This is a genomic window from Kinneretia sp. DJ1R-11 (assembly GCF_025717595.1).
Taxonomy (GTDB): Bacteria; Pseudomonadota; Gammaproteobacteria; order Burkholderiales; family Burkholderiaceae_C; genus Paucibacter_A.
In genome coordinates, this window is sequence record NZ_JAJIRR010000003.1 from 1 (window position 1) to 113,779 (window position 113,779).

Sequence of the window (113,779 nt, forward strand, 5' to 3'; positions counted from 1 at the left end):
GTCTTGCTATTGGAGCTTGAAACGGTGGGAAGTCCTTGTAGCCCGGTTAGGCCGCTGAACTGCAACGCCCCGCGTAACCTGCATTGCATGCGCCGCTCTGCGGCAGTAGACGATTGAAACTCCTTCCCGGATCACCATCACAACCCCCATACAGCCTCGAATAGATGCTTTAGCCACTGCGCGAAAGACTTGGACGGGCTCTCGTCGCGACAAAGGCGATGCGCAAATAGCCAAGTAGCGTACAGCGCAATGGCCAGGCACCCGAGAACTGTTACTAGAACGAGCGCAAGCTCCATTTTCTGCGGCCTAACGTACAGGTCAGCGGACGCCGCAGGCGGTCCGCTGCAACGACCGGCTATGCAGAGCCACCTTCGGAGGCACTGCGGTGGAAGTGGCCGAGAGCATACCGAAGCGGTACCCACGCCGCAGGCGGCTGAGGCGACAGGCTGCCTCCTCACCATGCGGCAGGCGGCGAACCGAAGAAAGCGGACGGCCAGTTTGGCTTGACCCGGCAAGATCACGACGACCGAAAGCGGGGGCTGATTGCGCCGAGCCCGAATGCGAGAACACCTCGGCCCGTAGCGCCGCGTGATTGCCGCGAACGCGCAACCCAGAACGGCTCGTCGAAGAATTCTTAGCCTGCTGCATAGCGTTCGAATTAACGGGCGCCGCCAGGCGTCCCGTTGAATGAGGGGTTAGGCCTCGGATTTTCCGCACCACAACGTAGGCAGATGTGAAGAGCTTTCGCCGCCGCAACACTATGAGTGGACATTTGTGCGAATCTTTCTAGCCAGAGCTTCAACGAACACATAGATGAAGACACTACTGCAAAAAATTAAGAACCCGAGTGGTATGCCCCAGCCGCCTAGGCCATGGAACTTACCGAAATAAATGCCGGTTCCCAAGCAGAGGAAGAAGTAAGCGAAAAAGGTGCACGCTGCGATGAAGATACCGAGGTTTTTGAGGACTTCCCGCTTTGAGCTTCCGATGAACAACAGTGCAAATGGGCCAAAGATAGCGAACACGTATAGAAGCGGGAACGCAAAGCCGATTCCTGCCCATTCTTGGATGAACTCAAGGTAGTGATGCATGGCTGAGGCCTAACGTTGAAGCTAACCGGCCCACGACGGCAGGACGCCGAAGGGCCAGAATGAAATGAGGCCCGTAGGTGGCATGCCGTTGTGGGTCCGGTTGAGCGACAGGTTAGGCCTTGAAGCACACGCGAACACCGCTGTAATACAGAATGCTTTGGTTTCACGCTAATCTACTGAGAAACGGCCTCGTGGTGATAGACAAGATTCCTTTCGAGTGAGTCGCGACAAAGTTTGGCTCGCCCCACAAGGCCGATAGGCAAATTCTCGTCTGCAAGAAAGAAGCGTTCTTCGGGATACAGCGCACCATTCTTATGGATGTTTAGTGCCTCAAGTTGCCGGCCAATTTCATCCGCAAGAATGAGCACCGCGCCGATGGAGTGCGGACTTACAAAGAAGTTTCCATTCTTCATTGGTAAAACTTTGAAGTCCGGACTGAATGCCAGTTCTTCCAAGCAGCGATGCGCATCTGCATCAGTATCAAATTCGGATTTTATGAAAAGGACAGTACCGTTCTCATAAATACGAAAGTTTCCCTTACCAGCGCCATAAGAACGCATCGCGTCGACCAACGCCTGATCTGACACCAGTTTTTCCGGACGCCACGAGATCGATGGATTTTCCATGCAAGGCCTAACGTTCGAGCTAACCGGCCCGCGACGGCAGGAAGCCGCAGGGCCAGAATGAAATGAGGCCCGTAGGAGGCATGCCGTTGCGGGTCCGGTTGAGCGACAGGTTAGAGCGCATTTTTGCCCTCAGCGAACACACCGCCCGAATGCAAATGCTCAAGGATTTTGAGCGCCAAGTAGCCATAGACGATCTCGGGTTTAGTGTCGTTCTGAACGTACCGCATGTGTGTGATGGTATGGGCGGTTCCCAGACGCGAATTGGCTTCAGCTAAGCCTTCAAGGACGCTAGCAATGACGTCCGCCTCCACTAACGGCTCGTGGCGGCATTCCCCTTGAGGCGGCAAACACTCGCAAGTCAGATCGCCCTGTACGCCAGCGCTCACACGAATTTGCAATAGGTTGTGCTTCGGGCCAGTGATCATCGAAGCGGCCAGGAAGTCACCGAGGCGGACGAAATGCATTTGATGCGCTCTAACGTCGAAGTTGAGCAGCGAGCGACGGCTGGGCACGGAAGGCCCAGAATGAAATGGGGGCCTGTAGTGACCAGCCGTTGCGTGTCGGCTCGAACGAATGGTTAGGCATCTGGCTGAACCAGCACCCATTGTGACGTGAAGTCTGGATCGATCACAGTTTCACCCGTGCCTCGCAAGTTGTATGACCCTGGAGGAATTGCTCTGAATACGTGCGTGGCTGGCGGCAGAGACTTGCTTTCTCCCTCACGAGTTCCGCGCAGGACAAGATTGATTCCGGAGTCTGCATTTGCCGAAACCACTGTTCCATGGAATTGCTCCTGGCGCAGTGTTTCACCACGACGATCTTCAATGGTGACGCCAACCAAGACGTACTTGCCAATCAGTTCGCGAGCAAATTCCGGGTCGAATGGAGGACGGTTGTCGTCGAAACTTGGGGGATGCTGCATTTGAGATGTCTAACGTGTTGTATATCGCAGGCAAACGCCGCTTATCACGGCTGCCGTCGCAATAACCGGTTGCACGCATGGCCAAGTAAGTGCTTGTCGGAATTGATTTTTCCTGCTGATTGTCTGCATTTCATCCAGCATTAATTTTCACGACAAAAGCCGCGCTTGTTACAAACAACCTTTTCGGTTCGTCGGGCGTCGGCAGCTGGATCGTAGGTGGCTATGTTGCCATCAAATCGCAGCGTTATTTCGCCGGCATTCACCCGTTCACCTGTTCACCTGTTCACTTCTTTCCGCCTCACTCCCCCAAATCCTGCAACTGCACCAGCCTCTGATACAGCCCGCCCTCGATCGCCATCAGCTCGCCGTGCGTGCCGCGTTCGACCAGGTGGCCGTGGTTGAGGACGACGATCTGGTCGGCTTCGCGGATGGTGGAGAGGCGGTGGGCAATCGCCACGACGGTGACGCGGCCGCGCAGCGCCGTCAGGGCTTCTCCGACGATTTGTTCGGTGGCGCTGTCGATATTGGAGGTGGCTTCGTCGAGGAACAAAATCTTGGGTGCGCCGGCCAGGGCGCGGGCCATGGCGATCAGCTGTTTCTGGCCGGTGGAAACGCGGGCTCCGCCTTCGCCGAGCAAGGTGTCATAACCCTGGGGCAGGGCGGACAGGAAGTCGTCGATGCGGGCCGCTCGTGCGGCCTCGCGCATTTGGGCTTCGCTGATGTCGGGGCGGCCCATGGTGATGTTCTCGCGCGCGCTGGCGGCCATCAGATAGGGCTCTTGCGGCACCAGGCCCACGGCCTTGCGGAAGGCCTCGTCGGGCACGCTGTCCAGGGCCTGGCCGTCGATCGTGATGCGGCCTTGCTGGGGGGCGTAAAAGCGCAGCAGCAGGGAGAGCAGGGTGGACTTGCCGCTGCCCGTGTGGCCGACGATGCCGACAAAGCTGCCGGGTTCGAAGTGCAGGTTCAAGCGCTCCAGCACCGGGCGGCCAGGTTGGTAGCTGAACTCCAGGCTTTCGATGCGGATCTCGCCGGCTTCGATGCACCGGCTGGCTTGCTGGCTGCTGCTGACCGGTGCGGTTTCCTGCAAGAGGCTGCGCACGCGCGCGGCGGCGATCATCGATTGCTGCAGCTGGCTGAACTGCAAGGTGATCTGGCTCAGTGGCTCGACCACGCGGGCGATATAGCTCAGGAAGGCGTAGAGCAAGCCCACCTCCAGCCCGCTCAGATCGCGCTGGCCGAAGCCGTAGATCACGGTCACCAGCAGCAGCACATTGAGCAGGTCCAGGGCCGGGCGCAGCAGCCAGGCATTGGCGCTGAGCTCGCGTACGCGGGCGCCCCGGTGCTGGGCATTGGTGGCCTCGAAGCGGGCGCTGAAGCGCGGCGCAGCGCCGGCCGATTGCAGCATGGCCATGCCGGCCATGCTCTCGGCCATCTGCGCATTGATGTCGCTGCGCAGCTCGCGCGCTCGCGCCACGGCCGGCGCGCTGAGGCGGCGGTAGATGCTGATGATGATCAGCATGGCTGGCACCAGCATGGCCACGATCAGCATCAGCCGCCAGTCCAGCCAGGCCATGGCGATCAGCGAGCCGAGCACGACGATGCTGGAGTCGAGCATCACGTACAGCACCTGGCGGTAGAGGGTGTTGACCGCCTCGCTGTCGTTGGTGACGCGGCTGACCAGCTGGCCGGTGATGGCGCGGTCGAAGAAGGCCATGGGCAGGGCCAGCACATGGTTGTAGACCCGCTCGCGCAGGCGCTGCACCGAGCGCCGCGCCACCCCGGCCATGCGGCTGAGCTGGGCAAAGCGGATCCAGCTGGCGGCCCAGCCGGTCAACAGCAGGGCGGCGAGCAGGCTGGCCATGGCTTGTACGTCGAATTGGCCGGGTAGCAGATAGGCGTCGATGTAATGCTTGCCGAGGATGGGGCCCAGCGCTTCCAGCCCGGCGGCCGTGATCAGCCAGGCCAGGCCGCGCCAGAGCTGGGGCCGCTCGGGTTGGGCTGCTTCCATCAGCAAGCCGACCGCCGCCCAGGGCGAGTCGGGCTTGCGGGCTTCGGCGGTGTTGCTGCTGTTGTTTTCGTTCTTGCTGTCGCTGCCTGCCGCGGCGGTGTCAGAGTGCGTCAAGGCTGGCCTCCAGTTGTTGATAGCGCCACTGGGTGGCATACCAGCCACCCAGGGCGAGCAGCTCGGCATGGCTGCCGCGCTCGGTGATGCGGCCGCCGCGCAGCACCAGAATCTGATCGGCCTCCATGACCGCGCTCAGGCGGTGGCTGACGATGATGGCGCTGTGCTCGGGGCGTTGGCGGCGCTGGGTGCGCAGGTGGTCGAGGATCTGTGTTTCGGTGCCGGTGTCCACGGCCGAGAGCGCATCGTCCAGGAGCAACACCCCCATGCCGCCTGAATGGGCTGGCCCGGCGCTTGGAACACCGAGATGGAGCAACGCCCGGGCAATCGCCACCCGTTGGCGTTGGCCGCCCGAGAGCGTCACACCGCGCTCGCCGATCTCGGTGGCGTAGCCCTGCGGCAGGCGCAGGATGTCCTCGTGCACGGCGGCCAGGCGGGCGGCTTCTTCGATCTCGGCGGCGCTGGCCTCGGGCCGGGCCAGGGCTATGTTCTCGGCGATGCGGGCCGAGAACAGAAACGGTTCTTGCGGCACCCAGGCCAGGGCGCGCCGCAGCGCGGCCAGGCGCAGCGCAGGCAAGACCTGGCCCCCGAAGGTGATCTGCCCTTGGCTGGGCTCGAACTGGCGCAGCAGCAGACGCAAGAGGGTGGACTTGCCCGATCCGGTCGGTCCCACCAGGCCCAGGGTCTGGCCGGGCGGCAGTTCCAGCGCGATGTCCTGCAGGGCCGGCTTCTGAGCCTCGGGGTAGCTGAAGCTGACGCCCTCGAAGCGCAGGGTCGCGGCTGGCGGCAGCTCGGCCTGGCCTTCGTCCTGCAGGCTCAGCGGCGCTTCCAGCACCGGGCCCAGGCGGTCCCAGGCGGCGCGGCCGCGCTCCAGCAGGGACAGCACCCAGCCGGCGGCGAACATGGGCCAGATCAGCTGGCCCAGGTACATGGTGAAGGAGGTCAGCTGGCCGATGCTCAGCTCCTGGCGCGCCACCAGCCAGCCGCCCAGGCCCAGGGCGATGGCCATGGCCGCGCTCAGGGTCATGCCCACGGCGGGTTCGAACGCCGCTTCCCAGCGCTGGGCCTGGAAGCTGGCTTCCCCGGCGCCGGCGGCCAGCTCGCTGAACTGGCGGGTGTTGCGCGGCAGCAGGCCCAGGGCGCGCAGGGTGCGCACACTGCTCAGGCCTTCTTGCACATGCTGGTTCAGGCCCGAAAACTGGGCCAGCGAGCTCTGCCAGGCCTGGTGCACATGGTTGGAGATGCGCCAGAAGGCAAAGGCCATGAAGGGAAAAGGAATCAAGGTGGCCAGGCCCAGGCGCCAGTCCACGCCCACCGTCATCATCAAGAGCACCAGCAGCAGGGTGAGGCTGCCGTCAAAGGCGGCCAGCAAGGCTTCGCCGGCGGCCATCTCGACGGCGTCGATGTCATTGGTGGCCAGGGCCATCAGGTCGCCGGTGCGCTTGGCCTGGAAGTAGGCCGGGCCTTGCAGGCTCAGCCGCGCATAGAGCCGGGTGCGCAGCTGCTGGCCCAGGCGGTAGGCGGCGGCAAACAAGGCCAGGCGCCAGCCCACGCGCAGCAGGTAGATGCAGACCCCCGCTCCCACCAGCAGGGCCAGCTCCTGCAGCAGGGCTGCGCCTTGCAGGCGACCGGCCACCAGGCCGTCCACCACCTGGCCCACCTGGCGGGGGATCCAGACGATCAGCAGGGCAATGCCGGCCAGCATCAGGGCCGAACCGGCATAGGCCGGCCAATGCCGGCGCACAAAGCCGGCGAGCATCTGGGTCAGGGTCATGGGGTCGAAAACGGGTTGGGGCGAGGTCGGGCGGCGATCAGAAGGAAGGGCCCGTGGTTTCAGCAGGCAGGCAGGCCGGCAGGGCGGGCTCGGCTGTCGGTGCTGGGGCGGATTCTAGGAGGCTCGCCAGTCGGGCCTTGTCAGCGGACTGGCGCGGCCCTGTTCCTTGGCTGGCGCGCCCCGGCGGCCCCCGTGTTTCGGGTGTCTCAAGTTGTCATCTATCCGCACTAGCATCTATTGCGCTGGGCTTGAAATCCTCAAAACATGCTCTGGCAAACGTTTGTTTGCGGCTCGGCTTGGGTGCCGGGGCTGCTGTGTCGTTCACCACCACGTCCTTCCATTCCCTTTTCTTCTTTTCATGTCGGAGTCCTCATGAAACTGAACACCCTCGTCGGCCTGCTGGCCACTGCGTTCGCCGCCCCCTTGGCCTTGGCGTCGAGCAATGGTCTGGTCATCAGCCAGGTCTACGGTGGCGGCGGCGCCACCACCGGCAGCCCCAGCTTCAAGCATGACTATGTCGAGCTCTTCAACGCCGGAAGCCAGCCGGTCAATCTGGCCGGCTATTCGCTGCAGTACGCCAGCGCCACCGGCACCGGCAGTTGGAACGTCTCGGCCCTGAGCAATCTGAGCAACACCGTGCTGCAGCCAGGCCGCTACCTGCTGATCCGCCAGGGCACGGGCGGCAGCCTCGGCGCCGACATCAGCACGCAAGACGGCACCGGCACGCTCAACCTCAGCGCCAGCGCCGGCAAGATCGCCCTGGTGGCCAACAGCACCGCCCTGAGCGGCGCCAATCCGGCTGCCAGCAGCTATATCGATCTGGTCGGTTACGGCGGCGCCAATGGTTTCGAGACCGCGCCCACGCCGGTGCTCTCCAACACCAGCTCGGCCCTGCGCAAGAGCGCCGGCTGCAAGGACGACAACAACAACAGCCAGGACTTCGACATCGGCAGTCCGCTGTTGCGCAACTCGGCCACGCCCGCGAACGTCTGCGGCGGCGGCGTGCCGGTTGACCAGCCCATCGTGCCGGTCTGCCCCGACAGCTCGGCCACGGCCGGCCAGACCAGCCGCTTCAACGTGACGGCCAGCGACGCCGACAGCATCGTCAACGCCCGCGCCATCTCCGGCACATGGCCCGCCGGCATCACCCTGGGCGCCTTCACCCCGGCCCAGGCCGATGGCGGCGTGGCCACGGCCGAGATCGAGGTGGATGCCTCGGCCGGCGGCGGCAGCTACAGCCTCAATCTGCAATGGGCCAACAACGAAGCGCAGACGGCCGTTTGCAGCTTCAAGGTCAATGTGGCCGGCCTCACGCCGATCTACAGCATCCAGGGCAGCGGCGCCAGCAGCCCGCTGCTGAACCAGACCGTCAGCACCGGCGGCGTGGTCACCTACCTGAGCCCCACCGGCTTCTACCTGCAAGACCCGCTGGGCGACGGCAACCCCGCCACCTCGGACGGCATCTTCGTCTTCACCAGCACCGCACCCACCGTGGCCGTGGGCCAGAAGCTGCAGCTCAGCGGTGTGGTCACCGAGTTCACTGCCGGCCAGGGCACCATCACCCAGCTGAAAAACATCAGCGGCCTGACGGTGCTGAGCAGCGGCCACCAGATCGAGCCCACGGCCGTCAACCTGGCCACCTTGCCCAATGGCGCGCTCGAGGCCTACGAGGGCATGTTGGTGACCTTGCTCGGCCCCATCACCGTGCAGCAGAACTACTTCCTGGGCCGCTATGGCCAGCTGACCCTGGCTGCCGGCGGCCGCCTGCTGAACCCGACCAATATCCTGCGCCCCGGCCCGGATGCCAACGCCCTGGCTCAGGCCAATCTGGCCCGCGCCATCATCCTCGACGACAACACCCTGGCGCAGAACCCCAACCCCGTGCCCTTCATGGGCCAGGACAACACGGTGCGCGCCGGTGACACTCTCGAGTCGCTGACTGGCGTGATCGACTTCGGCCCTGCCACCAGCAATGCCACCGGTGCCTCCATGTACCGCCTGCAGCCGGTGGGCACGCCGCAGTTCCAGCGCAGCAACCCGCGCCCGCAGACCGCGCCGGTCGTGGGCGGCAATGTGCGCATCGCCAGCGCCAATGTGCTGAACTTCTTCACCACCTTCACCAACGGCCAGACCGCCTCGGGCCAAACCGGCCAGGGCTGCAGCCTGGGCGGCGCCAGCTCGGCCGCCAACTGCCGCGGCGCCGACAACCTCAATGAGTTCACCCGCCAGAAGGCCAAGATCGTCGCCTCGCTGAGCACGCTCAATGCCGATGTCGTCGGCTTGATGGAGATGCAGAACAACGGCCAGGTGGCGGTGCAGAACCTGGTGGACGGCCTGAACGCCGTGCTCGGCGCCGGCACCTACGCTTCGGTGGCTTTGCCAGGCGACACCGGCGACGACGCCATCCGTGTGGCCATGATCTACAAGCCGGCCAAGCTGAGCCCGGTGGGCGCGCCGCTGTCTGACACCGACCCGGTCAACAACCGTCCGACCCTGGCGCAAGGCTTCCGCGCCGCCAATGGCGAGCGTTTTGCCGTGCTGGTCAACCATCTGAAGTCCAAGAGCTGCAGCGGTGCCTCAGGCACCGACGCCGATCAAGGCGATCTGCAAGGTTGCTACAACGCCACCCGCCAGCAGCAGGCGCAGCGCCTCAAGGTCTTTGTCAGCCAGGTCCAGGCGGCGGCCGGTACGCAGGACGTGATCCTGCTCGGTGACTTCAATGCCTATGCCAAGGAAGATCCGATCGAGATCCTGACCCAGGGCGGCGCCATCGTCGACCTGGTCGGCCGCATCGACCCTGAGGACTATTCCTACGTCTTCGACGGCTTTGCCGGCCGCTTGGACCATGGCTTCGGCAGCGCGTCCATCGTGCCCAAGGTGAGCGGTGCCACCTCTTGGCATGTCAATGCCGATGAGCCCACCGTCATCGACTACAACACCGAGTTCAACCCGGCCGGCTACTACAGCGCCGATCCCTTCCGCTCCAGCGACCATGACCCCATGGTCCTGGGCCTGAACCTGTACAAGAGCATCAAGGGCACGGCCGGCCGCGACACCTTGGTGGGCACGGCCGGTGACGACATCATCGAAGGCGGCCCCGGCGCCGACACCCTGACCGGCGGTGGTGGGCGCGACCAGTTCGTCTACACCAGCATGGGCGATGCCGGCGACGTGATCACCGATTTCAACCCCGCCGACGACCTGCTCGATGTGCGCGCCCTGCTGCAAAGCCTGGGCCTGAACCTGGCCGATCCTTTTGCCCAAGGGCACATCGTCTGCACCAATGTCAGCAGCAATGCCCTGGTCGGCATTGACGCCAAGGGCACGTCGGGCTTTCAGAAGAGCCGGCCGCTGGTGCAGCTCAAAGGCTTGCGCTGCGAGCAGCTGAGCCCCGCCAACTACCGCTACTGATGCTGAGGCGCGAGGGCCTGGTCCTCGCGCCACCTGCCCACCATTTTTAGGAAACACCGACCATGAAGCTTTTTTCGCACACCCTGATCCGCGGCGCAGCCGCCATGGCCTTGCTCACCGGTGCCCTGGCTGCTCAGGCCGCCACCTACAACTTCAGCGGCACCGTCATTTCCGGCCCGCAGCTCGGCCAGCTGCTCAGCGGCCAGTTCAGTTTTGACGATGCTGCCGCCGCCCTGGCTGGCCCGGACGGCACCGTGGCCCTGACCGGCTTGAGCCTGAGCTTCCTGGGACAGACCTTGCAATTGCCCGCGGCCATTGACGCCTATGCCCAGTTTGAGGGCGGCCAGTTGCTGGGCCCGAACGCCGGCTTCACAGGCTTTGCGACGCCGGGTGCCACGCTGCAGCTGCAGTCCTTTTTCGGCAGCAGTGGCTTCACCTACAACGCGAGCGGCCTGGACAGCCTGGGCGACTTGACCGTCAGCGCCGTGCCCGAGCCGGCCAGCTGGGCCTTGGGCCTGGCCGGCCTGGCCGTGCTGGCTGGCCTGAGCCGCCGCCGCGTGGGTTTCAGCGGCTGAGCGCCAATCGCAGCCCGAAGCCCAGCAGCATCAGCCCTGCCAGCTTTTCCAGCCAGCGGGCGATGCTGGGGTTGGCACGCATGCGCGCGGCCAGGTGGTGGGTCAGCAGGCTGGCCACCACGCCATAGCTGAAGCCCAGCACGGCGATGGTGGCGGCCATGGCCGCGAAGGTGTGAAGGCCCGGCTTCTGCGCCGGGTCCACGAACAGCGGGAAGAAGGCCATGTAGAAGACGATGGCCTTGGGGTTGAGCAAGGTGATGAAAAACGCCTGCTGGAAATACTGGCGCGGCCGGATGTTCAGGATCGGCGCCGCGCCCGGCTTGGCGCGAAGCATCTTCAGGCCCAGCCAGGCCAGATAGCCGGCGCCCAGCCATTGCACAGCGGCAAACGCGGTCGGGTAGGCCGCCAGCAAGGCCGCCACACCGGCCACCGCCAGCCAGAGCAGCACCTGGTCGCCGGCGACGATACCGGCGGAAGCGGCGATGCCGCCGCGCAAGCCGCCCTTGCTGGTCGATGTGATCAGGGCCAGATTGCCCGGCCCGGGGATCAACAGAAACACCAGGATGGCGGCGACAAAAGCGCCGTAGTCTGCAATGCCGAACATGGGTGGGGCTTTCGCTGGGGGCGGAGAGGTGATGGTAGGTGAACGGGTGAACGGGTGAACAGGTGGGGGCGGCTTCTTCACCCATTCACCCAATCACTCGTTCACCAAGGTCTTCCATCAATACGTCCTGCTCCCCTTGAACTGCGCGTGCTGGCGCCGCTGCAGCGTGGTGCTGCGGCTCATGGCCGCGAAGCTGACGCTGGCGTGGGCATGCATGATGGCCAGGCCCAGGGCGTCGGCTGCGTCCTTGCCGGGCTCGCCGGGCAGGTTCAGCAGGCGCTGCACCATGTGCTGCACCTGCTCTTTCTTGGCATGGCCGTTGCCGACGATGGCCTTCTTCATTTGCAGGGCGGTGTACTCGGCCACCGGCAGGTCGCCGGCCACCAGGCCCGTGATCGCCGCGCCGCGCGCCTGGCCCAGCAGCAGGGTGGACTGCGGGTTGACATTGACGAACACGATCTCCACCGCCGCACATTGCGGCTGGTAGCGCGTGCAGACCTCGCGCACGCCGTCAAAAATGATCTTGAGCCGCGCCGGCAGGTCGCCGGTGGCCACCGCATTGGTCTTGATGGTGCCACTGGCGATATAGCTCAGCCGCGGGCCGTCGGCATCGATGATGCCAAACCCCGTGGTCTGCAAGCCAGGATCAATGCCCAGGATGCGCATGGTGAAAAGTCCTCAGGATTGGCTCGCGTGGGGAGGGGTTCTGCGCAGGCTCACATTCGCACAGCGAATGTGAAGGCGCGCCAGCGCCGTGCCGAGGCTAAACCCCGTGGTCTGCGAGCCAGGATCAATGCCAAGGATGCGCATGGAGAAAAGAGTCTCAGGAATGGTTCGTGTGGGGATGGGCTCTCAACCGGTGGCCTGCAAGCCGGAGTTGATGGCGAGCATTCTCGTATCGCAAGTGTCGCAGCTGTGGCGACGTGTCCTGCGATGAGCTGTTTGGCTCAGGACTGACACCCAACGGTCACACTCGGATATTTCATCTCCGCTGCGTCTCCTCAATGCATATGAGGGTTTCGCCATAACGGCCCATTCAGAGGGAACTGGGCCTTGAAATCCCAGCTTATCGACTGGCCTCGCGATGCGCGCCTGAGAAGAATGCTGGCCATGCCCTGAGCCCGCCCCATGAAGCTGGGCCAGGAGTTTTGACAGAGCTTTCTTCAGGGAGAAGAAAAAATGAGCAGAACAGTTGGCTTTGGCATGCGTGCGCGCATGCGTGTCTTCGCGGCCGTGTTGACGGCCTTCACTTTGCTGGCCATGGCCCTGGGCCTGCAACGCCTCGGTGCGCTGGAGCAAGGCATGCGAACGGTGTATGAAGACCGGGTGTTGCCTTTGAAGCAGCTCAAGCGTGTGGCCGATGCCTATGCGGTTCAGGTGGTGGACGGCGCTCACAAGGCGGCCCACAGCGGCCGCGACATGAAGCAAGCCGCGCAGGACCTGCAGGCCGCCCGGGACACGGTCAACCGTGAGTGGGCGGCCTATCGCGCCACCCAGATGGACGCCAGCGAGCTGGCGCTGGCCCAGGAAGTCGAGTCCGCCATGCGTGCCGCCGAGGCGCCCTTGCTGGCGTTGCGTCAGCTGTTCGAGCGCCAGGCCCTGCCCGAACTGCAAACCTTTACGGCACAGCAGATGTATCCGGCCATTGACCCGATTTCCAGCCGGATCGAGGCCTTGGTCGAGTTGCAGCAGCAGGTGGCGGAGCAGGAGTACCTGGCGGCTCAGGCCAGCTACCGCCAGACCGTGCAGATGCAGATTGGCTTGATGGTGGCGGCCGTGCTGGTGGGCGCCTTGGTGGCGCAGTCCGTGGTGCGTTGGTTGACGCGCACCCTCGGCGGAGAGCCGGAGCTGGCTGCCCAGGTGGCGGGGCAGATCGCCTCGGGGGATCTGTCACAGCGAATTCAACTCCGGGCAGCGGGCGGCGTGCCTGCTGCTCAGAGCAGTGTGATCGGCGCGATGGCGGCCATGCAGACTCGCTTGCGCGAGGTCATTGGCGAGATCGCCTGCGCCTCCAGTTCGGTGGCCTCGGCGGCCGCGCAGATCGCCATGGGCAATCAGGACCTGAGCGAGCGCACCGAGAGTCAGTCTGCCAATGTGCAGCAGACGGCGGCCACCATGGCCAAGATGACCGAGGCGGTGCAGGACTCGGTCAAGGTGGTCAACGAAGCCGGTGCCCTGGCCCGGGGTGTCTCAGACACGGCCGACCGCAGCGCGGCCGTGGTGGAGCAGGTGGTCAGCACCATGCAGGGCATCGCTCAGGCCAGCCAGCGCATTGGCGAGATCACCTCGGTCATCGACGGCATTGCCTTTCAGACCAATATCCTGGCCTTGAATGCGGCCGTCGAGGCGGCGCGCGCGGGCGAGCAGGGGCGCGGTTTTGCTGTCGTGGCCTCCGAGGTGCGCAGCCTGGCGCAGCGGGCCACGCTGGCGGCGCGCGAGATCAATGGTCTGATCGCCGCCAGTGGGGAAAAAGTGGCCGATGGCTATGGCCAGGTGCAGGCCGCCGGGGCCTCGATGGAAGGCTTGTCGCAGCAGATCGCGGGCGTCAGCCAGCTGATCCAGGGCATGGGCGACCGCTCGAGCCACCAGAGCCGCGGTATCGGCGAAATCAACCAGGCCATTGGCGAACTGGATGCGCACACCCAGAAGAATGCCGCCCTGGTCGAGGAGTCCTCGGCGGCGGCACATGGCTTGCGCGAACAGGCGCAGCGCCTGAATGAGACGGTGGCCTATTTCCGCTTGCAGGCGCCGAGTGCCAGGGCCTGAGCGGCATCGAAGTCCGACAGCGGATGCCTGATTGAAGTGTTTGCTCTCAGACGATGCCGTCCTGGATCTGGTGCGACCAGGCTGTCTGAGCCCGTCTCACGGCGTCAGCTCGAATCGCCACCGCGGCGTTTGGGCCGCAGCGTGCTTGGCTGCGATCCGGAAGCAGGCGATCGGGCTTACTTTCGACGCGCCGCCCACAGCAAGCCCAAGGCCGTCAAAGACAGCAGCAAGGCGCCGGGCTCCGGGATCTGGCCGCCGGGCTGCAGGGTGGCGCTGTAGCTGGCCACGGCGTCGGGTGCTGCGGCAATGAACTGGCCGCCGGCCAAGGGGTCGCCGGAAAAGAAGTCTCCGGAAAGTACGAACAGACCGCTGTTGCTGCTGCCTTCAGGCGCTAGAGCATCCCAGCTCAGCTGGAACAGGCCGGCGAGGTTGGCGCTGAAGTTTTGTGAGACCGTGGCGCCTGGCGCCAGCACCGGGAAATCGAACAGGGACAAGGGCGAGCCCCATTGAAAACTGTCCGCATTCAAGGCGCTGGCGACAAAGTAGTCGCTGCTGTTGTTGGTGATCTGGTAACCCCAACCCACGGTGCTTCCGGCCACGCCGCCGACATGGGCCGGCGTGGCGAGGAAGCTGATCAAAGGATCGGCCAGGGCTGCGCCGCTGGCGGCGAGTGCAAGGCCCAAGCCCAGCAGGCCTTTTGCCAAGCGCCCGCTCAGGCCCGGATTGCGGCGCGAGTTCTGGCCCGTTGCGGCCGTTCCTGTCGATGCGTTCATGCTTGCCATCCTCCGTGAATCGTGGCGGGTGCTCATTGCTTGGTGTAGGCAGAAACAGAACCCGAGAAATTCAGGCTCGTGCCGCTGCCGTCTTTCAGCTGCCCCTGCTGAGTCAGGGAAATACGCTTGACCGAAGCCGGCAAGGCCAGCTGGACTTCGACGGTGCTCTTGGCGCCCGGCGCCAAGTTGCCCACGGTGATCGGCAGGCTGGTGCCGCTGACGGTGACCGTGCCGGCGCCGGCCAGCGAGCGCGCTGTGACTTGGTTGATGCGCACGTCCTGGGCCACGGAGGCGCCGTTGTTGCTCACATCCAGGCGGGCCAGGAAACGGCCCGGCGAGACCGGTGTGAGGCTGGCCAAGCTCAGGTTGACGCGCGGCGGGCCGGACTGCATCAGTACGCCGTAGGCCACGCCGCCATTGGCCAGGATGGCCGTCCAGTGTGCGCTCAGGTACTGCGAGCTGGCACCGGCCAGCACGACGGCGAAGCCCGTCAAGCTCTGGCCGGGCATGACATCGGCACTGCCGTCATTGCGCCAGCGCAGTTCCACGGCCGGACTCTCTTCGGTGGTCAGCACCATCGGCGTCCACGCGGCCGGCGACAGCACCGTACCCGGCATGATGCCGGCTTCGATGGTCCAGCCGTCGGGGTAGCGTGTCAGCTCTGGCACGCCGTAACGGTAGTCATTGCCGATGGCCAGGGCCACCACGCGCTGACTGCCCTGGTTGCTCAGCTTGTACTGATAGGTGGTGCGCCCGTTCAGCGTCAGTGCCGTGGCGCTCACGGAAATGCCGTTTTCCTGCTGGGCTTGGGCCGGCGCAGGAAGCACCAGCAGCAAGGAGACCAGCGGAGCCACGAAGCGCAGGAACAAGTTCCTGATGGGGGTCATGGTGCGCTCCTTATTGGTGAACATAGTGGACCGGATCGGTGGCCGGCAAGGGTCGATTCAGCAGGCAACCGGTGGTGGCGGTTGCGAACTGCGCTGCCGTCAGGCTGGACCGCATGTCGATCGCTTCCCCCTGCGTATGTTGGCTGGAGGCAGCCGGTCGCTGGGTCAGCAAGAGGCCGTGACGTTGAAACTCCGCCTGAACCTGGGTGCGCAAGTCGGCGCATTCTGGCTCACGCATATCGCGCAACAGATCCCACTTGTCCCAGACCTCACGCAAATGCTGCTGGTATTGGGGCGGACGGTAGGCCGATGCCACGGTCACCGTGCCACCCGCTGCCGCTGCAGCGGTTTGCACGCAGCTGAGCGCCGTGCGCATGCGCTGTGTCAAATTGGCGGTATCCAGAGAGGCACCGCCCTCGAATGAAATCGCTGTCGCGTCGGTCAGCGGGGTCAGCGGTGGCACCGTACAAGTGCTCAGCGTGAAGCCGATCAAGCGGCCCTGGGTCTGGTCGCCCCAGCCGTCGTTGGTCACGGCGAAGACGAAGCGCACCCGCTGATTGCGCCAGGGGTTCAGATTGATGGAGCGGGTGACCACCGGGCTTTCAAACAGCACGCCATAGGTCGAACCCGGCTGTCCGAGGCGGGAGACGATGGGCACGTTGCCCGTCGGCGTCTCGACATGAATGTCATACCAGTCGTAAATGCCGGCGTCATAGGTGGAAATGGCGTAACCGAAGGCGGCCAGACCGCCATCGTTGACGTCGACGTCGATGCTGAAGACGCGGCGGCCACTGGGTTCCAGGCCAGGTGCCTGCGGGCCGTTGGGACCGCCCGGGTAGGGCGTGTCCCAGCGGCTGATCAGGGCACTGAGGCCGTTGGCAGCCGTCGAACTGCTGATGTAGCCGTTGCCGCTGTCCTGGGTGCCGGCGATGACGGCCGGCCGTGCCGGAGGCAGCTGGGCCTGGGCCAGTTGCCCGGGCAGGCACAGGGCCAGGGGCAGATATCTCAGGGCCAGCAGGGGCCAGCGTGTGCGGGAAATCGGGGTCGTGCGGGTGGGCTTAGGGCCCTGCGGCACACTCGGGGACTTGCAATTCATGCCTTCTCCCTCTCGCTGGATGGCGTTGACAAGCAGACCCAGTACCAGCACCGAAGGCGCCAGACGCGCTCGCTGTGACGAACGCTCCGACGGCGGGTGGAACAGAGTGGACGCGATGCTAGCCCGCGCCGCACGAAAAAAACCATGCCCCCCTAACTCCGAAAGTGTACGTTCTTGTAACGGCCATGCTCGCAAGTGCTCACGCCCGTTTCAGCGGAAATTCACAAGGACAGCTTGAAATACCAGCGCACCGAATGGAAAAACACCGGCGCGGCGAAGCACAGCACGGCGATGCGGTCGAGCAGGCCGACCGCGCCGGTGATGGAGCTTCGGTTGCCCCAGTAGCGCACGCCGGCGTCGCGCTTCAGTGCTTTCATGACCAAGGTGCCGAAGCTGCCGGCACCGGCGGCGATGAAGGCCATGACCAGGGCCTGGCCGACCTTGAAGGGCGTGATCCAGTAGAGCAGGGCGCCGACCAGGGCGGCGCTCAGGGTGCCGATCCACCAAGCGCGCATTGAGAAACTGCGGCTGATGCGCCGCGCCACCGGGCGGCGGCGCAGGCGCCGGCTGGCCACCAGCTGGGCCAGCTGGCCGCAACTGACCACCATCACCAGAAAGAACAGCAGGAAGGCGCCGCGGCCCCGGTAGCCGGGGAAGTCCAGCAGCAGCAGAGCTGGCGCATGCGAAAGGCCGTAGACGCAGACCATGATGCCCCACTGGATCTTGGCATTACGTTCGAGGAAGCGGGCCGGGTCGTCGGCCAGTGCGCTGACCACCGGAATCGCCAGAAAGGCGTAGACGGGGATCAGCACCGAGAACAGGTCGAAATGCCTCCCGCCGGTCAGCACGTACTGCACGGGCAGGATGACAAAGAAGGCCAGGATCAGGCTGCGGTGGTCGGCGCGGCGGGTGTGCATCAGGGTGATGAACTCGCGCAGGGCCAGGAAAGACAGCACGCCGAACAACAAGGTGGCGCCCAGCGGGCCTGAGATCCAGGCCGCCCAGAACAGGCAGGCGCCGCCCCAGAGGAAACCGAGTTCATGGCGCAGGCCGCGGCGGCGCGGTGCCAAGGTCAGAGGTGCATCGCCCCAGAGGGTGGAGTCGAGGTGGCTGTCCGACTCGCCCGGCCGGTCATCGTCCTGGCTGAGGCCGCGGTGGCGGGCACGCAGCTGCAGCACAAAGCTGGCCAGGCTGAGCAGCATCAGGGCGCCGAACAAAATGATGAAGAGCAGAGCGACCTGGCCGCTGCTGTCCAGGGACTTGAGCCATTGAATCGGATTCATCATGATGCGGCCCCGCCCCCTTCGCCGCAGCCCGGGCGGCAGGCCAGCACGGCCGCGCGCGCACGCTCCAGGAAGGCGCGCTTGTCCTCGTCGGCCTTGAGCTGGATCGGCGCGCCAAAGGTGACCGTGCAGAGAATCGGCACCGGCACGATCTCGCCCTTGGGCATGACACGCTGGACGTTGTCGATCCAGGTCGGGATCAGGCGCACCTCGGGGAACTGTTCGGCCAGGTGGTAGAGCCCGGCCTTGAAGGCCTGCGGCTCGCCCTTGTTGGAGCGCGTACCCTCGGGAAAGATCACCAGGGAGTCACCGTTGCGCAAGGCCTCGATCAGGGGCTCCAACGGGTCTTCATCGGGCGAGCTGCGGGTGCGCGAGACGTAGATGGCGTTGAACACCGCGCGGGTCAGCCAGGCTTTGAGCGGGCTGCTGGTCCAGTAGTCGCGGGCGGCAATCGGGCGGGTCTGGGCGCGCAGCTCGCGCGGCAGCGCGGCCCAGATCAGCACCCAATCGAAATGGCTTTGGTGGTTGGCGAAATAGATGCGCTGCTCCGCCATGGGCGGGCAACCTTTCCAGTGACCTTGGGCGCCGGTGATCAAGCGCGCCAGCGAAGACAGGGCCAGACCGGCCGTGGAAGCAAGAGACATCCCGAGATGGTAGCCGCTGGCCGGCCTCGCCCGGGTGGCGCTTCAGTGGCCGCGCAGCATCCAGTAGATCAGCAGCCCTGCAGTCAGCCCGCCTTGCGACCAGAGTGTCAGGCGCAGCAGGCGTTGTGCGCCAGCGGGCAAACGCGTCTTCAGAGAGGCCTGCAAGGATAGACCCAGCACCAGGCAAACAGCCACCAACACAGCCCAGGCCATCCAGACGATGCCGATGCCCATGCAGCCAAAGCCTTCACAGCGCAATCGCCAGGTCAACAGTGCACCGCCAAACATCAGCAGGCTCAGCATCACGAACAGTGCCAGCAGCAGGCCCTGCAGGAGGCTCAGACGGTTTGCCTGATTCATGGCACTTCAGCGCTTCACCGCGCCAAAGGGGTCGCCCGCGCGCCAGGCCGGCAGGGCCTCCGCGTCGGCGACCGCGCGGCCCAGACGCAAGGTGTACTGCGCCTGTTCGCGCATGCCGGCGAGGTCCCAGCTCGGGTCGTACTGGTCGCTGGGCTGGTGGTAGCGCTTGCCGTAGGCGCGGCGCTTCTCGGCCACGGCCGGCGATTCATCGAGGTACTGGCCGCCGCTGCTGACCGAAAACGCCGGCACGCCGGCCTTGGCGAAGCTGAAATGGTCGCTGCGGAAGTAATAGCCGCCGACATCGACGCGCGGCGGCGCGATGCTCAAGCCCATTTGCCCGGCCACCTGGGCCGCCAGCGCGCCCAGATCGCTGCGCTCGGCGCCATGGGCACCGATGTCGCGCGTGCGGCCCACGAAGTTGAGGGTGTCGAGGTTGAGGCTGGCCGCCGTGCGCGCCAGGGGCCAGAGCGGCTGCTGGGTGTACCAAGCGCTGCCTAGCAGGCCCTGCTCTTCGGCCGCCACCCAGAGGAACATCTGGCTGCGCCGCGCCGGCTGGCGCACGGCAGCCTGCGCCATCGCCAGCAGGGCGGCCGTGCCCGAGGCGTTGTCCACCGCGCCGTTGAAGATCTGCGTTTCGCCGCGCTCGTTCGTGATGGTGCCCAGATGGTCCCAGTGGGCGGTGTAGATGACGAGTTCGTCCTTGAGCTTGGGGTCGCTGCCCGGCACCAGGCCGGCCACATTGAACTGCTCCAGGCGCCGCACGGCGGCATGCAGCTCGCCGCGCAGGCGCAGGCCCAGGGGCACGGGCTGGAACTCGCGGGTCTCGGCCTGGGCGCGCAGCGCGTCCAGGTCCAGTCCGGCGGCCTGGAACAGCTGCTGGGCGGCTGGCTCGCTGATCCAGCCTTGCAGTGGCAGGCCCGGGCTGGCGCCGTCGAGCTGGAACTGCTCGCTGAAAGCGCCCTGGCTGACCACGCTCCAGCTGCTCAGGGTCGAGGCCTCGGTGTGCAGCACCAGCACGCCCTTGGCGCCGCGGCGCAGGGCTTCTTCGTATTTGTAGCCGCGGCGGCCGTAAATCGTCATCGCCTTGCCGGCAAAGCGGCCGGGTTCGGCCTCGGTGGGATAAGGGTCGTTGGCCAGCACGATCAGCACCTTGCCGCGCAGGTCCTGGCCCTTGAAATCGTCCCAGCGTTCTTCGGGCGCGCTGATGCCGTAGCCGGCGAAGACCAGTTCGTCGGCAATCGCATTGAGCGGCTGCCCATTGCCGCTACCGTAGACCCAGTCGGTGCCGAACTTCAGCACGGGCGCCGCTGCCTTGCTGCCCTCGATGCGCAGCTCACTCTGCGCTTGCAGCGTGCGCGTGCCCAGCAGGCGCACCGCCTGGCGGTAGCTGCCGCCCGGCGCAGCCGGCTGCAGGCCCAGCACTTTCGCCTGCGTCTCCAGGTATGCCACGGTCAGCTCGCCGCCGCGCTGGCCGGTGCCCCGGCCTTCGAACAGCTCGGAGGACAGCAGGGCCAGGTGGGCGCGCAGGGCAGCCTCGTCCACCTCAGGGTTTAGGGCGTGTGGATTCGGCGCTGCGGCCTGGGCCTGAACCTGGCTGGGCATCCAAGCAGCGCCCACGCAGGAAGCCAGGGCGAGAGCCAGGGGAAGTGATCGAAAAATTGAGTGCATGATCCGAGCAAGATGGCCGCTAGGGGGACAAGCCAGCATTAGAGCGGCTAGGCCACGGCCACTTCTTGCGGGTTATCCCCCGGCAAGGTCAAGGGCCTCAGCGGCCAGCGCTCGGCGGGGGCGCTTGGCCTTCGTGCGGGCAGCACAAACACCGCACCCGTTCGCCGCGAGCTCTGCGGCTCGCAGTCGTTCACCCGGCAGCTGCGTTGCGGTGCAAGCCCAAGGGCAGGGCGCTGACTTGACTTCCAAGTCGCCCCGCATCGGCGAGCCGAGCCCGTGCATCCCCGGCTTCGCATTGCATGTGATGGCCGGGCCCTGCCACAGGCTGGCGGGCGGCGCGCTGATCGCGGGTGCCAGCATTGACGACCTCGTCCATTGCTGCTGCGGCGGCTGCTTGCGGTCCATCGTGAAGGCGAATCAGGCCCGACCGAAAGGCGCGCCGCCTGCGTTTGAATCAGAAGGGCGCTGGGCGCGATGTCAGCGATTCGCGCCGAGCAATTGCGCTGCCGCCCAGCGAGCATCTTTGGCCCGCTCTGGGCCATCTTGCTCCGCAGCGGTGAGGGCGCCGTCGAACAACACCACCAAGGCCCGTGCGGTTTGCTCCGGGTTTTGAACCGGTGCTGCCGCGCACCAGGTCGCCAGTTGCTCATGCAACCACTGGCGCTGCGAGAGTGCAGACCGCCGCGCAGGGTGGCCGGCTTCTGGGTATTCCGCCACCAGATGCTGCACAGGGCAGCCACGAAATGATGTCTGGCTGACCCAGTCCACCAGAAAGTCGAACAGCCGCAAAGGCCGTTGCCCCACTTCCACGTTCTCCACATAGGCCTGGATTTGCGCCCGCGCGTCCAAGGCTCGGCGTTCAATGCAGGCAGCCATCAACTCGTCTTTGCTGCCGAAATGCGCATACAGCGAAGCCTTGGCAGCGCCGGCCTCGGCCAGGACGCGGTCGATGCCGACGGCCCGAAAACCCTCTTGGTAGAAGAGGCGATCTGCACTGTCGATCAGGCGCTCTCGCACGCTCAGGGCGTCTTTGTCAGAAGCTTTTCTTGAAACCATGTGTTGACAATACAGACAAGTCTGTCTAAAGTCAAAAACATAAACAGACAGACCGGTCTGTTTTATTGAGTGAATTCAAGCGAGGACTGAAGACATGGGATTCCAAATTGAAGGGGCAGTGGCCCTGGTGACAGGTGCCAATCGTGGCATTGGCGAGGCTTTGGTCGATGCTTTGTTCGCCAAAGGTGCGCTCAAGGTGTATGCCGGCGCAAGGCAGTTGGCCGATCTGGCGGCCTTGCAGACCCGGCATGGCGACAAGCTCGTGCCCTTGCAGCTTGATGTGACGAAAGCCAGCGACATCCTGTCCGCCACCGGGCATGCGCAAGATGTGACCCTCTTGATCAACAACGCGGGCCTTGCTGCGCACATGGGTCAGGACTTTGCCGACCCGACTTGGCTGAGCGCCGGTCGTGCCGAGATGGATGTGAACTACTTCGGCACCTTGCACATGATGCAGGCCTTTTCCCCCATCCTGGGGCGCAACGGTGGGGGCGCGATCGCCAATGTGGGCTCGGTGGCCTCGCTGGTGAGCTTCCCTCCATTCATGGCCTACAGCGCTTCCAAATCAGCCACGCATTCGGTAACGCAAGCGGCGCGCCTGGTGCTGGCGGCCCAAGGGACCCAGGTGTTCGGCATCTATCCCGGCCCTGTCGACACTCGCATGGCCGAGCAAGTGCCGTTTGAGAAAGCCATGCCGACGGCAGCCGCGCAAGCCATGGTGGAAGAGATCGAGGCGGGCGTGGAAGAGATCTTCCCCGACCCGATTGCCAAGGAGTTTGGACGCCTGTGGCGCGGCGAGCCCAAATCGCTGGAAGCCCATGTCTCTCAGATGATGGCGGCATGAAGCGAGGGCGCTGAACTGACACCCTCGTCAGAGGCGGTAGCTGTGAGAGATCGGTTTGCTGTGAATCTCAACAGAGGGCCTGGGCCGCTTGTCCGAGACCATGGCCGTGAGCACCCAGGCGCTGTTGGGCTACATGACGATGCCTTGCGCCTGTTGCGTCTGTAGAACTCAGGCTGGAAACAGATGCTGCCGCAGGCCCTCGCAAGCGTCCTCGACGATGTCGAGCACCTGCTCGAAGCCCTCGGGGCCGCCGTAATACGGATCGGGCACGGCCTGGGCTGATTGGCGCTGGCGGAAGTCGGTCAGCAGGCGCAGCTTGCTTTGCGGCTGGTCGGCTGGGCAGCGCTGGCGTAGCAGGGCGAGGTTGTCGGCGTCCATGGCCAGCAGCAGGTCGAAGTGCGCGAAGTCCTTGGCTTGCACCTGGCGGGCGCGCAGGGCCGACATGTCGATGCCTCGTTGCCGCGCATGGGCTTGCGAGCGCGGGTCGGGCGGCTCGCCCACGTGATAACCGTGAGTACCGGCGGAGTCCACCTCGCAGCGCTGCGTCAGGCCATGGGCGCGCAGTTGCTCACGGAACACGGCTTCGGCACTGGGGCTGCGGCAGATATTGCCCATGCAGACAAACAAAACGCGGATCGGGTCACGGCTCATGGCAAGGCGCTGCAGGTGGGGCAGCCGGCATTGTGCCGCGCTGTTCCCTGCCTTCTTCTTAGCCTTCAGCCAGCAGCCGCGCTTCGCGCCCGTTCAGGCGCTGGGCCAGCCCCGCCGTCATGCGCGCCGCCTGGCTGTAGACCGTCATCTGCGGGTTGGCGCCGATGCTGGTCGGGAAGGTCGATCCGTCGTGCACCGAGACATTGCGCAGCTGCCAGTGCTGGCCGTCGGGCCGCACCACGCCGCGCGCGGCATCGGCCGCCATGCCGCAACCGCCCATCACATGGGCACTGGCAAAGCCGGTGATGTAGGGTTTGTAGGGCAGGGCCTGGATGGCCGCCTTGGCCTCGGCCCAGCTGCGGTAGTCTTGCGCCAGCTCATGAACCGGGTGCACGCTCTTGGCGCCGGCGGCGAACTGCACCTCAGCCATGGTCAGGTGGGCGCGGCGGGCGCCTTCCAGCAGATAGCTATTGACCGGGTAGTCCAGGGCCGGGCTGCCGTCACGGCGCAGCTTGACGCTGCCGCCGACGGAGTCGGGGTGGAAACCATCGCGCAGCAGGCCGATCAGTACGGCGGTTTGCGGCAGGGCGCGGGCTCGCTCGGCCAGCGCGCTGCCGATGCCGCCCAGATTGGTCAGGATCAGGCCCGGGTGCACCGGCGCAGTTTCGAGCTTGTAGCCGATCACGCCGTCCATGGGCTGGGTGCTGAGGAAATGGTCGGAGTAGAGCGCCAGGGGCGCGCCGGCCCAGCCGTTCACCGCCTCGGGCATGACGCTGCTGCTGGCCACGGTGGGGTGCAAAAAGGTGCGCCGGCCGAGCAGATTGAAGGGGTCGGGGGCGTCCGAGCGCAGCAGCAGGGCGGGCGAGTTGATGGCGCCGCCGGCCACGACGAAATGCTTGGCGCGCACGCGCAGCGGCGCGCCGGCCGGGCTGCCGTCGGTCTGGATGGGCTGGCAGATCAGGGCCTCAGCCTCGCGCTCGTCGCTGTTGCCCAGCTTGGTTTGCAGCTCAAAGCGCTCGGCCCGGGTCTGCACCAGCAAGGTGGCGCCCAGGTCCAGGGCGGCCGGGATGGTGGTCACCAGCATGGACTGTTTGGCATTGGTCGGGCAGCCCAGGCCGCAGGAGCCGAGGTTCCAGCAGCCTTTGACATTGCGATTGATCGTGGGCGCGGGGATGCCGATCTTCTCCAGGCCACGGCGCAGCACCTGGTTGTTGGCGTTCGGCTCGGCCAGCCAGGGCGAGATGTTCAGGCGCTTCTCCACCTGCGCGAACCAGGGCGTCATGGCGTCGAAACTCAGCGTGCTCAGGCCGAAGCGCTCGCCCCAGAAGGCCAGGGTTTCAGCCGGGGTGCGGAAGGAGCCGGCCCAGTTGACCGTGGTGCTGCCGCCAACGCAGCGGCCTTGTAGCACGGGGATGGCTTGGTCGGCTGTTTTGCGGCCGCCGCCCTCTTGGTAGAGCTGGGTGTAGGCGTCGGATTCGCGCTGGCGGAAGTCGCGGCTGGACTTGAGCGGACCTTCTTCGATGATCAAGACCTTGAGGCCGGCGCGCGCCAGCATCTCGGCTGTGATGCCGGCGCCGGCACCGCTGCCGACGATGGCCACATCGCAATCCAGGCTGGCGGGCAAAGCGCCGTGCGGGCCGCCCAGCACCTTCCAGCCACGCGCGAGTCCCTCGGCAATGGGGTCGGGAATGCTTGCAATCGTGCTGCTCATGTTCAACTCGTTCTCGGACCGGGGTAGCCGACCAAAGGCCAGCTGGCCGGGTCATTGAAGAAAACCAGGCAGTTCAGGTCGCGCAAGGCATGGAAGACCTGCTGGCGCAAGCCCAGGCCGGAGCGGCCCATGGATTGCAGCCGGGCCTGGACCTCGGCGGTCGAGGCCTCGGCCCAGGGGCTGCGCAAACCCATAAGGCCGATGCGGCCGGGCGCTGTGCCCAGCAGGGTCAGCAGCTGGCCCAGCTCCGCACGCAGGGCCGGCGGGAAGCCGGCGATCTGGCGGTCGACTTGTTCCAGATGGCTGCTCAGGCGCGCTTCGCGGGCCGGGCCCTCGGGGGGCAAGAGGTCGCCGCAGACGGCCAGGGTGATGGCCCGCATCAGCTGGCGCGCCGGCGCGCTCAAGCGACCCTCGACCAGGCCGGGCTTGCTCAGCAAGGCCGTGCCGGCGCCGGCCACGGCCAGCAACACGGTGGCACCTAGGCCTAACTTCAAAAAGCGGCGGCGTTGCGGCAGAGCGGGGGAGGAAGCCGTTGAACTCATGCAATTCTCTTCAGCAGGCCCAGCAGGCGATCAAAGGTTTTGCCGTAAGGCGGGAAGAACAGGCGGGTGCCGGCCCAGCGCGACTGGTGGAAGACCGGCTTCTCTTTGCTGAAGCTGCGGAAGCCGAACTCCCCGTGGTAGGCGCCCATGCCGCTGGCGCCGACGCCGCCGAAGGGCTGCTCTTCTTGGCCGAGATGCCAGATGCAGTCGTTGACCGTCACGCCGCCGGCTTGCGTCTGGCTCAGCACATGCTCGCGCATGGCGGCATCGCGGCCGAACCAGTACAGGGCCAGGGGCTTGTCGTGGCGGTTGATATAGGCCAGGGCGTGGTCCACCTCGACGTAAGGCACGATGGGCAGCAGGGGGCCGAAGATCTCCTCCTGCATCACCGTCATCTGTTCGTTCACGCCGAGCAGCAGATGGGGCACGAGGGCGCGGCCGCCGGGCTTTTCCTCATGGCTGGGGATCAGCTTGGCGCCCTTGGCGCGCGCATCCTCAAGCAGGCCGCGCAGGCGGGCCAGGTGGCGCGGCGTGGCGATGTGGGTGTAGTCCGGGTTGCCGCCCAGCTTGGGGTAGAGCCGGCGCATTGCCAGCTTGATCTCATGGACCAGGGGCTCGACCAGGTCCTTGGGCACCAGCAGGTAGTCAGGCGCCACGCAGGTCTGGCCGGCATTGAAGAGCTTGCCGTGGGCGATGCGGCTGGCGGTGAGCTTGAGGTCACAGCTGCGGTCCACCAGGGCCGGCGATTTGCCGCCCAGCTCCAGCGTCACCGGGGTCAGGTTTTGCGCGGCCGCCTGGGCGACGATGCGGCCGACCGGCGTGGAGCCCGTGAAGCACAGGTGATCGAAGGGCAGGGCGGTGAAGGCGCGGGCCAGTTCGGCGTCGCCGTTGAGCACGGTCATTTCCTCGGGCGCGAAGAACTCGGCCACCATGGCGGCCATCAGCTCACCGGTGCGGGGCGTCAGCTCCGAGGGCTTGATCATCACCCGGTTGCCCGCGGCCAGGGCGCCCACGGCCGGGCCCAGGGCCAGGTAATAGGGGTAGTTCCAGGGCGCGACCACGCCGACCACACCCAAGGGTTGGCGCATCAGCCGATTGCTGGCCGGCAGAAAATGCAGGGCGGTGGGCTGGCGGCGCGGGCGCATCCAGTCGCGCAGATGTTTTTGCGCATGGCGGGCGCCCGATTCGACCGTGAAGATGTCGGCCAGCAGGGTTTCCTGGCGGGCGCGGTGGCCGAAATCGGCCGAGATCGCCTTAACCAGAGCTTCGCTGTGTTTGGCCGTCATGCGGCGCACGCGCTCCAGCCGGTCCAGGCGGACCACGCGGCTGGGCGCCATCTCCGCCCTGAATGCGGCGCGCTGCTGTTCCAGTACGAGATGCAGACGCTCTTGCAGCGTTTGATCCATTGAATGGTCTCCTGGCGGTCTTTTCATGTTTGCCGCCAAGGCTAACCGCAAGCGCAAGCCCTGCCTAGCGAGTCAGCCCTTGGCTAGAGGATGGCGTCTAGTTGCACAAAAGACGGGCGGCTGCACAAGCAGAACGGCCGGCCCGGCCTCATGAAGGACTGGGCCGGCCGCATGCAAGCTGACCGGGTGCAGGGTGATGGACGATCAGTGGCGGAAGTGACGCACGCCGGTGAAGACCATGGCCAGGCCGCGCTCGTTGGCAGCGGCGATCACTTCGTCGTCGCGCATGGAGCCACCCGGCTGGATGACGCAGGTGGCGCCGGCATCGGCCAGCACGTCCACGCCGTCGCGGAAGGGGAAGAAGGCGTCGCTGGCGACCACCGATCCCTTCAGTTCCAGGCCGGCGTTGGCGGCCTTGATGGCAGCGATCTTGGTCGAGTCGACACGGCTCATCTGGCCGGCGCCCACGCCCAGGGTCATGCCGCCGCCGCAGAAGACGATGGCATTGCTCTTCACATACTGGGCCACGGTCCAGGCGAACATCAGGTCATCGAGCTGCTGGGCGCTGGGCTGCAGGGTGGTGACAATTTTGAGGTCTTCCTTCTTGAGGAAGTGGTTGTCTGCGCTTTGCAGCAGGATGCCGGAACCGATGCGCTTGCTGTCGCCCAGATTGCGGCCTTGCAGCCAAGGTGTCGAGCCGCCCGGGGGCAGGTCGATTTGCAGCAGGCGCACATTGACCTTGGCCTTGAAGATTTCCAGCGCTTCGGCGCTGAAGCTCGGCGCCATCAGCACTTCGACGAATTGCTTGGACACGTGAGCGGCGGCTGCGCCGTCCACCTCGCGGTTGAAGGCGATGATGCCGCCGAAAGCGCTGGTCGGGTCGGTCTTCAAGGCCTTGGCATAGGCCTCGGCCGCGTTGGCAGCCACGGCCACGCCGCAGGGGTTGGCGTGCTTGACGATCACGCAAGCGGGCACATCGAAGCTCTTTACGCATTCCCAGGCGGCGTCGGAGTCGGCGATGTTGTTGTAGCTGAGCTCCTTGCCTTGCAACTGCTTGGCGGTGACCAGGGAGCCGGGGGCGGGGTAGAGGTCGCGGTACAGGGCTGCAGTCTGGTGGCTGTTCTCGCCATAGCGCAGGTCTTGCACCTTGACGAAGCTGCTGTTCATTTGGCCGGGGTAGGCGGCCTGGCTGCCGTCTTCGCTGCGTGCGCTCAGGTAATTGCTGATCGCAGCGTCATATTGAGCGATGCGGTTGAAGGCGGAAACGGAAGCAGCAAAGCGGGTCTTGTCGCTGGTCTTGCCCTCCGTCTTCAGCTCGGCCAGCACATGGGCGTACTGGCTGGCGTCGGTCAGCACGGTGACGTCCTTCCAGTTCTTGGCGGCGCTGCGCACCATGGCTGGGCCGCCGATGTCGATGTTCTCGATCGCGTCTTCCAGCGTGCAACCGGGCTTGGCCACGGTGGCTTCAAAGGGGTAGAGGTTGACGGCCAGGATGTCGATCATGGTGATGCCGTGCTGAGCCGCAGCAGCCATGTGCTCCGGGAAGTCGCGACGCGCCAGCAGGCCGCCGTGCACCTTGGGGTGCAGGGTCTTGACGCGGCCGTCCAGCATCTCGGGGAAGCCGGTGTGGTCGGCCACCTCGGTCACCGGCAGGCCAGCGTCGGCCAGCAGCTTGGCCGTGCCGCCGGTGGACAGCAGGCGCACGTTCAGGGCGTGCAGCGCCTTGGCGAATTCGAGGATGCCGGTCTTGTCGGACACGGAAATCAAGGCGGTCAAAGTGGGCGAAGGCGTCATGGCAGGTGCTCGTCGGGGAGTGTGGATTCGTGGCGTGTGCTGTGTGCGGCGCTTACAGCATCTGGTGTTCGGTCAGCTTGCGGCGCAAGGTGTTGCGGTTGATGCCCAGCCATTCGGCGGCCTTGCTCTGGTTGCCCAGTGCTTTTTGCATCACCACCTCGAGCAGGGGCTTTTCCACCAGCTTGATCAGCATCTCGTGCATGGAATGCGGCTCCTCGCCTTCCAGGTCGCTGAAATAGGCCTGCAGGTTCTCGCGAACGCATTGATCAATCGGGGTGGGCGTGGTGCTCATGCGGGGGTTCTCGGGGCTTGTTCTTCTGTGTCGGTGGCTTCGCCGTCGCTGGCGTCGGGGCGCGAGGGCGGCAGTCGTTCGTGTTGGTCGGCCAGCTCGGCAAACCACTGGCGCAGGGCGTGGACCTGGGCCTCGCAGCTCTCCAGCAGGTTCATGCGCTGGCGGAACTCTTCGCCGCCGGGCAGGCCGCGCACGGCCCAGCCGATGTGCTTGCGCGCGCTGCGCATGCCGGCCAGGGCGCCGTAGAGGCTGTAGTGGTCGTGCAGGTGTTCGATCAGCCAGTCGCTGGCGTCCTGCACGCGCGGTGGCGGCAGCGCTTCGCCGGTGCGCAGGAAGTGATCGATCTCGGCAAAGATCCAGGGCCGGCCTTGGGCGGCGCGGCCGATCATCAGGGCATCGGCACCGGTGCGCTCGAGTACGGCCTTGGCTTTCTGCGGCGAATCGATGTCGCCATTGGCCACCACCGGGATCTGCAGCGCGGCCTTGACCGCGGCCACGGTGTCGTACTCGGCCAGGCCTTTGTAGCCCTGCTCGCGGGTGCGGCCGTGCACGGTGACCATGGCAATGCCTGCATCCTGTGCGGCCAGGGCCAGGCGCTGGGCGTTCTTTTCGGTCTCGCACCAGCCGGTGCGCATCTTCAGCGTCACCGGCACGCCGTAGGGTGCGGCGGCTTCGACTACGGCGGCCATGATCTCGGTGGCCAGGGGCTCGTCCTGCATCAGGGCCGAGCCGGCCCATTTGGTGCAGACCTTCTTGGCCGGGCAGCCCATATTGATGTCGATGATTTGGGCGCCGCGCTCGATGTTGTAGCGAGCGGCTTCGGCCATCATGGGCGCGTCGGTGCCGGCGATCTGCACGGCGATGGGACCGGCCTCACCGTCGTGGTTGGCGCGGCGCGAGGTCTTGAGGCTGTTCCACAAGTCCTTGCGCGAAGTCACCATCTCGCTGACCGCATAGCCCGCGCCCAGGCGCCGGCAGAGTTGGCGGAACGGCCGGTCGGTGACACCGGCCATGGGCGCCACGAACAGTCGGTTGGGCAGGGAATGGGTGCCGAGGCGTAGCGTCGGCAGGGCGGCAGGCATGGAGGCGGGCAGGTGGCGGAACAACAGCGGGGTGAGCGGTTTTTGGGTGAATCCATCTGCCCAAAAATGAGGCAGGATTATAACCGTCGCACGCTTTTGCCGTAGCGACGACCCGTGAGCTACTTCACCAGCGGGCTTTGCTGGCGCCAAAGCTGGATGTTTTTCTCCAGCAGTTCGGGCAACACGCTGGCGCCGCCGAGCTTGTGCATGGCGCGGGCGATGCGGCCGCGCAACTCGCCAGTGTTGCAGGGTGATTTGTGTGACAGCGTCAGATGCAGGTTCTCGTTGGCCACGGCCGGTGAGAGCATCTTTACGTTGTGGATGTCGAGCTTGGCCAGAAAGGCCTGGCCGGGGCTGTCTTCATAGATCAGGTAGCTCGCACGGCCGCGCTGCAGCATCTGGATGGCCTGCTCCAGGCTGGCCACCTGGCTGATCTTGAGCGACTGCTTGGCGTAGCGGTCAAAGGCCTCGCCGAAGCTGTTGTTGATCACGGTCACGCCCTGTTGCCCGACCAGATCACTCCAGTGCGAATAGTTCAGACGCGACTTGTCTCCGACCCAGATCACCGAGCGGGTCTGGTGAAAGGCCGGCGTGAAGTAGTCCATGTACTCGGTACGGGCCTGGGTCCAGAAGGCCCCTGCGATCATGTCGATGCGGCCCGCCTTGGCCTCTTCCTGCACGCGACCCCAGGGGCCGACATAGCGCAGCTCGATGGCAAGGCCCAGCTCCTGGGCCAGCATCTGCATCAAGTCGGCATTGGCGCCGATCAGGCGGCTTTCGTCGGCCGGGTCGCGCCAGAGGTAGGGGGGGTACTGCGGGTTGCCCGAGGCCACCAGCGCACTGCAGCGGGTTTCGGCTGGCGCTGCCCGTGCACCGCTGCTGCTCAGCACGGCCAGCCCCGCCCACAGCCCGACGCTGAGCAACAGCTGGCCCATGAGCTTGCGCCGCGTACCGGGCCGGCTTGGGCTGCTGGAGGGGGGGGCGGGGGCGTGCATGGGGCTGTCAGGATAATGCCTTTGATGGAAGCCTACTTGGAAAACATGATCCATGGCCTGCTGGCCATGGCTGCACTGCCCGCGGTGGGCCTGCCTGCGGTGTTTCTGATTGCCCTGGTCTCGGCCACCTTGCTGCCCCTGGGCTCAGAGCCGGCGGTATTCCTGCTCGTCAAGGCCGACCCGACCATGTTCTGGCCGGCTGTGTTGGTAGCCACTCTGGGCAACACCATGGGCGGGGCGATCAGCTGGTGGATGGGGCGTGGCGCCGAGCTGGCCTACGAGCGCAGCCTCAAGCAAGCACCGCCGAATCCGCGCGCCCTTGCATGGCTGCAGCAGTTCGGCGCCAAGGCCTGCCTGTTGAGCTGGCTGCCGGTGGTCGGTGACCCGCTGTGCGCCGTGGCTGGTTGGCTGCGCTTGCCCTTCTGGCCCTGCGTGGCATATATGGCTCTGGGCAAATTCATCCGCTATGTGCTGATGACGGCGGCTCTGATCTGGGTCTTTCCCGTTGCCGCGCCCTGACTTGGGGCATAGCCTGGTCGAACGTGGACAATGCGCCCCAGTTCCAACTCTTCGTGAACCGCCTCATGAGCACGCCTGCCTACACCGAACTGTTTCAGCGTCACCAGCGTTTGCATCGCCTGGGTCATTTGCAATCGATCGCGCAATGGGACCAGTCGGCCAATATGCCGCCCAAGGGCAATGAGGCGCGCTCGCTGGCCCTGGCCGAGATGGGCGGACTCCTGCATCAGTTGGCCACTGAGCCGCAACTGAAGGGTTTGCTGGAACAAGCCGCCACAGAAGGCCTGGAGGCCGACCCGCGCGCCAATCTGCGCGAGATGGGCCGCGCCTGGCGCGCCTCCAACGCCTTGCCGCAAAGCTTGGTTGAGGCCAAGTCCTTGGCCAACTCGCGCTGTGAGCATGCTTGGCGCGCGCAACGCCAGGCCAATGACTGGGCCGGCTATGTCGAGAACTTGCGCGAAGTGGTGCGCCTGACCCGCGAGGAGGCCACGCTGCTGGCCGATGGCACTGGACTGTCGCGTTATGACGCGCTGCTGGACCTGTACGAGCCTGGCATGCGCAGTGCCGAGGTGGACCGGGTGTTCGGCGACCTGCGCAGCTGGCTGCCGGGCCTGATCCGCCAGGTGCGGGAGAAGCAGGCGCAGGAGACCACGCTGAAGCCGGTCGGCCCCTTCACGCAAGCGGCGCAGAAGAACCTGGGCCTGGACGCTATGCGATTGATGGGTTTCGATTTCGATGCCGGCCGCCTGGACGAGAGCAGCCACCCCTTCTGTGGCGGTGTGCCCGAGGACGTGCGCATGACCACGCGCTACCGCGAGGACGATTTCCTGCCCAGCCTGATGGGCACCATCCACGAGACCGGCCACGGCCGCTACGAGCAGAACCTGCCGCGCGAGTGGCTGGGCCAGCCTATGGGCCAGGCCCGCTCCATGGGCTTGCACGAAAGCCAGAGCCTGTCCTTCGAGATGCAACTGGGCAGCCACCCGGCTTTTGCGCGCCTGCTCAGCCCTCTCGTCAGCCGCCACCTGGGCGAGCAGCCGGCTTTTGAGCCTGGCAATCTGAACCGTCTCTTGACCCGAGTGAACCCGGGCTTGATCCGCGTGGATGCTGACGAGGTGACCTACCCGGCCCATGTGATCCTGCGCTACGAGATCGAGCGGCCGCTGGTCGAAGGCGAGATTGAGGTCGAGGACATTCCCGCCCTTTGGGACGCCAAGATGATGGAGCTGCTGGGCTTGGACACCCGCGGCAACTACAAGGACGGTTGCATGCAGGACGTGCACTGGGGTTGCGGCCTGATCGGCTACTTCCCCTGCTACACCCTGGGTGCCATGTATGCCGCCCAGTGGTTCGCCACCATGCGCCGCGCCATGCCCGATTTGGACGCGCACATTGCCGCCGGCGATTTGGCCCCGGTGTTCGACTGGCTGCGCGAGAACATCTGGCTGCAAGGCAGCCGTTTCGAGACGCCCGAGCTGGTGCGCCGCGCCAGCGGCGAGACCCTGAACCCGGCGCATTTCAAGGCCCATCTGCAAGCCCGCTACCTGGGCTGATCGACATCAGCCCGTGCAGGGCATGTTGGGCTGGGGTCGAAGCCACAAAAAAAGAGGGCGCCCCGTGGCCGGGGCGCCCTGAACATTGCGTCTTCTGTCTTCGCGTGCGTTTTTGTCCATTCGCTGGGCTGCAACGGCGATGTGTGGAGATCGCCGCCCGCCCTGTTCCAACGTCGTCCTGTTTCTTCTACTTTCGCTCTCTCTCTTTGCATGACCACGCCCAAGGCGTGGCTGCCACTCAGGCCTGCCGCTGGCGACGGCGGGCCATGAATCCGATGGCGGCGAGGCCGCCCAGCATCAGTGCGTAGCTTTGCGGCTCCGGCACGGCGCTGGTGATGCTGACTTGGTCGAGCGAGCTGCCCAGCTGATCGCTGAGGCCGCTGGCACGGAAGTAGAGGGTGGTGGCGCCGCTGGCGGTGAAGTCAAACTGCACCTGCTTCCAGTCGTGGCTGCTGCCGCCATTGCCGCCGCTGACCGAGTTCCACTGTGTGCCGTCCAGGCTCCAGTCGAGGCCGTTGCTGGCCTGGCCATTGCTCACCCGGTCGGCATAGAAAAAGCTCAGGGTGTAGCGCTGATTCGCCTGTGTGACCACGGTCTGGAACATGCTGCTGTTGGCCGTGGTGTCCAGTTCCACGAAATTGACGCCATCGCGGGCCAGTCCGACCACGTTGTTGCGCACCTCGATGCCGGCGCTTCCGCCAGTCCAGCCGCTGATATTGCTGAAGATTTCCCAGCGATTGCTGGACTTGATCAGCACCGATTCGAAGCTGCCGTTGAGCACCAGATTGCTGCCATCGGCCAGGCTCAGCAGCGGTGTGGCGAGCAGGAGGGCGGAGATGAGCTTCTTGTGCATGAATGAGACTTCCTGGGTGCTGGGCCGCCGGTGCGGAGGCCTTGGAAGTCATTCTTGCGGAGCCGCGCTTGCGGGAATACCCCTGCATGCAGGGGCTGCGGGGCCCGGCCGTGAAACCGGTCACGCCAGATGCTCAGGCGTGCCGGGCTTCCAGCAGGCTCAGGGCGGCGCGCAGCCGGCGCAAGGCGGTTTCGGTGCGGGTCGCGGCGGCCTCGCTCAGCAGGCGCCGGCCCGGTTCCTGCAGCACGTCCAGCTTGAGGCTGAGCCCATGGCGCTGCAAGGCCGCCTGCAGCTTGGGCGCACGGCGGCGCAGGCGCGCACGCGTGGTCTGGTACGCATGCTCGGCCAGATGGCGGCGCTGCGAGTAGCTGAAGGTGTTGGCCAGGAACATCTCGGCATCCCGGTGGTCGGGCTCGAACAAGAGGATGTCGGTGGCCGGGTGGGTGTGCTCGTAGCGCTTCATGCCCAGCTCCAGCCGGGAGTGGATCAGGGAGCGGAAGGTCTGGCTCATCACCAGAGGCAGGCCACCGTCGACCAGATGCGGAATCTGCCCGCCAAGCTCGGCGCCGGATGGCGGTACGCCGTCGCGGTCAGACTCATAGGGCACGAGCGGGTTCAGGCAGATCAGCAGGTCCACGCCTTCTTGCAGCAGCAAGGAGGCATGCAGGGTTTTCTTGAGGGCGCCGTCCACATAGTGACGGCCGGCAATCTTGACCGGCGGGAACAAGCCCGGCAGGGCTGCGCTGGCCTGCACGGCGCGCGAGATCGGCACATCATCCCAGCCCGGCAGGCCGAAGGGCACGGCCTCACCGCTGTCCAGATCGGTGGCTACCAGCACCAGGCGTTTGCCGAGTTCCCGGAAATCATTGCTGCGCCCGGGCAGGGCGAACTGGCGGCGCACCTGGGCTTCCAGTGCGTCGCCCGAAAGCAAGCCGGTCGGCAGGGCGCGGCCCAGGCGTTCGAAGGCGCCGAGCAAGGATCGGCCTTCCATCCAGTGGTCCCAAACGGCTGATTTCAGCAGACCGGGCAGCAGACGCAGGCGCTCGCCGAACTCGCCCCAGGCCGGGTGCATGAGCTCGGCGGGGTCGAAACTGTCGGGCGCGGTGACGCTGTTTTCGATGAAGGCCGCGCTCAGCATGCGCGGGCTCATGCCATTGGCGAGGCCGGCGGCAATGAAGCCGCCTGCACTGATGCCGATGTAGGAGTCGCAGTCGCAGAAGTCCAGGCCCTCGATCGACTCTTCCAACGCGCAAAGCGCGCCGATTTCGTAGATCGCGCCCAAGGGCCCTCCGCCTGCCAAAGCGAGGCCGATGCGGGGACGGCCGGAGCGGCGCGTCTGCTTGGCAGCCTGGGCGGGCGAGGTCGGGCGGCGATTGGGCATGCGGGGCTGGTGTCAGCGAAGGGGGTTGAGGATCAGGCTTGAGTACCGGTCTCGGCGCTGCCAGCGGCCGGTGCGGCAGGCGCTGCTGCGCTCACCGGGGCGGCGGCCTTCTTGGCGCGGGGCTTCGCTGCGGCCGCTGCGGGGGCAGCCTTGGGCGCAGCGGCGGCGGGCTTGGCCGCGGCCTTGGCTGCCGGCTTGGCGGCTGCCTTCGGTGTTGCCTTGGCAAAGGGTTGGGCCGGAGCCTTCACAGCCGCCTTCTTGGGGGCAGCCTTCACCGGGGCCTTTGCTGCGACCTTCGCCGGGGCTTTCGTGACCACAGGTTTGGCGGCCGGCTTGGCAGCTGCCTTGGCCTTGGGTGCGGCCTTGGCGGATTTGTCCGCCTTCTTGGCCGGGACCTTCAGGCCCAGCGCGTCGCTGAGGGCGTCGATGCGCTCGATCAGCTCGTCGATGTCCTTGGCAGCCGGCACACCCAGGCGCTTGAGCGCACGGGCGACACGTTCTTCAAAAATGGATTCCAGTTTGTCCCAGTGCTGGCCGGCTTTGCTGCCGACATCACCGGCCATGCCGCTGACCTTGCTGGCCATGGCGCCGAGCTTTTCTTCGGCGGCGGATTGAGTTTTCTTTTGCAAGTTCAGGCCCTCCTTGACCAGAGCTTCAAACACCTTGCCACCTTCGCCCTGGGCCTTGGAGAAGGCGCCCAGGCCGGCGGCCCAGATTTGTTGAGCGGAGTCGCGCACGCTTTGAGCCAGCTGGCTGTCCAGCAGGCCGGCGGGCAGGGCGCCGCCGAAGGCTCCATTGGAAGCGGAGTTTTTCTTGGCTGCCATTTTCTGAAGCTTCTTGACCATGTTGTCAGTCCTTGGAGGGCGTTGGAGTGGAGGATCGCCAGCCTTCGCCAGCGGTGACTTCACTATAGATCGCGCCGCTGGCATTTGGCACCGGGGAAAGCTAGGCAGTACGCTCTACCTAAGAGCGCTGGATCAGCGCTTGTGCGGGAAAGCGCGCAGCGGCGGCGGCTTTCACTTGGTCAAGAATCCGCTTACAAGAGTTTTGCGATTCCATCAGCAGGAGACATGCACATGCAGTATTTCGTCACCGGGGCCACAGGCTTCATTGGCAAGCGCTTGGTCAAGAAGTTGCTTGCCCGCCGCGGTAGCACGGTTCACTTCCTGCTGCGCGAGGAGAGTCGGGACAAATTGCCCGAGTTGCTGGCCTTCTGGGGTCTGGCCAAGAACAGCCCCCGGGCGCTGCCCGTGTTCGGGGACCTAACGGGCAAGAAGCTCGGTGTGGCGATCGATGACATCAAGCGACTCAAGGGTCAGATCGATCATGTCTTCCATCTGGCCGCGGTCTACGACCTCAAGGCCGACGAGGCCTCGCAAGTCGCGGTGAATGTCGACGGCACGCGCAGCCTGGTCGAGTTTGCCCAGGCCATCGAGGCCGGCCATGTTCACCATGTCTCGTCCATCGCCGCCGCCGGCCTGTACGAAGGCGTGTTCCGTGAGGACATGTTCGACGAGGCCGAGGGCCTCGATCACCCCTACTTCATGACCAAGCACGAGAGCGAGAAGATCGTGCGCAAGGAGTGCAAGCGACCCTGGACGGTCTACCGCCCGGCCATGGTGGTGGGTGACTCCAGCACCGGCGAGATGGACAAGGTCGACGGGCCGTATTACTTCTTCAAGCCCATACAGCGCCTGCGCCAGATCCTGCCGCCCTGGATGCCCTCGATCGGCCTGGAAGGCGGGCGCGTCAACATCGTGCCGGTGGACTTCGTCGTCAACGCGCTCGACCACATCGCGCATAAGGAACACAAGAGCGGCGCTTGCTTCCACCTGGTGGACCCGGTGGGCTACCGCGTCGGCGATGTGCTGGATATCTTCTCCAAGGCCGCGCATGCGCCCAAGATGAATCTGTTCATCAATGCCGCCCTGCTCGGTTTCATTCCCAAGAGCGTCAAGAAGGGCTTGATGGCGCTGGCGCCGGTGCGGCGCATCCGCAATGCGGTGATGAAGGATCTCGGCCTGCCCGACGATATGTTCACCTTCATCAACTACCCGACGCGCTTTGATTGCCGCGAGACCGAAGCCGCGCTCAAGGGCTCGGGCATTGCCTGCCCCAATCTGCATGACTACGCCTGGCGGCTCTGGGACTATTGGGAGCGCCACCTCGACCCCGATCTGTTCATCGACCGCAGTCTGCGCGGAGCCACCGCCGGCAAGGTGGTGCTGGTGACGGGCGGCTCCTCCGGCATTGGCTTGGCGGCGGCCAAGAAGTTTGCCGAAGCCGGCGCCATCACCCTGATCTGTGCCCGTGACGAGATCAAGCTGGCCGAAGCGGTGAAGGAGATTCGCGAAGCCGCCGGCGCGCAAGCCCAGGTGCATGCTTTCTCGGCCGACATCGCCAACGAGGAAAGCTGCGCGGCCATGATTGCCGCCATCAGCGAGCAGTTTGGTGGCGTTGATTTCCTGATCAACAACGCAGGCCGCTCGATCCGCCGCGCCATCGAGAGCAGCTACGACCGCTTCCATGACTTCGAGCGCACCATGCAGCTGAACTACTTCGGCTGCCTGCGGGTGACCATGGGGCTCTTGCCTGGCATGGTGGCCAAGAAGAAGGGCCATGTGGTCAATATCTCCAGCATTGGCGTGCTGACCAATGCGCCGCGTTTCTCGGCCTATGTGGCCAGCAAGGCCGCGCTCGATGCCTGGACGCGCTGCGCCTCCAGCGAATATGCGGACTTGGGCGTGACCTTCACCACCATCAATATGCCGCTGGTGCGCACGCCCATGATTGCGCCGACGCAGATCTACAAGAACGTGCCCACGCTGGCGCCCGAGGAGGCGGCCGATATGGTGGCGCAGGCCTGCATTGCCAAGCCGGTGCGCATCGCCACGCGTCTGGGCATCACCGGCGAGCTGATGCATGCCCTGGTGCCGCGTGTCGCGCAGATCGTCATGAACACCAGCTTCCGCATGTTCCCTGACAGCGACGCAGCCAAGGGCGCCAAGCCCGGTTCCAAGCCGCAGCTTTCGGCCGAGGCGATCGCCCTGCAGCAGATGATGAAGGGCATTCACTTCTGAGCGGCCACGCCGCTTCGGCTCAGGCCGCCAGGCCGATGCAGATCTGCGCGTGGCTGGGCCCGAGGTAACGCTCGAAGTCCACGCCATAGGCGCGCTGCGGGGCCTCGGCCTGCTCGAAATAGGCCCAGACCTCGCCCCAGGCCCGGATCAGGGCCTCCGGCAGCGGCCCCTGGGCTTCGAACACCAGGTAGAGCCCGCCCGGCACCTGCACCGAGCTGGCGCTGGCGGCGGCTGTGCCTTGGCCTGAACTTGCCTTGACTCCGGCCAGTACGCTGTATTCGCCGTGGTGGCGGTCGGCGTAATTGAAGTAGGCGCCGTGCACATCGCCGTGCAGGCCGGCGGCGGCAAAGGCCTGCCACAAGGGAGCGATGCGGCCGCGCTCCGGGTTCTGACGGTCCATCTCGGCGGCATTGCTGGTGCGGCAGCTCAGGCCCTGTAGGGCAAAGCTGCTGATGGTTTCGAGTTGAGGCATGGGCGTGCTTTCCTTTTCAAGCAAGGCTTGAGGCAAAGCGCGCAGTGTCCTCGCTGTTCGCGACAGGGCAGGCTTCGATATGCGCGTGTGTGCGTCAGCCGCGCATCGAGTGCTCGGCCGGGATGTCGCCGCCGCGAGTTCGGCTGAGGGCTGCGCACTGCGCCTTAGCGGCGCCCGCTGTCGTCGCGAAAGATAGCCAAGGCCCGCACCAGCTGGTCGGCTTGGTTGCGCAGGCTCTCGGTCGCTGCGGTCGATTGCTCGACCAGCGCGGCATTCTGCTGGGTGACCTGGTCCAGATGGGTGACGGCTTCGCTGACCTGACTGATGCCGGTGCTTTGCTCGCGGTTGGCTCCGCTGATGCTGTTGATCAGCTGGCTGACCCGGCTAACCTGCTGCACGATTTCGCCCATGGTGTGCTCGGCATCGCCGACTTGGCGGGCGCCATGTTCGACCTTCTCGACGCTGTCGCTGATCAAGGTCTTGATCTCCTTGGCCGCCTCGGCGCTGCGCTGGGCCAGGCTGCGCACCTCGGCGGCCACCACGGCAAAGCCGCGGCCTTGCTCGCCGGCGCGCGCTGCCTCGACCGCGGCATTGAGGGCCAGGATGTTGGTCTGAAAGGCGATGCCGTCGATGACGCTGATGATGTCGCTGATCTTGCGGCTGGAGGTGGTGATGCCCTCCATGGTGCGGTTGACCCGGCCCACCACCTCGCCGCCCTGAGCGGCGACCGCGCTCGCTTCCTGGGCGACCAGGGTGGCCTGCTGGGCGGTGTCGGAATTGTTGCGCACGGTGGCACTCATCTGCTCCATGGAGGCTGCTGTTTCCTCCAGGCTGGATGCCGCCTGCTCGGTGCGTGCGCTGAGGTCGTTGTTGCCCTGGGCGATCTCGCCGCTGGCGGTGCGAACGGTCAGCACCTGCTCGCTGACATCGTCCACGATCCAGCGGAACATCAGGCCCAACTGGTTGATGGAGCGCAGGGTCATGCCGATCTCGTCGACCCGGTTCATCTGCACATTGGCCTGGGTGTCGCCGGCGGCGACATTGCGAGCCTGGGCGGCCAGCATCTCGAGTGGAGCCGTCACCTGGGCGGTCAGCCACCAGGCGCTCAGGGCGGTGGAGATCGTCAGCACGGCGGCCAAGGCCAGCAGCGAGCCCGGCGCCAGGCCCATCGAGGCCGCGGCCGCCAAGCTCAGCAGCGGGGCCATGATCAGGCCAAGGCGCACGCGCCAGCGCACGGACAGGGTCTGCAGGCTGCGCGACACGATGTTGAGCAGGCCGCTGCGGATGATCAAGCCCTTGTGGAAGGCCTGGCTGCCGGCCGTGCCTTCGCGGAAGGCTTGGTAGAGCTTCTCGGCGGCTTGGACTTCGGCCCGGCCAGGCTTGGTGCGCACCGACATATAGCCGACGATCTTGCCCTTGCGTTCCACCGGCGTGGCATTGGCGCGCACCCAGTAATGGTCGCCGTTCTGGCGCCGGTTCTTGACCAGCGCGGTCCAGGATTGGCCTTCCTTCAGGGTCGCCCACATATCGGCAAAGGCTTGCTCGGGCATGTCGGGATGACGCACCAGATTGTGGGGCTGGCCGAGGATGTCTTTTTCTTCGTAGCCGCTGACGGCGACGAAGGCGCCGTTGGCATAACTGACCTTGGACTGGACGTCCGTGGTGGACATCAGGGTCGCGTCGGACGGGAAGTCGTATTCCCGCTGCGTGACCGGAAGGTTCTTGCGCATCGTCTGTACTCCACTGTTCACTGCCCCGAGAGCGGGTGCGGTGTACTTCATCAAACGAATTCTTCTTGCTGCGGGCGCGGGGCTATGGAGCCGCCTTCATGCGCCTCTTGGATCATCGGTTTCGGTGGCGGAAACTGTAAGGAAAGTCGTCTGAATTGCGCGAATACAACTGCTTGAGTGTTGCTGTCAGCTTGTATTCCGTTGTTCGCTCAATTTCTGCTAACGACATGCGCAGGCGCGACGTCTTCGACGTCGTGTCGCAATCTGGCTCAGGCTGAAATCATCCACTGGCCGGCCGGCCGGCAGGCCGTTCTGCGCGCGGCTCGGGTAGGCGACGGGGGCGCCGCAAGAGAAGGCGGGTTGAATCCTTTCAGCGCTGCGCTGAAGGAGGAATTGCATAGGTGCCCACCACATGGGCGACCGGATCCTCGCTGCCCTCGGAATAGAGACTGACCTCACCGACCGCCAGGGTCCGCCCCAGCTTCATCAAAGTGCAAACGGCGAGGATGTCGCGGTCGCCGGCCGGTTTGCGCAGGAAGTTGATGTTGAGGCTGGTGGTCACGGTCAGCGGCACGATGCCGATCTCGCCCAGGATGGCGACATAGAGCGCCACATCGGCCACCGTCATCAGCACCGGCCCCGAGACCGTGCCGCCGGGGCGCAGCTCGGCCACGCTGACCGGGTGGCGCACGGTCGCGCGCATCGGCGCCAGGGCCTCGATGCTGCATTTGCTTTGCGGGAATTCAGCCGCCAGAAAGTCGGAAAGTTCGGCCTGGCTGGGGCGTGCTGGGGCGGGTGTGGTGCTCATGGCGCGGGGCGGATTGGGACCATGGAAGAGGGAAAGCCGATTCTGACCGGCTCCCACCTCACGCAGGGCGGACCATGAAAAAAGGGCTTCCAGAGGAAGCCCTTGTGAGGGAAGAAGTGATGACCAGGCGCTGGCGCGCCTGGATCAGCAACTCATCACGGTGTGCAGCGATAGACCGTCACGTCGTCCAGGTACCAGCCCTTGACGCCGCCGCAGCCGTCGTTGCCGGCCTCAAAGCGCAGCTTGACTTTGTCATTGGGCTTGGCCAGCGAGGACAGGTTGACGATGGAACGGCCCCAGGAACCCTGGAGTGAACCGCCGTCCGTGCCAGTGAAGCCAGGCTGACCAGCCAGCGGGCTGTCGTTGCCCGGTGCGGCTGCCATGGTGGCGTTGTAGGCGTTGTAGATGAAGGCCGTGGCGGGAACCAGCTGCCAGGCGCCGCCGTTGACGCTGATCTTGACGTTGCCGCCGTCATAGCTGGCTTCGGTGGCCACATAGTGGTCGAAGGTCAGCTTGGGTTCGGTGACATCGGCCGGGATCGTGAACTCAGGGCTTTCCACGCGTTGCAGACCGGCCTGGTTGGAACCAGCGGCGCAGCTGCCGATGTTCGGGTTGCCTGCGAACAGGGCATAACCCGCACGACCGCCAGGTAAACCGTTGACCACGCCCCAGGTGCGGGGGGTGAATTCAGGGTTGCTGCCCGCATAGCTGACCGACCAGCGCACGCCGGCGCGCTTGCCACCGTCGAAGCTGTCCGTCAGCAGGGCGGTCGGCGAACCGACAGCGCACAGAGCCGGAGGCGACTTGGCCAGCAGAGGCTGGAAGTTGCACTGGGTCGGCGGTGTACGCAGTTCGATCGCCGTCACGACCTTGCCGACTTGCGCGCAATCCGAGGCGGTGATGATCTCGCCCGAGGCTGCGCCGGTGGTCAGGCTGGCCAGGTTGACGCCAGTGAGGTCGCTGCAAGACTGTTGCAGTGCGTCGGCATGGTCGACGAAGTTGCTCGCCGGGCCTTGGTAGACGCTTTGGGCGCGATAGTAGATGTGAGCTGCCTTGGTCAGGCCGATGCTCAGCACGTTCTGGCCGTTGTAGTTGCCACCATCCACCAGCAGGGCGTAACCGTGGTTGGGCACGCCGGAATTGCCGTGCACGCCGCCGTTGTCGGCGCTGGAGCAGGCGTACTGCGCGTCCGAGACCTTGCCGGGATTGCCATAGCAAGTCGGGTTGTACATGTCGCGGATGGCACCGCCGAAGGCCGTGGAGTCTTCGCCCATCAGCCAGCGTACGGAATTGTCAGCACCAGGGCCGCGCACGAGGGTGGCATTCACGCCTGCAGCCAGCTGCCCCTTGATTGCCGAGCCGTCGTTTTGCGACACCGACAGCGAGGGGATGGTGATGCTGGCGTCCGCACCGCCCATATTGACGATGGCCGTACCGCCGGTGTTGTTGCCGACGATGACGCCGATGGCGCCAGCCAGCTGCGCGTTCTTGACCTTGACTGCATAGCCGCAGGTGCCGCGGTCGATGAAGGCGATCTTGCCGGAGACATTCGCGGCCAGAGGTGCCGTGCAGCCTGCCGAGGTGCTGCCGACGTCAACGCCGACCACCTCGCCGCTCAGGGCCGGGAAGGTCTGCGGGCCGAAGGCTGCGGTGCCGGTGGTCTTGACACCGGCGATCGCTGCGGGAGCGTTGATGATGGTCTGCGCGACCTTGGTCGATACGGTGCAAGAACCATTGGTACGCGTGGCATCCGGCGTGTCACCGCCACGGCCATTGATGCGGTCGACGGTTTCACCCCAGATGTCCGAGTAGGCCTCGTTCAGAGCGCCGGACTGGTACTGATAAATCAGACCGTGGGTGTATTCCGTGTAGGCATGGCCCCATTCGTGCGCGGTGACATCGTCGGTGGTCGTGCCCGGGCAGAAGGAGATGTAGGTGCCGTTCCAGGAGGCGTTCGGGCAGGCGTCGCCGCGGTTGAAGATCGAGTCCATGGTCTTGCCCTTGCCGTCGAACGAGTCGCGGCCGAAGGCATTCTTGAACAAGTTGTAGATGTCCGAGGACGCCGCGATCATGTTGTCGGCTTCGGTGGTGCCGGTCGGGAAGGCCTGGCCTTCGACCCAGAACGGTGTGTTCGGATAGTTGGGCACCGGCGGCAGCTTGCCCTGGCCGTCAAAGGCACGGCGGTTCAGGCCTTCATGGATGCCGCTGATGGTGTCGATGACCTTGCCGGTGTGGGCGTCCACGTAAACGAACTCGCGCACATCGGCGCGGTTGCCCACTTCGACTTGCCAGGCCAGATGGTTGGCGCCGGCCACACCCTTGGCCAGGCCTTCGCGGAAGATCATCAGGGCCGGCGTGCTGGCGCTCAGCTTGACCGCGCGGCCTTGGTCGGCGGTGACTCGTGCCACGGCGATCTGGCTGGCCTGGGCTGCATTGCGGCTGGGGCTGGCGCTGACGGTGATGTCGGGAATGAAGTTGCCGTTGACGACCACCAGATTGCCGGCGGCATCAAAGTGCGACTTCAGCTCGGCGCCGAAGACCGGCAGGCCTTGGTAAATCTGGCGGTGCGTCAGGTGGGTGCCACCCTGACGGTCTTTCTCGATGGTGGCCGGTGCCAGTTCGGCGGCGGCATTGGAAATGCCGAACAGGCCGGCGTAGTCGCTCATGAACTGCACCGCGGCTGCTTGCTTGGCGGCGTCGCTGACGGCGCCGGCGCGTGCGGCCAGCCTGGCACCAACCGGCACCCGCACGAAGCGGGCGGAGCCGGTGGCGGCGTGGTAGGACACTTCGGCACTGCTGCCGGTGGCGCTGGCCAGACGGCTGGCGGCTTCGCGCTGACCGTTCAGGGCGCCTTGCGCCTGGGCTTGGCTGGCCAGGGCCATGCCCACGGACAGGGCGAGCATGGACAGCTTCAATTGATTTCGAATCATATGCACTCCGGGAGGCGCTGCGTGCAGCGCGTCAATAGGGTTTGGAGAGAGGACGGTCGAGGGGCGCGGCTTGCGGCGGCTCGATCAGGCGGCCTTGCGGCGGCGGGCGATGGCGCCCATGCCGGCCAGACCCAGACCCATCAGGGCCCAGCTGGCGGGTTCCGGCACGGCCGAGACGGTGCCGACCGTCAGGTTGTCCACATTGGCGTACAGGGACATGCCCGGGGCGCTGAAGGTCAGCGAACTGATGGTCTGGGTGGAGCTGAAGCCACGGAAGCTGTCGTTGATGCTGCTGGGGGTGAACATGGCAACGGTGCCGTCGCTCAGGGTCAGCTTCACCGACACGGACTGGAAGGCGTCCGAGAGGTTGATGGCGAAGAAGTTGCCGCCAACCGCCGTGACATTGCCGCTGGTGAAGTTGATCGTCAGCGCTTCATCGATCTGGTTGGTGCCGAGGAAGTCGCCGGTGGCGTAGAGGCCGCCGGCGGCTGACACGGTGTAGGTAAAGCCAGAGCCGCTGAAAGCGGCGACGCCGTCCGGGCTGGCCAGACCGGTGAAGGCCTCGGTGTAGGAGCTGCCACCCAGGCTGGCCAGGAAGGCGGCCGAGTCGGTGTAGGTGGTGGTGTCGGCGAATGACGGTGCGGCCAGAACGGCCAGCACGGCAGCCGAGATGAGGCGGTGAGCTGTCTGCATTAAAAATCCCTCAGGCAAGTGGATGGGGCGGACCCTTTCGGGTGCTCGTACCAGTAGGCTCGCATGTGAAGCAAGTCACGGCTAGGGGGGAAGCACCAGGGCCGCTCGGCTGACCCTGCAAAGCCGGGGCGCGGCATCACCGGATTGCCAGGATGGCTGATTCATGCTTGCAACCGCAGTTTCAATGGAAATCTCGGCTGCCCACGTCCTTGCCCAGGCGGCCCAGCAGCGGGCTCAGGTCTTGCACGCGGCGGGCGATTAAATTGCGTACGCCGTTCTCGAACTGCCATTGGCCCTGCACCGCCAGCAGGCGAGCCACCAGAATGGTGCGGCGGAAGGCAGCGTAGACATCGGGCCAGACGATCACCTGCACGCTGCCGCTCTCGTCTTCCAGGCTGATGAAGAGCACGCCCTTGGCCGTCTGCGGGCGCTGCCGCACGGTGACCAGGCCGCAGGCCTGGGCCGACTGGCCGCTGCGCCAGGCGCGCAGCTCCTGCGCATTGCGGTAGCCCAGGCGCGCCAGCCGGGGCCGCAGCAGGGCCAGCGGATGGCTGCGCAGGCTCAGGCCCAGGGCAGCGTAGTCCCAGACCACCTCTTCGCCCTCGGCGGCCGCCGGCAGGTCCAGCTCCTCCTCGGCGGCATAGGCCTGGCGCAAGAGCGGCGGCTGGGTGCGCAGGGCCGAGGCCTGCCAGACCTGCTGGCGGCGGTGGCCGGCCAGGCTTTGCAAGGCATCGGCCGCGGCCAGCTGCTGCAGCTCCTGCTGGTCCAGGGCTGCGCGCAGGGCCAGGTCTTGCGTGTCCACAAAGCGCCCGTCGGCGGCCCGCGCGGCCTCGATGCGCAGGGCCGCCGCCCGGCTCAGGCCGTGGACCAGGTGCAGGCCCAGGCGCACCGCCGGCTGCACGCCGTCGTCCAGGCGCTCGGCGGGCTCGGGCTCTTCGTGCACCTCGGGCTGCTCCAGGCTGCTCAGCCAGCCGCCGTGGTTGACATCGCTGGGCCGCACCTCGATGCGGTGGCGGCGGGCGTCCTGCACCAGCTGGCTGGGGGTGTAGAAACCCAGGGGCTGGGAGTTCAGTAGGGCGCAGAGAAAGGCCGCCGGTTCGTGGCGCTTGATCCAGCAGGACACGTAAGTCAGCAGGGCGAAGCTGGCCGCATGCGACTCGGGGAAGCCGTAGGAGGCAAAGCCCTTGATCTGGCGGAAGATGGCCTCGGCGAACGCGTCCTCGTAGCCGCGTTCGCGCATGCCGCTGAGGATCTTCTCGTGGAAGCGGGCCAGGTCGCCGGGCCGCTTCCAGGCGGCCATGGCGCGGCGCAGCTGGTCGGCCTCGCCGGGGCTGAAGCCGGCGGCGATCATGGCCACCTGCATCACCTGCTCCTGGAAGATGGGGATGCCGCAGGTGCGCTCGAGCGCGGCGCGCAGATCGTCCTTGGGGTACTTGATCTGGTTCGGCGGCAGCGCGCGGTTCTGCAAATAGGGGTGGACCATGCCGCCTTCGATGGGCCCGGGCCGCACGATGGCCACCTCGATCACCAGGTCGTAAAAGCAGCGCGGCCGCAGGCGCGGCAGCATGGACATCTGCGCGCGTGACTCGATCTGGAACACCCCCACCGTGTCGGCGCGGCAGATCATGTCGTAGGTGGGCTTGTCGTCGGCCGGCACATCGCTCATGCCGAAGGGATGGGCTGCCGGGTAGCCGCGCAAGCGGCTGATCAGGCCAAAGCTGCGCTGCAGGGCGCTGAGCATGCCCAGGGCCAGCACATCGACCTTCATCAAGCCCAGGGCGTCGATGTCGTCCTTGTCCCACTCGATCACGGTGCGCTCGGCCATGGCCGCGTTCTCGATCGGCACCAGGCGCGAGAGCGGGCCGGCCGTCAGCACAAAGCCGCCCGGGTGCTGGCTCAGATGGCGCGGCATGCCCATCAGCTGGCGCGAGAGCCGCACCAGCTGGCGGATCTGCAGATCCTGCGGGTCGAAGCCCAGCTCCTGCTGCAGCTGGGCCAGGCGATCGTCGGGCAGGGATTCCTCGCTCCAGCCATGGTGGTCGCCGGCCAGCTTCTCGACCAGGGCCTCGTCCAGGCCCAGGGCGCGGCCGACATCGCGGATGGCGCTGCGTGGCCGGTAGCTGATCACCACGGCGGTCAGCGCGGCGCGCTCGCGGCCGTATTTGCGGTAGAGGTACTGGATCACCTCCTCGCGCCGCTCGTGCTCGAAATCGACGTCGATGTCGGGTGGCTCGTTGCGTTCGCGGCTGATGAAGCGCTCGAACAGCAGGCTGCTGCGCGCCGGGTCGACCTCGGTGATGAAGAGGCAGTAGCAGACCACGCTGTTGGCCGCCGAGCCGCGGCCTTGGCAGAGGATCTTTTCGCTGCGCGCGAAGGCGACGATGTCGGCCACGGTCAGGAAGTAATGCTCGTAGCCCAGCTCCTGGATCAGGGCCAGCTCATGCTCGATCTGCGCGCGCAGCTTGGGCTTGAGGCCATGGGGCCAGCGGCGCGCCGCGCCGGCCTCGGTCAGGGCGCGCAGATGGCTGCTCGGCGTGGCGCCCTCGGGCACGACTTCGGCCGGGTACTGGTAGCGGATCTCCTTGAGCGAGAACTGGCATTGCGCCACCACCCGCAAGGTCTCGGCCAGCAGGGCCGGCGGGTAGAGCTGGCCCAGGCGCAGGCGGCTGCGCAGATGGCGCTCGGCATTGGCTTGCAGCTGGTGGCCGCAGGCGGCAATGGGGCGGTTCAGCCGGGTGGCGGTCAGCACGTCCTGCAAGGCCTTGCGCGAGCGCCGGTGCATGTGCACATCGCCGGCCGCCACCAGGGGCAGGGCCGTCTGCTCGGACAGCTGGCCCAGGCGCTGCAGCCAGAGCTCGTCGCCCAGCTCGCGCAGCAGCTCCACACCGATCCAGGCCTGGCCGGTGAAATGGCGCAGCAGCCAGCGCGCCGGGATCAGCAGCTCTTCGTCGCTGGCCTCGCGCGGCGGCAGCAGCAGGGCCAGGCAGTCGGCCAGCTCGCCGCGCTGGGCCGCCTCTTGCAGCCGTGCCCAGCTCAGGCGGTAGCTGCCCTTGGCGGCGCTGCGGCGCAGGCCGGTGATGAACTGGCAGAGGTTGCCGTAGCCCTCGAGATGGCGCGCCAGCAGCACCAGCTTGAACATCACTGGGTCCGGCGTGGATTCAGGCGGCCCGGGCGGCGCCTGCGCCAGCCGGCGCACGCTGAACTCGGCGCCGATCAGCAGCTTCAGCTCGGGCTCTCCGGTGACCGGGTCGCGCGGCAAGGCCTGGGCCGCCACATGGGCGCGCACCACGCCGGCCAGCGAGCATTCGTCGGTCAGGGCCAGGGCGGCATAACCCTGCTCATGCGCGCGCTCCACCAGCTCGCCCGGCGTGGATGCGCCACGCAGAAAGGAGTAGTTGCTGAGCGCATGCAGCTCGGCATAGGCGGGCAGCAGGCTGGATGTTTTCATCATCATGCGAACACGCCGTGCAGAAACCAGCCGTCCTGCTCGCTGCTCAGGCGCTGCTGGAAGATCCACAGCAGGCCGGCCTGCGGGCTGCTGGCCAGGAAGTAATCGCGCTGCTGGTGCTGCGAGCTCTGGCCATCGGCCGCCGGCTGCCACCAGCCGCCCTCGATGCGCTGCGGCCCGGCCAGCAGCTGCAGCGGTGCGCCGCCGTAGACCGGCTGATCCTGGCGCAGGCTCAGTCGCAGCGGCGGCGCCAGCAGCCAGGTCGGCTGTGGGCAGAGCGGCAGGGTATCTGGCGGGGCCGCTGTGTGCTGCGGGCTTTCGTTCCAGGCCACCCAGCGCTGCATCTGTTCCAGCCGGTGGTCTTGCTGCAGCTGGCCGCAGCGCACGGCCTGTGCGCCCAGGCGGATGCTCAGGCGCATCAGCAGCTGCTCCAGCGGCTCCTTGGCCTGCTCGGGCCCGGCCGGCAGCAGGCTGGCGCTGCGCTCTTCCAGGGCCCGCACTTCGCCGGCCTGCAGGCTCAGCTCGGCCACCGGCGCGGCCAGCTCCAGGCGCAGCAGGTGCTCGTGCAGCAGGCGCGAGAGCTGGCCGAAATCGCGCGTCAGCGCGGCGCTGTGCACGAGCAGCCGCCCGCCCGGGCCGATGTCGCGCGCCCGCATGGCGTCATGGGCCCAGGCCAGCTCGAAGGCCTCGATGCCGGCGTGGCGCGCCGCCAGCCAGGCGCAGAGCTGGCGCAGCAGTTCCTGGGCGTGGTGCAGCAAGGCCAGGGCGTTGTCCAGGCGTTGCGGCAGTTCCAGCCGTGCCTGGAACTGCTCGGGCGCAGTGATCCAGGCATGGGCTAGCGGCGTCTGGCCATAGGCCTGGTCCAGGGCGCGCAGAAGGCCTGGGCCGAAACGCCGGCTCAGGGCGGCCCGCGGCAGGCGGCGCACATCGCCCAGCGTGCGGCAGCCCAGGCGCGCCAGCATGGGTGCTTGCGCCTGCGCGGCGCTCAGCGTGAACAGGGGCAGCGGGTCCAGCAGGCTGGCCAGCGGGGCGGACAGACCATCGGCCCGCACGCAGGCCCCACCCGGTGCCCCCGCCGCCCCCGCCGCCCCCGGCTGCGCCAGCGCCCCGCGCGCCAGGGCCAGGGCCGCCAGCGCGGTGGGCGCCCAGGCCAGGGCGGCCAGGTTCAGCCCGGCGTCGCCGATGCGCTCCGCCACCCGTTGGTGCAAGGCCTCGGGCCCGCCGAACAGGCGCAGGCTGGCGGCCACCTCCAGCACCACGGCCTCCTCCAGCGCGGCGACCCTTGGCGAGAACTGCAGGGCCCACCAGGCCAAAGCTGGGGTGGGGGCTGCGGCTTCGGGCCGGGGGCTGCTGCTGGGGGCGGCGGCCTCATCCGGCGGCGCGGGCGGGCTGAGCAGGGCGAGCCAGTGCATGGCGCGAGGGGGCCGCCGGGCGCGGCGGCTGCAGGACAGGGTGTTTGTGCGGTGCCGGCGTCGGGCGCCCCAGGCCGCGCGCCAGCATGGTGGCCGTCAGCACCCGCTCCAGGCCCGAGGGCAGGGCGGGCAGCTGCAGCAGGCCCTCGAAAGCCGGGCCACGCCGTTTCAGGATGCGCAGCTGCAGATCGGCCAGCTCCTGCTGCGGGCTGCGCGCGCCCAGGGCCAGGTCCAGATGCAGGCGCAGCGGCGCGGCCGAGGATTGCTGTGCTGCCGCCTCGGGCCGGAACAGGAACAGCGGTGCGTCCAGGCCCAGGGCCTGGGTCTGCAGCCGCCGCAGCTGTTCGGGCCGCAGCTTGGGCAGCCAGAGCAGCAGGGCTCCGGCGGCATTCGATTTGATGGCCTGCTCGGCCGCCCAGAGCTGCTGCTGCGGCGTTTCCGGCGCCAGCCAGAGCAGCTGTTGCGGGGTCAGGCCGGCGGCTTGCAAACCGGGCAGATGCGGAATCAGCGGTGGGTTGATCAGCAGCAGCGGGCGTTGTTGCTGCGTGCGCGCGGCGGCGGGCTTGCGCGCACGGCCTCGGCCACGCGAGCTTGGGTTTGGTGTCAGCGGCTCGGCCAGCAGCCCGCGCAGCGCTGGCATCAGCAATCGCCACTCCAGATGCAGGCCCGGCGGACAGAGGATTTCACTGAGGCTGTGAGTGGGCCAGCCGCCGCCGGGCAGTTCGGCGTCCAGGGCGGCAAAACCGCTGCTCAGGCAGGGGCTGCTGCTGGCGCCCAGGCTGCTGGCCCGCCAGACCTGCTGTTCCAGCAGGCGCGCCTCGCGCTCGCCCAGGGCCGGCGCCGCGGACAGCGGAGCCGGCCAGGACGCGGGGCTGGCATTGACGAGCGGGGCGAACATGAGGGGGTGAACAGATGAGTGGCTGCGAGAGCGAGGGATGGATCATGACTGTTTTTTTATACAGTGTATAGCTCGATGTGGCGGCCGCCAAGCGAAGTGGCCTGTGGCGCGCCTACGCCGATTTGTGCGGATAGCGCGCCCCTGTGATCGGGGGGTGTTCGCTAGGCGGTCTTTACCGCTAAGGTACGGCCTAGGGTTTTCACTGGTTTTGACCGTTGAAGGGCAGGCATTCATGGCATTGAACGAGGCTTGGGGTCCCATGGCGAGCGGGCGGCTGTTTTTACGTGCGCCCACGGTGGCAGACCTGGATCGTTTGCAGCAGATTCAGGCCGATGCGCTGACCCAAAGGGTCAAGCCCGGCCCGGCCACACGCCAGAGCAGCCTGGAGCAGCTCCAGACCTGGCAGCTGCATTGGCAGCGCTGGGGCTTTGGTTGCTGGGCCCTGTCGGCCGGTGCGCAGGAGGGCGGCGAGCTGCTGGGTTTCGGCGGCTTGATGTGGCAGTCGGTCGACGGCCGGCAGAGTTTGTGCCTGAGCCTGCTCTTCCATCCTCAGGCCTGGGGCCTGGGCTATGCCACGGAGATGGGTCAGCTGGCGCTGGAGTTGGCGTTTCAGCAGCTGCATGCGCCGGCCGTTCTGGCCTTGGTGCGCCCGACCGACCTGCCGACGCGCCGCACCCTGGAGCGGCTGGGCATGCGCCTGAAGGGCGCCTTGGCCGATCTGCCCGGGCAGGCGCCCAGCCTGCTGTTCGAGATGACACCGGCGCATTTGGCCCATTGCCGCCAACGACAGCAGCAAGATGCGCAGGGTGTGTCAGCCTCGGCCTTTGGTGTCTTGAATGCCTGACATGGTTTGACGGCGCGTGCTGCGCTGCCTTGAGCCCAGACCTCACTTCTGACCTGAGGCCTCAACTCCTCGCGACGCCGTTGGGCATTTGGGGCGGCCGTCTCAGTCTCCACCTTTTTCGCCCCTCGTGATGGGTCCGGGCTAGCCGCCCGAGACCGTCCTGTGATGGCGCTGAATATTTGAATCAGGGGGGCGTGAGCGACCCTCAAAAATCTGTCACAAGCCGCTGCTAAGGTGAGTTTGTGTGCGGATAGCGGCTGCGGAGTGTGGCTGCTTTCAACTTGCTGATGGCCCTCGGCGCAAGCGGAGCGGGGCCGCAAGCGCGCATCGTTCGCTGCTGTCGGTGCATGGAGCGTCTGCGTGATTGCTCAGGAGAAATACATGAAGAAGCTGGTTCGCGTCTGGGCGGCAGGTTGGTCGCTGTTTCTCTTGTCCTTGCTTGCGCAGTCGGCCCAGGCAGCGCCTGTGGTTTATGGTTTTGACGATCTTCAGGACCAGGATCGCCTCTCGAATCAGTGGTCGGGTTTGAGTTTTTTCAATGCCCTGGCGCTCAAGGTGGGGCAATCGCTGAATGTGGATGAGTTTCCACCGCGCTCGGGTGACACCGCGGTGCTGGATGACGGCGGTGCACTTGAAATCCTGTTTGCCCAACCGGTGTTCAGTGTCGGCGCCTATTTCACCTATTTCGAAAAGCTCAGCTTTTTTGCCTACGACGCTGGTGGTGGCCTGTTGGGTTCGGTGCACAGCCTGTTCTCTTCGAATCTGCTGCTCAGCGGCGATGTCGGAAGCCTGAACAATGAATTTGTGAGCTTCTCCGATTCGGCCGGTCGGATTGCGCGTGTGGTCATTCAAGGGGGCAGCTTGGGTAGCTCCATGGTCATGGATGACCTGACCGTCGAATTCGGTCGTTCCGTCCCCGAGCCGAAGAGCTGGGCGTTGGTGGCCTTGGCCTTGGTGGCCGCTGCTGTGGCGCGGCGGCGCTATTTCTCTAGTCTGTCTAGGTAACTGATTAATTGCTGGTTTTGCACCGAGCGCGGCTTGATTGAGCTTGCAGTTGTGTGCAGCCGTGTTCCGGTCCAACCGGGGAGGCAAGAATGATCCGAATCATGAAAGAGCGTGCGGTGGGCCTGGGTACCGCCGGTGCGCTGCTCTTGAGCTGCCTGATGGCCTGGGGGCCTGCGCAGGCCGGGACCATGGGGCCACCGGCCTTGGCGCCGAACAAGATCACGGTGGGCGTCGCCACGCCGGTGCTGGTCACGGTCAGCATCACTGACCCCAACTACATCGCCGGAAGTGCCAGCTTGGCGCGCATCAAGGCCGACGGCAGCAACCAGATCTTGGGGGCCCTGCGCGACGATGGCCTGCAGGGCGATGCCGTCGCCGGAGATCAGGTTTACAGCTTGCGCGTCAATCTTCAGGAGGCGACGGCGGGTGTGGTCAATCTTCAGGTCTCGGCTGGCTACAAGCGGGAAATCAAGCGCACCTTGTCGGCGCTTTTGCCTGTGACGGTGGAAAGCGCGCAAGCCACGCCCACCGTCACCGGGGCCCTGATCAGCCCAGCGGTGAGCACTGTCGGCACGGCCATGGGCGCCTTGGTGAGCGCAAGGATCAATGACTCGCGCGTCATTGCCGGCTCGGTGATCTTGCAGAAGATCAATGCATCCAACCAGGTGATCGGAACGCTGGGCACCCTCAATGACGAGGGGCGCGACGGCGACAGCCAAGCGGGCGATCAGACCTTCAGCTTGCGCACCACGGTCTTGGAGAATACGCCGGGCCTGCTGCGCTACCGCGTCGCGGCCGCTTTCCAGGGCTATGGCCAGACGGTGTACTCCGAGCCTTTCACTGTGGCTGTCAATGGCACGGCCAGCGGCGTCAGCATCAGTTCTCCAGCCAATGGCGCGTATCTGAATACGCCGGTCATCACCTTGGTTGGATCGGTCGGTGATGGTGCGGCTCAGGTCAAGGTCAATGGCATTCTGGTGCCGCTGAGCGGCAAGCAGTTTTCAGCCTCTGTGCCCCTGAATGAAGGTCCCAACACGGTGACGGCAGTGGCCGCCAACAGCAATGGCAGTACCACCTCGGCCTCCATCCAGGTGACCCTGGACACGACCGCGCCCCGTGTCGAGATCTATTCACCCGCGCGCAATGGCAGCACCGCTGCGGCGACCGCCACAGTGACCGGCATGGTCAACGACATCGTTGTGGGGACGGTCAACCCGCAGCAGGCCACGGTGACGGTCAATGGCGTGGCGGCGGAAGTCATGAACCGCAGCTTTGTGGCGCGCAATGTGCCGCTGAGCCTGGGCAGCAACCAGATCCAGGCGGTGGCGACCGATCGCGCCGGCAACCGGACCACCATCACGTCCACTGTGCAGCGCATCTCCGGTGCTCAGGCCGGCCTGACGGTGCTTTCCGGCAACGACCAGTCGGCCCGCGTCGGCAGCCAATTGCCCGCCCCCTTGGTGGTCAAACTGGTCAACAGCCAGGGTCAGGGCATGGCGGGCAAGCCCGTCGTGTTCCGCGTGATTGCGCAAGACGGGCTGGTCAGCCCCAGCGGCAATGCCGGCACTGGCCTCAGCGCCGTGGCCGTCAACACCGACGCTCAGGGCCAGGCACGCGTTTTCCTTCAGCTGGGCAGCCGCTCTGGCGCGGGCAACAACCTCGTGGAAGCGAGTGCGGCAGGAGTCAGCACCACCGCCGACTTCTCGGCCAGTGGCTTGCCCGGTGCCGCCAATCTGGTGGTCGTGGATTCCGGGAACAACCAGACGGGCGTGGTCGGTCAAGCGCTGCCGCTGCCCTTCATCGCCATCGTCACCGATGCCAAGAACAACCGCTTGGCCAATGTGCCAGTGACCTTCGAGGTCAAGGACGGCCATGGCAGCTTCGGCCCCGATGGTGCCACGCGTTTCCAGACCACCAGTGACGGTGACGGCCGGGTGGCGGCCACCCTGGCCTTGGGTCCCAATCCGGGCGTCAACAACAATGTGGTCGAACTCAGCTTTGCCGGCAATCCAGGCTACGCCGCGGCCTTTGCTGCGACTGGCTTGGTGCCCGGCCCGGCGAGCGAGACCCGCATCTCCGGCGTGGTTCTGGACAACAGCAACCAGCCGATTCCTGGCGCCACCTTGCGTCTGCTGCAAATCACCCAGGGCAACGCCAGCAACATTCCCCAGGAAATGGCGACGGCCGTGCGCACCGATGCGCAAGGCCAGTTCCTGATGCAACCGGTTCCGGTCGGCATCTTCAAGCTGATGGTGGACGGCGGCACGGCTGCGCGCCCAGGTCTCTGGCCGACCCTGGATTTCGACATGATCACCGTACCCGGTCAGAACAATGTTCTGGGTATGCCGATCTATCTGCCGGAGTTGAATCCCAGCAACCGTGTCTGCGTCAACGAAACCACCGGTGGCACCCTGACCATTCCGGAAGCGCCCGGCTTTGCCTTGCAGATTGCACCCGGCTCGGCCACCTTCCCGGGTGGCTCGCGCAGCGGCTGCGTGTTCGTCACGCCGGTCAATATGGACAAGGTGCCGATGTCGCCGGGCTTTGGTCAGCAGCCGCGCTTTGTCGTGACCATCCAGCCGGTCGGCACCCATTTCAATCCGCCGGCGCGCATGACCATTCCCAACGTCGACGGCTTGGCACCACGCGCCGTGACCGAGATGTACTCCTACGACCACGATCTCGCCAGCTTCGTGGCCATCGGCTCTGCCACGGTCAGCCCGGATGGCTCCTCCATCACCTCCGATGTCGGCGCGGGTGTGATCAAGGCGGGCTGGCACTGCGGCGGCAACCCCAACAGTTCAGGCTCGGCCGGTACCTGCCCGACCTGCAAGAAATGCGAAGGCGCCAGCTGTGTCGCGGATGCCGGGCAGAACGGAAGCCCGAAGCCCGATGACAAGTGCAAGGTCTGCAAGAACGGTGATTTCTCTGACATCAAGATCAACACCACGGAAACCAGTTACACGCAGAAGCTGGGCTTCCCCAACGATGTGACCAAGAAGTTCAACGACGGCTTCAAGGCGCTGGAGAAGTTGAGCGTCACCATCACGGCCAATGTGATGCAGGAAGCCTCCTTGCAGATCAAGGAGAACGAGTGCTGCGGCAAGACCACTGGCGTGTCGAAGAAGAGCAGTGCCAAGATGGCCGGCAACTTCGGCAGCCTGAGCATCGAGGGGCGCATCTGGCCGCCACCGGGCCCGCCGTTTGTCGACTGGGCCAGCGGTCCGGTGAACATCGGTGTGGCGTCCGTGGAGATCAAGGCCAAGCTCAACGGTGGCGTCTTCATCGGCGGTACGGCCAGCATCGCCGGTGAGCTCGGCTACCGCAAAGATGGTTGCTCCGACGACGCTGCCGACCGCTCTGGCTGCATCTTTGCCGGCCTGGACACCAGCATCACGCCGAGTATCACGGCCAAGATCGCGGGCAGCGGATCCTTCTCCGTCGATTGCATCCTCGGCTGCGAGAAGACCACGTTCAAGGCCAGTGCCAGCTTCAGTGGCGGCGCCTCTTGGCCCATTCACATCTCGAAGGTGACCTACAACCAGCCCAAGTGCAGCAGTGGCCTGGATGGCGGCCTGATGACCTTCGACCCGGTCGGGTTCAAGGTGAATGGCAAGTTCTCGGTCGGTTACGACATCGACGGGTCGTCCAGCACCTTTGAATATTCGCAAGACTTCTTGAGCTGCACGGTCAGCTTCAGTGAGGCCAAGTGTGCGTACTGATAGCAAGCGTTTGAACTTTTCCAGGGCCGCGCGCCTGCTGGCGCTGCTGCTCGGGGCGGCCGCAGCGGCACCGATGGCCTCCGCGCAGGACTTCGGGCAGCTGGGCTTGCCTTTGTTGTTTCGCGTCGAGTCCAAGGAACTGGTGACGGCAGCCTGCCTCGGTGTGCGTGGCAAGGAATACCGCAGCGCGGCCTTGCCAGGCCCCACGTCCAAGGGGCTGGAGTTGGCGGTCTACAAAGTGCTGAGTGCCTTGCAGTCCGATGACAAAAGCGCCCTCAACGGCTTGTTGTCCAGCGACGAGCCGGGAGGTTCTGCGGCGGGCGTGCAGTCGCAGGTGGACGCCTACCGCTCGCAGTTCAAGGCCTTGAAACCCTTGCGCCTGACCTATGCCTTCGAGTTTGACGATGTCCAGATGGCCTGGGTTGAGTTGCAGCCCTCGGGCGGTGGCAAGCCCTTTGCCGCAGCCTTCGCATTCAAGCGCAGGCCCGATGGCCAATTGGGCTTTTTGCCCCAGCGGCCCATGAGCATTCCTTCGCAGCTGATTCAGCAGTGGTACCTGTCTTCGGTCGGCCCCGGCCAGGCGCAGCAAGCCCAGCTGTGCTCGACTGCGACCCTGAACAGCCTGCCCTACAAGTTGAGCTTGGGCGCCAGCCCCAACGATGCGGTGAGTGCTTTGCACATGCAGGGCGCATCGGCGCTAACTGTCAAGAAGTCGGGCGTGAACGAAGAGGTGGGTGCGCTGATCGCGCGCATGACCCAGTCCGGCCAGCAAGGGAAGTTCGAGCTGCTGCGCCCCTTTGTCAGCGAAGCCTCCTGGGCGCGCATGCAGTCCTACCGCGACAGTCCGGACGGCCAGGCATTTCTGAAAGGCCTAAGTCAGCTGTCATTGCGCTTTGTCTGGGATCTGGGGCCGGTGGCGGTTGCCTATGTGCAGCGCGACGGCGGGGGTGTCAACAGCATGTTCTTCTCCAAGGAACGTGATGGCTGGCGTCTCGTCAATGTTGGCTTGGTCAATGCATCCACCCGGCTCTTCGAGCGCAAGGAGTTGGCTATGGCGGCGGCAGATGAGCATCCGTTCGCTCATTTCGAAAAAAAGCCTGGCCTCTAGGCTGTTTGCAAAGAAACGTTGGTTTTGACTGTCGGGATGATCATGAAATCACTGAAGAGAAATCTCCGTGTCTTGTGCTGGTCCGGTCTCGGCCTGGTGACTCTGGGTTTGCAGCCGCTGATTGCAAACAGTCAAACCCCGCCTCCGACCGGCCTCAATGAGGGCTGCACCGTCAGTGTCCTCAATCGCAATGTGCAGGCCAAGGCCGACGGCACCTGGGTGCTGCCCAATATTCCTGCCAACTTCGGTACGGTGAGGGCGCGCGCCACCTGCGTGAATGGCGGCACCACGACCTACGGCGAGTCGGCATCCTTCACCATCCCGGCCAATGGCTCCATCAACCTGCCGCCCATCACGCTCGGCCCCACCACGCCCATCCCGACATCGGTGCAGGTGACGGCGGCCGTTCAGACCTTGCCCAATGTGGGCGCGACCACGCAGCTGCGCGTGATGGCCACCTATCCCAACAGCAGCGACTCGAACGACATCAGCTCGGCCAGCAGCGGCACACGCTATGCCGTTAGCAATCCCGCCATTGCAACGGTCAGTCCCGAGGGCCTGGTGACGGCCGTACGCAGCGGTGTGGTGGTCGTCCAAGCCAGCAACGAAGGCACGCAAGGCCTGCTGCAGCTGCGCGTGGCCTTCACCGGGGCCGACAGCGACGGCGACGGGATTCCTGATGACGAGGAGTTGCGCCTGGGCATGGACCCCAACAACCCGGCCGATGCCTTGCTGGACCTCGACCACGACGGCCTGAATGCGCTCGAGGAGTTTCGCGCCGGCACCGATCCGCGCAATCCGGACAGCGACGGCGATGGCATTTCCGACGGTGATGAACTCAAGTGCACGCGCGGCTTCTGCACCAATCCCTTGGTGGCGGACAGCGACGGCGACGGCGTCCGCGACGGTGTCGAGCTGGCGACCGGCAGCGACCCCACCAATCCCGCCAGCTACAACCTGGCAGCAGCGCTGCGCAGCCTGCGTGTGACACCCGGCAACTTCACCTTGGTGGTCAACTCCATCACCGGCACGGCCAGCGTGCAGCTGACAGTGATCGGCACCATGATCGATGGCTATGACATCAACCTGACCAGCGCCCAACGCCAGACCACGTATGCCAGCAGCAATCTGGCCAGCTGCAATTTTGGTTCGCCCGATGGGCGGGTGTTTGCCAGCCAGGCCGGCACCTGCACGATCACGGTCAGCAACAATGGCAAGAGCTTCCAGGTCAGCGGAGTGGTGCAAGACTTCGCACCGACACAGCTGTCCTTTGTGGCGATTCCCGGCTATGCCAACGGTGTGGCGGTGAACCGTGAATATGCCTTTGTGGCTGCGGGATCCTCCGGCCTGCAGGTGGTGAATCTGAGTGTCGACCGCCGCAGCCCCAGCGTGGTGGCGGCATTGAATCTTGGCGCCACAGCCAACGACGTGACCTTGGCAGGCAATATTGCCTACCTCGCCACTTCAGCGGGTCTGAAAGTGGTCAATGTTTCGCAGCCCACTGCGCCGCGGCTTCTGGGTACGTTCGCAGGCGTGGGCAATGCCATGGGCGTCAAGGTGCGAGGCACCACCGCCTATGTGGCCGCTGGCAGCAACCTGTACATCATCAGCGTGGCCAATCCTGGCGCCATGATTCAGGCCGGCGTGATCAGCCTGGGCGGTACCGCCTGGAACCTGGAGTTGGACCCGACCCGCAATCTGGCTGCTGTGGCGGCCGGTGGTGCCGGACTCAAGCTTGTGGATGTGAGCAATCTCTCCGCACCGGTCTTGCGCGGCACCGTGGCGACAGGTGACGCCCGCGGCGTCGCTTTGCGTGGCAATGCCGCTTTTGTGGCCGACTATGCCAACAGCATGACTTCGGTGGACATCAGCAATCTGGCCGCGCCAGTGCTGCTCTCCCGGACCCAGCAAAACTTGGGCGGACTCCTGAACAACGTCGTGCTGTCGGGCAACTTCGCGCTCGGCGCCGATGTCTTCTTTGTCAACGGCGTGCCCATCGTCGACATCACCAATCCCCAGACCCTGCAGCCACGTGCCATCCTGAATTTCACCGCGCGCGATGACAACGGCATGGGCATAGCCGTGGACGACAGCTTCATCTACCTGGTCGGTGATCGTGGAGGTCTTTCGCGCGGCGGCAGCAGCGGTGACAGCCGTCTCTACATCGGCCAGTACCAGCCGCGCGTGGACCTGGCCGGGGTGCCGCCCACGGCCGCCATCACCTCGCCCGCTGCAGGCAGCTTGGTTTACGAAGGTGCGCCTCTGACTGTGTCGGTCGACGCCCAGGATGACATCACGGTCACGGCGGTGCGCTTCACCGTTGACGACCAGACCGTCTTCACCAGCACCAGCGCGCCCTATCAATACACGCTGACGGTACCGGTCGGCGTCAACAGCCTGAATTTGGGCGCTGTGGCCGGCGATCTCGGCGGTAACGAAGGCAGTGCGCCGGTCGTCCAGGTCCAGGTGGCTCCAGACCCATTGACGCGTGTGATCGGTCAGGTTCTGGATTCTCAGGGGCGCGCCGTGCAAGGCGTACAACTGACGGCGCCAGGCGGGCGCACGGCGACCAGCGATGCTGAGGGACGTTTTCAGATCATCGGTGTACCCACGGTGTTGGGTGATCTGGTGGTGCAGGCAGAGTACACGCCCAGCGGCGGACTGCCGCGACACGGTTCATCAGCGACGACCGCCGCTGTGGTTGCGGGCACGACCGATGTGGGCACCATCACCTTGATTGAGGCCGCTTTCGTGAGCAACTACGGGGTCTTGTGGACCACCTGCGACGACTGCTCGACGCAACGTACCTTGCCCTTCAGTTTTCCTTTCTACGGTGCCAACGAAACGGTGGCCTTTGTCGGCACCAATGGCTATATCACCTTTGATTCCGCGGACAACACCTACACGGAAAACGTCTCTGCATTCAACAACCGCAAGCGAATTTCGGCCTTCTTCGACGACTTGATCGGTGGCGGTGGCGTGTGGATCAATGACCAGCTGCCGGACCGCTTTGTCGTCACCTACGACCGCACCCGCCACTACAGCCAGGGCGGCAGCAATACCTTGCAGATCCAGTTGTTCCGCGACGGCCGGATCGTTTTCGCCTACCAGGGCATCACCGCCTTGAATACAGGCTCGATCGCCGGGCTGACCCCGGGGCCTTCGGCACCCTTCCAGCAGGTCGACTTCAGCGCGACGCCGATTCTGGAAATCCCCTCGGCCACAGCGGTGTACGAGTACTTCACCTCGACCAGCTTGTTCGATCTCGACCGGGCCTACCTGGTGTTCACGCCGATAGCCCAGGGCGGCTATCGCGTCAACACCGTCTTGCCGGCAGCACCGGCCCTGGCTTCGACACTCAATGGCGCCGGAGGTGGCCAAGCCTTGCTCGCCGCCAGCGCGCCAGCTCAGCTGCGGGCCAGCAACAGTACAGCCGCAGGGCGACAGGCGGCCAGCGCAAGCGCGCTGAGCGCGGTTGATCTGGCCAATGCCGAGGTGCGAGTGTTCTCTTCGACGCTGCGGAGCTACCGTGGCATGACCAATACCGATGCACAAGGTCGATTCACGCTTTCGGGTGTGCCAGCGGGTGGGCTGATGGTCGAGGTCTGGCGCCAGGGGGCGCTGGTGGCACGCGGCAGCAGCAGCGCGCCCAGCGGGTCCCTGAACCAGGCCCAGTTGCTGAATGTGGAGCTGGTGTCAGCCGATGTGCAGCCCAAGAACAACTGAAGTCGCGAACTTTTGAGATGAGCTTGAGCAAGAGACACCCATGATGAAACTTCTGCGTCGATGGGCCCTGCCGGCCGCTGTTTTGCTGCTGTGCTCGCTGGCCTGGGGGGCGGTCAGCTTGATCGATGCCTCGAGGCTGCAGTCCGGCATCGGCAATGAGCTCGGCCTGGCGCAGCACCTCCAGGACGACGAGGAGTTCAAGATCCCGCTGACTGAGCTCCTCGAGCATGGACGGCGTGTGTTCTCGGCCAATTGGACGACGGAAGAAGGCGGCGGGCGCCCGCGCACCAAGGGCAACGGGCGGGGGCTGTCGGACCCCACGCTCAGCCTGACCGGGGCGCGCGGTTTCAATCGCATCTCAGGGCCTGATGCCAACTCCTGCATGGGCTGCCACAACCAGCCTTTTGGCGTGGCTGGGGGCAGCGGCGATTTCGTTACCAATGTGTTCGTCTTGGGCCAGCGCTTCGATGCGGTGACCTTTGACCGCTCCGACACCACGCCCACCCGCGGCGCCTTGGACGAGAAGGGCGAGCCGGTCACGCTGTCCAGCGTGGGCAACTCCCGCCATACGCCGGGCCTGTTTGGGTCGGGCTACGTGGAAATGCTGGCGCGTGAGATGAGCACCGATCTGCAGCGCATCCGCGACAGCATGAAACGTGGCGAGACCCGCTTGCTGATCAGCAAGGGCGTCAACTTTGGGCGCCTGACTCGCAAGGAAGATGGCCTGTGGGATGTGCGCGAGGTTCAGGGCCTGCCGCGCCTGAGCTTGATCACCGCCACGCCTCTGGATCCACCGACCCTGGTCATCCGGCCGTGGCACCAGGCGGGCAATTCGGTGTCGCTGCGTGACTTCACCAACACCTCCTTCAACCACCACCATGGCATCCAGACCATCGAGCGTTTTGGTGCCAACACCGACCCGGATGGCGATGGTTACAGCAATGAGCTGACGCGTGCCGATGTCACCGCCGCCACCCTGTTCCAGGCGGTGATGGCGGTGCCGGGCCAGGTCATCCCGAACAAGCCGGAGATCGAGCAGGCCATCGCCCGGGGCCAGGCCTTGTTCAACAATCAGTTTGCCTGTGCGTCCTGCCACACGCCCAGCCTGCCCTTGAGCCGCCAGAACTGGACCTTTGTGGAGCCCGGCCCCTTCAACCCGCCCGGCAATATGAAGGCCGGCGATGCCAAGGCGGTTCGCGTGGCCTTGAACGACGACAGCCTGCCGCAACCGCGTCTCAAGCCCGCCCATCCGCAGGATGATGTGCTGTGGGTCCCGGCCTACACCGATTTGAAGCTGCACGACATTTCCGACCCCAATGACGAGATGGTGCAGGAAAGCCTGGACATGAACTGGCCCGTGTGGGCGCCCAAATTCCTCGGCGGCAATCGGCGCTTCCTGACCCGGCGTCTTTGGGGCGTGGCGAATTCGGGCCCCTACTTCCACCATGGTTTGTTCACCACCATGCGCCAGGCGGTGCTTGGGCACGCCGGCGAGGCCGTGGCTTCGCGGCAGGCCTTTCAGTCCGCCTCCAAGGCCGATCAAGACGCCCTGATCGAGTTCCTGAAGTCGCTCCAGGTCTTGCCCCCGGGCACGAATGAGTTGATCGTCGACGAACAATACCGGGCCAAGAAACGTTGACCAAGAAGGCGGCCTGTTGAAGCCGATAGGCGCTTCGAAAGCTCAGCCGCCGTGCCGTCAAACCTGGTCTGATCCGTCCACGCGCAAGGGCAGACTCAGCGTCACCCTGCAGCCCTGTCCCGGTGCGCTGTGCAGGCTGATCTCGCCCTGCAAGCCCAGGGTCACCAGGCGGTAGACCATGTGCAGGCCCAGGCCCGATGAGCCCTGGCCCAGCTGGGTGGTGAAGAAGGGATCGAAGGCCCGGGCCAGATGCTCGGTGGCCATGCCCCGGCCGTTGTCTTCGATGCGCAGGACGTAATGGCCTTCTTGCACGGCTTCCGTCAATGTCAGGCGATGCGGCGGGGGCCAGTTGCGGAAGCCGTGGACCAGGCTGTTCTCGATCAGCTGGGCCAGCACCTGGCCGAGTGCGCCCGGGTCGTTGCGCAGCAGGCGACCGGGCCGACCCCTGTTGTCGAGCTCGACCTGTTCGGCGCGCAGGGCGGGCGCCATCACGGCCAGGGTGTTCTCGATCACCTGCTGGGGCTGGAACTCGATCACCTGGGCGCTGCTCTGTTCCAGCGCCAGGGCCTTGAAGCGGCTGACCAGGTCGGCGGCGCGTGCCAGGCTGCGTCTGGCAATGCCCAAGCCGTCCTCCAGCTCGGCATGGAGCTGGTTCATGTCGGAGCGGCGTAGGCGGTTTTCCTCAAAGGCCTGGCGGTGCGCGAGCAGGCCGTCGCTGAGGGTGCTGGTGGCCAGCAAGGCGTTGCCGATGGGGGTGTTGAGTTCATGGGCCACGCCGGCGACCAGATGGCCTAAAGCGGCCTGCTTTTCGCGCTCCAGCAGCAAGCGCATGGCCTGCTCCAGTTCGCGGCCGCGCTGCTCGACCTTGAGTTCCAGCGCGTCGCGCGCCTCCTGCAGCGCCGTCTCGGCCTGGCGCCGCACTTGCATTTCGCCCTGCAGATTCAAGAGGGTGGCCTGCAGCTGGCGGTTGCGTTCGGCCAGTTCGCGCTCCAGGGCATTGCCATGCTGGCGCAGATAGTCGTTCTGCGCCTGGGTGCGTACATGGCCCAGCATGCGCATCAGGCTATTGCCCGTGCTCTGCTTCAGAGTCTTGAGCTGCGTCTCGGCCAGCTCGACCTGCTCACGGCGCGCACACAAGGCTTCGGCCCAGAGGCCGGCTTCCTCGGCGCATTCGGCGCGCCGCATCAGGGCGCGGTTCAGGATCGGCCACTGCGCATGGCGGCGCGCGTTGTCGCGGGCCTGGTGAAAGCGCGCGATAGCCTCTTCATGGCGGCCCATCTTCCAGAGGTAGAGGGCCTGGCTCTGCAGCAAAAAGCTGCGCTGGCCGTCGCTGATCTCATGGTCCAGCAGCAAGGCTTCGGCCTCGTCCAGAAAGGCCCGTGTCGCGTCGAGCCGGCCTTCCCAGAGGCGTTTGTTGGCCAGGTTCACGGCATCGCGGAACATGCGGCTGGGGATCTGCCGGCGCTTCGAGTCTTCGTAGGCGCGCTCCTGCAGCACGGTCGATTCCGCCATGCGGTCGACAAAGGAGTAGGCCGCAGCCAGGCTGATGGTCAGGGTGTAGCGGTCGTCCGGGCTCAGCTGGGCCAGGCGCTGCTCATCGAGCACCCAGGGTTCCAGGCGGCGGATCGCTTCTTCATGCATGGCCTCGTCATGCAGGAATTTGCACACCAGCATCAGGCACCGGTTCTGACCCTGCTCGTCCTGCAGGGTGGTGTAGATCACCTCGGCCCGGCCCAGCGATTGCAGGGCCAGGGTGATGACATGGGCGCGGCTCTGGAAGCGAGCCAGGCAGCACAAGGCCTCGGCCAGTGTCAGGGGATCGCCGAGCTGTTCCGCACGTTCGACCAGATCAAAGACCTGATCAAGCTGGTCCAGGCGCAGCTCCTGGTTCAGGTTCAGGCGCAGCTCGCGCACCTGCAGGCGCAGGAGCTCGCCGGCTTGCAAGCCCGGCTGCTCGCGCAAGGCCTGCAGCAGTGCTTGCGCCGATTGGTTCTCGCCGAGATCCAGATGCTCGTCGATGCGTGCCAGTTCGGCCAAGGCCGCAGTGGCAAAGGGATCTGGTGCGGCGTTGTGGCGGTCCTGCTGCATCTTCGTCATCCGCTTGCTCCAAGTCCGGCGGTGCCCGATTCCCTCGGCCAAGAATAGCAGCAGCGCTTGCTCTGGCCCCGGCTTTCAGCCCGGTGTTGACCCCAGTAGCGGGAAACGCCGCAAGCCCTGCAGATCCAACACCCTCAGGCCGCCGTACTCGATGCGGATCAAGGCGTGCGCGGCCAAGGTGTTGAGCGCCTGGTTGACACGTTGGCGCGACAGGCCGACCAGATAGCCGAGCTCCTGCTGGGTGATGCGCAGCAGGCTGCCGACGCCGGGGTAGAGCTGCGGGTGGAAGAGGGCGGCGAGGTTGCGGGCGACGCGCAGCTCGGGGTCGGAGATGCGGTCGATCTCGCGTGCGGCGATGAACTGGCCCAGGCGCTCGTTGAGCTGGTTGAGCATGAAGCGGTTGAAGGCGATGCTGCCTTCCAGCAGCTCGTGAAAGGCCTCGATCGGCAAGCCGGCCACCACGCTGCGCCGCAGCGCCTGGATGTTGTAGCGGTAGCTCTCCCGCTTGAGCAAGGTGCCCTCGCCGAACCAGCCGCCCGGCGGCACGCCAGTGAAGGTGATGGCCTGGCCGCTGGAGTCGTCATTGCTCATCTTGAGCAGGCCGTCGATGACGCCGAACCAGAAGGTGGCCGGCCGGCCGATGCGGCAGACGCGCTCGCCCACATCGGCTTCGGCCACTTGCAGCTGCTGCACGGCGCGCTCGCGCTGCGGCTCATCCAGCAGGGCCAGCCAGGGAATGGCGGCCAGCTCGGCGGTGCTGGCCGGGCGGGCGCGCTGGCGCAAGGGGATGCTGGGCATGGCCGCTTCTGAGGCGGTGCGTGGGCCTGACGCTGGATTCATGCGGCAGTGTCCACCTTGCAAGATGACGCAGGCCTTACACGCCACCCCCGGGAAAGTACCGCTCGGGGTGTCCCTTGGATTGTCGTTACAACGACAACACGGCGTCAAAGTGACGGCCTACCATGCGGTCAAGAGATGTCGGCAGCCCCTGCTTCTTGCAGGGCCGCATGCACGGCACAGGAGACACACAACGTGGATGCGACCTTTCCTCGCCTCTTGCTGGCTCACGCCGCCGAGCGCCCCGATGCGCCGGCTTTGCGCGAGAAGGAATATGGGATCTGGCAGACCCTGAGCTGGGCGCAGCTGGCGCAGCTGGTGCGCGAGCTGGCCCACGGCTTGGCGCTCGCCGGCCTGCAGCGCGGCCAGCACCTGATCGTGGTCGGCGAGAACCGGCCGCGTCTGTCGGCGGCCATGTTGGCGGCCCAGTCCCTGGGTGCGATCCCCGTGCCGCTCTATCAGGATGCGGTGGCGGCCGAGTTCGTTTTCCCTGTCAACAATGCCGAGGTCGCCTTCGCCGTGGTCGAGGACCAGGAACAGGTGGACAAGATGCTGGAGCTGCGCGAGCACTGCCCGCAGCTGGGCCAGATCTGGTTTGACGACCCGCGCGGCCTGCGCGCCTATGAAGAGCCGGGCCTGCATTCGCTCGACGAACTGCTCGAACGCGGCCGCCAGGATGCCCTGAGCCGCCCGGATTTCTTCGCCCGTGAGGTGGCGCTGGGCCGCAGCAGCGATGAAGCGGCCATGTTCTTCACCTCGGGCACCACGGGCAACCCCAAGGGCGTGGTTCACACCCATGCCAGCCTGATCGACCGCGCCCAGGCCGGTGCCCGTTTCGACCGCCTGACGGGCCGCGAAGAGGTGTTGGCCTACCTGCCGCCGGCCTGGATCGGCCAGAACATCTTCAGCTACGCCCAGTGGCTGGCTTGCGGCTATGTGGTCAATTGCCCCGAATCGACCAGCACGGTCAGCATCGATCTGAAGGAAATCGGCCCGAGCTACTACTTCGCGCCGCCGCGGGTGTTCGAGGGCCTGCTGACCAGCGTGATGATTCGCATGGAAGACGCATCAAGACCTAAGCGCTGGCTGTTCGCCCGCTGCATGGCCCTGGCGCGGCGGGTCGGCCCGGCGCTGATGGATGGCCGCCCGGTCGGCGCCCTGGACCGACTGAAATACCAGTTAGGCGACTTGCTGATCTACGGGCCTTTGCGCAACAGCCTGGGCCTCTCGCGGGTGCGCGTGGCCTATACCGCGGGCGAGGCCATCGGCCCCGATCTGTTCAGCTTCTACCGCAGCATCGGCATCAATTTGAAGCAGCTCTATGGCTCGACCGAGACCGCCGTCTTCGTCTGCCTGCAGCCCGACCATGAGGCGCGCGCCGACACCGTGGGCGTGCCCATCGAAGGGGTCGAGATCAAGCTGGCCGAGAGCGGCGAAATCCTGGTCAAGTCGCCGGGCTTGCTCAAGGGCTATTACAAGAACGAGGCGGCCACGGCCGAGGTACTCACGCCCGAGGGCTGGTACCACACCGGCGACGCCGGCTTCATCGACGCCCATGGCCACCTGAAGATCATCGACCGGGCCAAGGATGTGGGGCGACTCCGGGGCGGGGCGTTTGATGGCGCCATGTTTGCGCCCAAATATGTGGAGAACAAGCTCAAGTTCTTTGCCCACATCAAGGAGGCGGTGGCCTTTGGTGACGGCCGCGACCGCGTCTGTGCCTTCATCAACATCGACTTCGACGCCGTGGGCAACTGGGCCGAGCGCCGCAACCTGCCCTATGCCGGCTACACGGACCTGGCGCAGAAGCCCGAGGTCTACGAGCTGATCCGCGACTGCGTCCAACAGGTCAATGCCGACCTGGCCCAGGACGAGCTCTTGGCCGGCAGCCAGATCAGCCGCTTCCTGATCCTGCACAAGGAACTCGACGCCGACGACGGCGAGCTGACCCGAACCCGCAAGGTGCGGCGCGGCGCCATCGCCGAGAAGTACGCGGTGCTGATCGAGGCGCTGTACGCCGGCCGCAACTCGCAGTACATCGAGACCGCTGTCAAGTTCGAGGACGGGCGCAGCGGCAAGGTGTCCGCCGATCTGTGCATCAAAGATGCCCAGACCTACCCGGCCGTGAGGAGTGCCGCCTGATGGATCAAATGGACAGCAGCACCAGCGACAACAACACTCCGGCCAAGAAGACCGGCGAGGTGATTCTTGAGGTGCGCAATATCTCGCTGAGCTTCGGCGGCGTGAAGGCGCTGACCGACATCAGCTTCGATGTGCGCGAGCATGAGATCCGCTCCATCATCGGCCCCAACGGCGCGGGAAAAAGCTCCATGCTCAACTGCATCAACGGTGTCTACCAGCCGCAGCAGGGGCAGATCAGCTTTCGCGGTCAGACCTTCAAACACATGAGCTCGCGCCAGGTGGCCGAGATGGGCGTGGCCCGCACCTTCCAGAACCTGGCCTTGTTCAAGGGCATGAGCGTGCTGGACAACATCATGACCGGCCGCACCCTGCACATGCGCTGCAACATCTTCCAGCAGGCCTTGCGCAACCCCTTCGGCTGGGGCGCGGCCGAGCGCGAGGAGATCGCGCAGCGCGAGAAGGTCGAGCGCATCATCGATTTCCTGGAGATCCAGGCCTATCGCAAGACCCCGGTCGGCCGCCTGCCCTACGGCTTGCAAAAGCGCGTGGATCTGGGCCGCGCCCTGGCCATGGAGCCGCAAGTCTTGCTGCTCGATGAGCCCATGGCTGGCATGAATGTGGAAGAGAAGCAGGACATGTGCCGCTTCATCCTCGACGTCAACCAGGAGTTCGGCAGCACCATCGTGCTGATCGAACACGATATGGGCGTGGTCATGGACATCAGCGACCGTGTCGTGGTGCTGGACTACGGCAAGAAGATTGGCGACGGCGCGCCGGACGAGGTGCGCCAGAACGAAGACGTGATCCGCGCCTATTTGGGCACCTCGCATTGAATAATCGAAAGGAGTGGCGTAGCGAGCAGGTCTCAGGCAAGGCGCACGGTGCGCAGCCACCGGAACGTACTTTGGGTACGTGAGGATGGCGAGCACCGCGCAACGACGCATGAGGGCTGCGCAGTAGCCAACACCATGGGATTCGTCATAGAAACAATCTTCGGCGGCTTGATGACAGGCATGCTGTATTCGCTGATCGCGCTGGGCTTTGTGCTGATCTACAAGGCCTCGGGCGTGTTCAATTTCGCGCAGGGCGCCATGGTGCTTTTCGCGGCCCTGGCGATGGCGCGCTTTGCCGAGTGGATTCCGCTCTGGACCGGCATCAGCAGCCCGCTGCTGGCCAATCTGTTGGCGTTTGTGGCGGCCTTTGCGGTGATGGTGGCGGTGGCTTGGGGCGTGGAGCGCCTGGCCTTGCGGCATCTGGTCAACCAGGAGGGCATCACCTTGCTAATGGCCACGCTGGGCATCACCTACTTCCTCGAAGGCCTGGGCCAGATGATCTTCGGCTCGGACATCTACAAGATCGATGTCGGCATGCCCAAGGACCCGATCTTTCTGTTCGAGAAGAGCTTCGAGGGCGGGGTGCTGATCAACAAGGAAGACCTCTACGCGGCCTTGATTGCCGCGGCCATGGTCGCCTTGCTGGCCCTGTTCTTCCAGAAGACGGCCACCGGCCGGGCCCTGCGCGCCGTGGCGGACGACCACCAGGCCGCCCAGTCCATCGGCATTCCGCTGTCCACCATCTGGGTCATCGTCTGGAGCGTGGCCGGCTTTGTCGCCCTGGTGGCCGGCATCATCTGGGGCAGCAAGCTGGGTGTGCAGTTCTCGCTCTCGCTGGTGGCGCTGAAGGCGCTGCCGGTGGTGATCCTGGGTGGCCTCACCTCGGTGCCCGGCGCCATCATCGGCGGCCTGCTGATTGGCGTGGGCGAAAAGGTCTCCGAGGTCTACCTCGGCCCCGCCCTGGGCGGCGGCATTGAAATCTGGTTCGCCTATGTGCTGGCGCTGCTGTTCCTGCTGTTCAGGCCGCAGGGGCTGTTCGGCGAAAAGATCATTGATCGGGTGTGAGTGGTGAATGGTGAATGGTGAATGGATGAGCGAATGACGGTGGCCCTCCACGATTCACGAATCGCGAATCACGATTCACTCATCCGCCCCTCGACCCAACAAGGCAATCGACTCCCATGATTTACCGCGAAAACGGCCAATTCAAAACCAGCTACCGCGCCGACAGCGCCATCCTTGCGATCCGCCAGGACCGCTGGGCCATGGCGGCGCTGCTGGCCCTGGCTTTTGTCGGCCTGCCCCTCTTGGGCAATGAGTACCTGTTTCGGGCCATCCTGATTCCGTTCTTGATCCTGGCGCTGGCGGCGCTGGGCCTCAATGTGCTGGTCGGCTACTGCGGCCAGATCTCGCTGGGCACCGGGGCCTTCATGGCGGTGGGCGCCTATGCGGCCTACAACTTCCAGGTCCGCATCGAGGGCATGCCGCTGATCCTCTCCTTGCTGCTGGGCGGTGCTTGTTCGACCGTGGTGGGCGTGCTGTTCGGCATTCCTTCGCTGCGCATCAAGGGCCTCTATCTGGCGGTGGCGACGCTGGCGGCGCAGTTCTTTTGCGATTGGGCATTTCTGCGCATCAAGTGGTTCACCAACAACTCGTCCTCGGGCAATGTCTCGGTGTCGGACCTCAGCGTGTTCGGCCTGGCCATCGAGTCGCCGGCGCAGAAGTACCTGTTCTGCCTGAGCTTTGTCTGCGTGTTCGCCTTGCTGACCAAGAACCTGGTGCGCGGCGCCATCGGCCGCGAGTGGATGGCCATGCGCGATATGGATGTGGCCGCGGCCGTCATCGGCATCCGCCCGGTCTACGCCAAACTCAGCGCCTTCGCTGTCAGCAGCTTCATCGTCGGCGTGGCCGGTGCGCTCTGGGGTTTTGTGCATCTGGGCTCCTGGGAGCCGGCGGCCTTCTCCATCGACCGCAGCTTCCAGCTCCTCTTCATGGTCATTCTGGGTGGCCTGGGTTCCATCATGGGCAGCTTCTTTGGCGCGGCCTTCATCATCTTTTTGCCGCTGCTGCTGAACCAGATTCCGCACTGGCTGGGCATTCCCATGGGCACCGAGACCGCCTCGCATCTGGAACTGATGGTGTTCGGCGCCCTGATCGTGTTCTTCCTGATCAAGGAGCCGCATGGCCTGGCTCGCTTGTGGTCCACGGGCAAGGAAAAGCTGCGGCTCTGGCCCTTCCCACATTGATCCTTCCCGCACTGATTAATTTTTCGCGCCTGCTTTTTTGTTCAACCCATAACGCACCGCTTGAGTGCGCATCGACTGGAGACACGCATGAAACTGAAGCCGTCCATCGTTCTTGCTTTGGCTGTCGCTGCTTCGGGCCTGTTATCGAGCCCGGCCCAGGCCGCGCCTGAGGCCAAGGAGCAGTTCTTCCCCTTGCTGGTCTACCGCACTGGGCCCTATGCCCCCAACGGCACGCCCTGGGCCAATGGCAAGCAGGACTATCTGAAAATGATCAACGCCCGCGACGGCGGTGTGAACGGCGTCAAGCTGACGTTTGAGGAATGCGAAACCGGTTACGCCACCGACAAGGGTGTCGAGTGCTACGAGCGCCTGAAAGGCAAGGGCGCCACACTCTTCGACCCGCAGGCCACCGGCATCACCTTCGCGCTGACCGACAAGGTCATCAAGGACAAGATCCCCCTGATCACCCTGGGCTATGGCCTGGCCGCCTCGCAGGACGGCAATGTCTTCAAGTGGAACTTCCCGCTGATGGGCAGCTACTGGACCGCGGCGGACATGCTCATCCAGCACCTGGCCAAGAAAGAGGGCGGTTTCGACAAGCTCAAGGGCAAGAAGATCGCCCTGGTCTATCACGACTCGCCCTTCGGCAAGGAGCCCATGCCCCTGCTCGATGAGCGGCAGAAGATGCACGGTTTCGATCTGATCAAGATCCCGGTGACGGCGCCGGGTGTGGAGCAGAAGTCGGCCTGGCTGCAGGTGCGCCAGCAGCGGCCCGACTATGTGCTGCTCTGGGGCTGGGGCGTGATGAACTCGACGGCGCTGAAGGAGGCCCAGGCCACCGGCTACCCGCGCGAGAAGATGTACGGCGTCTGGTGGGCCGGAGCCGAGCCCGATGTCAAGGACGTGGGCGAGGGCGCCAAGGGCTACAACGCGCTGGCGCTGAATACCTCGGGCCAGAGCCCCAAGGTCATCCAGGACATCCTCAAGCATGTCCATGACAAGGGCCAGGGCGCAGGCCCCAAGGACGAAGTCGGCTCGGTGCTCTACACCCGGGGCGTGATCATCCAGGCTCTGGGCATCGAGGCGGTGCGCCGCGCCCAGGAGCGCTACGGCAAGGGCAAGGTCATGACGGCCGAGCAGGTGCGCTGGGGCCTGGAGAACCTGGCCCTGGACCAGAAGAAGCTCGACGCCCTGGGCCTGGCCGGTGTGCTGCGCCCGCTGTCCACCTCCTGCGCCGACCACATGGGTTCCAGCTGGGCACGCGTGCACACCTGGGACGGCGCCAAGTGGAACTTCAGCTCCGACTGGATGCAGGCCGATGAGCAGATCTTGAAGCCCATGGTCAAGCAGGCCGCCGACAAGTACGCGGCGGAGAAGAAGCTGGAGCGGCGGACTCCGGCGGATTGCCAGTCTTGAGTGCGATGAACGGGTGATTCGTGAGTGGTGAATGGCGAGTCGTGAATGCCTCGCCATTCCTCTCACGTTTCCTGTCTGTTCGCGAGGGCATGAAGCGCTGTCCAAGCCCCCAACTCACGATTCACGATTCACGATTCACCCCACCATGCACCCCACCCCATTCCTCAACGTCAACGGCATCGAGGTCATCTACAACCACGTGATCCTGGTGCTCAAGGGCGTGTCCTTGCAGGTCCAGGAAGGCCGCATCGTGGCCTTGCTCGGTGGCAATGGCGCGGGCAAGACCACCACACTGCGGGCGGTGTCCAACCTGCTGGCCGGCGAGCGCGGCGAGGTCAGCAAGGGCAGCATCGAGCTGCGCGGTGAGCGCATCGAAAAGCTGTCCACCGCCGAGATGGTCAACCGCGGCGTGGTGCAGGTGATGGAGGGGCGCCACTGCTTCGCTCACCTGAGCATCGAGGACAACCTGATGACCGGCGCCTACACCCGGCGCGACGGCCGCGCCGCCGTGGCCGAGACGCTGGAGAAGGTCTACAACTACTTCCCCCGCCTCAAGACCCGGCGCAGCTCGCAGGCCGCCTACACCTCGGGCGGCGAGCAGCAGATGTGCGCCATTGGCCGTGCCTTGATGGCCAATCCGCGCATGGTGCTGCTGGACGAGCCCTCCATGGGCTTGGCGCCGCAAATCGTCGAAGAGGTGTTCGAAATCGTCAAAGACCTCAACAGCAAGGAAGGCGTGACCTTTTTGCTGGCCGAACAGAACACCAATATGGCGCTGCGTTATGCGGACTACGGCTACATCCTGGAAAGTGGCCGCGTGGTCATGGACGGCGCCGCGCAGGCCCTGCGCGAGAACGAAGACGTCAAGGAGTTCTACCTCGGCACCGGTGGCGGTGATCGCAAGAGCTTCAAGGACGTCAAGAGCTACAAGCGCCGCAAGCGCTGGCTGGCCTGAACCATGGGCACGCCTGTTTCCTTTCAATTCAGAAGTCCGGCCATGAATGAAGATGCCTTCTTCGCCCTCCCGCCCTTCAAGGCCGAGGAGGCCTTGCTGACGCTCAAGCGCAATCTGCGCGACCTGCGCTCGCTGGAGGCGCGCGGCGATGCCTTCAGCCTGCAAGGCCAGCCGGTGCTGGAACTGAGCGCCCAGACCGGCCTGCTGCTGGCCCGGCTGGTCAAGCGCCCGGGGCGCAGCCCCGAGTGGGAAACCCGCCAATGCAAGAGCGCTGCCGAGGTGCGCAGTCTGCTGGACGAGATCAAACGCCGGCTCAGCCGCTGGACGGACGAAACGCCATGAGTTTGACGGCACCCTCTCCCGAACGCGGCGAGTTTTTCGACGCGCTGGAAACCCGCGAGCCGGCAGAGCGCGAGGCTCAGCTGATGGCGGCCCTGCGCCTGCAGCTCAGCCATGCCAAGGCACAGACCTCCGCTTACGCCGGCTTGCTGGCCGGCGTGGACCCGGCCGATGTTTGCAACCGTGCCGCCCTGGCGCGCCTGCCGGTGACCCGCAAGCCCGAACTGGCGGCGCGCCAGCAGGCCCTGCGCGAGCGGCAGGGTCTTGAAGGGGCGGATCCCTACGATGCGCTGGGTGGTTTCTCCGCCATCGGCTGGCGCGGCTGCGTGCGCAGCGGCGGCGCGGCTCGCGTGTTCCAGTCGCCCGGCGGCCTCTACGAGCCCGAGGGTCGGGCCGCCGATTACTGGCGCGTGGCGCGCGCCCTGTTCGCCGCCGGCCTGCGCGCCGGCGACCTGGTGCACAACAGCTTCAGCTACCACCTGACCCCCGCTGGCGCCATGATGGAAGGCGGCGCCCATGCCCTGGGCTGTACCGTGTTCCCCGGCGGCGTCGGCAACACCGAGCTGCAGCTGCAGGCCATGCGTGACCTGCGCCCGCAGGCCTATGTCGGCACCCCCAGCTTTCTGAAAATCCTGCTCGACAAGGCGGCCGAGAGCGGCCTGCGCCTCGACTCCCTGCAGCGCGCCTTGCTCAGCGGTGAGGCGTTTCCCAACAGCTTGCGCGACTGGCTGGCTGAGCGCGGTGTGGCCGGCTACCAGTGCTATGCCACGGCCGACCTGGGCTTGGTCGCTTACGAGACGGCGGCGCGCGAGGGCCTGGTGCTAGCCGAAGGCATCATCGTCGAGATCGTGCGGCCCGGTGGCAGCGAGCCGGTGGCCGCGGGCGAGGTTGGTGAGCTGGTCGTGACCACGCTCAATCCCGATTACCCGCTGATCCGCTTCGGCACCGGCGACCTTTCCGCCATCTTGCCTGGCCCGTGCCCGACGGGCCGCAGCAACCAGCGCATTCGCGGCTGGTTGGGCCGGGCTGACCAGTCGGCCAAGGTGCGCGGCATGTTCATCCACGCCTCGCAGCTGGCCGAGCTGCAAAGCCGTTTTCCGCAGGCCGGCCGGGCGCGCCTGGTGGTCGAGGGCGAAATGGCGCAGGACCGCCTGACCTTGAAGCTCGAGTTGCCCGAGGGTGAGCCCCGCGAAGGCCTGGCCGAGCAACTCGCCGCAGCCCTGCGTGACATCACCAAGCTGCGCGCCGAAGTCCAGCTGCTACCGCTGGGTAGCTTGCCGAATGACGGGCGGGTGATTGAAGACGCGCGCCGGCTCGATTGAGCGCGGTCGTTCTCGGATTACGTAGTTCCCGCTGTCGCGAGGCCCGAGCTGCCGCCTAGGATGACAGTCCTCCCACTCGCCATTCGAGGACTGTTGACATGAACAAGACCGCATTGCCCTTGCTGACCCTGAGTCTGCTGACCCTGGCCTCGGGCGCCGCCCTCGCCAACTACCCCGAGAAGCCCGTCAATATCGTCGTGCCCTTCTCGGCCGGCGGTCCCACCGACAAGGTCGCTCGCGACCTGGCCGAGGCTCTGCGCAAGCCCCTGGGCGCGACCATCGTGATCGAGAACGTCGGCGGTGCCGGTGGCACGCTGGGTGCCACCAAGGTCGCCAAGGCCGCGCCCGATGGCTACACCCTGCTGCTGCATCACATCGGCATGGCCACCTCGCCTGCGCTGTACCGCAATATGCAGTACAAGACGCTCGATGATTTCGAGTACCTGGGCCTGATCAACGAAGTGCCCATGACCCTGATCGCCAAGCCTTCGATGCCGGCGAACAGCTATGCCGAGCTGGCCAAGTGGCTGGAGGCCAACAAGGGCAAGGTCAACCTCGGCAATGCCGGCCTGGGCTCGGCCTCGCACCTGTGTGGCCTGCTGTACCAGAGCACCATCAAGATCGACATGACCACCGTGCCCTACAAGGGCACCGGCCCGGCCATGACCGACCTGCTCGGCGGCCAGATCGATTTGATGTGTGACCAGACCACCAACACCACCAGCCAGATCGAAGGCGGCAAGGTCAAGGCCTATGCCGTCACCAGCAGCAAGCGCCTGACAGCGCCCGCTCTGGCCAAGCTGCCGACCCTCGATGAAGTGGGTCTGAAAGGTTTCAGTGTCAACATCTGGCACGGTGTCTACGCGCCCAAGGGCACACCCAAGCCGGTGCTGGACAAGCTGACTGCCGCACTGAAAGCCGCCCTGGCCGACGCCGACTTCCACAAGCGCCAGGAAGCCCTGGGTGCCGTCATCGTCACCGATGCCCGGGTCAACGGTGCCGAGCACAAGAAGTTCGTCGAAGCCGAAATCGCCAAGTGGGGCACCGTCATCAAGGCCGCGGGGCAATATGCCGACTAGGGACAGAAAGCCCAACTGCTTGGGCTTTCTCGCCCTAGGAGGGGCCGTCGCTCTGCGACGGCGCGGCCTGTCCGCAAGCATGCGGACCGGCCCTCGCCAGCCATAGAACAGCACGCAGGTGCTGTTCTATGTGCGGGCTCAGCCTGCAAGGCGACTGAGGCAGGACCGAGGGCAAGACTTGCGTCTTGCCCGACGCCTGCCGAAGGACTGGCCGCTTGCAAGCGGCCAGGCTGAGGACAAGACGCCTGAAGCTAGGGCTTTCTCGCCCTACAGAGGCCCCGCGACATCCAGCGCGCAATCGTAGCGGTGGCAGTCGATCTGCCGCCCCTGCACACGGGCCATGCCGGGATGGCATTCGGCCCGCTCAAAACCGTTCTTCAGCAAGACACGAGCCGAGGCCGGGTTGTCCACGGCTACGTAGGCCTCCAAGTGATGCAGGCCCCAGCGCTGATGCGCCAGGCGCATCAGTTCACGAACAGCCAAGCTCGCCAGACCTTGCCCGGCATGGGCTTGAGCGATGCGGTAGCCCAGTTCGGCGCTGCCTCGCTCGGCATCCATGGCCTTGAGATTGGCGCGGCCCAGGATCTCGCCCTGCGCGCTCATGATCAGCAGGGGATGCGCCTCGCCGCGATCGAGCAGGGCCAGCAGTTCGGCCATATGCGCTTGCACGCCGCCCAGCCTGTAGAAATCGGCCGCTCGGGCTTCTACGTGATGCTCGAACCAATCACGGTTGTGCAGTTCGAAGTGCAGCAGCGCGGCGGCGTCGGTCGGTGCCAGGGTGCGCAGAGTCGCCGGGGTCTTCATCGTTATTCAACCGTCGTCAGTACATGGAAGGCGGGAGGCGGCCGCCTGAATCCGCACGCTTGCTGACGCCATTCCAGCACAGTCAGCCCCATTCCAGGCTCGTGTTGTCCACAGCCGGCTCGGCCTGCGCACGCTCACGAGTCCGCGCGTGCCGCCGCCAGCAGCTGCAGCACCAGCGGATGATGCTGGCCGCGGCGCGAACGGATGGCGTGAATCTCTTCCTTCACGTCCTCGCAGCGGCCCAGCAGGCGCAGGCCGTGCATACGCTCCAGGTCCTCGGCACCGAGACGGCTGACCGGGAACACGCCCAGGCCGCGTGAGGCGAACACGGCCAACAGGGCGCTGTCCTCGAATTCACCGACGATGCGTGGCTGCAGGCCTTGTTCGGCAAACCAGTGATCGAGCGTGGCACGCAAGGCCGAGTGAGCGGTGGGCAAGAGCACAGGCAGGCGGTCCAGGCAGTGCGGGAAGTCGCGCAACTCGGCCGCGTGCACGAGGCTCTTGGGTCCGTACCAGTCCACCGGTGCCTGCGCCAGCAGTTCGCTGCTCAGGCGCAGGCCGGGTTTGTGCGGCGCCGGTCGCCCGGCCAGCACCAGGTCCAGCTTGTGCATGGCCAGCTCGGCCAGCAGAGGGTCCACCTCGCCTTCGTGGCAGAGCAGGCGCAGAGACTCGGTGCCCAAGACCGGCGCCAGCAGGGCATGGGCGGCCAACTTGGAAATGCCGTCGGTCAGGCCCACCGCCAGTCGCGCCGCCGGGCCTTGCGCAGCTTGACGGACTTCCTCTGTGATCAGGCTGCCGAGGCGGAAGATCTCCTCGGCGCGCGCAAATGCGGCCTGGCCCGCCTCGGTCAGCGCCACGCCGCGGCCGGCCGGCTTGAGCAATTGGTGGCCGAGTGACTTTTCCAGCTCGCGCACCTGGGTGCTGATGGTCTGGATGGCCATGTCCAGCCGCTCCGCCGCGCGTGCGAAACCGCCTTCCTGGGCCACAACCCAGAAGTAATGCAAATGTCTGAAATTCAGCATGGAGGCTCCGAGTACATGGCGTTGACTTCTTAAAAACAGAAGTGAATAGTAAGCCAGCGCTGCTTGTTTGGAAGTGTCGAGAGGCAGAGAATGTGTGCATCTCGATGTCTGAAAAAGGGGAAAGACAATGGCCTATTACCTGCTGACCTGGCTGGTGCTCGGATTGCTGGCGGCGCTGTGGTCGCTGGCGAGCTGGGCCTTCCACAGCCTGGCCCTGTGGACCGTGGCGGCCCTGGGCTCGCAAGCCGAAGGGCTGCCCACCTTGGGCGCGCGCCTGTCCGATCTGCAGCTGCCGAGCTGGCTGGCGTCTTGGGTGCCCGAGGGCTTGCTGCAAGGCCTGGCCGAGTTCGTGGACCTGTTCGCGCCTCTGCTCAAGGGTGTGCTGGAGACCATGCCGGTGCTGGGCGACTGGCTCTCGCCCTTGGTCTGGCTGATTTGGGGGCTGGGCATCTTCCTGCTCTTGCTCTTGGGCGGTGGCCTGAGCCTCTTGCTCAAGCTGATGCAAAGCAAGGCGGCGACGCTGGTGCCGCCGCGCTCGCTGCCCTCGGCTTGAAGCCTGTGGTGAGCTTTTATTGAATCTTGGAGTGCTGACACCATGAAACGAATATTTCTGTTCCTGATGACCAACCTCGGCGTCATGCTGGTGCTGGGTTTGGCGGTCCATCTGCTCGGCCTGAATCGCTTCCTCACGGCCAATGGTCTGAACCTGACATCGCTGCTGGGCTTTGCCCTGGTGATGGGCTTTGGCGGCGCCTTCATCTCGCTCTTGATCAGCAAGCCCATGGCCAAATGGACCACGGGCGTGCAGATCATCAACCAGTCGAACGACACCACCCACATCTGGCTGGTAACCACGGTGGAGCGCTTCGCCGAGAAGGCCGGCATTGCCACGCCCGAGGTCGGCATCTACGAAGGCGCGCCCAATGCTTTCGCCACCGGTGCGTTCAAGAACTCGGCCCTGGTGGCGGTGTCCACCGGCCTGCTGCAGTCGATGTCGCGCGAAGAGGTGGAGGCGGTGATTGGCCATGAGGTTGCCCATGTGGCCAATGGCGATATGGTGACCATGGCGCTGATCCAAGGCGTCATGAACACCTTTGTGGTTTTCCTCTCGCGCATCGTCGGCTACTTCGTCGACAAGATCGTGCTGCGCAACCAGAACGACGGCCCTGGCATCGGTTACTACGTGACCACCATCGTCATGGACCTGCTGCTCGGTGTGGTCGCGGCCATGATCGTGGCCTGGTTCTCGCGCCAGCGCGAGTTCCGTGCCGATGCCGGCGCAGCCCAGCTGATGGGTCGCAAGCAGCCCATGGTCAATGCCCTGGCTCGCCTGGGCGGCCTGGATCCGGGCGAGATGCCCAAGGCCATGCAGTCCATGGGCATCAGCTCACGCCCCGGCGGCATGATGGCGCTGTTCTCCAGCCACCCGCCGATGGAAGAGCGCATTGCACGCCTGCAGCAGACCGCTTGAAGAACGAATCAGGAGACCGATTCCATGAGTGCACAGAATATGTTGGAGCAGCTGTTCAAGTCGGGCCTGGGCCTGCTGGACGGCAAGAGCGGCGGCGCGCGTGCGCCGGACTGGGGTCAGATCGGCGGTGGCGCCGCGGCGGGTGGTGCGTTGGGCCTGCTGCTGGGCAGCAAACGCGGCCGCAGCTTCGGCGGCAAGGCGCTCAAGTACGGCAGCCTCGCTGCATTGGGCGCAGTGGCCTACAAGGCCTACCAGTCCTGGCAAGAGCAGCAACAACAGCAGCAACAACAACAAGCGCACGCTCCGCAGCCTGCGGCCCTTGCCGCTCCTCAGCTGAGCGCGCCGCCCGCTGAACAGCATGGCCGCGCATTGCTGCAGGCCATGATCGGGGCGGCGAAAGCCGATGGGCACCTGGACGCCCGCGAGCGCGGCCTGCTGGAGACCGAGCTGCAGCGCCTGCAGGCCGAGCCGGCCCTGCGCCAGTGGATGGAGGCCGAACTGGCTCGGCCCTTGGATCCGGCCCAGGTGGCGCAAGCCGCCAGCAGCCCGGCGTTGGCCGCCGAGATGTATTTGGCCAGCCTCTTGGTAGCTGACGAAACCAGCTTCATGGAACGCGCCTACCTCGACGAGCTGGCGCGCCAGCTGCAACTGCCTCCAGGCCTGAAGGCCGAACTCGAAGCCCAGGCCAGCGCAGCCTGAGCGGAAAGCGCCCTCAGGCGAACAGGTCCGCCCGCAGCGGTAGATCGCGAATCCGCCGGCCAGTCAGCGCAAACAAGGCGTTCGCCACGGCCGGCGCGATCGGCGGCGTGCCCGGCTCGCCCACGCCGCCGGGTGCCGCGCTGCTGGGCATGATGTGCACGTCGATCTGCGGCATCTGCGCCAGGCGGATGGCCTCGTAGTCGGGGAAATTGCTCTGCTCGATGCGGCCGTTTTTCAGCGTGATCTCGCCGTACAAGGCGGCGGACAGGCCGTAGACGATGGCGCTTTGCATCTGCGCTTCGACTGTGTCGGGGTTGACCACCACACCGCAGTCGATGGCGCAGACCACGCGGTGCACCCGGACTTGGCCGTCCAGCAGCGAGACCTCGGCCACCTGGGCACACCAGGAGCCGAAGCTCTCGTGCAAGGCAATGCCGCGGGCCCTTCCGGCCGGCAAGGCCTGAGCCCATCCGGCCTTGGCCGCGGCCAGTTCCAACACCGCGCGGTGGCGCGGCTTGTCGGTCAGCAGCGAGCGGCGGTATTCGAAGGGGTCTTGCTTGGCCGCATGGGCCAGCTCGTCGATGAAGCCTTCGGTGAAGAAGGCGTTGTAGGAATGGCCGACGCTGCGCCAGGAACCCACCGGCACGGGCGTCTTGACCCGCAGCTGGCGCACGCTCAGGTGGGGAATGGCGTAGGGCAGGTCGAAGGCGCCTTCGATCTGGTTCTTGTCGGGGGAGTCGGCCGCCATCGAGGGCAGCAGGCGTTCGGTGGTGGACAGGCCGATGGAGGGCGCCGCCACACGGTTCAGCCAGGCCTGCGGCCGCCCTTGCTCATCGAGCGCGGCGACAAAACGGGCCATGGCGGCGGGGCGGTACATATCGTGCTGCATGTCTTCCTCGCGCGACCACAGCAGCTTGACCGGCCGACCCTGGGTTTGCAGGGCCAGCAGCACCGCCTCCTCAATCATGTCCAGCTCCAGGCGGCGGCCGAAGCCGCCACCGAGCAGGGGCACGTGCAGCGTCACCTGCTCGCTATCGATGCCAGCCACTTGGGCCGCTTTCCAGCGCGCCAGCGAGGCCACTTGGGTGCCACACCAGACCGTCAGATGGCCATCCTTGAATTGGGCCGTGCAGTTGATGGGCTCCAGGGCTGCATGGGCCAGAAAGGGGGCGTAGTAGCTCGCTTCCAGTTTGCGGCCGGCTGTGCGCAAGACAGCTTCGGCATCGCCTTGCTGGCGAAAACCACTGCCTTTGGCGCCGCCATCCAGTGCGACTTGCAGCTGGGCGCGGATCAGACTGGAATCCAGCTGGGCATTGGGGCCTTCGTCCCAATCGATTTTGAGCGCATCCAGCGCCGACTTGGCGCGCCAGTAGCGGTCAGCCAGCACCACCACCGAACGCTCCTGCAAGACCCGCACATCGGCCACGCCGCGGCGTGCCTTGGCGGCAGCGCTGTCGACCTGGCGCACCTTGCCGCCCAGCACCGGGCAATGGCGGATGGCGGCGTAGAGCAGGCCTTCGGGCTGCATGTCGATGCCGAACTGCGCGCTGCCGTTGACCTTGGCTGGAATGTCCGTGCGCGGCATGGGTTTGCCGATCAGGCGGAACTGGCTCGGGTCTTTCAGTGCGACGTCCCGGCGCGGGGCGATGTTCACGGTATCGGCGGCCAGCTCGCCAAAGCCGGCCTGGCGCCCGCTGGTCGGGTGGCGCACCACGCCGGCCTGCACCTGGCAGCTCTCGGGTGCCACGCTCCAGCGCTGGGCCGCAGCGTCGACCAGCAGGGCGCGGGCCGTGGCGCCGGCCAGGCGCATAGGCTCCCAGGCGTCACGAACGCTGGACGAGCCACCCGTGACCTGCAGGCTCAGCAGATAGCCGACGCGCTGCACCGAGCGCCGGGCCAGGCGCGCGAGCAGGCTGTCATCGTCCGAGCTGAAGGGCAGCACATTGAGCAGCAGGGCGGTGTTGGCATAGATCTGGGCCAGCGGCGCCTGTTCGGTGCTGACCTGGCTCCAATCGGCATCGAGCTCCTCAGCCACCAACATGGCCAAGGCCGTGTGCACGCCCTGGCCCATCTCGGCCCGCGGTGTGGCGACGATGACGCGGCCGTCCGGCATGAGCTTGACCCAGCCGTTCAGGGCGATCTGTCCGCCTTCGGTCGGCAGCGTGGTCTTGTCACCCAACCTGGATCTGGCCGAGGGCGGGGTGCTCAAACCCACGCCCAGCAGCACGCCGCCGCCCAGCAAGCCGCCGGCAATCAGAAAGCCGCGGCGCTTCATGCCGCACTCCCGCGCACTTGCGCTGCGGCCGCATGGATGCCCGCGCGAATGCGTTGGTAGGTGCCGCAGCGGCAGAGGTTGCTGATGCCGGCGTCGATGTCGGCGTCGCTGGGTTTGGGTGTGCTGCGCAAGAGCGCGGCCGCGGCCATGATCATGCCGCTCTGGCAGTAGCCGCATTGCGGCACTTGCAGCTGGATCCAGGCCGCCTGCAGGGCGGCAGTGATGCGGTCGGGCTCGGCCTCAATGGTGCGAATGTGCTTGCCCTGCAAGGCGCCGACGGGCATCACGCAGGACCGGGTGGCCGTGCCGTCGATGTCCACGGTGCAGGCACCGCAGCTGGCCACACCGCAGCCAAACTTGGTGCCGGTCAGCCCCAGTTCGTCTCGCAGCACCCAGAGCAAGGGGGTGTCGGCTTCGACATCGAGGCTGTGGCCTTGGCCATTGACGGTCAACTGTGTGCTCATGCGGGGCTCATCAGGAAAAGAGTGGGGGCCGGGCTGGCTTGGCGCCGATGCTAAGCTTCAAGCTGACTTCAAGGTCAAGTGCCCGGCTGAAATTTCTCGGTCGCATGGGCAAAGCGTGGGTGTGAGCGGATGAAGATCGGTGATTTGGCAAAGCGCAGCGGCTTGGCGGCCTCCGCCATCCGCTTCTACGAGTCGAGCGGCTTGCTGCCGCCGGCCAGTCGCGGCCCCAATGGCTATCGGGTTTATGACGAGGCGAGCGTTCAGCGCCTCTTGTTGATTCAGACCGCGCAAGGCCTGGGCTTTTCTCTGGAATCCTTGCGCAGCCTCATTCCCGCCCAAGGGGAGGGGCTGCCGCATGATCAGATCCTGCAGAGCATGCAGGCCCGGCTGGCCGAGATCGATGCCATGCAGGCCGTTTTGACGGCCCAAAGGCTGGAACTAGAGTCGCTGATGCGAGACCTGCATGCCGAGTGGCAAGCGGGTCGTTGCTTGCAGATCGCATCAGCCGTGGCGCCGCCCGACCCGGTCGCCGGCGCGACGCGACGCGTGCGCCAGCGGGGCCGTTGACTCCCGTCGCTAGCTCGGTCCCTGGGCCTCTCGGCCCATCCTGCGCCTCAGCGGATCTGCAGCGGAATCGTCACCGGCCCGTCATTCAGCAGGCTGACCTTCATGTCGGCGCCAAACTCGCCGGCTTCCACCTGGGGGTGCTGGCGCCGGGCCGTAGCCAGGCAGTAGTCGTAGAGGCGGCGGCCTTGCTCGGCGCCGGCCGCGCCGGTGAAGCTGGGACGATTCCCGCTGCTGCAGTCGGCGGCCAGGGTGAATTGCGAGACGATCAGCAAGCCGCCGGCGATGTCTTGCACGCTGAGGTTCATCTTGCCGGCCGCGTCGCTGAAGATGCGCAGCTTGAGCACCTTGGCAATCAGCTTGTCGGCCTGTGCCTCGCTGTCACCGGGCTCGGCGCAGACCAGCATCAAGAGGCCCGGCCCGATGGCGCCGGTGATGCGCCCCTCCACTTCCACCTGGGCGTGTTGCACGCGTTGCAGCACGGCGATCATGGCAGCTTCTCCTGCATCGGTTCATCTTGTGGGTCATCGAAATGCGCCTCCACATCGCTGGGCAGCAGCTGGATGCTGGCGCGCAGCCCGGGCACGGCGGCCATCAGCGCACGCTCCAGCGCATTGCGCTCGGCCGCGGCCTGGCCCAGGCTCCAACTGGCGGGCATGTGCATATGCAGGTCGAGGTAGCGGCGCTGGCCGGCGCTGCGGCTGGCGATGTGGTCGAAGCGGATGTGCTGGGCCTGGGCGAAGCGGTCCAGCACCTGCTGCACCTGCTGCAGCTCTTCGGGGTCCAGGGCCTGGTCCATCAGGCCGTGGCTGGACTTCCAGACCAGGTGCACGCCCTCGCGCAAGATGTTCAGGGCCACGACGGCGGCCAGCAGCGGGTCCAGCCATTGCCAGCCGGTCAGCATGACGCCGACCAAGCCCAGCACCACGCCGGCCGAGGTCCATACATCGGTGAACAGATGGCGGGCATCGGCCTCCAGTGCCATGGAACGGTGCTCGCGGGCTTTTTTGAGCATGGCCCAGGCCAGGCCGCCGTTCAGGGCTGAGCTGATGATGGCCAGGGCCACGCCCAGGCCCAGGCCCTCGACCGGCTGCGGGTCCAGCAGGCGGTGGACCGAGGCCCAGATGATGCCCAGGCCCGCGGCGATGATGAGCACGCCTTCGAAGCCGCTGGAGAAGTACTCGGCCTTGTGGTGGCCAAACGGGTGTTCGGCATCCGGCGGCTTGGCTGCCACCGTGACCATGGCCAGAGCGAAGATGGCGCCGGCCAGATTGACCAGGGATTCCAGCGCATCGGCGGCCAGGCTGACCGAGTCGGTCCACCACCAGGCGCCGGTTTTCAAGGCGATGGTCACCAAGGCCACGGCGATGGACAGTTTCAGGTAGGAGGCAACTTGCATGGCGGCATTGTGGCCGCCCTGGCTGAAGCCTGGCTTAAGCCGTGTCAGCCAGGTTCGCGACCCCACATGCGACCCAACACCGCGACCCTACAATCGCGCCAGTTTCAAACTCCTGTGTGCTGCCTGCGCGCCCGCCATGAAGAACGACACGACCGCCACCTCCAGCACCGATGTGGCCCACATTGCCCCGCGTGAAAAGGCCGAGATCCTGTCCCAGGCTCTGCCCTACATCCGCAAGTACCACGGCAAGACCATCGTCATCAAGTACGGCGGCAATGCCATGACCGACCCGGAGCTGCAAAAAGACTTCGCCGAAGACGTGGTGCTGCTCAAGCTGGTGGGCCTGAACCCGGTGGTGGTGCACGGTGGCGGCCCGCAGATCGAAGGCCTGCTGAGCAAGCTCGGCAAGACCGGCCATTTCATCCAGGGCATGCGCGTGACCGACCAGGAGACCATGGATGTGGTCGAGTGGGTGCTGGCCGGCGAGGTGCAGCAGGATGTGGTGGGCCTGATCAATGCCGCCGGCGGCAAGGCCGTGGGCCTGACCGGGCGCGACGGCGGCATGATCCGCGCCAAGAAGCTCATGATTCAAGACAAGGACGATCCGAGCAAGGAGCACGACATTGGCCAGGTCGGCGACATCGTTTCCATCGACCCCAGCGTGGTCAAGGCCTTGCAGGACGACCAGTTCATCCCCGTGGTCAGCCCGATCGGCTTCGGCGAGAACAATGAAAGTTACAACATCAATGCTGATGTGGTGGCGGCCAAGCTGGCCACGGTGCTGAAGGCTGAGAAGCTCTTGATGCTCACGAACATCCGCGGTGTGCTGGACAAGGATGGCCAGCTGCTGACCGAGCTGACCCCGCGCCGCATCGACGAGCTGGTGGCGGACGGCACCATCAGCGGCGGCATGATCCCCAAGATCGCCGGCGCCATCGACGCCGCCAAGAGTGGCGTCAACGCCGTCCACATCATCGACGGCCGCGTGCCGCATGCGATGCTGCTGGAGATCCTGTCGGATCAGGCTTACGGAACAATGATCCGGTCTCACTGAGAACGGATGCTTGTTCCGTGTCTGAACGCCGTGAGGACTTGCCATGATTCGGTCTCACTGAGACTGCCCCATGGCTGACCGGCGCAGTTCCCGGGTCTGGTTCGTCGACCTCGACAACACCTTGCACAAGGCCTCCGGCCATGTGTTCGGGGCGCTCAATGTGGCGATGACCGATTACATCGCCGAGTATCTGGACTTGCCGCGTGACGAGGCCAGTGAGCTGCGCGCCCGCTATTGGCATCGCTACGGCGCCACCTTGCTCGGGCTGGAGCGGCACCATGGCGTGTCGGCCGCCCATTTCCTGGCGCAGACCCATGCCTTGCCGGGCCTGGAAGACCATCTGCACAGTCATGCCCATGATCTGGCGGCCTTGCGCCGCCTGCCTGGGCGCAAGTTCCTGCTGACCAATGCGCCGCTGGCCTATGCCTTGCGGGTGCTGGCGGCGCTGGGCATGTCGCGTGACTTCGAAGGCGTGGTCGCCATGGAACAGATGCGCATGTTCGGACAGCTGCGACCCAAGCCCGATGCGCGCATGTTCCGCCATCTGCTGGCCCGCCTGCGCCTGCAGCCCGGCCAGTGCACGCTGGTGGAAGACACCCTGGTGCACCAGAAGGCGGCGCGCGGCGTCGGTATGTCCACGGTCTGGATGCAGCGTTGGCTCCAGCGCGCCACCATAGGCCCCGAGGCGGGGGCGCGTTTGCGCCGTCGACCAGTCTATGTCGATCAGCGGGTGCGCAGCCTGGCCCAATTGAAATCGTTGGAGACGGCATGCCGTGGGGATCCGACGTCAGGTTCTTGTGGCTGAATCGCTGATCTGTGTGCTGCGGAGCGTGGTGTTTGGGTCAAAGAAGGCTCAGTCAGTGATTTGAGTTTGCCGCGCCCGCAGCGGCCGTGCAGAATCGGCCGCTTCAACCCGGGGCCTCCATGTCCGCTTTCTCCGTTCTGATCGTCGAAGACCAGCTCAGTTTCCGCGACGCCTTCAGCCGTTCCTTGGCCTCGGTGACCGACATCCGCCTGCTCGGCATGGCCACCGATCTGGCCCAAGGTCGGCAGCTGTTTGACCGCCTGAACCCGGACGTGCTCCTGGTCGACCTCGATCTGCCGGGCGGCAGCGGCATCGAGCTGATCCGTCATGCCGCGCAGACGCGGCCGCAATGCGAGGTCATGGTGATCTCGGTGTTCGGCGATGAGCAGCATGTGCTGTCCAGCATCGAGGCCGGGGCCACCGGCTATCTGCTCAAGGACAGCCTGGCCCTTGACCTGCCCGAGCAACTGCGCTGCTTGCGCGCCGGCGGCAGCCCGATCAGCCCGGTGATTGCGCGCCGCCTGTTGCTGCGTCTGGCACCGGCGCTGCCGCAACATACGGCGGCGTCTGGCTCTGGTGCGGCGGTTGGGCATGCTTTGGCCTCGGACGAAGACGCCGTGGCCCTGTCCGAGCAGGAATCACGTGTGCTGCACCTGGCTGCCAAGGGCTTCACCTTCGATGAGATCGCCAAGTTCATGCAGGTCTCCCCGCACACGGTGATGACCTATGTGAAGCGGGTTTACCGCAAGCTTCATGTGCGCTCCAAGGTGGAGGCCATCTACGAAGCACGTCGTCTGGGTTGGTTGCGCGACTGAAGGTCCGATTGACATCGGGAGCGTGGTTCGGCTGTGCCAGAATCGGCCGCGCAGTGGGTTGAGCCTCGCCTGCTGAGTCGCGTTTCCGGCCCGCGTGGTCGGCCACTTTTTCAACCGACCGACCGATGTCAGCCTCCGTGCCCGAATCCACTGCCGTGCCCGTCGAGGCGCCACCGGCCGAGTCCGCCGAAACCGTCAGCACCGCACCGCCGGCGCGCAAGCGGCCCCGCCCTGGCGAGCGCCGTGTGCAGATCCTGCAGACCCTGGCCGGCATGCTGGAGCAGCCCGGTGCCGACCGCGTCACCACCGCCGCCCTGGCCGCCAAGCTGGACGTCAGCGAGGCCGCGTTGTACCGCCATTTCGCCAGCAAGGCGCAGATGTTCGAGGGCCTGATCGAGTTCATCGAGGGCAGCGTCTTTTCCCTGGTCAACCAGATCATCGAGCGCGAAGGCTCTGGCACGGTGCAAGCGCAGAAGATCGTCGCCGTGCTTTTGCAGTTCGGCGAACGCAACCCTGGCATGACCCGGGTGATGGTGGGTGACGCCCTGGTTTACGAGAACGAACGCCTGGTCGCGCGCATGAACCAGTTTTTTGACCGCATTGAGAGCTCGCTGCGCCAGGTCTTGCGCGCCGCCGCTGAGGCGAACGGCAGCAGCACGCCGACGGTGGAGGCCAATGCGCAAGCTTCGGTGCTGGTCAGCTTCGTCATTGGTCGCTTGCAGCGCTATGCCCGCTCGGGCTTCAAGCGCAGCCCGATCGAGCAGATGGAAGCGGCCCTGCGCATGCTGGCACGCTGAGTCGCTTGCCCGATGGGCGGTCGCGACGCGCCTTTAAACTGCCCGGATGTCACTGCTCGATTCGCTTTCCCCCGCCAGCCCTTTGAACAGCTTGCTCAGCCGCGCCGAGGCGCTGCTGGGGCGACTGGAGGCCGTGTTGCCCCAGGCCCTGGCTGCCCCCGACTGGCAGGCTGGCGCCGCTTTCCGCTATCGCCGTCGCCGCGGCGCGCCGGTGCTGGAGCCGGTACGCCATGCGGCAAGCATCCGGCTCGATGATTTGCTGGAGGTCGAGCCGCAAAAAGCATGCCTGCGTCAGAACACCGAACAGTTCGTCCAGGGCCGGCCGGCCAACAATGTGCTGCTGACCGGCGCGCGCGGTACAGGCAAAAGTTCGCTGATCAAGGCCGTGCTCAATGAGTACGCGCCGCAGGGCTTGCGCCTGATCGAGGTGGACAAGAGCGACCTCGTCGACCTGCCGGATCTCGTCGACCTGGTCGCTGAGCGGCCCGAGCGTTTTGTGATCTTCTGCGACGACCTCAGCTTCGACGAAGGCGAGCTGGGCTACAAGGCGCTCAAGTCCATGCTGGACGGCTCCATCGCCGCCGCCAGCGACAACGTGCTGATCTACGCCACCAGCAACCGCCGCCACCTGCTGCCCGAGCAGATGCGCGACAACCTGGCTTACCGCCACACCGAAGACGGCGAGGTCCACCCGGGCGAGGCCGTGGAGGAAAAGATTTCTCTGTCCGAGCGTTTCGGCCTGTGGCTGAGTTTCTACCCCTTCAGCCAGGACGAGTACCTGGCGATTGCCGCGCAATGGTTGCGTTATCACGGCCTGGACGAGGCTCAGATCGTTGCGGCGCGCCAACCGGCCTTGGTATGGGCTTTGGAGCGGGGTTCGCGCTCAGGTCGGGTGGCGGCGCAGTTTGCGCGCGATCTGGCCGGGCGCGGCGCGCCGGTGCAGCAGGCACCGGCGGTGATTGCGGGCCAGGCGCCGGAGGGCCTCGATCATGTCTGAGTCCTTGACCGGAATGGCGCCCACCGACCGTGTGCCGGTCGAAGTGGCCGTGGGCGTCTTGGTCGAGCGCGATGCGCAGGGCCGGGAAGGGCGCTTTCTGCTGACCTCGCGCCCCGAGGGCAAGGTCTACGCCGGCTACTGGGAATTCCCGGGCGGCAAGCTGGAGGCCGGTGAGACGGTGGAGCAAGCCCTGCGCCGCGAGTTGCAAGAAGAACTGGGCATCACCATCGGCGCCGCTCACCCTTGGCAAGAGCTGGTGATGGACTACCCCCATGCCCGCGTGCGCCTGCATTTCTGCAAGGTCTTTGATTGGCAGGGCGAGTTCCAGATGCGCGAGCAGCAGACCATGGCCTGGCAGGCGCTGCCGGTCGAGGTGCGGCCTGTGCTACCAGGCACGATTCCGGTGCTGGACTGGTTTGCCGCCGAGCGTTCGCACACCGGCCCTACGCACCAGGTCTGAGCCTGCCCGCCACTACACTGCTGCGCATGACTGACGACTGGCTGGATCAAATCAAATGGGATGCCGACGGGCTGCTGCCCGTGATCGCGCAGGAGCGTGACAGCGGCGATGTGCTGATGTTCGCCTGGATGAACCGCGAGGCCTTGCGCCGCACGGCGGCCCAGGGCGAGGCGGTGTACTGGAGCCGTTCGCGCCAGAAGTTCTGGCACAAGGGCGAGGAATCCGGCCACACCCAGACCGTGCATGAGATGCGCCTGGACTGTGACAACGATGTGTTGCTGCTCAAGATCACGCAGAACGGGCACGAGCCCGGCATCGCTTGCCACACCGGCCGCCACAGCTGTTTCTTCCAACGTTTTGACAACGGAGCCTGGGTGGCGGCGGATGCTGTGCTCAAGGACCCGGAGCGGATTTACAAATGAACCCCTCCACGCAAGGCAATGACACCCTGGCCAAACTGGCCGCCGTGATCGAGTCGCGCAAGCCCGTCAACGGGGGCGACCCGGCCACCAGCTATGTGGCCAAGCTCTTCGACAAGGGCCTGGACGCCATACTGAAGAAGGTCGGCGAGGAAGCCACCGAAACCGTCATGGCCGCCAAGGATGGCGACCCGCAGAAGGTCGTCTATGAGGTGGCCGATCTCTGGTTCCACTCCATCATTGCGCTCTCGGCTTTCGGCTTGAAGCCGGCCGATGTCTTGAACGAGCTGGCGCGTCGCGAGGGTTTGTCCGGTTTGCAGGAATTCGCTGCTCGTGGCCAGAAGGCCAAGGGCGAGGAGGAGCCCAATGACTGAGAGCATGAACACGGTGCTGCTGGACGCGCAGCAGGAGCAGAGCCTGCGCACCGTGGGTCTGATCAGCTATCTTCTGCACACCGTGGTGGCGGTCGGGGCGGTGCTGCCGGGCGTGCAGGCCAGTGTTTTGCTGCTGCTGATTGCCGTGGTGATCGACCTGCTCAAGCGCGGCGATGCCGCCGGCAGCTGGCAGGCCAGTCACTTCAGCTGGCGTTTGCGCTCGGTCGCTTGGGCCGGCTTTTTGTATCTGCTGACGGCGCCACTCTGGACTTTGTTTCTGGCCCCTGGCTGGATCGCCTGGGTCCTGGTGTCGATTTGGTTCCTCTATCGTGTGCTGCGCGGCTGGCTGGCCATGAATGCCGGCCGGGCCATGGCCTGATCTGACCTGTTTTGCTTGCTTCTTGAATATCCTTACGCTCATGTCACACGATCCCAATTGCCTGTTCTGCAAGATCGCCGCGGGCCAGATTCCCAGCCGCAAGGTTTATGAGGATGAGCACATCCTGGCCTTTCATGACATCAACCCATGGGCGCCAGTGCACATCCTGCTGATCCCGAAACTGCATTTGTCCTCTCTGGCCGAGGCCACCGAGGTCCATGCCGAGCTGCTGGGCCGTATGACAGTTTTGGCGCCCAAGCTGATGCGCGAGCTGGGTGTCACAAATGGCTTCCGGACTGTCATCAACACCGGGCCAGATGGCGGCCAAGAGGTCTACCATCTGCACATGCATGTCATGGGGGGACCCCGCCCCTGGGCCAAGGGTTGAGGCCGCTCAAGTCCGCGCTCGCAGAACTGTCATGCGTGCCAACTAGAATGGTCGCTTCCATCGCAGGAGAGAAATAATGGGTTCCTTCAGTATCTGGCACTGGCTGATCGTGCTGGTGATTGTCATCGTGGTTTTCGGCACCAAGAAGCTGAAGAACGTCGGCTCTGACCTCGGCTCGGCCGTCAAGGGTTTCAAGGACGGCATGAAGGACGGTTCCAGCAGCGATCCGGTCGCGCCGGCCCAGCAGGTCAGCAACAGCGCCAAGGCGCAGGATGCCAACACCGTCGACGTCGAAGCCAAGACCCGTTCTTGAGCGCCCGCGCCTTGTTGTTTCTTCGCCGGCCGGCTGAGCGCCTGACCTTCGCATGATCGATTTCGGATTTGACAAGCTGGCTTTGATCGGTGGCGTGGCCCTGATCGTCATTGGCCCCGAGCGCCTGCCGCGCGTGGCGCGCACCATCGGCCATTTGATTGGTAAGGCACAGCGCTATGTGTCCGATGTCAAGGCGGAGGTCAGCCGTTCCATGGAGCTGGAAGAGCTCAAGAAAATGAAGACGGAGATGGAGACGGCTGCTCGTGATGTCCAAGACAGCGTGCAGCAGGAAATCCATTCCGCCACTCAGGCCTTCGACCAGACCTGGGCCGATGTCAGCGGCCGCACCCCGAGCTTGAGCTCGGAACATGCCGAGCCGCCCAGCTACAGCCACCCCAAGAAGAACTGGCGGGTCAAACGCGGCGCCACGCCGCAGTGGTACAAGCAGCGCCAAGGTGTGCGCCGTCATGCCCAGTCCGGTGCCGCCCGCGTGGCGCGCTTCCGCCCCAGCTCTGCACGCCGATTTCCATGACAGATTCCCACAAGCCCGAGGACGAACTCGCGGGCACCGAGCAGCCTTTTGTCTCTCACTTGATCGAGCTGCGTGACCGTTTGGTGCGCGCCAGCCTGGCGGTGCTGTTGGTCTTTGGGGTGCTGGCTTTTTATCCAGGCCCCGCTGCGCTCTACGACCTCTTGGCCGCTCCCCTGGTGGCGCAGCTGCCTAAAGGCACGACCTTGATCGCCACCAATGTGATCTCGCCCTTCCTGGTGCCGCTGAAGATCACCTTGTTGGCCGCCTTCCTGGTGGCCCTGCCGGTGGTGCTCTACCAGGTCTGGGCTTTTGTCGCCCCGGGCTTGTATTCGCACGAAAAGCGTCTGGTCCTGCCCCTGGTGTTCTCCAGCACTTTGCTGTTCATCGTGGGCGTGGCGTTTTGCTATTTCTTCGTGTTCGGCCAGGTGTTCAAGTTCATTCAGAGCTTTGCACCCAAGAGCATCACGGCGTCGCCCGATATCGAGGCGTATCTGAGCTTTGTGATGTCCATGTTCATTGCCTTCGGTGCTGCTTTTGAAGTGCCGGTGGTGGTGGTGGTGTTGGCGCGCATGGGCCTGGTGTCGGTGCAGAAGCTGCGTGATTTCCGCCAGTACTTCATCGTCCTGGCCTTTGTCATTGCTGCCGTCATCACGCCGCCCGATGTGGTGTCTCAGCTGGCGCTGGCCATTCCTATGTGCATCCTGTACGAGCTGGGCCTCTTCGCGGCTGGCTATTTCATCCGCTACTCCAAAGCACCGGACAGCCCAGAGTGATTTCTTGCAGTTCTGGCCAGATCAGGCGCCCGGTTCGGGCGCCTTTTTTTGTTGGCTCGGATCGGGGTGGCGGCTGCGATCGGCACTGAGCCGTCGTTCGCGGAGAAGTTTCAGCACGCAGAGTTCGCAGAGGACCGCAGAGGACGCTGAGAACACAATCCTCGCTCTTCTTCTTCTCTCTCTCTGCGAACCTCCGCGCACTCTGCGTTCGTATTCAAATCTCAGCGAACGACGGTTCTGCGCCGAGAGCAGCCCAAGGCCCCTTGTTTCCTTACTCGCGCTCTGCCTGCGGCTTGGGACGTTGTGCCACGGTGATGGCGATGTCCAGCTGCTGACCCGCGCGATGTACGGTAACTTGGGTGCCGGTCTTGGGCTTGAGCGCCGAGACGGCGGTGAGCAACTGGGCCGGTGAGGCCACGGGCGTGTCGCCGACGCGGGTCAGCACATCGCCCGGCTTGAGACCGGCCTTGGCCGCGGGAGCATCAGCCACCACGCCGCTGATCAGCACCCCTTGCTTGACCGTGACTTTGAAGGCTTCAGCGAACTCAGGCGTCAGTTCACGGGTCTGCACCCCAATCCAACCGCGTGCCACCTGACCGTCGCGTATCAATGACTCCATCACCTGGCGCGCCGTGCTGACCGGAATGGCGAAGCCAATGCCCAGGCTTCCACCGCTGCGCGAGAAGATGGCGGTGTTGATGCCGACCAGATTCCCTTCGGCGTCCACCAGGGCGCCGCCCGAATTGCCCGGATTGATGGCAGCGTCGGTTTGGATGAAATTCTCGAAGGTGTTGATACCCAGCTGATTGCGGCCCAGGGCGCTGACGATGCCGGACGTGACCGTCTGGCCGACATTGAAGGGGTTGCCAATGGCCAGCACGACATCGCCGACCTGCAGGTCTTCGGCACTGCCGAGCTGGATCACAGGCAGGCGCTCTAGCGCGATCTTGAGTACGGCGACATCGCTTTCCGGGTCGCTGCCGACCAGGGTGGCGCGGGCTTGGCGGCCATCACTGAGCATGACTTCGATGTCCGAGGCGCCATCGATCACATGGTTGTTGGTCAGCAAATAGCCGTCGGCAGAGACGATCACGCCCGAGCCCAGCCCGGTCTGAGGTCGCTCAGATTGCTGGCCGCGGCCACGGGGGCCGAAGTGAAAGCGGAACCAGGGGTCAGCGTTCTCATTGGCCCGGCTGGGTGCTTTGCTGGCGGTGATGCTGACCACGGCCGGTGCGGCACGGCGCGCTGCCAGCGCATAACCACTGCGTGCGGACCCTGACGTGGCGCCGCTGGCTGCGGCGGCGGGTGGGCGAGGTTGGGCCGTGTTGAACAGCGGCAAGCTGGCGCTGTTGTCACTGTTGCCACTTTGGCCGCCCAGCCTAGCGTCGCCCAGCCACTGCGGTTTCAGCGTGCTGACGACAAACAGCAGGGCCAGCACCACCGTGGTGGCCTGAGCGAAAATCAACCAAAGTCTGCGCACGTAAACAACTCCTCTGACCCGGGCGGCCCACCGATGACATCAAGACACAGCCTCGAACGACATCTGCATATGGAGCTGAATGTCGATCGTTTCAAGGATTATGGGCCGAACGGTTTGCAGGTCGAGGGCCGCGCCGAGGTTCGCCATCTGGTTTGCGGCGTGACTGCCAGCCTGGCCTTGATCGAGGCGGCGATTGAAGCCGGCGCCGATGCCATCCTGGTGCATCATGGTCTGTTCTGGCGTGGCCAGGATGGCCGCATCACCGGCTGGATGAAGCAGCGTCTGGCACGCTTGCTGGCTGCCGATGTCAACCTGCTGGCTTATCACCTGCCACTCGATGCCCATGCCGAGCATGGCAACAACGCACAACTCGGTCGCGTGCTGGGATGGCAGGCGGACGGCCGTTTTGGTGAGCAAGACCTGGGTTTTGTCGGCCAGCTCCCGCAGCCTCAGTCCTTGCAGCAGTTGGGCTCGGAGATCGAGCAGGGGCTGGGGCGCACTCCAGTCTTGGCGCCCGGCGATGGCCGCGAGCTGCGGCGCGCGGCCTGGTGCACAGGTGGAGCTCAAGGCTATTTCGAAGCCGCCATCGCTGCCGGTGTCGACGTCTTTGTGACCGGCGAGATTTCCGAGCCGCAAGCCCATCTGGCCGCAGAGACCGGTGTGGCCTTCATCGCCGCGGGGCACCACGCGACAGAACGTTATGGCGTCCAGGCCCTGGGGCGGCATCTGGCGGATCGGTTTGGTGTGAGTCAGCAGTTCATCGACCTGCCGAATCCCGCATGAATACGGCCAAGAACGTCGGCACAGATCCTCAAGCCGTGCTGCCGCTGCTGCTGAGCATGGGTGACGTCTGCGGCATCGGCCCCGAGGTTGCGGTGGCCGCCTGGGCGGCGGATCTGTCTGAGTCTGGATTCAGCGACTTGTGCCTGGTCGGCGATGTGGCCGTCCTGAGGCGGGCTTTGGTATTCATGGGCTTGTCGCGGCCGGTGGCAGTGCTCGGTGGCTTGAAGGATTTTGTGCAGCGGCCGCCGAATGCTTTGCCGGTCTGGCAACCTGCGGGCTTGCCCCTTGATTTGGCTGCTGAGCCTCTGGGCCGAGTATCAGCCCGGGCGGGCGCGGCCGCGGCCTTGAGCATCGAGGCCTCAGTGCTAGAGATTCTGGCGAAGCAGGCATCGGGTTTGGTGACGGCACCAATTCACAAAGAGGCTTTGCATGCGGCCGGGGTCGACTTTCCCGGCCATACCGAGCTTTTGCAGGCGCGCTCGGTGCCGCCCGGTGCGCCCCTGCCGCCGGTGCGCATGATGTTGGCCAATGAGGAACTGCGCACGGTGCTGGTGACCATCCATTGTTCGCTGCGCCAGGCGATCGAGCAGATCAACACCGTTCGCGTGTTGGAGACCCTGCGCATCACGCAGGCGGCCTTGCTGCGCGTCGGGATCGCCCGGCCGCGCATTGCCGTGGCGGGTCTGAATCCGCATGCCGGTGAGGGTGGCTTGTTCGGCGATGAAGAGATCTTGCATATTGCCCCGGCCATTGCTCAGGCGCGCGCCGAGGGCATGGAGGTCAGCGGCCCCCATGCGCCGGACACCGTCTTCATGCGGGCTCGCCAAGCGCCGGGGCATGCGGGCGAATTCGATGTGGTGGTGGCCATGACCCACGACCATGGCCTGATTCCGGTCAAGTACTTGGGTGTGGAGCAGGGCGTCAACGTCACCCTGGGCCTGCCGTTTGTGCGCACCAGCCCCGATCACGGCACGGCATTTGACCTGGCCGGCACGGGTCGGGCCGATCCCGCCAGTATGGCGGCAGCCATTCGCATGGCGCGCCGGCTAGTCAGCGCCTAGCTCTTGCTGCCGATGGCGGCGAGCTGTTTGCGGGCGCGCGAGATGGCGCGCTCCATCAGGTAGGCGTGCTCGTAAGCGCGCAGGCGCTTGGCTTCGCAGAGGCGCTTGAGCATGCGGGCGGTCATGGTGACCGTCTCCTGATGCTTGGCGCCTTGGGTAAAAATGAAAAAGCTGCGGCCGGCGCTGATATGGGCCAAGCGCACCTTGTGCCAGCTGTCGCCGGTGTGCATCTGGTAGGCGAAACCGAGTTGCAGATGGTCGATCAGCAGCTCTCCCTGGCTGGGCTCGGGTGCCTCGGTGGCGGCCGGCAGGCCGTCAATGCTGATGTCCACCGCCTGCAAGGGGGCTTCGGCTTCTTCGCCCAGCACGATGTCCACCGTGCCGTCCCAGTCGACCCCGCTTTCGCTGACCAGGCCCAGGCTCTTGGCCTCTTGCGCGCTCAGACGGCTGCCCATGTCCAAGTCTTGTGGCACGGTGACTGGGGCTTGCGAGGCCGGCAAGTCTTGTTCTTCCGGCGGGGCGCAGCCAAACACGCTGTCCAGCTGCTTGAGCAGCAAATTGGTTTCAAGGGCGGTGGCCGGCACGCCTTTCAAGGACTCGGCGTGCGCGGGCAGCAAGGCGCCGAAGAAATCCTTGCGCGCGGCTTCTGGCCAGGCGATCAGGTCCAGACCCTCGCCCAGGGTGCGCATCAGCGTCGGCAGCTGACCCAGAAAGGCCTGCCGCTGTGCGGTGCCGCCCTTGGGCTGCACGCTCATCACCAGATCGCGGCCGAGCTGGCGGAAGCGCTGATTGCGGTCCGCCGCGCCGCGCGGGTCGCGTGCGGCCAGCACGATGGCTTGGCTCCAGACTTGGGCCAGGAAGTCACGCAGGAAGTCCTGCATGGGTACGGCAGCCAGTGCTGTTTGCAGCTGCTGGGTGTAGCGCTGCTGCAGGCGCAGATCGACTTCCTTGCGGTCCAGCAGTTCGGCCAGGTCGCCGACTTGGCCGGCCTCTCCTTGCGACTTCAGGCTGCCGGTGACCTGTTCTTGGATGAAGCGCTCGAGGGTGTCGAGCTTGCTCTCGTAGACATCCATGCGGTCGAAGTCACCGCTGGCCACTTCCTGCACCAAATCCCGGACATGGGCCAGGAAATCGCTGCCCGGCGCTTCGCTGAAGTCGTCGAAGGCGCAGGCCAGCGAGGCCATGCGGTTGACGAAGCGGCGCACAGGGTGGCGGCGCGATGAGAAGAAGGTCGAGTCCCCGAGCGCCGCGCGCAGGACCGGCAACTGCAGCCGCGCCAGCAAACGCGCCATCTGCGGCGGCACCTTGGGGTCGGACAGCACCTGGTCGAACAGGCTGCTGACCACGTCGATGACCATGTGGTCCAGGCGCCCGGTGGCGGCCTGGCGCAGTTCGTCCCGGTGAATCTGGATCAGATTGGGCGCTTGCACGCCTTGCCAGGCGGAGCTGCCGAAGTCTTCGCTCCAGCCTGAGCCGCCGGCGGCGCTGATGCCGCTGCCGCCAAAGCCAGAACTGCTCGCGCCGGCGACAAAGGCTGATCCGTCAGGGCCCAACGCGCCGGACGGTGCTGGCGCCTGTGCCAAACGACGAAGCAGATCCATGAGCTGGCCGTCGACCGCACCCATGCCGCCCCCGCCGCCCGACATGCCGCGGCCGCCCGGCGCCTGTCCTTGCTGCTGCTGCCAGCCACTGGTGTTGTGGCCGCCGCCATGATGGCCGGCATAGGCGCCACCAAACTGTGAGCGTGGACCGCCCGAGCCCGAATCGAGTTCACCGTTGATCGAATGGCCCGCCAGTGCTTGATTGCGGGTGCTGTGGCTGCCTTCCCCTTCACTGCCGCGCACCCGCAAATCCTGGGGACGCAGACCGCGGCTGCGGAACAGCTCGGCGATGTCTGCATAGCAGGCGCGCATCTCCTGCGTCATCGAGCGCGTCATCTCGTCGACCAGAATCTGGCGGCTGTCGGGCTCCTCGCAGACTGCATGCACGGCGCTCAGCAGCGCGCGGGCCACCAATTCAGGGCGCAGTGGGTTGCGCTCGCCGGCGCGCAGGCTGGCGACATAGGATTCAACTTCGCGCAGCTCCCATTCACTTTGATGGCCGATCGCCAGGCCGATGCGGTCGCCGACCACCATGGCGTCTACGGCGTCGTCATCCAGCAGTGACAGCTCGGTCCAGTCCTTTTTCCCGGCGCTCGCCACTTCGGCCTTGGGCGCCTGCTCCAGATTCAGCTGCTGACGCAAGTCCTGGGTGAAGCGTTGGCTGAACAAGGCCTGTTGCTTGCGGAACAGAAATTGGGTTGCCAACAAAAGATCGCGCCGCTTGGCCTGCCCGGCCGACAACGCCGCGAGGCCCAGACCCTCGGCGCAGCGCTCCGAAGCTTGTTCGGCGGCTGTCCGTATGCGCTGGAGGGCAGCCTCCAGATGAGGGTTGAGTCCGAGGTCGGGCGAATTCATGAAGTTGGAGTGGAGGAGGGTGACGCCAGCGTGCCACAAAGAATGGCTTCAGTATCGCGCCATAAGCGGCCAATTGCCGTGCACTGGGGCTCCGAACTCGGTCCGCAGTTGCCAAATAGCTAACGCCCGGTGCCTGCGAAACTTTTGCTTACAGGCAGCACGGGCGTCAGGGAGTGAGGCCTGGCCTCAGGGTGCGCTTGGACTCAGCGCTTGAGTGAGTCGCGAATCTCGCGCAGGAGCACGATGTCTTCGGGTGTGACGGGGGCCTCGGCCGGTGCGGCCGCCGGCGCGTCGGCGCGCTTCAGGCGATTGATCTGCTTGATCATCAGGAAAATGATGAAGGCCAAGATGACGAAATTCAGCAACACGGTCAGGAAGCTGCCGTAGGCGAACAGAGGCACGCCGGCTTTGGTCAGCGCTTCGTAGGTTTGCGCGCCCTTGAAGTCGGCCGGCACACTGCCCAGCACGATGAAATAGTTGGAGAAGTCCAGGCCGCCGATCACCTTGCCGACAATGGGCATGATCAAGTCTTTGACCACGGAGTCAACGATCTTGCCAAAGGCGCCGCCGATGATGACGCCCACGGCCAGATCAACCACATTGCCCTTGACCGCGAATTCCCTGAATTCCGAGAAAAAACTCATTGATATCTCTCCGTCAGCGGCGCCGGGCCGCTTGCTGTGTTGACAAAAAACCAACTGAACGCCCGAACGGCGCGCAACGGCCATGATTGTCGACTCAGCCGCGGACGAAAACCGGTAAAACGCTGATACTGTGGCGCGGAAAACAGTTTCGGGCGCGCTTGCCGATACTGAGAGCTGATAGCGTCCGTTAGAATCCCGGGTTGCCCCCGATCAGAAGTCTCGTTTGAGGATCCTCATGAGTGACCAGCAAGTGGACCACGGCAAGCGCACTTGGCTCATCGCCACAAGTTGCGCCGGCGCCGTTGGCGGCGTTGCCACCGCCGTACCTTTCGTCAGTACTTTCACTCCGTCCGAGCGCGCCAAGGCCGCCGGTGCGGCCGTGGAAGCCGATATCAGCGGCTTGAAGCCGGGTGAAAAAATGACCGTCGAATGGCGCGGCAAGCCCGTGTGGATCGTCCGTCGCACGCCCGAGCAATTGGCTGCGCTGAACGGCACAGAAGGCCAATTGGCCGATCCGAATTCGGATCGCAAGGCGTATCCGACCCCGGACTACGCCAAGAATGGCCATCGTTCGATCAAGCCTGAATACTTTGTCGGCGTCGGCATCTGCTCGCACCTGGGGTGCTCTCCCAGCGACAAGTTCCAGGCCGGCCCGCAGCCCTCGCTGCCGGACGACTGGCACGGCGGTTTCCTCTGCCCATGCCACGGTTCGACCTTCGACCTGGCTGGCCGCGTGTTCAAGAACAAGCCGGCGCCCGACAACCTCGAAGTGCCCCCTCACATGTACCTGTCCGACGCCAAGATCCTGATTGGCGAAGACAAGAAGGCCTGATGCTTCGGCATCAGGTCGCACAAGGCTAAAGGACAGAGGTCAACATGGCTGCTGAATTCAAAGAAGCTCCCGCTGGCGCTAGCGCCGGCGAAAAACTGCTGACGTGGGTGGACAACCGTTTCCCCGCGAGCAAGCTCTACAAAGAGCATCTCTCGGAGTACTACGCTCCGAAGAACTTCAACTGGTGGTACATCTTCGGCTCGCTGGCCCTGGTGGTGCTGGTGATCCAAATCGTCACCGGCATTTTCCTGGTGATGCATTACAAGCCCGATGCCGCCCTGGCCTTCGCTTCGGTCGAGTACATCATGCGTGATGTGCCCTGGGGCTGGTTGATCCGATACATGCACTCGACGGGCGCATCCGCCTTCTTCGTCGTGGTCTATCTGCACATGTTCCGTGGCTTGATCTACGGTTCGTATCGCAAGCCTCGCGAACTGGTCTGGATCTTCGGTTGCGGCATCTTCCTATGCTTGATGGCCGAAGCCTTCATGGGTTATCTGCTGCCCTGGGGCCAGATGTCCTACTGGGGCGCACAGGTGATCGTGAACTTGTTCGCGGCCGTGCCTTTCGTCGGCCCGGATCTGGCGCTGCTGATCCGCGGCGACTTTGTGGTGGGCGACGCCACGCTGAACCGCTTCTTCAGCTTCCACGTCATTGCCGTGCCTCTGGTGCTGCTGGGCCTGGTGGTGGCGCACATCATTGCGCTGCATGAAGTGGGTTCCAACAACCCTGATGGCGTTGAAATCAAGGGCCCCAAGGCGCCGAAGGATGCCAAGGGTCACCCGCTGGATGGCGTGCCTTTCCATCCCTACTACACGGTGCATGACATCTATGCGCTGAGCCTGTTCTTGATGGTCTTTACCAGCATCATCTTCTTCGCGCCGGAGTTGGGTGGCTACTTCCTGGAGTACAACAACTTCATCCCGGCCGATCCGCTGAAGACGCCCGCGCACATCGCGCCGGTCTGGTATTTCACGCCCTTCTATTCGATGTTGCGCGCCACGACCGACACCATGGTCAACGTGCTGGTGGGCATCATCGGTCTGAGCGCCTTGCTGGCTGTGATCAAGGGCAGTTTCAGTAGCAAGGCCAAGTTGGCTGTGCTGGTGATTGCTGCTGCGGCTTGTTTCCTGCTCAAGATCTTCGACGCCAAGTTCTGGGGCGTGGTGGTGATGGGTGGTGCGGTGGTGATTCTGTTCTTCCTGCCCTGGCTGGATCACAGCCCGGTCAAGTCGATCCGTTATCGCCCGGACTGGCACAAGCATGTGTACGCCGTGTTCGTGGTGTTCTTCCTGGTGCTGGGTTATTTGGGTATCCAGCCGCCGACCGACATCGGCACTCTGATCGCTCAGATCGGCACCATCTTCTACTTCGGCTTCTTCCTGCTGATGCCCTGGTGGAGCAAGCTCGGTACGCCCAAGGCCGTGCCTGACCGCGTGACCTTCCACGCCCACTGAACACAAGCATCGGAGTCAAGAGAATGAAGAAGCTCATCGCTACGCTGCTGACCACCCTGTCTCTGGGCATGGGTCTGGTCTCCGGCGCTCATGCGGCCGCAGGCGGCATCGAGTGGGACAAGTTCCCCAAGGAAAAGATGACCGATATGGCCTCGTTGCAAAACGGCGCCAAGTTGTTCGTCAACTACTGCTTGAACTGCCATTCGGCAGCTTTCAATCGCTACAACCGCCTGCGTGATCTCGGCCTGACGGAAGCTCAGATCAAGAGCAATCTGCTCTTCGCTGGCGAGAAGGTGGGCGAGACCATGAAGGTCTCGATGGATGCCAAGCAAGCCAAGGATTGGTTTGGTGCCACGCCGCCCGATTTGACCGTGATCGCGCGTTCGCGCGCCGACGGTGCCAAGGGCTCGGGTGCCGACTATCTGTACACCTATCTGCGCACCTACTACCGCGACGAAAGCAAGGCCACTGGTTGGAACAATCTGGCTTTCCCGAGCGTGGCCATGCCGCACGCGCTGTGGGAACTGCAAGGTCAGCGCGCCGCCAAGTTTGCTGAAGAAACCGATCCGCATGACCACAGCAAGACCGTTCATGTCTTCAAGGGTTTCGAGCAGCTGACCCCCGGAACGCTGGATGCCCGCGCTTACGACAGCGCCGTCGGCGACTTGGTCGCTTACCTGCAGTGGATGGGCGAGCCGGCGCAAGCCCAGCGCTTCCGCCTGGGTGTGCTGGTGCTGTTGTTCCTGTCGGTGTTCACGGTGTTCGCCTGGCGCCTGAATGCCTCGTACTGGAAAGACGTGAAGTAACGTTTTTCGTCCCGGTCCCGGCGGCTGCGCGAGCGGCGGCTGGGTCCAACACGCAGTGGGTGGCTCGTCCGGAGCGCCCGCTGCGTTTGTCTTTTGTGCGGCTCACTGCAAGACTCGATGTGATCCGCAGCCTTTTCACCTGACCTCTCGGAGCCTGCCGCCATGATGGTGCTTTATTCTGGAACCACCTGCCCCTACTCGCATCGCTGCCGCTTCGTGCTGTTCGAGAAGGGCATGGACTTCGAGATCCGTGATGTGGACTTGTTCGCCAAGCCCGAAGACATCGCGCTGATGAACCCGTACAACGAAGTGCCCATCTTGGTCGAGCGCGACCTGATTCTGTACGAATCGCACATCATCAACGAGTACATCGACGAGCGCTTCCCGCACCCGCAGCTGATGCCCGGCGACCCGGTTGCCCGTGCTCGTGTGCGCCTGTTCCTGCTGAATTTCGAGAAGGAGCTGTTCGCCCATGTGAATGTGCTGGAAGGTCGCAGCCAAGCCGTCAAGGCCACCGACAAGCAACTGGAAAAGGCCCGCGCGCAAATCCGTGATCGCCTGACTCAGCTTGCCCCCATCTTCCTGAAGAACAAGTACATGTTGGGCGATGATTTCTCCATGCTCGACGTGGCCATTGCGCCCCTGCTCTGGCGCCTCGACTACTACGGCATCGACATGTCGAAGAATGCCTTGCCGCTGCTGAAGTACGCCGAGCGCATCTTCTCGCGCCCGGCTTACATCGAAGCGCTGACGCCGTCCGAAAAGGTGATGCGCAAGTAAGCGCTGAACGCAGCGAAGCGAGCACAAGAGTTCGACATGGATCAAAGCACAGACAAGGGCGGCCCGGGCAGCAGCTCGACCCGTCCCTACCTGATTCGCGCCTTGCACGACTGGTGCACTGACAACGGCTTCACGCCCTACATCGCGGTTCACGTCGATCGCATGGTTCAGGTGCCGATGGAGTACGTCAGCAACAACGAGATCGTGCTGAACGTCGGCTTTGATGCGACCAGCAGCCTGGATCTCGGCAACGAGACCATCCAGTTCAAGGCGCGGTTTGGTGGGACGGCGCGCGAGATCATCGTGCCGGTTGATCATGTGGTGGCCATCTATGCCCGAGAGAACGGTCAGGGCATGGCCTTCCCGGCTCCCGAAGCCGCTGCGCCTGCGCCCTCGGTCGTTTCGACGGCTGATGCTGAAGTCGCGGTTGCTAAGCCCCCACGCGGCTTGCGCTTGGCGGCTGTGCCTGGCGCGGAAGCGGATGCTTCGGAGTCTGCTGAGCCCGTGCAGCCGGTTGAAGCGCCCGGCGCGCCGGTGCTTGCGGCGGTCCCTGCAGCCGCGACGTCGGATTCCGGTGCGGCGGCGGGCGGAGATGATGAGCCGGACGGACCTGGCCCCAGTGGTGGCCGCCCTACTTTGACTCGAATCAAGTAAAAGTTTGATCGATCACTAGGAAAGTCGGCTATACTGGCGGGCTAGTGCCGGCTTAGCTCAGTTGGTAGAGCAACCGCCTTGTAAGCGGTAGGTCATCAGTTCGAATCCGATAGCCGGCACCAGGAAAACATGAAGACGAGTCAGCGCAAGCTGGCTCGTTTTTTTTCGTCTGCCGATTTGTCTCTCAGCGCTTCGGGCAGATCCGAGTCCCGAGTCGCCGTCTTCGACCTGCGCTCAGCCTTGCTGCTGCACCTTGATGCGTATTTGATGTGGCTGGATGCCCTGCTCGGCCAGCATCGCTTCTAAATGCGGTTGCAGATGACGGAGCTTGGCCGCCACCGCTGCGTTCGCGGCCAGCAAACTCCAACCTTCCTCGTCCACCGGGCCGGGCCGCACAAAACGGCTCAGGGTGCCGGGCAGGGCGGGCAACACCACCGCCATGCGTCGGTTCGACTCGTGCAACAAGCGCCCCAGGCGCGCCAGGCCTTCGTGTCCAGCCAGCGCGCGCGCAATCGGCAAAGGATCGGGCACCTGGCTTGTGCCGACCCCGCCGCTGCGGTGGCGGCTGGGTGGAAGAGGGCGGAAGAGCGGGCGCATCGGCCCAGTGTAGTGGCCGCCCCCGTGCTTGCGGGCTTGCCCGGGTTGCTGCGAAGCGGAAGCCGGGATGGCGAATGCTAAACTGACGGGCTTTTGTGCCTGGACTTTCAGGGAATTTGCGCGTTGGCGTGCTTGCAAGCCCGCCGCCGCGCCCCATATGGACCGGGCATTGCTCTAAAAGAACAGCAAGAAGACCAAATCTGGCCCAGTCTCGCGGCGCGAATTTCACGATGCACGCCGGCAGCGACAGCCGCTCCGAGGAGCCCGCCCTGGCGAGCTCCCGTTCAACGAACAAACCATCACGCTGCATGTTGCCCAAGCTTCTCACCCAGATTTTCGGTAGCCGCAATGAGCGCTTGCTCAAGGGCTACCGCCGCGTTGTCCAGCAGATCAATGCGCTGGAGCCTCAGTTCGAAGCCCTCGATGACGAGGCCCTGCGAGCCAAGACCAGCGAGTTCAAGGCACGTGTAGCGAAGGGCGAGTCCTTGGATGCGCTGCTGCCCGAGGCTTTTGCCGTCGTCCGCGAGGGCAGCAAGCGTGCCCTGAAGATGCGTCACTTTGACGTGCAGCTGATCGGCGGCATGGTGCTGCACGCCGGCAAAGTCGCTGAAATGCGCACCGGCGAAGGCAAGACCTTGATGGGTACGCTGCCGGTTTATTTGAATGCCTTGACCGGCAAGGGCGTGCACCTGGTGACGGTGAACGATTACTTGGCCAAGCGCGATGCCGAATGGATGGCGCAGCTCTATAACTTCCTGGGCCTGACGGTCGGCATCAATCTGCCGAATATGCAGCGCGAGCAGAAGCAGGCCGCCTATGCCGCCGATGTGACCTACGGCACCAACAACGAGTACGGCTTCGACTATCTGCGCGACAACATGGTCCACGATGTGGCCGACCGCGTGCAACGCCCGCTGGCCTTCGCCATCGTTGACGAAGTGGATTCGATCTTGATCGACGAAGCCCGCACGCCGCTGATCATTTCCGGCCAAGCCGATGACCAGACCGATGTGTACCTGGCCATCAACAAGGTGGCTCCGCAGCTGAAGAAGCAGATTGGTGAGCTCGACCCGCGCACGGGTGAGGGCGTGATCGAACCCGGTGACTTCACCGTGGACGAGAAGTCACACCAGATCTACCTGACCGAAGACGGCCACGACAACGCCGAACGCCTGCTGGCCGAGACTGGCCTTCTGCCGGAAGGCGCCAGCCTGTATGACGCGGCCAATATTTCGCTGATGCACCATATGTATGCGGCCCTGCGGGCCCACCACATCTATCACCGTGACCAGCACTATGTGGTCCAGAACGGTGAAGTCACCATCGTTGACGAGTTCACCGGTCGCCTGATGACCGGCCGTCGCTGGAGCGATGGCCTGCACCAGGCCGTGGAAGCCAAGGAAGGCGTGGCGGTGCAGAGCGAGAACCAGACCCTGGCCTCGATCACCTTCCAGAACTACTTCCGCATGTACGGCAAGCTGGGCGGCATGACCGGTACGGCCGACACCGAAGCCTACGAATTCCAGGAAATCTACGGCCTGGAAACCGTGGTGATCCCGCCCAACCGCCCGACGCAGCGCCGCGACGAGCTGGACCTGGTCTACAAGACCAACAAGGAAAAGTTCGAAGCTGTGGTGCGCGACATCCGCGACTGCCATGAGCGGGGCCAGCCGGTGCTGGTGGGCACCACCTCGATCGAGAACTCCGAGCTGATCTCGGCCTTGCTGAGCAAGGAAAAGCTGCCGCATCAGGTGCTGAACGCCAAGCAGCATGCCAAGGAGGCTGAGATCGTCGCCCAGGCTGGCCGCCCCGGCGTGATCACCATCGCCACCAATATGGCGGGGCGTGGTACTGACATCGTGCTGGGCGGCAACGTCGAGAACCAGGTCAAGGTGATCGAGGCCGACGCTGCGTTGCCGGATTCGGTCAAGGCCGAACGCATCGAAAAGCTCAAGAGCGAATGGGCCGGTCTGCACGAGGCCGTCAAGGCCCAGGGTGGCCTGCGCATCATCGCCACCGAGCGCCACGAGAGCCGCCGTATCGACAACCAGCTGCGTGGTCGTTCGGGCCGCCAGGGTGACCCAGGCTCCTCGCGCTTCTACCTGTCGCTGGACGACCAGTTGATGCGCATCTTTGCGGGTGACCGCGTGCGCGCCATCATGGACCGCCTGAAGATGCCCGAGGGCGAGGCCATCGAGGCCGGCATCGTCACCCGTTCGATCGAAAGCGCCCAGCGCAAGGTTGAAGGCCGCAACTTCGACATCCGCAAGCAGTTGCTCGAGTACGACGATGTCTCGAACGACCAGCGCAAGGTCATCTACCAGCAGCGCAACGACATCCTTGAAGCGGAAAGCCTGGTTGCCCAGATTGCCAATCTGCGCGCCAGCAGCCTGACCGATGTGGTACGCACCTTCGTCCCGGCCGAGAGCTTGGAGGAGCAATGGGATCTGGCCGCCCTGGAGCGCGTGCTGCGCGACGAATGGCAGCTCGACATCGCCCTCAAGACCCTGGTCGAGAAGAGTGACGCCATCACCGACGAGGAAATCGTCGAAGCCGTGGTCAAGGCCGGCGATGTGTCCTTCAACGAAAAGATCGAACGTGTCGGCATCGACCAGCTGACGCCTTTCATGCGCATGGTCCTGCTGCAAAGCATCGACCAACACTGGCGTGAGCATTTGGCTTCCTTGGACTATCTGCGCCAGGGCATCCATCTGCGCGGTTATGCCCAGAAGAACCCCAAGCAGGAGTACAAGCGCGAGGCGTTCGAGCTGTTCTCACAGTTGCTCGATGTGGTCAAGATGGAAGTCACGCGCACCTTGCTCAATGTGCGCATCCAGTCCCAGGAAGAGGCCGACCGCGCGGCTCAAGCCCTGGAGGCACGGGCCGATCAGGTCAGCAATGTCACCTACACCCATCCCAACGAGGATGGTTCGGTGTCGCAAGACCCGGCCGATGGCTTCGATGTCTCCAAGTACGGCCATGTCGGCCGCAACGATCCATGCCCTTGCGGCAGCGGCAAGAAGTTCAAGTCCTGCCACGGCAAGCTGAGCTGAAGCCGACGCCGGCTGCGCTGATTAGCTTCTGGAAAAACGCCCCGCTCCCGGGGCGTTTTTTTTCGCCAGCGCCGGCTTACCCCTGAGGCCGCCTAGAGCCATCCTTCTAAATGCCCGGTTTTCCCGTGCATTTCACACGAGCCCGCGTCTGCGGCACCGAGTCGGGGGGGCGACTCCCCTGGACCCATCCCCTAGCATCTAGCCCTAGATTGAAGTGGTTCTTGATTGGACTGGCCCTGCCGGTTCTGCAAGTCAAAAAGTTTCGAACCGAGGGTGAATGTGATGCGTACAAAAAAAGCAGCTGTTGCGATGGTTACTCTGGCTGCCGGCTTGTTGAGCCTGGCCTCCCAGGTGCACGCCGGTCCGGTGACTCAGCTGAGCCTGGGTGCCGGCGGTGAGTTCGCCAACAACGCCATCCGCACGCAGGGCGGCGAGGCCTTTTCCGACGCATTCCGCACCCTGACGCTGAGCTCGGACCGCTTGGTCAGCGGCAATCTGCTGACTCAGGCGACCATGGCCGTGGATGTCGCCGAGGTCTATTTGGTCAAGCTCAATGCACAAGGGCAGGCCGATATGAGCACCCGTCGCAGCTTCACGGAGCAGTTGGCTGTGGACTGGTCCCAGGCCGACTATGGCGCCGAGCAATGGAGCCTGGCTCCGGTTTTGCTGAGTGCCGGCACCTGGGAATTGCGCGTCAGCGGCGATGTGCTCGGCGGCAAGCATGGCGCGGCCTACTCCGGCCGTTTGCAGACTGGCAACAGCGTGCCCGAGCCGCAAACCCTGGCCTTGAGCCTGGTCGCGCTAGCCGCCATGGCCGGCCTGAAACGCCGCCGTCAGCAGGCCTGAGCTGCGTCGCATAGCACTGCCCCTGAATGAATTGAACGAGAAAGACAGACCATCATGTTCGCTTTCAACAAAGTCCTCAGCGCCCTCGCATTGACCCTGGTGGTCGGCGGTGCGGCAGCTGCAACACAGAGCATCAAGTTCGTCGGCACCAACGGCGATCTGGCTCTGAGCACCTCTTACATCGACAGCCTCGGCGTGCAACGTGGTTCCAGTGACTACAGCACCGGGGCCTTGCGCTTTGAGACTGCGGCGGGCGCCAGCTTCTACGCTTACTGTGTGGAACTGGCCCAGGACCACGCCAGCAGCCGTCGCGGTTTTCAGACCTATACCGAAGGCAGCTTTGGCAGTGCTGAAACCAAGCTGCTGCAAGGGCTGTTCGCCACCAGCTTCAGCAGTTCGTTGAGCAACACGCAGCAGGCCGCCTTCCAGACCGCCGTCTGGGAAATCACCCATGAAAGCGCTGGCAACGCCCTGAATGTGGCGAACGGCCAAGGTGCCTTTTTCGTCAAGGCCTTGAGCAACGGCAGCGGCACGGACAACAGTGACTTTGTGGCCAGCGTCAACGGCTATCTGCAAGCTGCACTGGGCTATACCGGCCCGGACCTCTACACCATCACCAAGCTCAGCAACGGCACCTATCAGGATCTGTTGACTGTGTCCGCCGTTCCGGAGCCTGGCAGTTTGGCCCTTTTGATGGCCGGTCTTGGCGTGGTGGGGTTCATGGCGCGGCGTCGCCAGCGTTGACCCGAAGTCGCAGCGCTTCACGCGCTTCGTGGTAGCAAGGCCGGTCTGCAGACCGGCTTTTTTTCGTCTGGCAGAGGCCTTGACCTTGCGGACCAACAAGAAAGAGGTTGAAGCGTTTGCCGCCGGCGCCTGCCTTGTCTCTTCAGCTTCGAACGCGACGCCGCAGTTTTGCAGCTGCGCATGGTTGCGATAGCAGCATGCGCCCATGCCGCTGCCGCACTTCAGCGCATGAAAAAACGCGCTGTGCGCGGACAAACAAAAAGAGCTCCCGAAGGAGCTCTTGTCGCTTGCAGCGCAGGACGGGCTTGGTGATCAGTCGGTCTTGCGGCGGCGGGCGATGAAGCCAATCACGCCCAGGCCCGCCAGCAGCATGGCAAAGCTGCCCGGCTCCGGCACGGCCGAGACCAGCGGCGAGTAGCCGATTTCCAGATTGCTCTTCAGGCCCAGCGCGATCAGCTGGCCTTCGAGATGACCGCCGCCCGTGCGTTGCTCGCCACCGTAGACGAGGGCATTGGGCGCCAGAATGCTGCCGCCCACGAAGCTGCCCACGGTCAGGTCGGTGGCCTGGCTGAAGTTGAACAGCACGTTGGCGTTCAGTGCGTCCAGCTGGGTGGCTGGGTTGCCCCAGGCGTCCAGGCCGCCGATGGCGACGTTCTGGGTCAGCTGGCCGCCGGCGAATAGCACGGCGTCGCTGCCGGTGTAGTTGATCAGCACGGTGGCACCGGCCTTCACGCCACTCAGACTCAGATTGCGGAAGGTGGCGGTGTTGACGTTGAAGACCTCGAAGTCGGCACCGGTGCCGATGAAGCTGATGCCGCTGACGACCTGTTTGCCGCCCTGCGTGTAGCTGCTGATCTGGGTGCTGCCGGTGGCGCTGAGGCTGCCCAGCTGGCTGGCCGTGTTGCGCAAGGTGCTGGCGGCGGCATTGAAGTCAATCACACCGCTCTGCTTACGCAAGTCCAGGTCGGCTGCCGAGCCGGTCTTGCTGCCACCGTAGACGCCGTAGCCATTGCCGTACTGGCTCAGGCTCTGGTCCCAGTAGGGCAAGTGCGAGCCCTTGGTCGAGTCCACGCCGGCCGGGGCGTTGCTGTAAATGCGGCCGCCGTTGTAGCTCACATTGCCGCCCACCACCAGCGCCGGGCCGGTGACTGTCGAGGGCGTGCGGTAGTTGATCGACAGGCCCGAGGCGTTCAAATTGCCGGCGACGGCCAGTCGGCCTTCGATGTCATTGGCCGCGTCGACATTGCCCAGGATGAAGGCACTGAAACCCTTGGCCGGGCCAAAGTCGATGGTGGGGATGGCGTGGGCGGCGCTGGTGCCCCACAGCAGCATTGCCGCGGAAACCAATTGAATGCCACTCTTGAGCTTGATCGTCGCTTGCTTCACTTGAATCCCTTGTTTTGTGTTGGGCAATCCTGCAATAAGAAAGGTTTTGCAGGCCAGGGAAATTCTATGAAGCGGGCCGTTCTCAGGGTATCCCTGGGCTCAAGTGGTATTTCATTGGTTTGTGCGCTTTGCACGAATCGGTGCGAATTGGAGTCGCCATCCCCTCACCGTCAAGGCAGCAGATAGCTGGTCTTCACGCTGCTGAAGAACTCGGCGGCGTAGCTGCCTTGCTCACGCGCACCTTGGCTCGACGCCTTGCGGCCGCCGAAGGGCACGTGGTAGTCGACGCCGGCGGTCGGCAGGTTCACCATCACCATGCCGGCCTGTGCGTGCCGCTTGAAATGGCTGGCATGCTTGAGCGAGCGGGTGCAGATGCCGCTGGACAGGCCAAAGGGGGTGTCATTGGCCAAGTCCAGCGCGTGCTCGTAGTTGTCGGCCGGAATGACGCTGGCCACCGGGCCGAAGATCTCTTCGCGGCAATGCTGCATGGCGTTGTCGCAGTCGGCGAACAGGGCGGGGCTGAGGAAATGCCCGGGAGTGTCCCGCTTCAAGAGCTCGCCGCCGCAGACCGGGCGGGCGCCTTCGGCGCGGGCCATGGCGATGTAGCGCAGGTCCTGGTTCAGCTGCTGCTCGTCGATGACGGGGCCGATCTGGGTGTCCGGCGCGAGGGCGTGGCCGACCCGCAGCGCGCGGGTGGCCTCGGCCATTTTCTCGACAAACTGGGCGTAGACCGCCTTGTGCACGATCAGGCGCGAGGCGGCCGTGCAGCGCTGGCCGGTCGAGAAAAATGCGCTTTGCACCGCGCAGTTCACGGCCAGGTCCAGGTCGGCGTCGTCCAGCACCACCCAGGGATTCTTGCCGCCCATTTCGAGCTGGAACTTGGCGCCGCGCTGCACGGCGGCCTGGGCCACCCGGGCGCCAGTGCCGACCGAGCCGGTGAAGCTCAAGCCCTGCACGCGCGCGTCGTCGAGCATGGCCTGGCCAACCACCGCGCCCGGGCCCATCAGGAGCTGGAACACACCCGCCGGCAGCCCGGCGCGACTGATGATCTCGCTGAGTGCCCAGGCCGTGCCCGGCACCAACTCGGCCGGCTTGAACAGCACGGCATTGCCAAACGCCAGGGCCGGCGCGATCTTCCAGGCCGGAATGGCTGCGGGGAAATTCCAGGGCGTGATCAGGCCCACGACACCCAAAGGCTCGCGGGTCACTTCCACCTCGACCCCGGGTCGCACCGAGGCCAGCTTGTCGCCGCGCTGACGCAAAGCCTCCTGCGCGAAGAACTTGAAGATGGCAGCAGCCCGCGCCACTTCACCGATGCCTTCCACGCGCGTCTTGCCTTCTTCGCGCGCCAGCAGCTCGCCCAGTGCGTCCTTGCGGGCCAGCAGTTCCTGGCCGATGGTGTCCAGTGCGTCGGCTCTTTGCTGCGGTGTCGACAGGCCCCAGGCTGGCGCCGCGGCGGCTGCGCTGGCGAGGGCCAGCTCCACCTGGGCAGCATCGGCCTGGCTGTAGTGACCGATCAGGTCCCGGGTGTCCGAAGGGTTGATGTTGGCGCGCTGGCTGGGGCCTTCCAGCCATTGGCCGGCGATGTAGTTGGCGTAGGGGCTTGGGTTCATGTGGGTGGAGTGCAGGGTTGCTTTTATCTGGAATATTATAAATATATTAAATCAGATTGATGGTTGCCGTGGTCTGTGGATCAAGCCGGGGGAGGCTGTACCGCCGGCTCCGTCAGCTGGTTCAAGGCGCGCGCCAGGCTGCTGCCGCTGGGTTTGTCGACAAAGACACAGCGTTTGCCATGTCGCTTGCAGTGGTCCTTGACCCGCCAGTAGGCGTCATGGCTGATGCAACCGGTCTGGCAGATCACCAGGTCGGCGGCGGCCAAGCTGGCGTCGAGCTTGGCGACGGCGTCCTCTTCGCCGCCGTCGTGGTGCAGGAAGCGGCCGCCGGTGCCTTCGATCAGCTGGCGGTAGATGGGCACCACGCTGGGCCGGCCGCCGACGCAGAGCACAGCGCGCTCTCCAAAGTTGGGGGGCGCGCCGGGAGGCTGGAGTGTGGACACCATCTCAGCTTCAAGCTGTGTGGCCGTCTGTAGGCGCTGCAGCTCTGCCTGGCTCTCACGCTGGCGTTGCTCGGCTCGGGCTGCGTCCTGGCGGGCGCGCAGCAGTGCGCGCTCCAGATCCTGGATGCGCCTGAGTTGATGGCGGATCTGCTCGGCCTGCTCCTGGCGGTGGCGCAGGCCCGGCGCGGCGGCTTCCAGGGCCTGCATGTCTTCACGCAGGCTGGCCAGCAAGGTGTCGCGGCCCAGCAGCTGGGCGCGCAGCTGCACCAGCTCGGCGGCCTGGCGCTCCTGCGCCGCGGCGCGCTCCTGCAGCACCCGCTGGCTGCGCTGCTGCACGCGCGCCAGCTCGGCGGCCAGCACGGCGTTTTCGTCGGCCAGGGCTTCCAGCCGGCCCAGATCGGCGCGGTTGGCGGCGCCGACCTGGTGCTGCAGCATGTGGATGTCGCGCAGCACCTGTTCCTGCAGGCTGTGCTCGCAGCGAGCATGGGTCAGGGTGGCCCAGAAGCAGGCGGCCGTATCGAGCGGCGGCTCGCCCTCGCGCAGGGGCTGGCCCTGGGCAGCCGCGGCCCACCAGGCGGCCAGGGCCAGGGTGGTCTTGCAGGCGGCGGCCAGGCGCAGGGTGCGGATGAAGCGCTGGTCCAGCTCGCGCTGCAGCAGCTCGGCCAGATCGCTGCGCTGGCCGCAGGCGTCGATGGCCAGGCAGTGCAGCTCGTAGTCATTGGCATGCGGCTTGATGCCGGGCAGGCGTCCCATGCGCCGCCGCAGCAAGGGCATGGGCAGGCAGACGCCGATCACCGGGCACAAGGCCTGGCTGGGCAGCTCCCAGAGCCGGCGTCTTCGCGAACCCAGAGCTGGCATTTCGGCGTTCAGGATTGCCGCAACAGGTTTCGCCGTCGGCGTGCTTGCCAGACCTGGTTTCAGCCTTGCGCTGCGGCTGCGATCGGCCTCGATCGCAGCCGTGAAGACATTGGGCGAGTTACACATGGCCGTCTCCAGGTCGGCGGACCTGGCCGACAGCGATATGTTCGGGTCGGGTGGTGGCCGTGGCAGAGAGCAGCGGTGAGGTAGGCAGCATGGTCGTGTGTCCTTGCGTTGGCCCGGGCCAAGAGGCCGAAGGCAATGAACGGGCACGGGCTGGCGCGAACCATGGCTGGCTGGTGCGGGGCCTCAAGGCGACGGGCGACGGGCGAATGCCCCTGCTGGGCGCCTGAGGCTGCAGAAAAAATAAAAGAACGGGAGCGTGCTGGGACAGCGTCCGAGTGAGGGCGGCGCTATTTG

Annotated in this window: 99 protein-coding genes, 1 tRNA gene and 1 pseudogene (1 of these 101 cut by a window edge); 51 read left to right on the forward strand and 50 right to left on the reverse strand. The window is 65.1% G+C overall.

What is annotated here, in order from left to right; translation table 11 throughout:
- Positions 1–1,264: 1,264 nt before the first annotated feature.
- From LNV23_RS06730 to LNV23_RS06750, 5 genes are all read right to left on the reverse strand, one after another.
- Positions 1,265–1,717 (reverse strand): hypothetical protein, encoded by a 453-nt coding sequence (locus tag LNV23_RS06730; RefSeq protein WP_263562278.1) that lies wholly within the window; start codon positions 1,715–1,717, stop codon positions 1,265–1,267.
- Between the two features lie 110 nt (positions 1,718–1,827).
- A complete protein-coding gene (locus LNV23_RS06735) occupies positions 1,828–2,181 on the reverse strand; it encodes a hypothetical protein (protein WP_263562279.1) in 354 nt (117 codons plus the stop codon).
- A 113-nt stretch (positions 2,182–2,294) separates the two neighbouring features.
- Entirely contained in the window at positions 2,295–2,639 is a 345-nt protein-coding gene (locus LNV23_RS06740; RefSeq protein WP_263521146.1) for a hypothetical protein, read from the reverse strand.
- Between the two features lie 298 nt (positions 2,640–2,937).
- The gene (locus tag LNV23_RS06745; RefSeq protein WP_263562637.1) at positions 2,938–4,647 is read right to left on the reverse strand and encodes an ABC transporter ATP-binding protein; all 1,710 of its coding nucleotides are present in this window, start codon (positions 4,645–4,647) and stop codon (positions 2,938–2,940) included.
- Positions 4,648–4,747: 100 nt separating this feature from the next.
- Positions 4,748–6,535, reverse strand: coding sequence for an ABC transporter transmembrane domain-containing protein (locus LNV23_RS06750; RefSeq protein ID WP_263562280.1), 1,788 nt, complete (start codon positions 6,533–6,535; stop codon positions 4,748–4,750).
- Between the two features lie 372 nt (positions 6,536–6,907).
- Between LNV23_RS06750 and LNV23_RS06755 the strand changes: the two genes are divergently transcribed.
- Together LNV23_RS06755 and LNV23_RS06765 are read left to right on the forward strand one after the other, a co-directional pair.
- Positions 6,908–9,946, forward strand: coding sequence for an ExeM/NucH family extracellular endonuclease (locus LNV23_RS06755; protein WP_318023210.1), 3,039 nt, complete (start codon positions 6,908–6,910; stop codon positions 9,944–9,946).
- Between the two features lie 62 nt (positions 9,947–10,008).
- Complete coding sequence (locus tag LNV23_RS06765) at positions 10,009–10,521, forward strand: PEP-CTERM sorting domain-containing protein (RefSeq protein ID WP_263562281.1); 513 nt, start codon at positions 10,009–10,011, stop codon at positions 10,519–10,521.
- On the opposite strand, the gene LNV23_RS06770 is transcribed toward LNV23_RS06765, so the two are convergent.
- Both LNV23_RS06770 and ruvC read right to left on the reverse strand, forming a co-directional pair.
- The gene (locus LNV23_RS06770) at positions 10,511–11,125 is read right to left on the reverse strand and encodes a LysE family translocator (RefSeq protein WP_263562282.1); all 615 of its coding nucleotides are present in this window, start codon (positions 11,123–11,125) and stop codon (positions 10,511–10,513) included. The two genes, LNV23_RS06765 and LNV23_RS06770, sit on opposite strands and share 11 nt — an antisense overlap.
- A 117-nt stretch (positions 11,126–11,242) precedes the next feature.
- Positions 11,243–11,791: a crossover junction endodeoxyribonuclease RuvC gene (ruvC, locus tag LNV23_RS06775; protein ID WP_263518770.1), complete on the reverse strand. Its 549-nt coding sequence runs from the start codon at positions 11,789–11,791 to the stop codon at positions 11,243–11,245.
- Positions 11,792–12,304: 513 nt separating this feature from the next.
- On the opposite strand from ruvC, the gene LNV23_RS06780 reads away from it, so the two are divergent.
- Positions 12,305–13,891 carry a methyl-accepting chemotaxis protein gene (locus LNV23_RS06780; protein ID WP_263562283.1) on the forward strand — a complete coding sequence of 529 codons (1,587 nt, stop codon included), beginning with the start codon at positions 12,305–12,307 and terminating at the stop codon, positions 13,889–13,891.
- Between the two features lie 176 nt (positions 13,892–14,067).
- On the opposite strand, the gene LNV23_RS06785 is transcribed toward LNV23_RS06780, so the two are convergent.
- From LNV23_RS06785 to LNV23_RS06820, 8 genes are all read right to left on the reverse strand, one after another.
- Positions 14,068–14,664, reverse strand: coding sequence for a PEP-CTERM sorting domain-containing protein (locus LNV23_RS06785; protein WP_263562284.1), 597 nt, complete (start codon positions 14,662–14,664; stop codon positions 14,068–14,070).
- Between the two features lie 32 nt (positions 14,665–14,696).
- Positions 14,697–15,551: a hypothetical protein gene (locus LNV23_RS06790; protein WP_263562285.1), complete on the reverse strand. Its 855-nt coding sequence runs from the start codon at positions 15,549–15,551 to the stop codon at positions 14,697–14,699.
- 10 nt (positions 15,552–15,561) lie between these two features.
- A complete protein-coding gene (locus LNV23_RS06795) occupies positions 15,562–16,647 on the reverse strand; it encodes a D-alanyl-D-alanine carboxypeptidase family protein (protein ID WP_263562286.1) in 1,086 nt (361 codons plus the stop codon).
- A gap of 221 nt (positions 16,648–16,868) precedes the next feature.
- Positions 16,869–17,930 carry a phosphatidate cytidylyltransferase gene (locus tag LNV23_RS06800; RefSeq protein ID WP_263562638.1) on the reverse strand — a complete coding sequence of 354 codons (1,062 nt, stop codon included), beginning with the start codon at positions 17,928–17,930 and terminating at the stop codon, positions 16,869–16,871.
- Positions 17,930–18,574 (reverse strand): lysophospholipid acyltransferase family protein, encoded by a 645-nt coding sequence (locus LNV23_RS06805; RefSeq protein WP_263562287.1) that lies wholly within the window; start codon positions 18,572–18,574, stop codon positions 17,930–17,932. The genes LNV23_RS06800 and LNV23_RS06805 overlap by 1 nt, the downstream gene beginning before the upstream one ends.
- Positions 18,575–18,616: 42 nt before the next feature.
- Complete coding sequence (locus tag LNV23_RS06810; RefSeq protein WP_263518761.1) at positions 18,617–18,934, reverse strand: hypothetical protein; 318 nt, start codon at positions 18,932–18,934, stop codon at positions 18,617–18,619.
- A gap of 6 nt (positions 18,935–18,940) precedes the next feature.
- Complete coding sequence (locus tag LNV23_RS06815) at positions 18,941–20,536, reverse strand: M28 family peptidase (protein ID WP_263562288.1); 1,596 nt, start codon at positions 20,534–20,536, stop codon at positions 18,941–18,943.
- Positions 20,537–21,079: 543 nt separating this feature from the next.
- Positions 21,080–21,658, reverse strand: coding sequence for a TetR/AcrR family transcriptional regulator (locus LNV23_RS06820; protein WP_263562289.1), 579 nt, complete (start codon positions 21,656–21,658; stop codon positions 21,080–21,082).
- A 94-nt stretch (positions 21,659–21,752) separates the two neighbouring features.
- On the opposite strand from LNV23_RS06820, the gene LNV23_RS06825 reads away from it, so the two are divergent.
- The gene (locus LNV23_RS06825; RefSeq protein ID WP_263562290.1) at positions 21,753–22,502 is read left to right on the forward strand and encodes an SDR family oxidoreductase; all 750 of its coding nucleotides are present in this window, start codon (positions 21,753–21,755) and stop codon (positions 22,500–22,502) included.
- Positions 22,503–22,670: 168 nt separating this feature from the next.
- On the opposite strand, the gene LNV23_RS06830 is transcribed toward LNV23_RS06825, so the two are convergent.
- The 8 genes from LNV23_RS06830 to LNV23_RS06865 form a co-directional block, all read right to left on the reverse strand.
- Positions 22,671–23,153, reverse strand: coding sequence for a low molecular weight protein-tyrosine-phosphatase (locus LNV23_RS06830; protein WP_263562291.1), 483 nt, complete (start codon positions 23,151–23,153; stop codon positions 22,671–22,673).
- Between the two features lie 58 nt (positions 23,154–23,211).
- Positions 23,212–24,864 carry a GMC family oxidoreductase gene (locus LNV23_RS06835; RefSeq protein ID WP_263562292.1) on the reverse strand — a complete coding sequence of 551 codons (1,653 nt, stop codon included), beginning with the start codon at positions 24,862–24,864 and terminating at the stop codon, positions 23,212–23,214.
- Between the two features lie 2 nt (positions 24,865–24,866).
- Positions 24,867–25,406 (reverse strand): hypothetical protein, encoded by a 540-nt coding sequence (locus LNV23_RS06840; RefSeq protein ID WP_263562293.1) that lies wholly within the window; start codon positions 25,404–25,406, stop codon positions 24,867–24,869.
- Complete coding sequence (locus LNV23_RS06845; RefSeq protein WP_263562294.1) at positions 25,403–26,812, reverse strand: coniferyl aldehyde dehydrogenase; 1,410 nt, start codon at positions 26,810–26,812, stop codon at positions 25,403–25,405. The genes LNV23_RS06840 and LNV23_RS06845 overlap by 4 nt, the downstream gene beginning before the upstream one ends.
- Positions 26,813–27,016: 204 nt before the next feature.
- Positions 27,017–28,606 (reverse strand): bifunctional phosphoribosylaminoimidazolecarboxamide formyltransferase/IMP cyclohydrolase, encoded by a 1,590-nt coding sequence (purH, locus tag LNV23_RS06850; protein ID WP_263562295.1) that lies wholly within the window; start codon positions 28,604–28,606, stop codon positions 27,017–27,019.
- 52 nt (positions 28,607–28,658) lie between these two features.
- Entirely contained in the window at positions 28,659–28,898 is a 240-nt protein-coding gene (locus LNV23_RS06855; protein ID WP_263518744.1) for a helix-turn-helix domain-containing protein, read from the reverse strand.
- Positions 28,895–29,980 (reverse strand): tRNA dihydrouridine synthase DusB, encoded by a 1,086-nt coding sequence (gene dusB / locus LNV23_RS06860; RefSeq protein ID WP_263562296.1) that lies wholly within the window; start codon positions 29,978–29,980, stop codon positions 28,895–28,897. Before dusB ends, LNV23_RS06855 begins: the two co-directional genes overlap by 4 nt.
- A gap of 119 nt (positions 29,981–30,099) precedes the next feature.
- Complete coding sequence (locus LNV23_RS06865) at positions 30,100–30,975, reverse strand: substrate-binding periplasmic protein (RefSeq protein ID WP_263562297.1); 876 nt, start codon at positions 30,973–30,975, stop codon at positions 30,100–30,102.
- Positions 30,976–30,999: 24 nt separating this feature from the next.
- Between LNV23_RS06865 and LNV23_RS06870 the strand changes: the two genes are divergently transcribed.
- Both LNV23_RS06870 and LNV23_RS06875 read left to right on the forward strand, forming a co-directional pair.
- On the forward strand, positions 31,000–31,494 hold the full coding sequence (locus tag LNV23_RS06870) for a YqaA family protein (protein WP_263562298.1): 495 nt from the start codon (positions 31,000–31,002) through the stop codon (positions 31,492–31,494).
- Positions 31,495–31,559: 65 nt separating this feature from the next.
- A complete protein-coding gene (locus LNV23_RS06875; RefSeq protein WP_263562299.1) occupies positions 31,560–33,047 on the forward strand; it encodes a carboxypeptidase M32 in 1,488 nt (495 codons plus the stop codon).
- Positions 33,048–33,285: 238 nt separating this feature from the next.
- Here the strand turns inward: LNV23_RS06875 and LNV23_RS06880 are convergent, their stop codons facing one another.
- From LNV23_RS06880 to LNV23_RS06890, 3 genes are all read right to left on the reverse strand, one after another.
- Positions 33,286–33,900 carry a PEP-CTERM sorting domain-containing protein gene (locus LNV23_RS06880; RefSeq protein WP_263562300.1) on the reverse strand — a complete coding sequence of 205 codons (615 nt, stop codon included), beginning with the start codon at positions 33,898–33,900 and terminating at the stop codon, positions 33,286–33,288.
- A gap of 133 nt (positions 33,901–34,033) precedes the next feature.
- Positions 34,034–35,281 (reverse strand): patatin-like phospholipase family protein, encoded by a 1,248-nt coding sequence (locus tag LNV23_RS06885; protein ID WP_263562301.1) that lies wholly within the window; start codon positions 35,279–35,281, stop codon positions 34,034–34,036.
- Between the two features lie 32 nt (positions 35,282–35,313).
- Complete coding sequence (locus LNV23_RS06890; protein WP_263562302.1) at positions 35,314–36,126, reverse strand: phasin family protein; 813 nt, start codon at positions 36,124–36,126, stop codon at positions 35,314–35,316.
- Positions 36,127–36,357: 231 nt separating this feature from the next.
- Here LNV23_RS06890 and LNV23_RS06895 point away from each other — a divergent pair, with 231 nt between their 5' ends.
- Positions 36,358–38,361: an SDR family oxidoreductase gene (locus tag LNV23_RS06895; protein WP_263562303.1), complete on the forward strand. Its 2,004-nt coding sequence runs from the start codon at positions 36,358–36,360 to the stop codon at positions 38,359–38,361.
- A 19-nt stretch (positions 38,362–38,380) separates the two neighbouring features.
- Here LNV23_RS06895 and LNV23_RS06900 read toward each other — a convergent pair whose 3' ends face one another.
- The 8 genes from LNV23_RS06900 to LNV23_RS06935 all read right to left on the reverse strand — a co-directional run bounded on the left by LNV23_RS06900 (position 38,381) and on the right by LNV23_RS06935 (position 50,752).
- Positions 38,381–38,833, reverse strand: coding sequence for a GyrI-like domain-containing protein (locus LNV23_RS06900; protein ID WP_263562304.1), 453 nt, complete (start codon positions 38,831–38,833; stop codon positions 38,381–38,383).
- 164 nt (positions 38,834–38,997) lie between these two features.
- Entirely contained in the window at positions 38,998–40,563 is a 1,566-nt protein-coding gene (locus LNV23_RS06905; protein WP_263562305.1) for a methyl-accepting chemotaxis protein, read from the reverse strand.
- A 370-nt stretch (positions 40,564–40,933) separates the two neighbouring features.
- On the reverse strand, positions 40,934–41,371 hold the full coding sequence (locus tag LNV23_RS06910; RefSeq protein ID WP_263562306.1) for a PaaI family thioesterase: 438 nt from the start codon (positions 41,369–41,371) through the stop codon (positions 40,934–40,936).
- A 155-nt stretch (positions 41,372–41,526) separates the two neighbouring features.
- Complete coding sequence (locus LNV23_RS06915; protein WP_263562307.1) at positions 41,527–44,301, reverse strand: M4 family metallopeptidase; 2,775 nt, start codon at positions 44,299–44,301, stop codon at positions 41,527–41,529.
- A gap of 84 nt (positions 44,302–44,385) precedes the next feature.
- A complete protein-coding gene (locus tag LNV23_RS06920) occupies positions 44,386–44,994 on the reverse strand; it encodes a PEP-CTERM sorting domain-containing protein (protein WP_263562308.1) in 609 nt (202 codons plus the stop codon).
- Positions 44,995–45,175: 181 nt separating this feature from the next.
- Positions 45,176–48,448 (reverse strand): error-prone DNA polymerase, encoded by a 3,273-nt coding sequence (locus tag LNV23_RS06925; protein WP_411910548.1) that lies wholly within the window; start codon positions 48,446–48,448, stop codon positions 45,176–45,178.
- Complete coding sequence (locus LNV23_RS06930) at positions 48,445–49,854, reverse strand: DNA polymerase Y subunit UmuC family protein (RefSeq protein ID WP_263562309.1); 1,410 nt, start codon at positions 49,852–49,854, stop codon at positions 48,445–48,447. Before LNV23_RS06930 ends, LNV23_RS06925 begins: the two co-directional genes overlap by 4 nt.
- Entirely contained in the window at positions 49,811–50,752 is a 942-nt protein-coding gene (locus LNV23_RS06935; protein ID WP_263562310.1) for an ImuA family protein, read from the reverse strand. The genes LNV23_RS06930 and LNV23_RS06935 overlap by 44 nt, the downstream gene beginning before the upstream one ends.
- Before the next feature lie 232 nt (positions 50,753–50,984).
- Here LNV23_RS06935 and LNV23_RS06940 point away from each other — a divergent pair, with 232 nt between their 5' ends.
- From LNV23_RS06940 to LNV23_RS06965, 6 genes are all read left to right on the forward strand, one after another.
- Entirely contained in the window at positions 50,985–51,596 is a 612-nt protein-coding gene (locus LNV23_RS06940; protein ID WP_263562311.1) for a GNAT family N-acetyltransferase, read from the forward strand.
- Between the two features lie 381 nt (positions 51,597–51,977).
- A complete protein-coding gene (locus LNV23_RS06945) occupies positions 51,978–52,601 on the forward strand; it encodes a PEP-CTERM sorting domain-containing protein (protein WP_263562312.1) in 624 nt (207 codons plus the stop codon).
- Between the two features lie 101 nt (positions 52,602–52,702).
- Positions 52,703–56,323, forward strand: a complete 3,621-nt coding sequence (locus LNV23_RS06950; protein ID WP_263562313.1) for a choice-of-anchor X domain-containing protein — start codon at positions 52,703–52,705, stop codon at positions 56,321–56,323.
- A gap of 10 nt (positions 56,324–56,333) precedes the next feature.
- The gene (locus LNV23_RS06955; protein ID WP_263562314.1) at positions 56,334–57,431 is read left to right on the forward strand and encodes a hypothetical protein; all 1,098 of its coding nucleotides are present in this window, start codon (positions 56,334–56,336) and stop codon (positions 57,429–57,431) included.
- A 42-nt stretch (positions 57,432–57,473) separates the two neighbouring features.
- The gene (locus LNV23_RS06960) at positions 57,474–61,157 is read left to right on the forward strand and encodes an NIDO-like domain-containing protein (protein WP_263562315.1); all 3,684 of its coding nucleotides are present in this window, start codon (positions 57,474–57,476) and stop codon (positions 61,155–61,157) included.
- Positions 61,158–61,197: 40 nt separating this feature from the next.
- Positions 61,198–62,796, forward strand: coding sequence for a di-heme oxidoredictase family protein (locus LNV23_RS06965; protein WP_263562316.1), 1,599 nt, complete (start codon positions 61,198–61,200; stop codon positions 62,794–62,796).
- Positions 62,797–62,853: 57 nt separating this feature from the next.
- On the opposite strand, the gene LNV23_RS06970 is transcribed toward LNV23_RS06965, so the two are convergent.
- Positions 62,854–64,893, reverse strand: a complete 2,040-nt coding sequence (locus tag LNV23_RS06970; protein ID WP_263562317.1) for a sensor histidine kinase — start codon at positions 64,891–64,893, stop codon at positions 62,854–62,856.
- A gap of 75 nt (positions 64,894–64,968) precedes the next feature.
- Complete coding sequence (locus LNV23_RS06975) at positions 64,969–65,733, reverse strand: Crp/Fnr family transcriptional regulator (RefSeq protein WP_263562318.1); 765 nt, start codon at positions 65,731–65,733, stop codon at positions 64,969–64,971.
- A 192-nt stretch (positions 65,734–65,925) separates the two neighbouring features.
- On the opposite strand from LNV23_RS06975, the gene LNV23_RS06980 reads away from it, so the two are divergent.
- The 9 genes from LNV23_RS06980 (at position 65,926) to LNV23_RS07020 (ending at position 76,062) form a co-directional block, all read left to right on the forward strand.
- Complete coding sequence (locus LNV23_RS06980; RefSeq protein ID WP_263562319.1) at positions 65,926–67,872, forward strand: AMP-dependent synthetase/ligase; 1,947 nt, start codon at positions 65,926–65,928, stop codon at positions 67,870–67,872.
- On the forward strand, positions 67,872–68,705 hold the full coding sequence (locus LNV23_RS06985) for an ABC transporter ATP-binding protein (protein ID WP_263562320.1): 834 nt from the start codon (positions 67,872–67,874) through the stop codon (positions 68,703–68,705). Before LNV23_RS06980 ends, LNV23_RS06985 begins: the two co-directional genes overlap by 1 nt.
- 135 nt (positions 68,706–68,840) lie before the next feature.
- A complete protein-coding gene (locus LNV23_RS06990; RefSeq protein WP_263518702.1) occupies positions 68,841–69,770 on the forward strand; it encodes a branched-chain amino acid ABC transporter permease in 930 nt (309 codons plus the stop codon).
- Between the two features lie 116 nt (positions 69,771–69,886).
- A complete protein-coding gene (locus LNV23_RS06995; RefSeq protein WP_263562321.1) occupies positions 69,887–70,951 on the forward strand; it encodes a branched-chain amino acid ABC transporter permease in 1,065 nt (354 codons plus the stop codon).
- A gap of 87 nt (positions 70,952–71,038) precedes the next feature.
- The gene (locus LNV23_RS07000; RefSeq protein WP_263562322.1) at positions 71,039–72,367 is read left to right on the forward strand and encodes an ABC transporter substrate-binding protein; all 1,329 of its coding nucleotides are present in this window, start codon (positions 71,039–71,041) and stop codon (positions 72,365–72,367) included.
- A gap of 145 nt (positions 72,368–72,512) precedes the next feature.
- Entirely contained in the window at positions 72,513–73,322 is an 810-nt protein-coding gene (locus tag LNV23_RS07005; RefSeq protein WP_263518697.1) for an ABC transporter ATP-binding protein, read from the forward strand.
- Between the two features lie 42 nt (positions 73,323–73,364).
- Positions 73,365–73,664 (forward strand): hypothetical protein, encoded by a 300-nt coding sequence (locus LNV23_RS07010; protein WP_263518696.1) that lies wholly within the window; start codon positions 73,365–73,367, stop codon positions 73,662–73,664.
- Complete coding sequence (locus LNV23_RS07015; RefSeq protein WP_263562323.1) at positions 73,661–74,983, forward strand: phenylacetate--CoA ligase family protein; 1,323 nt, start codon at positions 73,661–73,663, stop codon at positions 74,981–74,983. The genes LNV23_RS07010 and LNV23_RS07015 overlap by 4 nt, the downstream gene beginning before the upstream one ends.
- Positions 74,984–75,081: 98 nt before the next feature.
- Complete coding sequence (locus LNV23_RS07020; protein ID WP_263562324.1) at positions 75,082–76,062, forward strand: tripartite tricarboxylate transporter substrate-binding protein; 981 nt, start codon at positions 75,082–75,084, stop codon at positions 76,060–76,062.
- 267 nt (positions 76,063–76,329) lie between these two features.
- Here LNV23_RS07020 and LNV23_RS07025 read toward each other — a convergent pair whose 3' ends face one another.
- Positions 76,330–76,866 (reverse strand): GNAT family N-acetyltransferase, encoded by a 537-nt coding sequence (locus tag LNV23_RS07025; RefSeq protein WP_263562325.1) that lies wholly within the window; start codon positions 76,864–76,866, stop codon positions 76,330–76,332.
- Positions 76,867–77,000: 134 nt separating this feature from the next.
- On the reverse strand, positions 77,001–77,888 hold the full coding sequence (locus tag LNV23_RS07030) for a LysR family transcriptional regulator (RefSeq protein WP_263562326.1): 888 nt from the start codon (positions 77,886–77,888) through the stop codon (positions 77,001–77,003).
- A gap of 127 nt (positions 77,889–78,015) precedes the next feature.
- Between LNV23_RS07030 and LNV23_RS07035 the strand changes: the two genes are divergently transcribed.
- The 3 genes from LNV23_RS07035 to LNV23_RS07045 are packed head-to-tail and all read left to right on the forward strand — an operon-like array spanning position 78,016 to position 80,058.
- The gene (locus LNV23_RS07035) at positions 78,016–78,441 is read left to right on the forward strand and encodes a hypothetical protein (RefSeq protein WP_263562327.1); all 426 of its coding nucleotides are present in this window, start codon (positions 78,016–78,018) and stop codon (positions 78,439–78,441) included.
- Between the two features lie 42 nt (positions 78,442–78,483).
- The gene (gene htpX / locus LNV23_RS07040; protein WP_263562328.1) at positions 78,484–79,359 is read left to right on the forward strand and encodes a protease HtpX; all 876 of its coding nucleotides are present in this window, start codon (positions 78,484–78,486) and stop codon (positions 79,357–79,359) included.
- A gap of 24 nt (positions 79,360–79,383) precedes the next feature.
- Entirely contained in the window at positions 79,384–80,058 is a 675-nt protein-coding gene (locus LNV23_RS07045) for a tellurite resistance TerB family protein (protein WP_263562329.1), read from the forward strand.
- A gap of 13 nt (positions 80,059–80,071) precedes the next feature.
- Here the strand turns inward: LNV23_RS07045 and LNV23_RS07050 are convergent, their stop codons facing one another.
- Together LNV23_RS07050 and LNV23_RS07055 are read right to left on the reverse strand one after the other, a co-directional pair.
- Positions 80,072–82,333 (reverse strand): xanthine dehydrogenase family protein molybdopterin-binding subunit, encoded by a 2,262-nt coding sequence (locus LNV23_RS07050; RefSeq protein WP_263562330.1) that lies wholly within the window; start codon positions 82,331–82,333, stop codon positions 80,072–80,074.
- A complete protein-coding gene (locus LNV23_RS07055) occupies positions 82,330–82,797 on the reverse strand; it encodes a (2Fe-2S)-binding protein (RefSeq protein WP_263562331.1) in 468 nt (155 codons plus the stop codon). The genes LNV23_RS07050 and LNV23_RS07055 overlap by 4 nt, the downstream gene beginning before the upstream one ends.
- A 129-nt stretch (positions 82,798–82,926) precedes the next feature.
- Here LNV23_RS07055 and LNV23_RS07060 point away from each other — a divergent pair, with 129 nt between their 5' ends.
- Positions 82,927–83,364, forward strand: a complete 438-nt coding sequence (locus LNV23_RS07060) for a MerR family transcriptional regulator (RefSeq protein ID WP_263562332.1) — start codon at positions 82,927–82,929, stop codon at positions 83,362–83,364.
- Positions 83,365–83,411: 47 nt separating this feature from the next.
- On the opposite strand, the gene dtd is transcribed toward LNV23_RS07060, so the two are convergent.
- Positions 83,412–83,852: a D-aminoacyl-tRNA deacylase gene (gene dtd / locus LNV23_RS07065; RefSeq protein ID WP_263562333.1), complete on the reverse strand. Its 441-nt coding sequence runs from the start codon at positions 83,850–83,852 to the stop codon at positions 83,412–83,414.
- Positions 83,849–84,760 carry a cation diffusion facilitator family transporter gene (locus tag LNV23_RS07070; protein ID WP_263562334.1) on the reverse strand — a complete coding sequence of 304 codons (912 nt, stop codon included), beginning with the start codon at positions 84,758–84,760 and terminating at the stop codon, positions 83,849–83,851. Before LNV23_RS07070 ends, dtd begins: the two co-directional genes overlap by 4 nt.
- A 136-nt stretch (positions 84,761–84,896) precedes the next feature.
- On the opposite strand from LNV23_RS07070, the gene argB reads away from it, so the two are divergent.
- The 13 genes from argB to tatC all read left to right on the forward strand — a co-directional run bounded on the left by argB (position 84,897) and on the right by tatC (position 92,866).
- The gene (gene argB / locus LNV23_RS07075; protein ID WP_263562335.1) at positions 84,897–85,814 is read left to right on the forward strand and encodes an acetylglutamate kinase; all 918 of its coding nucleotides are present in this window, start codon (positions 84,897–84,899) and stop codon (positions 85,812–85,814) included.
- A 70-nt stretch (positions 85,815–85,884) separates the two neighbouring features.
- Positions 85,885–86,619, forward strand: coding sequence for an HAD-IA family hydrolase (locus tag LNV23_RS07080; protein WP_263562336.1), 735 nt, complete (start codon positions 85,885–85,887; stop codon positions 86,617–86,619).
- 119 nt (positions 86,620–86,738) lie between these two features.
- Positions 86,739–87,434: a response regulator gene (locus tag LNV23_RS07085; protein WP_263562337.1), complete on the forward strand. Its 696-nt coding sequence runs from the start codon at positions 86,739–86,741 to the stop codon at positions 87,432–87,434.
- Between the two features lie 125 nt (positions 87,435–87,559).
- Positions 87,560–88,231 (forward strand): nucleoid occlusion factor SlmA, encoded by a 672-nt coding sequence (gene slmA, locus LNV23_RS07090; RefSeq protein WP_411910549.1) that lies wholly within the window; start codon positions 87,560–87,562, stop codon positions 88,229–88,231.
- A 46-nt stretch (positions 88,232–88,277) separates the two neighbouring features.
- The gene (locus tag LNV23_RS07095; protein WP_263562338.1) at positions 88,278–89,228 is read left to right on the forward strand and encodes an ATP-binding protein; all 951 of its coding nucleotides are present in this window, start codon (positions 88,278–88,280) and stop codon (positions 89,226–89,228) included.
- A complete protein-coding gene (locus tag LNV23_RS07100) occupies positions 89,221–89,688 on the forward strand; it encodes an NUDIX domain-containing protein (RefSeq protein ID WP_263562339.1) in 468 nt (155 codons plus the stop codon). The genes LNV23_RS07095 and LNV23_RS07100 overlap by 8 nt, the downstream gene beginning before the upstream one ends.
- Before the next feature lie 26 nt (positions 89,689–89,714).
- Positions 89,715–90,110, forward strand: a complete 396-nt coding sequence (hisI, locus tag LNV23_RS07105) for a phosphoribosyl-AMP cyclohydrolase (RefSeq protein WP_263518669.1) — start codon at positions 89,715–89,717, stop codon at positions 90,108–90,110.
- Positions 90,107–90,481, forward strand: a complete 375-nt coding sequence (locus LNV23_RS07110; RefSeq protein ID WP_263562340.1) for a phosphoribosyl-ATP diphosphatase — start codon at positions 90,107–90,109, stop codon at positions 90,479–90,481. Before hisI ends, LNV23_RS07110 begins: the two co-directional genes overlap by 4 nt.
- 4 nt (positions 90,482–90,485) lie before the next feature.
- On the forward strand, positions 90,486–90,860 hold the full coding sequence (locus LNV23_RS07115; RefSeq protein WP_263562641.1) for a DUF4870 family protein: 375 nt from the start codon (positions 90,486–90,488) through the stop codon (positions 90,858–90,860).
- A gap of 40 nt (positions 90,861–90,900) precedes the next feature.
- Positions 90,901–91,248 (forward strand): histidine triad nucleotide-binding protein, encoded by a 348-nt coding sequence (locus tag LNV23_RS07120; protein ID WP_263562341.1) that lies wholly within the window; start codon positions 90,901–90,903, stop codon positions 91,246–91,248.
- A gap of 76 nt (positions 91,249–91,324) precedes the next feature.
- Complete coding sequence (tatA, locus tag LNV23_RS07125; protein WP_263562342.1) at positions 91,325–91,561, forward strand: Sec-independent protein translocase subunit TatA; 237 nt, start codon at positions 91,325–91,327, stop codon at positions 91,559–91,561.
- A 52-nt stretch (positions 91,562–91,613) separates the two neighbouring features.
- A complete protein-coding gene (tatB, locus tag LNV23_RS07130; protein ID WP_263518662.1) occupies positions 91,614–92,093 on the forward strand; it encodes a Sec-independent protein translocase protein TatB in 480 nt (159 codons plus the stop codon).
- On the forward strand, positions 92,090–92,866 hold the full coding sequence (tatC, locus tag LNV23_RS07135; protein WP_263518660.1) for a twin-arginine translocase subunit TatC: 777 nt from the start codon (positions 92,090–92,092) through the stop codon (positions 92,864–92,866). The genes tatB and tatC overlap by 4 nt, the downstream gene beginning before the upstream one ends.
- Before the next feature lie 271 nt (positions 92,867–93,137).
- On the opposite strand, the gene LNV23_RS07140 is transcribed toward tatC, so the two are convergent.
- Positions 93,138–94,346 (reverse strand): S1C family serine protease, encoded by a 1,209-nt coding sequence (locus LNV23_RS07140; protein WP_263562343.1) that lies wholly within the window; start codon positions 94,344–94,346, stop codon positions 93,138–93,140.
- Between the two features lie 33 nt (positions 94,347–94,379).
- On the opposite strand from LNV23_RS07140, the gene LNV23_RS07145 reads away from it, so the two are divergent.
- Together LNV23_RS07145 and pdxA are read left to right on the forward strand one after the other, a co-directional pair.
- Positions 94,380–95,129, forward strand: a complete 750-nt coding sequence (locus LNV23_RS07145; RefSeq protein WP_263562344.1) for a Nif3-like dinuclear metal center hexameric protein — start codon at positions 94,380–94,382, stop codon at positions 95,127–95,129.
- A complete protein-coding gene (gene pdxA / locus LNV23_RS07150; protein ID WP_263562345.1) occupies positions 95,126–96,190 on the forward strand; it encodes a 4-hydroxythreonine-4-phosphate dehydrogenase PdxA in 1,065 nt (354 codons plus the stop codon). Before LNV23_RS07145 ends, pdxA begins: the two co-directional genes overlap by 4 nt.
- Here pdxA and LNV23_RS07155 read toward each other — a convergent pair.
- Positions 96,187–98,646, reverse strand: a complete 2,460-nt coding sequence (locus LNV23_RS07155) for a DUF1631 family protein (RefSeq protein WP_263562346.1) — start codon at positions 98,644–98,646, stop codon at positions 96,187–96,189. The genes pdxA and LNV23_RS07155 overlap by 4 nt on opposite strands.
- A gap of 203 nt (positions 98,647–98,849) precedes the next feature.
- Positions 98,850–99,290, reverse strand: a complete 441-nt coding sequence (mscL, locus tag LNV23_RS07160; RefSeq protein ID WP_263562347.1) for a large conductance mechanosensitive channel protein MscL — start codon at positions 99,288–99,290, stop codon at positions 98,850–98,852.
- Positions 99,291–99,525: 235 nt separating this feature from the next.
- On the opposite strand from mscL, the gene petA reads away from it, so the two are divergent.
- The 6 genes from petA (at position 99,526) to LNV23_RS07190 (ending at position 103,941) form a co-directional block, all read left to right on the forward strand.
- On the forward strand, positions 99,526–100,122 hold the full coding sequence (gene petA, locus LNV23_RS07165) for a ubiquinol-cytochrome c reductase iron-sulfur subunit (RefSeq protein ID WP_263562348.1): 597 nt from the start codon (positions 99,526–99,528) through the stop codon (positions 100,120–100,122).
- A gap of 44 nt (positions 100,123–100,166) precedes the next feature.
- Entirely contained in the window at positions 100,167–101,579 is a 1,413-nt protein-coding gene (locus LNV23_RS07170) for a cytochrome b (protein ID WP_263562349.1), read from the forward strand.
- Positions 101,580–101,602: 23 nt separating this feature from the next.
- A complete protein-coding gene (locus LNV23_RS07175; RefSeq protein ID WP_263518645.1) occupies positions 101,603–102,385 on the forward strand; it encodes a cytochrome c1 in 783 nt (260 codons plus the stop codon).
- A gap of 162 nt (positions 102,386–102,547) precedes the next feature.
- Positions 102,548–103,165 carry a glutathione S-transferase N-terminal domain-containing protein gene (locus LNV23_RS07180; protein ID WP_137941068.1) on the forward strand — a complete coding sequence of 206 codons (618 nt, stop codon included), beginning with the start codon at positions 102,548–102,550 and terminating at the stop codon, positions 103,163–103,165.
- Between the two features lie 36 nt (positions 103,166–103,201).
- Positions 103,202–103,819 carry a ClpXP protease specificity-enhancing factor gene (locus tag LNV23_RS07185; protein WP_263562350.1) on the forward strand — a complete coding sequence of 206 codons (618 nt, stop codon included), beginning with the start codon at positions 103,202–103,204 and terminating at the stop codon, positions 103,817–103,819.
- A 46-nt stretch (positions 103,820–103,865) separates the two neighbouring features.
- Positions 103,866–103,941: transfer RNA gene (locus LNV23_RS07190), tRNA-Thr, on the forward strand.
- A 112-nt stretch (positions 103,942–104,053) separates the two neighbouring features.
- Here LNV23_RS07190 and LNV23_RS07195 read toward each other — a convergent pair.
- Entirely contained in the window at positions 104,054–104,416 is a 363-nt protein-coding gene (locus LNV23_RS07195) for a hypothetical protein (RefSeq protein WP_263562351.1), read from the reverse strand.
- 308 nt (positions 104,417–104,724) lie between these two features.
- On the opposite strand from LNV23_RS07195, the pseudogene secA reads away from it, so the two are divergent.
- From secA to LNV23_RS07210, 4 genes and pseudogenes are all read left to right on the forward strand, one after another.
- Positions 104,725–107,346, forward strand: a pseudogene (gene secA, locus LNV23_RS07200) (preprotein translocase subunit SecA); the annotation flags it as partial.
- A 3-nt stretch (positions 107,347–107,349) separates the two neighbouring features.
- Positions 107,350–107,469: an SEC-C metal-binding domain-containing protein gene (locus LNV23_RS24070; protein WP_411910557.1), complete on the forward strand. Its 120-nt coding sequence runs from the start codon at positions 107,350–107,352 to the stop codon at positions 107,467–107,469.
- Positions 107,470–107,778: 309 nt separating this feature from the next.
- Positions 107,779–108,315 (forward strand): FxDxF family PEP-CTERM protein, encoded by a 537-nt coding sequence (locus LNV23_RS07205; RefSeq protein ID WP_263562353.1) that lies wholly within the window; start codon positions 107,779–107,781, stop codon positions 108,313–108,315.
- 54 nt (positions 108,316–108,369) lie between these two features.
- The gene (locus LNV23_RS07210; protein ID WP_263562354.1) at positions 108,370–109,059 is read left to right on the forward strand and encodes a PEP-CTERM sorting domain-containing protein; all 690 of its coding nucleotides are present in this window, start codon (positions 108,370–108,372) and stop codon (positions 109,057–109,059) included.
- 312 nt (positions 109,060–109,371) lie between these two features.
- On the opposite strand, the gene LNV23_RS07215 is transcribed toward LNV23_RS07210, so the two are convergent.
- The 4 genes from LNV23_RS07215 to hemP form a co-directional block, all read right to left on the reverse strand.
- Positions 109,372–110,445, reverse strand: a complete 1,074-nt coding sequence (locus LNV23_RS07215) for a choice-of-anchor A family protein (RefSeq protein WP_263562355.1) — start codon at positions 110,443–110,445, stop codon at positions 109,372–109,374.
- 170 nt (positions 110,446–110,615) lie between these two features.
- Entirely contained in the window at positions 110,616–112,058 is a 1,443-nt protein-coding gene (locus LNV23_RS07220) for an aldehyde dehydrogenase family protein (RefSeq protein ID WP_263562356.1), read from the reverse strand.
- 80 nt (positions 112,059–112,138) lie between these two features.
- Positions 112,139–113,485: a DUF2325 domain-containing protein gene (locus LNV23_RS07225; protein ID WP_263562357.1), complete on the reverse strand. Its 1,347-nt coding sequence runs from the start codon at positions 113,483–113,485 to the stop codon at positions 112,139–112,141.
- A gap of 287 nt (positions 113,486–113,772) precedes the next feature.
- On the reverse strand, positions 113,773–113,779 hold the 3' portion of the coding sequence (hemP, locus tag LNV23_RS07230) for a hemin uptake protein HemP (protein WP_411910550.1). Its footprint extends 104 nt past the window's final position; the window shows 7 of its 111 coding nt (coding positions 105–111); its start codon lies off the right edge, out of view — the gene reads right to left on this strand; it ends in the stop codon at positions 113,773–113,775.

Bases quoted from the DNA above. Each gene is read 5' to 3' on its own strand.
- LNV23_RS06730 (WP_263562278.1), bottom strand. From the start codon at position 1,717: ATGGAAAATCCATCGATCTCGTGGCGTCCGGAAAAACTGGTGTCAGAT.
- LNV23_RS06735 (WP_263562279.1), bottom strand. From the start codon at position 2,181: ATGCATTTCGTCCGCCTCGGTGACTTCCTGGCCGCTTCGATGATCACT.
- LNV23_RS06740 (WP_263521146.1), bottom strand. From the start codon at position 2,639: ATGCAGCATCCCCCAAGTTTCGACGACAACCGTCCTCCATTCGACCCG.
- LNV23_RS06745 (WP_263562637.1), bottom strand. From the start codon at position 4,647: ATGGAAGCAGCCCAACCCGAGCGGCCCCAGCTCTGGCGCGGCCTGGCC.
- LNV23_RS06750 (WP_263562280.1), bottom strand. From the start codon at position 6,535: ATGACCCTGACCCAGATGCTCGCCGGCTTTGTGCGCCGGCATTGGCCG.
- LNV23_RS06755 (WP_318023210.1), top strand. From the start codon at position 6,908: ATGAAACTGAACACCCTCGTCGGCCTGCTGGCCACTGCGTTCGCCGCC.
- LNV23_RS06765 (WP_263562281.1), top strand. From the start codon at position 10,009: ATGAAGCTTTTTTCGCACACCCTGATCCGCGGCGCAGCCGCCATGGCC.
- LNV23_RS06770 (WP_263562282.1), bottom strand. From the start codon at position 11,125: ATGTTCGGCATTGCAGACTACGGCGCTTTTGTCGCCGCCATCCTGGTG.
- ruvC (WP_263518770.1), bottom strand. From the start codon at position 11,791: ATGCGCATCCTGGGCATTGATCCTGGCTTGCAGACCACGGGGTTTGGC.
- LNV23_RS06780 (WP_263562283.1), top strand. From the start codon at position 12,305: ATGAGCAGAACAGTTGGCTTTGGCATGCGTGCGCGCATGCGTGTCTTC.
- LNV23_RS06785 (WP_263562284.1), bottom strand. From the start codon at position 14,664: ATGAACGCATCGACAGGAACGGCCGCAACGGGCCAGAACTCGCGCCGC.
- LNV23_RS06790 (WP_263562285.1), bottom strand. From the start codon at position 15,551: ATGACCCCCATCAGGAACTTGTTCCTGCGCTTCGTGGCTCCGCTGGTC.
- LNV23_RS06795 (WP_263562286.1), bottom strand. From the start codon at position 16,647: ATGAATTGCAAGTCCCCGAGTGTGCCGCAGGGCCCTAAGCCCACCCGC.
- LNV23_RS06800 (WP_263562638.1), bottom strand. From the start codon at position 17,930: ATGAATCCGATTCAATGGCTCAAGTCCCTGGACAGCAGCGGCCAGGTC.
- LNV23_RS06805 (WP_263562287.1), bottom strand. From the start codon at position 18,574: ATGTCTCTTGCTTCCACGGCCGGTCTGGCCCTGTCTTCGCTGGCGCGC.
- LNV23_RS06810 (WP_263518761.1), bottom strand. From the start codon at position 18,934: ATGAATCAGGCAAACCGTCTGAGCCTCCTGCAGGGCCTGCTGCTGGCA.
- LNV23_RS06815 (WP_263562288.1), bottom strand. From the start codon at position 20,536: ATGCCCAGCCAGGTTCAGGCCCAGGCCGCAGCGCCGAATCCACACGCC.
- LNV23_RS06820 (WP_263562289.1), bottom strand. From the start codon at position 21,658: ATGGTTTCAAGAAAAGCTTCTGACAAAGACGCCCTGAGCGTGCGAGAG.
- LNV23_RS06825 (WP_263562290.1), top strand. From the start codon at position 21,753: ATGGGATTCCAAATTGAAGGGGCAGTGGCCCTGGTGACAGGTGCCAAT.
- LNV23_RS06830 (WP_263562291.1), bottom strand. From the start codon at position 23,153: ATGAGCCGTGACCCGATCCGCGTTTTGTTTGTCTGCATGGGCAATATC.
- LNV23_RS06835 (WP_263562292.1), bottom strand. From the start codon at position 24,864: ATGAGCAGCACGATTGCAAGCATTCCCGACCCCATTGCCGAGGGACTC.
- LNV23_RS06840 (WP_263562293.1), bottom strand. From the start codon at position 25,406: ATGAGTTCAACGGCTTCCTCCCCCGCTCTGCCGCAACGCCGCCGCTTT.
- LNV23_RS06845 (WP_263562294.1), bottom strand. From the start codon at position 26,812: ATGGATCAAACGCTGCAAGAGCGTCTGCATCTCGTACTGGAACAGCAG.
- purH (WP_263562295.1), bottom strand. From the start codon at position 28,606: ATGACGCCTTCGCCCACTTTGACCGCCTTGATTTCCGTGTCCGACAAG.
- LNV23_RS06855 (WP_263518744.1), bottom strand. From the start codon at position 28,898: ATGAGCACCACGCCCACCCCGATTGATCAATGCGTTCGCGAGAACCTG.
- dusB (WP_263562296.1), bottom strand. From the start codon at position 29,980: ATGCCTGCCGCCCTGCCGACGCTACGCCTCGGCACCCATTCCCTGCCC.
- LNV23_RS06865 (WP_263562297.1), bottom strand. From the start codon at position 30,975: ATGCACGCCCCCGCCCCCCCCTCCAGCAGCCCAAGCCGGCCCGGTACG.
- LNV23_RS06870 (WP_263562298.1), top strand. From the start codon at position 31,000: ATGGAAGCCTACTTGGAAAACATGATCCATGGCCTGCTGGCCATGGCT.
- LNV23_RS06875 (WP_263562299.1), top strand. From the start codon at position 31,560: ATGAGCACGCCTGCCTACACCGAACTGTTTCAGCGTCACCAGCGTTTG.
- LNV23_RS06880 (WP_263562300.1), bottom strand. From the start codon at position 33,900: ATGCACAAGAAGCTCATCTCCGCCCTCCTGCTCGCCACACCGCTGCTG.
- LNV23_RS06885 (WP_263562301.1), bottom strand. From the start codon at position 35,281: ATGCCCAATCGCCGCCCGACCTCGCCCGCCCAGGCTGCCAAGCAGACG.
- LNV23_RS06890 (WP_263562302.1), bottom strand. From the start codon at position 36,126: ATGGTCAAGAAGCTTCAGAAAATGGCAGCCAAGAAAAACTCCGCTTCC.
- LNV23_RS06895 (WP_263562303.1), top strand. From the start codon at position 36,358: ATGCAGTATTTCGTCACCGGGGCCACAGGCTTCATTGGCAAGCGCTTG.
- LNV23_RS06900 (WP_263562304.1), bottom strand. From the start codon at position 38,833: ATGCCTCAACTCGAAACCATCAGCAGCTTTGCCCTACAGGGCCTGAGC.
- LNV23_RS06905 (WP_263562305.1), bottom strand. From the start codon at position 40,563: ATGCGCAAGAACCTTCCGGTCACGCAGCGGGAATACGACTTCCCGTCC.
- LNV23_RS06910 (WP_263562306.1), bottom strand. From the start codon at position 41,371: ATGAGCACCACACCCGCCCCAGCACGCCCCAGCCAGGCCGAACTTTCC.
- LNV23_RS06915 (WP_263562307.1), bottom strand. From the start codon at position 44,301: ATGATTCGAAATCAATTGAAGCTGTCCATGCTCGCCCTGTCCGTGGGC.
- LNV23_RS06920 (WP_263562308.1), bottom strand. From the start codon at position 44,994: ATGCAGACAGCTCACCGCCTCATCTCGGCTGCCGTGCTGGCCGTTCTG.
- LNV23_RS06925 (WP_411910548.1), bottom strand. From the start codon at position 48,448: ATGATGATGAAAACATCCAGCCTGCTGCCCGCCTATGCCGAGCTGCAT.
- LNV23_RS06930 (WP_263562309.1), bottom strand. From the start codon at position 49,854: ATGCACTGGCTCGCCCTGCTCAGCCCGCCCGCGCCGCCGGATGAGGCC.
- LNV23_RS06935 (WP_263562310.1), bottom strand. From the start codon at position 50,752: ATGTTCGCCCCGCTCGTCAATGCCAGCCCCGCGTCCTGGCCGGCTCCG.
- LNV23_RS06940 (WP_263562311.1), top strand. From the start codon at position 50,985: ATGGCATTGAACGAGGCTTGGGGTCCCATGGCGAGCGGGCGGCTGTTT.
- LNV23_RS06945 (WP_263562312.1), top strand. From the start codon at position 51,978: ATGAAGAAGCTGGTTCGCGTCTGGGCGGCAGGTTGGTCGCTGTTTCTC.
- LNV23_RS06950 (WP_263562313.1), top strand. From the start codon at position 52,703: ATGAAAGAGCGTGCGGTGGGCCTGGGTACCGCCGGTGCGCTGCTCTTG.
- LNV23_RS06960 (WP_263562315.1), top strand. From the start codon at position 57,474: ATGAAATCACTGAAGAGAAATCTCCGTGTCTTGTGCTGGTCCGGTCTC.
- LNV23_RS06965 (WP_263562316.1), top strand. From the start codon at position 61,198: ATGATGAAACTTCTGCGTCGATGGGCCCTGCCGGCCGCTGTTTTGCTG.
- LNV23_RS06970 (WP_263562317.1), bottom strand. From the start codon at position 64,893: ATGACGAAGATGCAGCAGGACCGCCACAACGCCGCACCAGATCCCTTT.
- LNV23_RS06975 (WP_263562318.1), bottom strand. From the start codon at position 65,733: ATGAATCCAGCGTCAGGCCCACGCACCGCCTCAGAAGCGGCCATGCCC.
- LNV23_RS06985 (WP_263562320.1), top strand. From the start codon at position 67,872: ATGGATCAAATGGACAGCAGCACCAGCGACAACAACACTCCGGCCAAG.
- LNV23_RS06990 (WP_263518702.1), top strand. From the start codon at position 68,841: ATGGGATTCGTCATAGAAACAATCTTCGGCGGCTTGATGACAGGCATG.
- LNV23_RS06995 (WP_263562321.1), top strand. From the start codon at position 69,887: ATGATTTACCGCGAAAACGGCCAATTCAAAACCAGCTACCGCGCCGAC.
- LNV23_RS07000 (WP_263562322.1), top strand. From the start codon at position 71,039: ATGAAACTGAAGCCGTCCATCGTTCTTGCTTTGGCTGTCGCTGCTTCG.
- LNV23_RS07005 (WP_263518697.1), top strand. From the start codon at position 72,513: ATGCACCCCACCCCATTCCTCAACGTCAACGGCATCGAGGTCATCTAC.
- LNV23_RS07010 (WP_263518696.1), top strand. From the start codon at position 73,365: ATGAATGAAGATGCCTTCTTCGCCCTCCCGCCCTTCAAGGCCGAGGAG.
- LNV23_RS07015 (WP_263562323.1), top strand. From the start codon at position 73,661: ATGAGTTTGACGGCACCCTCTCCCGAACGCGGCGAGTTTTTCGACGCG.
- LNV23_RS07020 (WP_263562324.1), top strand. From the start codon at position 75,082: ATGAACAAGACCGCATTGCCCTTGCTGACCCTGAGTCTGCTGACCCTG.
- LNV23_RS07025 (WP_263562325.1), bottom strand. From the start codon at position 76,866: ATGAAGACCCCGGCGACTCTGCGCACCCTGGCACCGACCGACGCCGCC.
- LNV23_RS07030 (WP_263562326.1), bottom strand. From the start codon at position 77,888: ATGCTGAATTTCAGACATTTGCATTACTTCTGGGTTGTGGCCCAGGAA.
- LNV23_RS07035 (WP_263562327.1), top strand. From the start codon at position 78,016: ATGGCCTATTACCTGCTGACCTGGCTGGTGCTCGGATTGCTGGCGGCG.
- htpX (WP_263562328.1), top strand. From the start codon at position 78,484: ATGAAACGAATATTTCTGTTCCTGATGACCAACCTCGGCGTCATGCTG.
- LNV23_RS07045 (WP_263562329.1), top strand. From the start codon at position 79,384: ATGAGTGCACAGAATATGTTGGAGCAGCTGTTCAAGTCGGGCCTGGGC.
- LNV23_RS07050 (WP_263562330.1), bottom strand. From the start codon at position 82,333: ATGAAGCGCCGCGGCTTTCTGATTGCCGGCGGCTTGCTGGGCGGCGGC.
- LNV23_RS07055 (WP_263562331.1), bottom strand. From the start codon at position 82,797: ATGAGCACACAGTTGACCGTCAATGGCCAAGGCCACAGCCTCGATGTC.
- LNV23_RS07060 (WP_263562332.1), top strand. From the start codon at position 82,927: ATGAAGATCGGTGATTTGGCAAAGCGCAGCGGCTTGGCGGCCTCCGCC.
- dtd (WP_263562333.1), bottom strand. From the start codon at position 83,852: ATGATCGCCGTGCTGCAACGCGTGCAACACGCCCAGGTGGAAGTGGAG.
- LNV23_RS07070 (WP_263562334.1), bottom strand. From the start codon at position 84,760: ATGCAAGTTGCCTCCTACCTGAAACTGTCCATCGCCGTGGCCTTGGTG.
- argB (WP_263562335.1), top strand. From the start codon at position 84,897: ATGAAGAACGACACGACCGCCACCTCCAGCACCGATGTGGCCCACATT.
- LNV23_RS07080 (WP_263562336.1), top strand. From the start codon at position 85,885: ATGGCTGACCGGCGCAGTTCCCGGGTCTGGTTCGTCGACCTCGACAAC.
- LNV23_RS07085 (WP_263562337.1), top strand. From the start codon at position 86,739: ATGTCCGCTTTCTCCGTTCTGATCGTCGAAGACCAGCTCAGTTTCCGC.
- slmA (WP_411910549.1), top strand. From the start codon at position 87,560: ATGTCAGCCTCCGTGCCCGAATCCACTGCCGTGCCCGTCGAGGCGCCA.
- LNV23_RS07095 (WP_263562338.1), top strand. From the start codon at position 88,278: ATGTCACTGCTCGATTCGCTTTCCCCCGCCAGCCCTTTGAACAGCTTG.
- LNV23_RS07100 (WP_263562339.1), top strand. From the start codon at position 89,221: ATGTCTGAGTCCTTGACCGGAATGGCGCCCACCGACCGTGTGCCGGTC.
- hisI (WP_263518669.1), top strand. From the start codon at position 89,715: ATGACTGACGACTGGCTGGATCAAATCAAATGGGATGCCGACGGGCTG.
- LNV23_RS07110 (WP_263562340.1), top strand. From the start codon at position 90,107: ATGAACCCCTCCACGCAAGGCAATGACACCCTGGCCAAACTGGCCGCC.
- LNV23_RS07115 (WP_263562641.1), top strand. From the start codon at position 90,486: ATGAACACGGTGCTGCTGGACGCGCAGCAGGAGCAGAGCCTGCGCACC.
- LNV23_RS07120 (WP_263562341.1), top strand. From the start codon at position 90,901: ATGTCACACGATCCCAATTGCCTGTTCTGCAAGATCGCCGCGGGCCAG.
- tatA (WP_263562342.1), top strand. From the start codon at position 91,325: ATGGGTTCCTTCAGTATCTGGCACTGGCTGATCGTGCTGGTGATTGTC.
- tatB (WP_263518662.1), top strand. From the start codon at position 91,614: ATGATCGATTTCGGATTTGACAAGCTGGCTTTGATCGGTGGCGTGGCC.
- tatC (WP_263518660.1), top strand. From the start codon at position 92,090: ATGACAGATTCCCACAAGCCCGAGGACGAACTCGCGGGCACCGAGCAG.
- LNV23_RS07145 (WP_263562344.1), top strand. From the start codon at position 94,380: ATGACATCAAGACACAGCCTCGAACGACATCTGCATATGGAGCTGAAT.
- pdxA (WP_263562345.1), top strand. From the start codon at position 95,126: ATGAATACGGCCAAGAACGTCGGCACAGATCCTCAAGCCGTGCTGCCG.
- LNV23_RS07155 (WP_263562346.1), bottom strand. From the start codon at position 98,646: ATGAATTCGCCCGACCTCGGACTCAACCCTCATCTGGAGGCTGCCCTC.
- mscL (WP_263562347.1), bottom strand. From the start codon at position 99,290: ATGAGTTTTTTCTCGGAATTCAGGGAATTCGCGGTCAAGGGCAATGTG.
- petA (WP_263562348.1), top strand. From the start codon at position 99,526: ATGAGTGACCAGCAAGTGGACCACGGCAAGCGCACTTGGCTCATCGCC.
- LNV23_RS07170 (WP_263562349.1), top strand. From the start codon at position 100,167: ATGGCTGCTGAATTCAAAGAAGCTCCCGCTGGCGCTAGCGCCGGCGAA.
- LNV23_RS07175 (WP_263518645.1), top strand. From the start codon at position 101,603: ATGAAGAAGCTCATCGCTACGCTGCTGACCACCCTGTCTCTGGGCATG.
- LNV23_RS07180 (WP_137941068.1), top strand. From the start codon at position 102,548: ATGATGGTGCTTTATTCTGGAACCACCTGCCCCTACTCGCATCGCTGC.
- LNV23_RS07185 (WP_263562350.1), top strand. From the start codon at position 103,202: ATGGATCAAAGCACAGACAAGGGCGGCCCGGGCAGCAGCTCGACCCGT.
- LNV23_RS07195 (WP_263562351.1), bottom strand. From the start codon at position 104,416: ATGCGCCCGCTCTTCCGCCCTCTTCCACCCAGCCGCCACCGCAGCGGC.
- LNV23_RS07205 (WP_263562353.1), top strand. From the start codon at position 107,779: ATGGTTACTCTGGCTGCCGGCTTGTTGAGCCTGGCCTCCCAGGTGCAC.
- LNV23_RS07210 (WP_263562354.1), top strand. From the start codon at position 108,370: ATGTTCGCTTTCAACAAAGTCCTCAGCGCCCTCGCATTGACCCTGGTG.
- LNV23_RS07220 (WP_263562356.1), bottom strand. From the start codon at position 112,058: ATGAACCCAAGCCCCTACGCCAACTACATCGCCGGCCAATGGCTGGAA.
- LNV23_RS07225 (WP_263562357.1), bottom strand. From the start codon at position 113,485: ATGTGTAACTCGCCCAATGTCTTCACGGCTGCGATCGAGGCCGATCGC.